The organism is Parasaccharibacter sp. TMW2.1890, assembly GCF_023337645.1.
In the GTDB taxonomy this organism is placed as follows: Bacteria; Pseudomonadota; Alphaproteobacteria; order Acetobacterales; family Acetobacteraceae; genus Bombella; species Bombella apis.
The window spans coordinates 56,978-172,320 of sequence record NZ_NWUV01000004.1 but is presented as its reverse complement, the minus strand read 5'-3'; the positions used below and the strand labels follow the sequence as shown (position 1 = coordinate 172,320).

General features: G+C 61.3%; 96 protein-coding genes and 4 tRNA genes (2 of these 100 running past the window's edge). 43 read left to right on the top strand and 57 right to left on the bottom strand.

Annotated features, from left to right (window positions below; genetic code table 11):
• Positions 1-184, top strand: partial view of a hypothetical protein gene (locus CPA54_RS08675; RefSeq protein ID WP_249086139.1) — the 3' portion only. It extends 113 nt beyond the left edge of the window; 184 of the gene's 297 nt are visible here — the last part of the coding sequence; its start codon lies beyond the left edge, outside the window; it ends in the stop codon at positions 182-184.
• On the opposite strand, the gene CPA54_RS08670 is transcribed toward CPA54_RS08675, so the two are convergent.
• Both CPA54_RS08670 and CPA54_RS08665 read right to left on the bottom strand, forming a co-directional pair.
• The gene (locus tag CPA54_RS08670) at positions 185-976 is read right to left on the bottom strand and encodes a hypothetical protein (RefSeq protein WP_249086138.1); all 792 of its coding nucleotides are present in this window, start codon (positions 974-976) and stop codon (positions 185-187) included.
• A 562-nt stretch (positions 977-1,538) separates the two neighbouring features.
• On the bottom strand, positions 1,539-3,587 hold the full coding sequence (locus tag CPA54_RS08665) for a TonB-dependent siderophore receptor (protein ID WP_249086137.1): 2,049 nt from the start codon (positions 3,585-3,587) through the stop codon (positions 1,539-1,541).
• Positions 3,588-3,972: 385 nt separating this feature from the next.
• Here CPA54_RS08665 and cysG point away from each other — a divergent pair, with 385 nt between their 5' ends.
• Genes cysG through CPA54_RS08645 form a run of 4 tightly spaced genes read left to right on the top strand, consistent with a single transcriptional unit; the run spans position 3,973 to position 7,829 of the window.
• Positions 3,973-5,418 carry a siroheme synthase CysG gene (gene cysG, locus CPA54_RS08660; protein WP_249086135.1) on the top strand — a complete coding sequence of 482 codons (1,446 nt, stop codon included), beginning with the start codon at positions 3,973-3,975 and terminating at the stop codon, positions 5,416-5,418.
• Positions 5,418-5,759, top strand: coding sequence for a DUF2849 domain-containing protein (locus CPA54_RS08655; RefSeq protein ID WP_249086133.1), 342 nt, complete (start codon positions 5,418-5,420; stop codon positions 5,757-5,759). The genes cysG and CPA54_RS08655 overlap by 1 nt, the downstream gene beginning before the upstream one ends.
• Positions 5,756-7,438, top strand: a complete 1,683-nt coding sequence (locus tag CPA54_RS08650) for a nitrite/sulfite reductase (RefSeq protein WP_249086131.1) — start codon at positions 5,756-5,758, stop codon at positions 7,436-7,438. Before CPA54_RS08655 ends, CPA54_RS08650 begins: the two co-directional genes overlap by 4 nt.
• A complete protein-coding gene (locus CPA54_RS08645) occupies positions 7,425-7,829 on the top strand; it encodes a DUF934 domain-containing protein (RefSeq protein ID WP_086431679.1) in 405 nt (134 codons plus the stop codon). The genes CPA54_RS08650 and CPA54_RS08645 overlap by 14 nt, the downstream gene beginning before the upstream one ends.
• 80 nt (positions 7,830-7,909) lie before the next feature.
• On the opposite strand, the gene CPA54_RS08640 is transcribed toward CPA54_RS08645, so the two are convergent.
• The 3 genes from CPA54_RS08640 to tauD all read right to left on the bottom strand — a co-directional run bounded on the left by CPA54_RS08640 (position 7,910) and on the right by tauD (position 12,760).
• Positions 7,910-10,414 (bottom strand): TonB-dependent receptor, encoded by a 2,505-nt coding sequence (locus CPA54_RS08640; RefSeq protein WP_249086128.1) that lies wholly within the window; start codon positions 10,412-10,414, stop codon positions 7,910-7,912.
• Between the two features lie 82 nt (positions 10,415-10,496).
• On the bottom strand, positions 10,497-11,852 hold the full coding sequence (locus CPA54_RS08635) for an amino acid permease (protein ID WP_249086126.1): 1,356 nt from the start codon (positions 11,850-11,852) through the stop codon (positions 10,497-10,499).
• 8 nt (positions 11,853-11,860) lie between these two features.
• Positions 11,861-12,760, bottom strand: coding sequence for a taurine dioxygenase (gene tauD / locus CPA54_RS08630; protein WP_081562534.1), 900 nt, complete (start codon positions 12,758-12,760; stop codon positions 11,861-11,863).
• 487 nt (positions 12,761-13,247) lie between these two features.
• On the opposite strand from tauD, the gene CPA54_RS08625 reads away from it, so the two are divergent.
• The gene (locus CPA54_RS08625) at positions 13,248-14,018 is read left to right on the top strand and encodes an SDR family NAD(P)-dependent oxidoreductase (protein ID WP_043561847.1); all 771 of its coding nucleotides are present in this window, start codon (positions 13,248-13,250) and stop codon (positions 14,016-14,018) included.
• Positions 14,019-14,152: 134 nt separating this feature from the next.
• Here CPA54_RS08625 and cysK read toward each other — a convergent pair whose 3' ends face one another.
• Positions 14,153-15,154, bottom strand: a complete 1,002-nt coding sequence (gene cysK / locus CPA54_RS08620) for a cysteine synthase A (protein WP_283163768.1) — start codon at positions 15,152-15,154, stop codon at positions 14,153-14,155.
• Positions 15,155-15,341: 187 nt separating this feature from the next.
• On the opposite strand from cysK, the gene CPA54_RS08615 reads away from it, so the two are divergent.
• Both CPA54_RS08615 and CPA54_RS08610 read left to right on the top strand, forming a co-directional pair.
• On the top strand, positions 15,342-15,797 hold the full coding sequence (locus tag CPA54_RS08615) for an Rrf2 family transcriptional regulator (protein WP_043561842.1): 456 nt from the start codon (positions 15,342-15,344) through the stop codon (positions 15,795-15,797).
• Between the two features lie 298 nt (positions 15,798-16,095).
• On the top strand, positions 16,096-19,686 hold the full coding sequence (locus CPA54_RS08610) for an autotransporter outer membrane beta-barrel domain-containing protein (protein WP_249086125.1): 3,591 nt from the start codon (positions 16,096-16,098) through the stop codon (positions 19,684-19,686).
• An 85-nt stretch (positions 19,687-19,771) separates the two neighbouring features.
• Here CPA54_RS08610 and CPA54_RS08605 read toward each other — a convergent pair whose 3' ends face one another.
• On the bottom strand, positions 19,772-20,398 hold the full coding sequence (locus tag CPA54_RS08605) for a LysE/ArgO family amino acid transporter (protein ID WP_103765730.1): 627 nt from the start codon (positions 20,396-20,398) through the stop codon (positions 19,772-19,774).
• 72 nt (positions 20,399-20,470) lie between these two features.
• On the opposite strand from CPA54_RS08605, the gene CPA54_RS08600 reads away from it, so the two are divergent.
• On the top strand, positions 20,471-21,367 hold the full coding sequence (locus CPA54_RS08600) for a LysR family transcriptional regulator ArgP (RefSeq protein WP_154980887.1): 897 nt from the start codon (positions 20,471-20,473) through the stop codon (positions 21,365-21,367).
• A 10-nt stretch (positions 21,368-21,377) separates the two neighbouring features.
• On the opposite strand, the gene CPA54_RS08595 is transcribed toward CPA54_RS08600, so the two are convergent.
• From CPA54_RS08595 to CPA54_RS08555, 9 genes are read right to left on the bottom strand one after another with little or no spacing between them, the layout of a single operon-like run.
• The gene (locus CPA54_RS08595) at positions 21,378-22,643 is read right to left on the bottom strand and encodes an NAD(P)/FAD-dependent oxidoreductase (protein ID WP_249086123.1); all 1,266 of its coding nucleotides are present in this window, start codon (positions 22,641-22,643) and stop codon (positions 21,378-21,380) included.
• Between the two features lie 6 nt (positions 22,644-22,649).
• On the bottom strand, positions 22,650-23,075 hold the full coding sequence (locus tag CPA54_RS08590) for a hypothetical protein (protein ID WP_043561832.1): 426 nt from the start codon (positions 23,073-23,075) through the stop codon (positions 22,650-22,652).
• The gene (locus tag CPA54_RS08585; protein ID WP_248630797.1) at positions 23,062-23,859 is read right to left on the bottom strand and encodes a beta-ketoacyl synthase chain length factor; all 798 of its coding nucleotides are present in this window, start codon (positions 23,857-23,859) and stop codon (positions 23,062-23,064) included. The genes CPA54_RS08590 and CPA54_RS08585 overlap by 14 nt, the downstream gene beginning before the upstream one ends.
• Positions 23,856-25,061 carry a beta-ketoacyl-[acyl-carrier-protein] synthase family protein gene (locus tag CPA54_RS08580; protein WP_103765731.1) on the bottom strand — a complete coding sequence of 402 codons (1,206 nt, stop codon included), beginning with the start codon at positions 25,059-25,061 and terminating at the stop codon, positions 23,856-23,858. Before CPA54_RS08580 ends, CPA54_RS08585 begins: the two co-directional genes overlap by 4 nt.
• Positions 25,058-27,376, bottom strand: a complete 2,319-nt coding sequence (locus tag CPA54_RS08575; RefSeq protein ID WP_249086121.1) for an MMPL family transporter — start codon at positions 27,374-27,376, stop codon at positions 25,058-25,060. Before CPA54_RS08575 ends, CPA54_RS08580 begins: the two co-directional genes overlap by 4 nt.
• Positions 27,373-27,996, bottom strand: coding sequence for a LolA-related protein (locus CPA54_RS08570; RefSeq protein ID WP_249086119.1), 624 nt, complete (start codon positions 27,994-27,996; stop codon positions 27,373-27,375). The genes CPA54_RS08575 and CPA54_RS08570 overlap by 4 nt, the downstream gene beginning before the upstream one ends.
• 4 nt (positions 27,997-28,000) lie before the next feature.
• Positions 28,001-28,912 carry a hypothetical protein gene (locus tag CPA54_RS08565; protein WP_081562526.1) on the bottom strand — a complete coding sequence of 304 codons (912 nt, stop codon included), beginning with the start codon at positions 28,910-28,912 and terminating at the stop codon, positions 28,001-28,003.
• The gene (locus tag CPA54_RS08560) at positions 28,912-30,552 is read right to left on the bottom strand and encodes an AMP-binding protein (RefSeq protein WP_249086117.1); all 1,641 of its coding nucleotides are present in this window, start codon (positions 30,550-30,552) and stop codon (positions 28,912-28,914) included. Before CPA54_RS08560 ends, CPA54_RS08565 begins: the two co-directional genes overlap by 1 nt.
• Positions 30,552-30,836, bottom strand: a complete 285-nt coding sequence (locus tag CPA54_RS08555; RefSeq protein WP_043561817.1) for a phosphopantetheine-binding protein — start codon at positions 30,834-30,836, stop codon at positions 30,552-30,554. Before CPA54_RS08555 ends, CPA54_RS08560 begins: the two co-directional genes overlap by 1 nt.
• A 15-nt stretch (positions 30,837-30,851) precedes the next feature.
• On the opposite strand from CPA54_RS08555, the gene CPA54_RS08550 reads away from it, so the two are divergent.
• Positions 30,852-31,523, top strand: a complete 672-nt coding sequence (locus tag CPA54_RS08550; RefSeq protein WP_249086115.1) for a hypothetical protein — start codon at positions 30,852-30,854, stop codon at positions 31,521-31,523.
• Between the two features lie 155 nt (positions 31,524-31,678).
• Complete coding sequence (locus CPA54_RS08545; protein ID WP_249086113.1) at positions 31,679-32,617, top strand: hypothetical protein; 939 nt, start codon at positions 31,679-31,681, stop codon at positions 32,615-32,617.
• 163 nt (positions 32,618-32,780) lie between these two features.
• Here CPA54_RS08545 and CPA54_RS08540 read toward each other — a convergent pair.
• The 6 genes from CPA54_RS08540 to CPA54_RS08515 form a co-directional block, all read right to left on the bottom strand.
• Positions 32,781-32,856, bottom strand: a tRNA-Glu gene (locus CPA54_RS08540).
• Between the two features lie 41 nt (positions 32,857-32,897).
• The gene (gene recJ, locus CPA54_RS08535) at positions 32,898-34,724 is read right to left on the bottom strand and encodes a single-stranded-DNA-specific exonuclease RecJ (RefSeq protein ID WP_248460268.1); all 1,827 of its coding nucleotides are present in this window, start codon (positions 34,722-34,724) and stop codon (positions 32,898-32,900) included.
• A gap of 17 nt (positions 34,725-34,741) precedes the next feature.
• Positions 34,742-35,746 carry a class II fructose-bisphosphatase gene (gene glpX / locus CPA54_RS08530; RefSeq protein ID WP_249086111.1) on the bottom strand — a complete coding sequence of 335 codons (1,005 nt, stop codon included), beginning with the start codon at positions 35,744-35,746 and terminating at the stop codon, positions 34,742-34,744.
• Positions 35,743-37,077, bottom strand: coding sequence for a homoserine dehydrogenase (locus CPA54_RS08525; protein ID WP_249086110.1), 1,335 nt, complete (start codon positions 37,075-37,077; stop codon positions 35,743-35,745). The genes glpX and CPA54_RS08525 overlap by 4 nt, the downstream gene beginning before the upstream one ends.
• Before the next feature lie 63 nt (positions 37,078-37,140).
• The gene (locus CPA54_RS08520; RefSeq protein ID WP_249086108.1) at positions 37,141-38,334 is read right to left on the bottom strand and encodes an LL-diaminopimelate aminotransferase; all 1,194 of its coding nucleotides are present in this window, start codon (positions 38,332-38,334) and stop codon (positions 37,141-37,143) included.
• Between the two features lie 150 nt (positions 38,335-38,484).
• Positions 38,485-39,456 carry a hypothetical protein gene (locus CPA54_RS08515; RefSeq protein ID WP_081562521.1) on the bottom strand — a complete coding sequence of 324 codons (972 nt, stop codon included), beginning with the start codon at positions 39,454-39,456 and terminating at the stop codon, positions 38,485-38,487.
• A gap of 330 nt (positions 39,457-39,786) precedes the next feature.
• On the opposite strand from CPA54_RS08515, the gene CPA54_RS08510 reads away from it, so the two are divergent.
• Both CPA54_RS08510 and CPA54_RS08505 read left to right on the top strand, forming a co-directional pair.
• Positions 39,787-40,392, top strand: coding sequence for an ATP-dependent Clp protease proteolytic subunit (locus CPA54_RS08510; protein WP_181005240.1), 606 nt, complete (start codon positions 39,787-39,789; stop codon positions 40,390-40,392).
• Between the two features lie 26 nt (positions 40,393-40,418).
• The gene (locus tag CPA54_RS08505) at positions 40,419-41,438 is read left to right on the top strand and encodes a hypothetical protein (protein WP_081562520.1); all 1,020 of its coding nucleotides are present in this window, start codon (positions 40,419-40,421) and stop codon (positions 41,436-41,438) included.
• Positions 41,439-41,559: 121 nt separating this feature from the next.
• On the opposite strand, the gene recA is transcribed toward CPA54_RS08505, so the two are convergent.
• The gene (recA, locus tag CPA54_RS08500) at positions 41,560-42,660 is read right to left on the bottom strand and encodes a recombinase RecA (protein WP_052349241.1); all 1,101 of its coding nucleotides are present in this window, start codon (positions 42,658-42,660) and stop codon (positions 41,560-41,562) included.
• A gap of 141 nt (positions 42,661-42,801) precedes the next feature.
• On the bottom strand, positions 42,802-44,223 hold the full coding sequence (locus CPA54_RS08495; RefSeq protein ID WP_232317262.1) for a gamma-glutamyltransferase: 1,422 nt from the start codon (positions 44,221-44,223) through the stop codon (positions 42,802-42,804).
• Between the two features lie 337 nt (positions 44,224-44,560).
• On the opposite strand from CPA54_RS08495, the gene CPA54_RS08490 reads away from it, so the two are divergent.
• The 4 genes from CPA54_RS08490 to folE are packed head-to-tail and all read left to right on the top strand — an operon-like array spanning position 44,561 to position 47,741.
• Positions 44,561-45,328: a DsbA family protein gene (locus CPA54_RS08490; protein ID WP_103765771.1), complete on the top strand. Its 768-nt coding sequence runs from the start codon at positions 44,561-44,563 to the stop codon at positions 45,326-45,328.
• A gap of 27 nt (positions 45,329-45,355) precedes the next feature.
• Positions 45,356-46,216, top strand: a complete 861-nt coding sequence (gene folP, locus CPA54_RS08485; RefSeq protein ID WP_232086384.1) for a dihydropteroate synthase — start codon at positions 45,356-45,358, stop codon at positions 46,214-46,216.
• The gene (folK, locus tag CPA54_RS08480) at positions 46,213-47,082 is read left to right on the top strand and encodes a 2-amino-4-hydroxy-6-hydroxymethyldihydropteridine diphosphokinase (protein WP_249086106.1); all 870 of its coding nucleotides are present in this window, start codon (positions 46,213-46,215) and stop codon (positions 47,080-47,082) included. Before folP ends, folK begins: the two co-directional genes overlap by 4 nt.
• A 17-nt stretch (positions 47,083-47,099) precedes the next feature.
• Positions 47,100-47,741, top strand: a complete 642-nt coding sequence (folE, locus tag CPA54_RS08475) for a GTP cyclohydrolase I FolE (protein WP_249086104.1) — start codon at positions 47,100-47,102, stop codon at positions 47,739-47,741.
• Between the two features lie 20 nt (positions 47,742-47,761).
• Here folE and CPA54_RS08470 read toward each other — a convergent pair whose 3' ends face one another.
• The 6 genes from CPA54_RS08470 to CPA54_RS08445 all read right to left on the bottom strand — a co-directional run bounded on the left by CPA54_RS08470 (position 47,762) and on the right by CPA54_RS08445 (position 52,055).
• Positions 47,762-48,316, bottom strand: a complete 555-nt coding sequence (locus CPA54_RS08470; RefSeq protein WP_249086102.1) for a 6-carboxytetrahydropterin synthase — start codon at positions 48,314-48,316, stop codon at positions 47,762-47,764.
• The gene (gene queC, locus CPA54_RS08465) at positions 48,313-49,053 is read right to left on the bottom strand and encodes a 7-cyano-7-deazaguanine synthase QueC (RefSeq protein ID WP_249086100.1); all 741 of its coding nucleotides are present in this window, start codon (positions 49,051-49,053) and stop codon (positions 48,313-48,315) included. Before queC ends, CPA54_RS08470 begins: the two co-directional genes overlap by 4 nt.
• Positions 49,053-49,694, bottom strand: coding sequence for a 7-carboxy-7-deazaguanine synthase (gene queE, locus CPA54_RS08460; RefSeq protein WP_154980998.1), 642 nt, complete (start codon positions 49,692-49,694; stop codon positions 49,053-49,055). Before queE ends, queC begins: the two co-directional genes overlap by 1 nt.
• 144 nt (positions 49,695-49,838) lie before the next feature.
• Positions 49,839-49,915, bottom strand: a tRNA-Asp gene (locus CPA54_RS08455).
• 121 nt (positions 49,916-50,036) lie between these two features.
• Positions 50,037-50,987 (bottom strand): retroviral-like aspartic protease family protein, encoded by a 951-nt coding sequence (locus CPA54_RS08450; protein WP_249086098.1) that lies wholly within the window; start codon positions 50,985-50,987, stop codon positions 50,037-50,039.
• Positions 50,988-51,050: 63 nt separating this feature from the next.
• Positions 51,051-52,055, bottom strand: a complete 1,005-nt coding sequence (locus CPA54_RS08445; RefSeq protein WP_227656450.1) for a tyrosine recombinase XerC — start codon at positions 52,053-52,055, stop codon at positions 51,051-51,053.
• A gap of 34 nt (positions 52,056-52,089) precedes the next feature.
• Here CPA54_RS08445 and CPA54_RS08440 point away from each other — a divergent pair, with 34 nt between their 5' ends.
• Entirely contained in the window at positions 52,090-54,339 is a 2,250-nt protein-coding gene (locus tag CPA54_RS08440) for a primosomal protein N' (RefSeq protein ID WP_103765741.1), read from the top strand.
• 10 nt (positions 54,340-54,349) lie between these two features.
• On the opposite strand, the gene CPA54_RS08435 is transcribed toward CPA54_RS08440, so the two are convergent.
• Both CPA54_RS08435 and ykgO read right to left on the bottom strand, forming a co-directional pair.
• Positions 54,350-55,096, bottom strand: coding sequence for a M48 family metallopeptidase (locus tag CPA54_RS08435; RefSeq protein WP_248630819.1), 747 nt, complete (start codon positions 55,094-55,096; stop codon positions 54,350-54,352).
• Between the two features lie 27 nt (positions 55,097-55,123).
• Entirely contained in the window at positions 55,124-55,249 is a 126-nt protein-coding gene (gene ykgO / locus CPA54_RS08430) for a type B 50S ribosomal protein L36 (protein WP_043561915.1), read from the bottom strand.
• A 230-nt stretch (positions 55,250-55,479) separates the two neighbouring features.
• Here ykgO and CPA54_RS08425 point away from each other — a divergent pair, with 230 nt between their 5' ends.
• Positions 55,480-55,896: a hypothetical protein gene (locus CPA54_RS08425; RefSeq protein ID WP_043561914.1), complete on the top strand. Its 417-nt coding sequence runs from the start codon at positions 55,480-55,482 to the stop codon at positions 55,894-55,896.
• A 66-nt stretch (positions 55,897-55,962) separates the two neighbouring features.
• On the opposite strand, the gene CPA54_RS08420 is transcribed toward CPA54_RS08425, so the two are convergent.
• From CPA54_RS08420 to CPA54_RS08410, 3 genes are read right to left on the bottom strand one after another with little or no spacing between them, the layout of a single operon-like run.
• Positions 55,963-58,104: a S9 family peptidase gene (locus tag CPA54_RS08420; protein WP_249086151.1), complete on the bottom strand. Its 2,142-nt coding sequence runs from the start codon at positions 58,102-58,104 to the stop codon at positions 55,963-55,965.
• A gap of 52 nt (positions 58,105-58,156) precedes the next feature.
• Positions 58,157-58,978, bottom strand: a complete 822-nt coding sequence (locus CPA54_RS08415; protein WP_103765745.1) for an aminotransferase class IV — start codon at positions 58,976-58,978, stop codon at positions 58,157-58,159.
• Positions 58,979-58,981: 3 nt separating this feature from the next.
• Entirely contained in the window at positions 58,982-60,388 is a 1,407-nt protein-coding gene (locus tag CPA54_RS08410) for an anthranilate synthase component I family protein (protein WP_249086097.1), read from the bottom strand.
• 120 nt (positions 60,389-60,508) lie between these two features.
• On the opposite strand from CPA54_RS08410, the gene gyrA reads away from it, so the two are divergent.
• The 9 genes from gyrA to CPA54_RS08365 all read left to right on the top strand — a co-directional run bounded on the left by gyrA (position 60,509) and on the right by CPA54_RS08365 (position 70,210).
• On the top strand, positions 60,509-63,286 hold the full coding sequence (gene gyrA, locus CPA54_RS08405) for a DNA gyrase subunit A (RefSeq protein WP_081562510.1): 2,778 nt from the start codon (positions 60,509-60,511) through the stop codon (positions 63,284-63,286).
• Positions 63,279-63,785: a pantetheine-phosphate adenylyltransferase gene (coaD, locus tag CPA54_RS08400; protein ID WP_373364577.1), complete on the top strand. Its 507-nt coding sequence runs from the start codon at positions 63,279-63,281 to the stop codon at positions 63,783-63,785. Before gyrA ends, coaD begins: the two co-directional genes overlap by 8 nt.
• 116 nt (positions 63,786-63,901) lie before the next feature.
• Positions 63,902-64,381 carry a peptidylprolyl isomerase gene (locus tag CPA54_RS08395; RefSeq protein WP_043561902.1) on the top strand — a complete coding sequence of 160 codons (480 nt, stop codon included), beginning with the start codon at positions 63,902-63,904 and terminating at the stop codon, positions 64,379-64,381.
• A 142-nt stretch (positions 64,382-64,523) separates the two neighbouring features.
• Positions 64,524-64,599, top strand: a tRNA-Lys gene (locus CPA54_RS08390).
• 17 nt (positions 64,600-64,616) lie between these two features.
• A tRNA-Leu gene (locus CPA54_RS08385) sits at positions 64,617-64,703 on the top strand.
• A gap of 486 nt (positions 64,704-65,189) precedes the next feature.
• The gene (gene katG, locus CPA54_RS08380; RefSeq protein WP_086431739.1) at positions 65,190-67,430 is read left to right on the top strand and encodes a catalase/peroxidase HPI; all 2,241 of its coding nucleotides are present in this window, start codon (positions 65,190-65,192) and stop codon (positions 67,428-67,430) included.
• 87 nt (positions 67,431-67,517) lie between these two features.
• Complete coding sequence (locus CPA54_RS08375) at positions 67,518-67,961, top strand: pseudoazurin (protein ID WP_154980901.1); 444 nt, start codon at positions 67,518-67,520, stop codon at positions 67,959-67,961.
• A 110-nt stretch (positions 67,962-68,071) separates the two neighbouring features.
• Entirely contained in the window at positions 68,072-68,656 is a 585-nt protein-coding gene (locus CPA54_RS08370; protein ID WP_227431408.1) for a cytochrome b, read from the top strand.
• Between the two features lie 270 nt (positions 68,657-68,926).
• Positions 68,927-70,210, top strand: coding sequence for a cystathionine gamma-synthase family protein (locus tag CPA54_RS08365; RefSeq protein ID WP_043561774.1), 1,284 nt, complete (start codon positions 68,927-68,929; stop codon positions 70,208-70,210).
• Positions 70,211-70,299: 89 nt separating this feature from the next.
• Here the strand turns inward: CPA54_RS08365 and CPA54_RS08360 are convergent, their stop codons facing one another.
• The 6 genes from CPA54_RS08360 to CPA54_RS08335 all read right to left on the bottom strand — a co-directional run bounded on the left by CPA54_RS08360 (position 70,300) and on the right by CPA54_RS08335 (position 75,322).
• Positions 70,300-70,950 (bottom strand): methionine ABC transporter permease, encoded by a 651-nt coding sequence (locus CPA54_RS08360; protein ID WP_043561771.1) that lies wholly within the window; start codon positions 70,948-70,950, stop codon positions 70,300-70,302.
• Positions 70,931-71,968, bottom strand: a complete 1,038-nt coding sequence (locus tag CPA54_RS08355) for a methionine ABC transporter ATP-binding protein (RefSeq protein WP_043561769.1) — start codon at positions 71,966-71,968, stop codon at positions 70,931-70,933. Before CPA54_RS08355 ends, CPA54_RS08360 begins: the two co-directional genes overlap by 20 nt.
• Positions 71,965-72,795, bottom strand: coding sequence for a MetQ/NlpA family ABC transporter substrate-binding protein (locus tag CPA54_RS08350; RefSeq protein ID WP_081562507.1), 831 nt, complete (start codon positions 72,793-72,795; stop codon positions 71,965-71,967). Before CPA54_RS08350 ends, CPA54_RS08355 begins: the two co-directional genes overlap by 4 nt.
• A 306-nt stretch (positions 72,796-73,101) precedes the next feature.
• On the bottom strand, positions 73,102-73,989 hold the full coding sequence (locus CPA54_RS08345; RefSeq protein WP_249086096.1) for a hypothetical protein: 888 nt from the start codon (positions 73,987-73,989) through the stop codon (positions 73,102-73,104).
• Positions 73,986-74,858: a 3-hydroxyacyl-CoA dehydrogenase family protein gene (locus CPA54_RS08340; protein ID WP_043561766.1), complete on the bottom strand. Its 873-nt coding sequence runs from the start codon at positions 74,856-74,858 to the stop codon at positions 73,986-73,988. Before CPA54_RS08340 ends, CPA54_RS08345 begins: the two co-directional genes overlap by 4 nt.
• A 176-nt stretch (positions 74,859-75,034) precedes the next feature.
• Complete coding sequence (locus CPA54_RS08335; protein WP_043561763.1) at positions 75,035-75,322, bottom strand: YciI family protein; 288 nt, start codon at positions 75,320-75,322, stop codon at positions 75,035-75,037.
• A 212-nt stretch (positions 75,323-75,534) separates the two neighbouring features.
• Here CPA54_RS08335 and CPA54_RS08330 point away from each other — a divergent pair, with 212 nt between their 5' ends.
• Positions 75,535-75,699: a YqaE/Pmp3 family membrane protein gene (locus CPA54_RS08330; RefSeq protein ID WP_043561891.1), complete on the top strand. Its 165-nt coding sequence runs from the start codon at positions 75,535-75,537 to the stop codon at positions 75,697-75,699.
• A 108-nt stretch (positions 75,700-75,807) separates the two neighbouring features.
• Here the strand turns inward: CPA54_RS08330 and CPA54_RS08325 are convergent, their stop codons facing one another.
• From CPA54_RS08325 to CPA54_RS08290, 8 genes are all read right to left on the bottom strand, one after another.
• A complete protein-coding gene (locus CPA54_RS08325) occupies positions 75,808-78,270 on the bottom strand; it encodes a mechanosensitive ion channel family protein (RefSeq protein WP_181005237.1) in 2,463 nt (820 codons plus the stop codon).
• A 211-nt stretch (positions 78,271-78,481) separates the two neighbouring features.
• Positions 78,482-79,765, bottom strand: a complete 1,284-nt coding sequence (locus CPA54_RS08320; RefSeq protein ID WP_249079983.1) for a tetratricopeptide repeat protein — start codon at positions 79,763-79,765, stop codon at positions 78,482-78,484.
• A gap of 3 nt (positions 79,766-79,768) precedes the next feature.
• Positions 79,769-80,209, bottom strand: coding sequence for a biopolymer transporter ExbD (locus CPA54_RS08315; RefSeq protein WP_043558836.1), 441 nt, complete (start codon positions 80,207-80,209; stop codon positions 79,769-79,771).
• A gap of 113 nt (positions 80,210-80,322) precedes the next feature.
• Positions 80,323-80,745, bottom strand: coding sequence for a biopolymer transporter ExbD (locus CPA54_RS08310; RefSeq protein WP_248460284.1), 423 nt, complete (start codon positions 80,743-80,745; stop codon positions 80,323-80,325).
• Between the two features lie 3 nt (positions 80,746-80,748).
• Complete coding sequence (locus CPA54_RS08305) at positions 80,749-81,795, bottom strand: MotA/TolQ/ExbB proton channel family protein (RefSeq protein ID WP_249086094.1); 1,047 nt, start codon at positions 81,793-81,795, stop codon at positions 80,749-80,751.
• Positions 81,796-81,997: 202 nt separating this feature from the next.
• Positions 81,998-82,687, bottom strand: coding sequence for an energy transducer TonB (locus CPA54_RS08300; protein WP_081562504.1), 690 nt, complete (start codon positions 82,685-82,687; stop codon positions 81,998-82,000).
• Positions 82,688-83,288: 601 nt separating this feature from the next.
• Positions 83,289-84,420 (bottom strand): peptide chain release factor 2 gene (gene prfB / locus CPA54_RS08295; RefSeq protein WP_103765750.1). Its coding sequence is split into 2 segments (ribosomal slippage): positions 83,289-84,350 and positions 84,352-84,420, totalling 1,131 coding nucleotides; the frame shifts between segments, so codons are not numbered across the junction.
• Positions 84,421-84,459: 39 nt separating this feature from the next.
• Positions 84,460-87,018: a penicillin-binding protein 1A gene (locus CPA54_RS08290; protein WP_249086093.1), complete on the bottom strand. Its 2,559-nt coding sequence runs from the start codon at positions 87,016-87,018 to the stop codon at positions 84,460-84,462.
• Between the two features lie 174 nt (positions 87,019-87,192).
• Here CPA54_RS08290 and rph point away from each other — a divergent pair, with 174 nt between their 5' ends.
• The 9 genes from rph (at position 87,193) to CPA54_RS08245 (ending at position 98,575) form a co-directional block, all read left to right on the top strand.
• On the top strand, positions 87,193-87,915 hold the full coding sequence (gene rph / locus CPA54_RS08285) for a ribonuclease PH (protein ID WP_043558726.1): 723 nt from the start codon (positions 87,193-87,195) through the stop codon (positions 87,913-87,915).
• Complete coding sequence (gene rdgB / locus CPA54_RS08280) at positions 87,915-88,535, top strand: RdgB/HAM1 family non-canonical purine NTP pyrophosphatase (protein ID WP_249086150.1); 621 nt, start codon at positions 87,915-87,917, stop codon at positions 88,533-88,535. Before rph ends, rdgB begins: the two co-directional genes overlap by 1 nt.
• A 270-nt stretch (positions 88,536-88,805) precedes the next feature.
• Entirely contained in the window at positions 88,806-90,425 is a 1,620-nt protein-coding gene (locus CPA54_RS08275) for an alginate export family protein (protein ID WP_249086091.1), read from the top strand.
• A gap of 223 nt (positions 90,426-90,648) precedes the next feature.
• Positions 90,649-91,422, top strand: a complete 774-nt coding sequence (locus CPA54_RS08270) for a phosphoadenylyl-sulfate reductase (protein ID WP_081847662.1) — start codon at positions 90,649-90,651, stop codon at positions 91,420-91,422.
• A 65-nt stretch (positions 91,423-91,487) separates the two neighbouring features.
• A complete protein-coding gene (cysD, locus tag CPA54_RS08265; protein ID WP_043558821.1) occupies positions 91,488-92,282 on the top strand; it encodes a sulfate adenylyltransferase subunit CysD in 795 nt (264 codons plus the stop codon).
• 13 nt (positions 92,283-92,295) lie between these two features.
• On the top strand, positions 92,296-94,167 hold the full coding sequence (gene cysC, locus CPA54_RS08260; protein ID WP_249086089.1) for an adenylyl-sulfate kinase: 1,872 nt from the start codon (positions 92,296-92,298) through the stop codon (positions 94,165-94,167).
• 160 nt (positions 94,168-94,327) lie between these two features.
• On the top strand, positions 94,328-95,092 hold the full coding sequence (locus CPA54_RS08255) for a sulfite exporter TauE/SafE family protein (protein ID WP_249086149.1): 765 nt from the start codon (positions 94,328-94,330) through the stop codon (positions 95,090-95,092).
• Positions 95,093-95,223: 131 nt separating this feature from the next.
• Positions 95,224-97,473 carry a TonB-dependent receptor domain-containing protein gene (locus CPA54_RS08250; protein WP_193699489.1) on the top strand — a complete coding sequence of 750 codons (2,250 nt, stop codon included), beginning with the start codon at positions 95,224-95,226 and terminating at the stop codon, positions 97,471-97,473.
• A 124-nt stretch (positions 97,474-97,597) separates the two neighbouring features.
• Complete coding sequence (locus tag CPA54_RS08245; protein WP_052348948.1) at positions 97,598-98,575, top strand: DMT family transporter; 978 nt, start codon at positions 97,598-97,600, stop codon at positions 98,573-98,575.
• Positions 98,576-98,614: 39 nt separating this feature from the next.
• Here the strand turns inward: CPA54_RS08245 and CPA54_RS08240 are convergent, their stop codons facing one another.
• The 4 genes from CPA54_RS08240 to CPA54_RS08225 all read right to left on the bottom strand — a co-directional run bounded on the left by CPA54_RS08240 (position 98,615) and on the right by CPA54_RS08225 (position 103,217).
• The gene (locus CPA54_RS08240) at positions 98,615-100,072 is read right to left on the bottom strand and encodes a replicative DNA helicase (protein ID WP_227431429.1); all 1,458 of its coding nucleotides are present in this window, start codon (positions 100,070-100,072) and stop codon (positions 98,615-98,617) included.
• Between the two features lie 149 nt (positions 100,073-100,221).
• Positions 100,222-101,559, bottom strand: coding sequence for a folylpolyglutamate synthase/dihydrofolate synthase family protein (locus tag CPA54_RS08235; protein WP_086431743.1), 1,338 nt, complete (start codon positions 101,557-101,559; stop codon positions 100,222-100,224).
• 94 nt (positions 101,560-101,653) lie between these two features.
• The gene (accD, locus tag CPA54_RS08230) at positions 101,654-102,532 is read right to left on the bottom strand and encodes an acetyl-CoA carboxylase, carboxyltransferase subunit beta (RefSeq protein ID WP_081563350.1); all 879 of its coding nucleotides are present in this window, start codon (positions 102,530-102,532) and stop codon (positions 101,654-101,656) included.
• Between the two features lie 208 nt (positions 102,533-102,740).
• The gene (locus tag CPA54_RS08225) at positions 102,741-103,217 is read right to left on the bottom strand and encodes an Lrp/AsnC family transcriptional regulator (protein WP_227431405.1); all 477 of its coding nucleotides are present in this window, start codon (positions 103,215-103,217) and stop codon (positions 102,741-102,743) included.
• A 157-nt stretch (positions 103,218-103,374) separates the two neighbouring features.
• Between CPA54_RS08225 and CPA54_RS08220 the strand changes: the two genes are divergently transcribed.
• Positions 103,375-105,078 carry an alpha-keto acid decarboxylase family protein gene (locus tag CPA54_RS08220; RefSeq protein WP_249086087.1) on the top strand — a complete coding sequence of 568 codons (1,704 nt, stop codon included), beginning with the start codon at positions 103,375-103,377 and terminating at the stop codon, positions 105,076-105,078.
• An 8-nt stretch (positions 105,079-105,086) separates the two neighbouring features.
• A complete protein-coding gene (locus CPA54_RS08215; protein WP_249079995.1) occupies positions 105,087-106,289 on the top strand; it encodes an amino acid aminotransferase in 1,203 nt (400 codons plus the stop codon).
• Between the two features lie 49 nt (positions 106,290-106,338).
• On the opposite strand, the gene CPA54_RS08210 is transcribed toward CPA54_RS08215, so the two are convergent.
• Positions 106,339-108,813, bottom strand: a complete 2,475-nt coding sequence (locus CPA54_RS08210) for a heavy metal translocating P-type ATPase (protein ID WP_103765756.1) — start codon at positions 108,811-108,813, stop codon at positions 106,339-106,341.
• Positions 108,814-109,093: 280 nt separating this feature from the next.
• On the opposite strand from CPA54_RS08210, the gene CPA54_RS08205 reads away from it, so the two are divergent.
• Positions 109,094-109,336: a hypothetical protein gene (locus tag CPA54_RS08205; protein WP_043558707.1), complete on the top strand. Its 243-nt coding sequence runs from the start codon at positions 109,094-109,096 to the stop codon at positions 109,334-109,336.
• A 78-nt stretch (positions 109,337-109,414) separates the two neighbouring features.
• Here the strand turns inward: CPA54_RS08205 and trpA are convergent, their stop codons facing one another.
• From trpA to CPA54_RS08190, 3 genes are read right to left on the bottom strand one after another with little or no spacing between them, the layout of a single operon-like run.
• Positions 109,415-110,230, bottom strand: a complete 816-nt coding sequence (gene trpA / locus CPA54_RS08200; RefSeq protein WP_081562494.1) for a tryptophan synthase subunit alpha — start codon at positions 110,228-110,230, stop codon at positions 109,415-109,417.
• Positions 110,231-110,241: 11 nt separating this feature from the next.
• The gene (trpB, locus tag CPA54_RS08195) at positions 110,242-111,474 is read right to left on the bottom strand and encodes a tryptophan synthase subunit beta (RefSeq protein WP_249086085.1); all 1,233 of its coding nucleotides are present in this window, start codon (positions 111,472-111,474) and stop codon (positions 110,242-110,244) included.
• A gap of 30 nt (positions 111,475-111,504) precedes the next feature.
• On the bottom strand, positions 111,505-114,207 hold the full coding sequence (locus CPA54_RS08190) for a 2-oxoglutarate dehydrogenase E1 component (RefSeq protein WP_249086083.1): 2,703 nt from the start codon (positions 114,205-114,207) through the stop codon (positions 111,505-111,507).
• Positions 114,208-114,349: 142 nt separating this feature from the next.
• On the opposite strand from CPA54_RS08190, the gene CPA54_RS08185 reads away from it, so the two are divergent.
• On the top strand, positions 114,350-114,988 hold the full coding sequence (locus CPA54_RS08185; protein WP_249086082.1) for a 2OG-Fe(II) oxygenase: 639 nt from the start codon (positions 114,350-114,352) through the stop codon (positions 114,986-114,988).
• An 82-nt stretch (positions 114,989-115,070) separates the two neighbouring features.
• On the top strand, positions 115,071-115,343 hold the 5' end (the start) of the coding sequence (locus CPA54_RS08180) for an aspartate-semialdehyde dehydrogenase (protein WP_249086080.1). Its footprint extends 792 nt past the window's final position; only the first 273 of its 1,065 coding nucleotides appear in the window; its start codon is at positions 115,071-115,073; its stop codon lies off the right edge, out of view.

The following is a 115,343-nucleotide window of genomic DNA, read 5'->3' as shown; positions in this document are numbered from 1 at the left end:
TGCAGTCACCCTATCCGGCTACGAATTCGACCGCACATCTCAATCAGGGTGCGATCTTCTGGTCGTCCGAATGACTTTGCAGGAAGTGCGTTTCGGGGCGAAAAAACGGGTGGTAATGAAAAATGGGACACCTGTTGAAGCCGACAATATGGGGAATAAAATCCCCCAGAAAATTAGCGGTTAATTATTGATAATTGAACCTGAACCCAATCCCCGCAGTGCCAATGCCAGAGTTATCAAGCTTTATATCAAAGTCATTCTGACCCCAGCATTTTGCTGCCATAAAACTATTTGCCGATTGGATAAAATCCTTCCCGGTTCCTTTTGGTGCCGAGAAGTGACATGAATCTGCCCGCCAATAATTGTCTTCTCCTTTCTGGAAATGACATGTTGCGTCAACATGTCCTTCTCTACCTTCATCTTGTGCGGTTTCGGGGAAGTCAAGCTCAACAGACTGGCATGGATTCACAAAATACTTGCTATCAGGAGCAGTAAGGTATGCGGGAGGGCGCAGGTTTTTCCTGTACTCTCTGGCGTCCTGCTTCTGCTTTTCCAATATGGCGGCTATCGCCTTGTTCCTTGCAGTGCTGGTCACGCCCCATTGCAGGCGTTCATTTTCCCCCTCTATGGCTGAAAATGGTGGGATCGTGAGAGCATCATGCTTCAACGCTTCTGGCTCGCAGATATGGTCGACCACCATGCCTTCCCCCTCGCCGGGAAAGAGACTCATTCCTCCCTCCACGGCGTGGAAAACAGGACGTGCAGACATGGCGCACCGTGATGATGGCTGATACTTCATCGCCCATGCCGCCCATCGTGCCGTTTCCGGATCAGCGCCGAACTGTTGAAAGATAAACCGTGTGTGCGATTCTTCGTAGGCGGTCCACTCAGCGTCTGTCATTGGCGGTGCGGCATGGGCAGAACATGACACGGCACAAGCCGCCATGGCGGCATACAGCACACGTCTTTTCAGCATTTCTCCAGCCTCATCAGGTCATCGTCATGTCTCAGTATGCCATCCCTCTCACCAGTTCTGCTAGTCAGACTTTCGGGGTCACTCTCTCCGGCCAGTCATATACCGCATGTCTTGAATGGCGGAGCGGGTATGGGTTGTTTCTGTCTCCAGAAGCAGGCGGCATACTATCTATCCTCCGCCCATGCGGGGTCTCACCATTATTGAATGTCTTGATGAAGGCTGTGGCTTTACCTATTATCGGTGGTGCAGCGTATGGTGATCAGGCGATATTCTGCCGGCCTGGGCCGCCCGTTAGGGTAGTTGCGTTATTGTGGGGTTTGCGGCAGGCCCCACCCATACGCTGTCTTGGTTTTTTGTGTTCGGGAAGCTTCGCCCGGTGATGCGGTGGCGGGGCCTGCAATGAACCCCGCAAAGCGCCACGTGGCGGGTTGCCACAGCTACGGCCTGCAGATTGTCACCGTGTCGCACCGCATCGGCAGCAGTTGATGTTAATGGGAACGTGACGTCAAGAGCTGTTATCCTGTACGGCAAGACAGATTTCCTGTAGTTTTTCTGCTTTGTTTCACCATCGATATGAGAGATCACCAAACAGGGCACGGCCAGGAGCGTAGGAGCAGTTGGTCGTGCTGGTACATACGGAAACATATTTCGAGTTGGCAATGTTTGTGCCATTCAGCTGGAGGTGCCATCTCCGGTAATCAAGATGGGCCTCAATATCGCCAACCAGCTGGGAGGGTACGATGATGGTGGCTGGCAGGGCACCGGCCGTTGTGCCCGTATAGCGGACGCCCCCACCAATTCCGGCACTGAAGGTGCGTGTGATGATGAAGTTGCGCCGCATGAAGAAGGAAGCCATGCGGGAGGGGACCGTCACGGGGCGTTGGCCCACCTGGTTTTGTGTGGCGGCACTGCCTTTGGTGATGCGTGGGTCCTGCACCGTGAAGGAGGCGAGGAGGTCGATCCTGTAGGGGAGACGCCCGACAAATTCCGCTTCAAAACCACGGGTCCGCTGGGCACCGAGCTGTATCTTGTCGCTGGAATGGAGAGGGTCCTGCACCAGGTCATTCCGTTCTTTCAGGGTGAAGACATCCAGTGTGAGCAGGAAACGGTCGCCAAAGATGGAGTTTTTGCGGGGCCTGTATTTTATTCCGGCCTCCAGCAGCCGTCCCCGTGTCGGGGAGAAGGCGGTGCCATCATAGGTCGTGCCAAGCTGCGGACTGAAGGACGTGGCGTAGGAGACATAGGGAGCCACACCCCAGACCGATTGATAGAGCAGGGCCGCCCGGCCGGTGAAGGCGTTGTCCTTCTGGGGTGTGCGCTTGCCCGTATTGTTGTTGACCTGCACGCTCTGGGTGAAGTCGCCACGACCGGAGAGGGTGAGGAAAAAGCGGTGCCAGTCAGCCTGCTCCTGCCCGTAAAGGCCCGTCTGTGTCCCAGTCGTGTTGTAATTTCGTTTGGACGCATAGGCGGGCATGGCGATGGCCCGATAGACTGGCTGATAGAGGGACAGGTTGGGCGCTTTCCTTTCGCCACGCCGTTCCGCCATGAAGTCGCTGCGGAAATCGACACCGGTAAGCAGAATGCTGTGGAGGGAACCGAAATGGTCTTTCCATTCCGATCGTGTATCAAGCGTTGTGGTGTTGTAATTGCCGGACTGCAAAAGGGCCGTGCGGGATATCGTGTCCGTGTTGACCAGCTTTGGCTGGGCAACCGTGCGGTACAGTACGTCCATGTGGGCAAAACGCATGTTCTGCGAGAGCGTCCAGCCCGGCAGCAGTTCCTGTCTCAGCGCATAGCCGACTGAAAGCTGACGTTTGGAATAGACATCAAAATTCCGGTCGCCGGACAGGAAGTTGCGGGGCAGATAGCCATGCCGGGTGGGCACGACCGTGCCGACATAGGGCAGGAACTGCGAGCTGGACCCCGCATCCAGCTGCTCATAGCTGCTCAGGAAGGTGAAGTCCGTACGGGAGGAAGGCTGCCAGCGCAGGGAGGGAGCCACATAGATTTCATTGTTCTTGATGTGGCGGGCAAAGGTGCCCGATTTGCGGATCAGCCCGTTGAACCGCCACAGCCAGTGGCCCTGCCTGTCAAGGCTGCCTCCAATGTCCACGGCTCCCTGCCGTCGGGCATAGCTGCCTCCCTGTACGGAGATGATGTTGGTCTGGTGCTGTGTGGGACGCTTGCTGACGGCATTGATGATGCCGCCAAGCTGGCCGGACCCGTACAGTGCGGAGCTGCTGCCACGGATGATGTCCATCTCCTCCAGCCCCCAGGGTTCTATGGAGAAGGACTGCGACGTGGCGGCGTTGGGCGTGCGTGTGCCATCAAGATAGATGTCGGGTGTGAAGCCACGGATGGTGCCAAAATAGCCCCGTGGGTCATCTTTCCCGCCATAGTCGGAGACACCCGCACTGTAGCGGATGGCCTCCGTCAGGGTGCGGCTGTTGAGCATGTCCATTCTGGCCCGGGAAATGACCGTCAGGTTCTGGGGTGTGGTTTCCAGCGGCGTGGCCGTTTTCAGGGCCGCCTGTCCCGTACCGGCAAGGAGGGCACGGGCCCTGCCACGGACAAGGATTGATTCGACAGGTGGTTTGGGGGGCGTGGACACTTTGTGTGTCGTGTTTTTCCGTGTTTCTGGCGGGAGCGGTGCCTCGGCTGCCATGACGCATGATGGAAGGATGAAACCTCCCAGAATGAGAAGCCCCCGGAATGATCTGGATGAAACGGGACGGAGCAAAATGGCCTCTTTAACATGAGAATGATTATCATAATCAAATATAAAAAGTAGTTTAATTTCGCAAGTGCTTTCACATTCCTGTGATGAGATGACAGGGCTGTAAGATAAAGCGGGACAGGCAGCCATCCATTATGGGCAGAATGGCGGTTTTTCCCCCTGTGAGCTTGGGAATTTATTAAAACTAAAAAGTATAGTGATTTACAAAAACAACAAAATAAAAAGTTGATTTTTATCCCAGATTTGACATGCTCCCCGCATGACGACGAAGCCCTTTTTCTATCTGCCCATCGTTCTGCGGACGGACCAGCGTGACGCCCTCCTTGTGGGGGGCGGGCAGGTGGCCGTGCAGAAGATGCGTCTGCTGAAGGGGCGATGCCGGATGATCCACATCTGGGCAGAAACACTGCATCCCGAGCTGGCAGCTCTGGTGGAGCAGGGGCAGGCCGTGTTCCGTCAGGGCAGGGTGGCAGAAGACGCCCTTCAGGCCGTTCTGCCAGACATGGCACTGGTCTTTGCCGCCACGGATGATGAGGCCGTCAATGAGATGGTGGCCCGTCAGGCCCATGCGCTGCGGATACCCGTCTGTGTGGTGGATGCCCCGGCTCTTTCAAGCTTCATAACTCCGGCTCTGGTAGACCGGTCCCCCGTGCAGGTGGCCATCACGACTGGCGGGGCCTCTCCGGTTCTGGCCCGTCGTGTCCGGCAGATGGTCGAGGCCATGCTCCCGGCCAGAATGGGTGAGGCCGCCCGTTTCATGCAGAAGCAGCGGGGCTGGCTGAAGGACCGCCTGCCGGGGATGAAGCAGCGGCAGCGTGTCTGGGAATCTTTCGTGGATGGTCCGGCCTATGAGGCTGCCCTGGCCGGGGAGGAAGACTGGGCACGGGAGCAGCTGGAGCAGCTCGTGGCGGAGGCCGAAGGCGAGGCGGACTGCCCGCAGGGTGAGGTCTGGCTCGTGGGGGCTGGACCGGGAAACCCGGACTGGCTTACCCTTGCGGCCCTGCGCCTGATGCAGAATGCGGACAGTGTCCTGTACGACAATCTCGTGGCGCCGGACGTGCTGGACCGTGTGCGGCGTGATGCCGAGCGTGTCTATGTCGGCAAGAAGCGGAGCCATCACACCCTGCCGCAGAGCGACATAGAGGCCGAGATGCTGCGCCGGGCCAGGCGGGGTGAGCGGGTCCTGCGGCTGAAGGGGGGTGACCCTTTCGTGTTCGGCCGTGGGGGGGAAGAGATGGAAACCCTGCTGGCTGCCAATGTGCCGGTACGGGTCGTGCCCGGTATCACGGCGGCCAATGGCTGTGCCGCCGCCGCCGGGATTCCGTTGACCCATCGGGACTGCGCCCAGAGCTGCGTGGTGGTGACAGGCCATGCCCGGGCTGATGGAACGCTGAACCTGCACTGGCCCAGCCTTGCCCGCAGAGGGCAGACGGTCGTCATCTACATGGGACTGAGCTCGATGGCGGAGCTGTGCCGGAAGATGCAGGATCATGGCCTGCCGGAAAGCTGGCCAGTGGCGGTCGTCCATCGGGGGTCCTGTGCAGACCAGCGTTGCGTGACGGGCACGCTGGGCACGATTGCTGAAGATGTCCGTCGTCAGGGGCTTCAGAGTCCCGTACTGATCATTGTGGGAGAAGTGGTGCATCACCGTGGCGAGGTGGTGCAGGCTGTGCCCGGTTACAGCACATCGAAGGAGAGTGCCTGATGAAACGTCTTTCCCGCCCGGGAGAAGGGGAAATCCTGCTGCTGACGGCCAGCCGTCTGCTGGATGGCCGTATTGTCTGGCTTGGCGAGGGGGATCACTGGCATGAATCCATCGCCGAGGCTGTCCGCTTCACCTATGAGGAGGCCGGTCCGGCTCTGGAGCGTGCCCTGGCTCAGGCGGAACAGAAAGAGGTCGTGGCCGTATATGAGGTCGTGGCCAGGGATACCCGGCCTCCCGAGCCTGTCACGACACGGGAAGCCATCCGGGCCCACGGGCCGAGCGTTCACCCGGATTTTTCTTACGATCATGCCCCGGTGCGGGAAAAGGAGAAGGTAGGATGACACAGCCTGCGTCACGGTCTGTCGGGCATTACCAGTATGAGGAGCGGGACCGGACCTTCCTTCAGGAGCGCATCAACGAGTTCGAAGGGCAGGTCCGCCGTCGTCTCTCCGGTGAGCTGAGCGAGGAAGAGTTCAAGCCCCTGCGGTTGATGAACGGGGTCTATCTCCAGCTTCATGCCTACATGCTGCGGGTGGCCATTCCCTATGGCGTGCTGGACAGCCGCCAGCTGCACAGGCTGGCCGACATTGCGGCCAGGTATGACCGGAATTACGGTCATTTCACCACCCGGCAGAACATCCAGTTCAACTGGATTGCGCTGAAGGACGTTCCGACCATCCTGCGGGAGCTGGCCGAGGTGGACATGCACGCCATCCAGACCAGCGGCAACTGTATCCGTAATGTCACGTCGGACGAGTTTGCCGGGGCCGCGAAGGATGAACTGATGGACCCCCGCATCCATGCCGAGATCGTGCGGCAGTGGTCCACCCTGCATCCCGAATTCACCTTTCTGCCCCGCAAGTTCAAGATCGCCATTTCCGGCAGCCCGGAAGACCGGGTGGCGGCCCGCTTCCATGACATCGGTCTGCTGGCCCGTCCTGGTGAGAATGGTCCGCTGTTCCGTCTTTTCGTGGGCGGTGGACTGGGGCGGACGCCGGTCGTCGGGCAGGAACTCTTCGATTCCGTGAAGGAAGAAGACCTGATTGCCACGTTGGAGGCCGTTCTGCGTGTCTATAATGCGTTCGGACGGCGGGACAATCTCTACAAGGCCCGCATCAAGATTCTGGTGCAGACCATCGGTCTGGAGGCCTTTCGTAAGGCCGTGGAGGAAGAGCTGGCCCGCATGGACCGTTCTGCTTACCGGCTGACACCGGAGCATGTGGCGCAGATTCGTGCCCGTTTCGCCCTGCCGGACCTCAAGGCCCCGGCAGATGCGGCCGACGTGCTGGAGCAGCACAAGAAGGCTGATCCCGTCTTTGCCCGCTGGGTGGCCAGCAATACCCATCCTCATCAGGATGAAGGCCATATCTGTGCCGTCATCTCCCTGAAGACACCGGGGGCCATTCCCGGTGATGTGACGGCCGAGCAGATGCACGGTCTGGCTGATCTGTCCGAGCGTCATTCATTTGGTGAGGTGCGGGTCACGCATCTTCAGAATCTGGTGTTCGGGCATGTCCGCAAGGACCAGCTGCATGAACTGTGGCAGGGCCTGAAGGCACTGGGCCTTGCCGCACCGAATGTCGGTCTCATCAGCGACATCGTGAGCTGCCCGGGGCTGGATTACTGCAATCTGGCCAATGCCCGCTCCCTGCCACTGGCGCAGAAGCTGGGGGCCCGTTTCGGCGATGCCGACCTGCAGGCCGAGATCGGGGCCTTGAGCATCCACATGTCGGGCTGCATCAATGCCTGCGGGCATCATCACGTGGGCAATATCGGTCTTCTGGGGGTCGACAAGCGGGGGGCCGAGACCTACCAGATTCTTCTCGGCGGGGATGCCGGGGAGAATGCGGCCATTGGCGGGATTCTGGGCCCGTCCTTTGCAGAGGATGAAGCCGTGGCTGCCGTGGCCCGCATCGTGGAGTTCTATCTCGGGCAGCGTCAGAAGGGGGAGACCTTCGCTGCGATGCTCAAGCGGTGTGGCCTGAAGGCTTTCAAGGAGGTGGCTTATGAAACTGTTTGATCTCAGCGGGCGTAAAACGCTGGAGGCGGCCTCTCCCGTTCCTTTTGCGGAGTGGAAGGAAACCCGGCAGGGCACGGCCATCTCTCTGGCACCGGATGTCGAGGTGGAGGAGCTGCGCTCCCATCTTGGCAGCCTGACACTGATCGTGCTGGAGTTCCCCGTCTTCCGGGACGGGCGGGCTTTCACGCAGGCCCGGTCCCTGAGGGAATATGAGGGGTATGAAGGGGAAATCCGGGCGTCCGGCCATCTTCTGCCGGATCAGGCCATTCATTTCAGACGTTGCGGGTTTGACAGCGTGGTTCTGCCGGATGGGGCCAACGTGAAGGACTGGGAAGACCAGCTGGGACGCTATCAGTTCTACTATCAGAATACCGCCGTCAGCCCCGCCTGAGGGGGCGGCTTCTGGGAGAGCCTACAGAAACGGGCCGGAAGGGACTGTCCTTTCCGGCCCGTTCTTGCAGGTGGGGTGTCTCAGAACTCCGCCTTGACGGAGCCGAAGAACTGGCGGGGTGCGCCAAGAAGGATGGACTGGTTGTTGTAGGCCGCTCCGCCCTGGTTATCCATCGTGAAGCCGTTCTGGCCCACGGTGGAGGCGTATCTGGTGTTGGCCAGATTGTAGATGTTGAAGGCGAAGACCAGATTCCGCACGGCCGTGGGGTTGCGCATTCCGAGATGGGTCATGTCCAGCGTGTAGATCAGGCCGAAATTGGCCAGCCAGTAGGTTGGCAGCTTGTAGTCGCCCACATAGTCATAGCTGCGTTTCCCATAATACTGGGTATCGACATAGGCCTGCAGATGCCGCCACTCATAGGAGAGGCGGGCCTTGTACATGAAGCGGGGATACGCCACCACCTGCCGACCTTTCGTGGCATAGAGCGTTCCGCCGCTGCGTATGTTCTGGTCGTACGTTGCCTTGTCGTAGCTGATGCTGTTGAGCAGGGCGAGGCCGGGCAGCGGCGTGATGGTGATGGCCCCATCCACGCCATTCATGGTCACGCCCCCCACATTCTGCACGGTGGAGGTGTTGTTGGTGAGGATGGATCCAGCCCCCGCACTGCCCAGAATCTGCTGGAGGCGGTTATGGAAGTTGGTGCGGTACAGGTACAGGCTGCTCTGGATGAGATGGTCGGTGTAGCGGTAGCCTCCGGCGAAGGTCCAGGCCGTTTCCGGCTTCAGGCTGTTCTTCGTGGCGTTGTAGGCAAGCTGGGACACCGCAAAAGGTGAGTTGCTGGAGTTGTAGCCGGACTGGCTGTAGGCATGGGCATTCTCGGAAATGTCGAAGAAGAGCTCATGATGGTGGAGGAAGTGCCAGTCCCCGCTGATATGGGGCAGGAAGGCCTTGGCGGTCGTCAGGCTTTCTCCGCTGGCCAGAGCCGGGAAGCGGGGTTCCCAGTTGGTGGCATGGCCCACACGGGTCGTATTGAGAATGGACTTGAAGCCAAAATGCAGCGCAACGGACCTGATGGGGTGATAGGTGTCCTGCACGTAGGCCGTGAAGCTGTTGGTGTTGTAACGCTGCCCCCAGAGGGTCCGGCCGGGAACGTTCCTGAAGCTTTTGAATGGATTCAGGGGTGTGCCGTTGGGGCTGTCGGGCTGCTGGTAGGCATAGGCGTAGGAATCATACCGGTTGTTCTCGTACCAGAACCCCACGGAGAGATCATGCCGCTTCAGGCGGTAATCGAAGGAAGTCAGCCCGCCGAACCGTTCGATGGAAGGATGGCGGACCTGCTCGAAAATGGGGCCACCATTGAGCTGAACGGTATCGACACCGTTCTGGTACGCATAGGGGCTGGCATAGGTGCCGTGGCCGGTCTCGCTGTGGCCATAGAGGCTGCTTTTCCATGTCAGGCGGTCGGTCAGGGCAAGGTCAGCCTTGATGCCTCCGAACAGGTCGGACGAGCTGGCCGTACTGTCGTAGTAGGAAACATCCTTGGGGTCTGACAGCCGGTCATAGGCGGCAGGGTACTGCCCCCGTGCGGCCCGGTAGGCTCTGGCCCATGCGCCGGGCCGCCCGTAGAAATTGTCCAGCCGGGACCCAGCCTGGTCCAGCCAGCTGGGAGCGTAATCCTGATAGTTCACCATCTGGAGGGCATCCCAGTTGAAGAAGGCGGAAACCTGGCTCCGTTCCCCGATGGGCTGGACCAGCTTGGCATTGACCTGCTGCATGAACTGGTCTCCGCCGCCCTTCCATTTGTCGCCCTGATTGCGCATGTAGGAGACGTAGAACTTCGTGCCGCTTTCATTCAGCCTGCCGGAGTCGAACCGGAAGAAGGAATGGAACAGCGCATTGCTGCCGAAGGTTTGGGCAACCAGCCCTCCCGTTCTGTTCTTGGGGTTGCTGGAGACGTAATTGATGCTGCCCCCCAGATTGTTGGTGCTGGCCGTGCTTTCCGCCCCGGCACTCTGGGTGACCTCCAGCCGTTCCACATTCTCCGAGGAAATGGCCTGTAGCGGGTTCAGCCCGTTATAGTTGCGGAAGGTCGGCTCCCCGAGGGGCAGGCCATCCAGCGTCATGCCGATCTCGTTCTGGATGAAGCCATGCATGTAAATCTGGGTCGAGTAGGTGTCCACACCCTGCGGGTCGTCGGACTGGAACTGCACGCCCGGCATCTGGGCCAGCGTGCGGAGGGGGTTGGTGCCGGGTACCTGCTGTTCCAGCTGCTTGTGTCCCAGCACGAGCTGCGTGCCCTGCACGATGTGACGGGTGCGGACGGACAGGGTCTCATACCCGCCATGAACCGCCTTGCGGGCATGGCGTTTCGTGCTGGCCCCAGCTGTGGCAGCGCCCCCCGGATGAGGGGCTGATGATCGGAGACGACCCGTCTTGCCGTCTGCATGGCGAGACGTGAGATGATGGGTGTGACGGTCAGTTTCCGGGCTGTTATGGAGACCGGCGGCCTGGAGTGAAGCAGGCACGACAAAGGGTGCGGACAGGCCGGTGAGGCCCATCCAGAACAGATGGCGATATGATGGCATGACGGATCCGTTGAGACGGTGAAAGGGCAGGTGCCGGAGTCGTGCCCCATCTTTGGGGCACCCCGGTTTTATGAGAGAGGTATCAGGCCCTGTTCAGACATCGCCGGGTGATGAAAGTCAGGCTGGTCAGCGTCAGAAGCAGAATGACGGCGAGTGACAGCAGGGCATCCCCGCGTGCGGAGGGCAGAATGAGCAGGATGGCTCCAAGAACTGGGATGAGCACGGCCAGTCCCTTGGCCAGCGGCAGGGCCGTGGCTGTCTGTGACTGCCGGGCCCAGAGCCAGTAGGCGATGGCGATCATGAAATAGATGAACAGGATCAGCCCGCCTGATGAGCCGAGAAGAACGGGATAGAGTGTTTCCGGCGAGCCGATGGCAGCAGCGATGACAGCCAGCTCCAGCAGGGTGGTCAGGCGCAGGGACCAGATGGGGACCTGCCGGTCTGTTTCTTCTGTCAGTTTCTGCGGGGCGAGGCGCAGATCGGCCAGTTCCCGCAAGGTGCGGGACACGACATAGACAGCTGAATTGAGGCAGGAGAGGACAGCGACCAGTGTTACGGCAATGGCGGCGTAATGGGCCAGCGGAACACGGAGATATTCCAGCACGCTCAGGAAGGGGGACTGCCCTACATGCACACCATTCCACGGCAACAGGGAGATGATGACCAGTACCGACCCGGCATAGAAGAACAGGACCTGCAAAGGGAGGCGCCGCATGGTATGGGCGATGGCCCGCAGGGGGCGGTCACTGTCCGTTGCGGCGATGATGGCAATCTCGCAGCCGGTGAAGGTCTGCACGATCATGGGGACAGCCCCGATGACAGCCCAGCTTCCTTTGGGGAAGATGCCTCCATGTGCGGTGATGTTGTCGAGCGCTATGGCGAAGGGATGACCGGAGAGAGCCAGCCAGCCCAGGCCGAGGGCGATGAAACCGCCTAGAAAGAGCAGTTTGAAAATGGAGAGACCTGTTTCCGCCTGCCCGTAATGGCGCAGGGAGAGACGGTTTATCGTCCAGGCAATGGCAACAAGGACAAGCGCTCCCCAGAGGGGGGCAACGCCTGCCAGCCGTCCGATGATCATGCCACCGGCAACGGCCTGTGCTCCGGCCGTCACGGCCCAGAGGAAGGCATAGCTCCAGCCTGTAATGAAGGCTGCCCTGGGGCCGTTATGGGTGGCGATGTGGGTGATGAAGGACCCTTGCCCCCGTGCGTTGATGGCCAGCCCTCCCAGCAGACGCATCACCAGCCAGACGACGATTCCCGCTGCCAGATAGGACAGCAGGACAGCAGGACCGGCTGCGGCGATGGTGGCGGACGTTCCGACGAACAGCCCCGCCCCGATGATGCCGCCAATGGAGATCATGGCGACATGCAGCCCTTTGAAACGGCTTGCGGCAGGGGCACCGGACGAGGATGACGGTGACGCAGGAGGCTGGCTCATCGGGTACGTTATCCTTTCTGACCGGGGCCATAGGGGCGGTCCCCGATGATGGTGATGCGGTTCATGATCCGCCGGGCGGGGAGATAGTCATTCACGGCATAATGCTGCGTGATGCGGTTGTCCCAGAAGGCAACGTCACCCTCTTCCCACCGCCAGCGGACGGAGAACTCAGGTTTTGTGGCATGACGGGTCAGATAAGCCAACAGGGCAGCGCTTTCTTCGGGGTCCACATCGTTGATTTCGGTCGTGAAGCCTTCACTGACAAACAGCCCCTTTGCTCCCGTTTCCGGGTGGATGCGGACGACAGGATGGGTCACGGGTGGGAAATTGTTGCGTGTTTCAGCCCATTTTTTCCGCTCTTCATCCGTGCGGCCATAACGGGAGACAGGAAAGGAGCGGAGAAAGTCGTGCTGGGCTGTCAGCGTGTCAATGCGCTGTTTTATGCCGTCGGAAAGGGCATCATAGGCAGCGGTACCACTGGCCCAGATCGTATCTCCCCCGCCTGTTTCCGGGAGGAGGCGGCTGGTCAGCACGGCAGCTTTTGGCGGTTCCTGCTGGAAGGTGACATCCGTATGCCACAGGGCATTGTCCCGCAGGTCGTTCTTGGCGGTATCCAGCACGATGGCTTCCGGCACGTCGGGGACGGTCGGGAATATGGGGTGGAGATGCAGCTTGCCAAAGTTGCGGGCAAAGTCCCGCTGCTGTTTGGGTGTGATGGTCTGTTTACGGAAGAAGAGGACCTGATGGCGCAGAAGCAGCTCGTGGATGTCGTTCTTCTGCGACGGAGACAGGGGTTGTGAAATATCCACATCTTCTACGATGGCGCCGATGGCCGGGCTGAGGGGGATGGCCTTCAGGGTGACCGGGGCATGGTGTAGCGGAGCGAAAGCAGCAGCGGTGGAAGCCATGGTAGGAACTCCATAAAACGAATTATGATAGTCATTTTATAAAACAACATATCCGAATGTCATAATGGGGTATTTCATCTTATTTGAAAGTGAAAAATGTCATTTTGAGTAAATTTTTTCATAACACACTGTTTTATATATATTTTTGTGAAGTGATCCTGCTGGGTGAAAGGCCTGGTAGCGTGTTTTTTTCCAGTTCTCTATAAACAACTATATTATTTCGTATTAATTGATGGCCCGGTTATTGTGGCATGCGATGGGGGACCGGCTCCCCATCGGGCCATGTGGGAGTGCCGTAAGGGCATGGATGATATGCATTAATGGATGCTGAATGAAAAAGCGCTGAAGACTGCGGAGCATGATGGATTCGATGACGGGAAACAGTAATGGAGTGGCAGAGGGCAGTAGTTAATTTGATATAAATCAAAGACCTTTCATGCAAAGAGAGTAGCGTGACAACAGACACCTTTATCTGAGGAGATGACAGATGGGACGGATTGCTGGAAAGATTGCACTCGTGACAGGCGCCGGCAGCGGCATTGGCAAGGGGATTGCCAAGGTTCTGGCCAAGGAAGGTGCCAAGGTCATCGTGGCTGACCTCAACCCGAAGGGTGGTGAAGAGGTTGTGGAAGAAATCCGCAAGGCTGGCGGCAAGGCCTGCTTCCTGCCCCTGAACGTGGCCAAGGAAGACGAGTGGAAGAAGACGATGGCTGCCATCAAGGAGCATGATGGCCGTCTGGACATTGTCGTCAACAACGCTGGCATCGCCTATGACGGGACCATCGAGAGCACGTCTCTGGAGGATTGGCGCCGTGTGCAGTCCATCAATCTGGATGGTGTGTTCCTCGGCACCAAATATGCCGTCGAGATCATGCGGGAGCTGAATGGCGGTGAGGGCGGTTCCATCGTCAACATGTGTTCCAGCTCTGCACTGGTTGGTATCCCGAATCTGGCTGCCTATGGGTCCTCCAAGGGCGGCGTGAAGATGCTCACCAAGTCTGCTGCCCTGCATTGTGCCCGCAGCGGGTACAAGATCCGCATCAACAGCGTCTGCCCGGGTTACATCCAGACACCGCTGGTTGATGAGCTGACCCGTACCGACAAGGCCGCCTATCAGCATCTGGTGGACATCCATCCGGTCGGTCATCTGGGCACGCCGGAAGACGTGGCCTACGGTGTTCTGTACTTGGCCTCTGACGAATCCAAGTTCGTCACGGCAACCGAGCTGGTGATCGACGGTGGTTATACCGCCGAGTAAGGCGCAGGGCCGAAGCAGGCCCGCGAGTCTTTAAAAAAGCCTCCGTTCCCATGCCGGGAACGGGGGCTTTTTTCATCGCTGCATGTCTGCCAGCCGGAGAGTAGCCTACGGTCTGGCAGGCGGGATCAGGTCTCTCAAAGGCCGGAGAACAGAGCCGTTGAAAGGTAACGCTCGGCAAAGTCAGGCACGATGGCTACGATGGTCTTGCCAGCCCATTCGTCTTTTTTGGCGAGCTCCATGGCGGCAAACAGGGCTGCCCCAGCGGAAATGCCAATGGGCAGACCTTCCGTGCGGGCGCAGAGGCGGGCTGTCGTCAGGGCATCATGCTCGGTGACGGGGATGACCTTGTCCAGCGCACGGATGTCCAGCGTATCGGGCTTGAAGCCCGGGCCAAGCCCCTGGATGCCATGCGGGCCAGGATCGTCACCATTGAGGACGGCACTTTCGGAGGGCTCAAGACCAAACACTTTCAGCCCTTCCTTGCGTGGCTTGAGAGCATGGGCAATGCCGGACGCCGTTCCCCCAGTACCCAGACCTGCCACGACGGCATCTACGGCACCGGCCGTGTCTGTCCAGATTTCTTCAGCGGTTGTCTCGGCATGAACCTTCGGATTGGCTGGATTCGTGAACTGGCTGGGCATCCAGGCATTTTCGGTTTTTTCAAGGATCTCCTGTGCTTTGCTGATGGCCCCTTTCATGCCCTGCGGGGCGGGGGTCAGCTCCAGGGTCACTCCCATCAGGGCCAGCATTTTACGCCGCTCCATCGAGGCGCTTTCCGGCATGGTGACAATTATCCGGTAGCCCATGGAGGCTGCCGCAAAAGCGAGGCCGATGCCGGTATTGCCGGATGTCGGCTCCACGAGAACGGACTTGCCCGGTGTGATCAGTCCCTTTTCCTGTGCTTCCCGCAGCATGGCCACGCCGATCCTGTCCTTGACGGAGGCCAGAGGGTTGAAGAACTCCAGCTTGAGCAGCAGGTTGGCTTTCAACCCTTCCTTTTCTGTCAGTCGGGGAACGGCCACCAGCGGAGTGCCGCCCACGACTTCCATGAAAGAAGGATAGACATGCCCACGGGGGGCTGCGAACGGGGTCGTGGAAAGAGGGAAAGGAAAATCTGATGAGCGAGGTTCTGTCATCGTTGGTACTCCCTGCCATGATGAATGTAAGAACAAGACTAGCAGGTCTGCCCGGTATTCGTCATGTCGCTTTGGAAAGACTGGAGAAGAAACGGTAAAGGATCGCGAAACATTCGCATAATTTTCTTTCTTATAACGCGAGATGGGCTAAAAGGAGGCTGACGCTTTGATGGCTGAAGAGTGAATGATGTATCTGAAAAACGATCGTATCCTGACGGCCCTGTCCATCATGCTTGATGTGGCCTTTTATGCCGGACGGTCCGGGGTCGTGAGTGGCGCGGACATAGCCAGGCGCAGCGGTCTGTTGAGGCGTGGAATCGAGCCGGTGCTCCAGGCTCTTTCACGGGCGGAGCTTCTGGACAGTGTTCGTGGGCCAAAAGGGGGATACCGGCTGGGACGGTCCCCACGGGTGGTCAGCCTGCACGAGATTGTCTGTGCTGTTGGTGTGCGGGACCAGGTGGCTGCCTTGCAGGAGCGGGATGGCAGTCCCCTCCAGTCTTTGGTGATTGCACCATTGTGGGCTGATCTGAATGAAGGAATCAAGGATCGGCTTTCAGCGATCACCTTGGCTGATCTTCTCCAGAAGGCCGAGCGTGAAGGGCTGGAGCGGCCCAGACAGGCGCCCATTTCCTTCACCATATAAGATCCCTCTCTTTTTTGATGAGACTGCTTCTCCATGTCCGGACAGCATTTCTGCTGATTCCGGAGGGGCTCTGTCATGTCGGCATCACGAGCTCGCTCGGTCATAATAGAGTGAAAATATGGTTTCATTGTGGTTATTATTAGCTTAACAAAAAACTTGTATTAATTTTAATTTTATATTACTTTTCGATGAACATAGTCGCTCTTCTCATTGGACTGTGCCCTTCCGGGGGGCAGTCTGTTTTCTGGTATCGTTGGTGAGGAGAGGATTGCAATGGAGTACGGGTGCGGGGAAAGTCATGCGGAATAAACTTTTCTTTACAGCAGCTTTGTTCTGTGTGGAGGTAACGCCTTTCGGGCCTGTCCTTACGCCTGCCCAGGCTGCGGACGCGGTTTCGGCGGCCACGCCGGTATCGATCAATGGTCAGGAGCCGTCCGTCAAGGAGGTGACGAACCTGTCCGATCAGGGGAGCGTCATCAATACGGGCAGCGATATCTATCGTGTCAAAGGAGATGGAACGGATCAGACCTTCTCGGGTTCCATCCGTGGGAGTGCTGATCAGACAGCCGCCATCGACCAGGCCGGTGGTGTTGATGTCAATACGGGCGAGACTGTCAATCAGACGCAGCAGACCCAGCCCAACAACGTGACGTTCACGGGGCAGAATGTCTATAATGGGCGTACGTTTGTCCGTGGTAATGGATCTTTGACCCTGACAGGCAGTGATGGCAAGGTTGGTGGCATCACTTCCGGGGGGGCAACGATAGTTGGTCTGGCCGCCAACGATTCTGGTACGCTGACAGTGGACAAGGATGGCATCCTGCTGCTGCGTGGCCAGACAGACAGTGATGGCAAGGTCATGCAGCCTTATGGTCAGCTGATTGTTGGCAATGGCGATCAGAGCTACGGTGCCAGCGATACGAGGCAGGAAAACCGTCTGATTGTCCAGAATGGTGGCCAGGTGGGTGCCATGACTGTCGCTATCGGCAACCAGGCCGCCGGCAAGGGTGATGTGTCTGTTACCGGGGCAGGCAGCGGTCTGACCGTTGGTGCTGGTGGCATGTTTGTTGGGGCTGATGGCGAGGGCAACCTGTCTGTCACGCAGGGCGGCAAGGCCGTTGTGGGTGGCGATGTGGTTGTCGGTGGCAGTGCTGGCTCCCAGGGTAGCGTGACGGTTGATGGCTCCGGTTCGTCCTTGACAGCCAAGAAGGATGGGGACCAGGCCGTACAGATGGTTGTCGGTGACCAGGGCCAGGGGGCGCTGAATGTCCGAAATGGCGGTACGGTCACCACGGATGGCAATGTCACCCTCGGGAATCAGGCTGGGTCCGTTGGGTATGTGACGGTCGGTGACGGGCAGAATGCCAGTGGCAATGTCCAGTCCAGAATGGATCTGACGGGTAGCGGCGACACGGGGAACCTCGTTGTTGGCCAGCAGGGGACCGGTCATCTGAGCATCCAGAAGGGTGGTGAGGTGACAGCCTATGGCGTGGCCGTTAGTGGCGAGGACACGGACGGGCACCTGGCCTCTAACAGCTCTCTGACTGTTGGTTCTGCCGAAGGTGGTGTGACCCAGCCCGGTGGTCAGCTGAATGTTGGTCAGGGTGGCATGGTCATTGGTGAGGGCAATGGTACAGCACCCCGCTATTATGCCGGTGTGACTGCTGGTGGTACTATCAACAATGCTGGCAATGTTCATATCATGAGCGATGGTCAGCTGCGGGTTGGTGGTGAGGATCAGTCCAATGCCGGGGCAGCAACCGGTACTCTGGTTGCTGGCGACACGAACGGCAGCAGTGGTATCAGCAGTGATGCCACCCAGACGAATGGGACGTCTGCCAAGGAGAATGGTGGCGTGGTCCTGTACGGTAACGGCGTCATCCAGAACCGTCAGGGCAGCGACCTGCATGTGGATTCCAATGTCTATCTGTCCGATGGGACTCCCTCCGGGGAGGCTGTCCGGCATGGGACATTCGATACAAACCAGCAGAGCACCTATCTGACAGGCAAGTTGACGGGGACTGGCGGTCTGACGGCAACAGGCGGCGGTACGCTGTATGTGGCCAATCATGACAACAGCTACCAGGGTGAGACGGTCGTGTCGGGCAAGGACACGACGCTGGCCGTTGCTTCCGGGTATGGTCAGGCGTCTGACAGCAACAATTCTTCTTCTTCCGGGATCACGGTTGAGGATGGTGCCCGTCTGACAGGTAACACAACAGATAATGGGGCTGCTGCCGTCACGACAGTTGCGGCAGGTGGTACCGTTGAGGCTAACTGGAACCAGAGCAGCGGAACCCTGAATATCGGTGCTGCCGGGCATCAGGGGACGGCCCTGACAATGAATGGCACTGCGGGTCACCAGTCTGTGTTGTCCGTGGGCGCAAGCTCCACACCGGTTTCGTCCAACTCCTACATCACGCTGAACAACGTTCAGGGGTATAGCCGCCAGAATGGTACGATCGATACGACCGGCCGTTCGCTGACAGGCTCCTACCGTCAGCTCAATAGTGGCCTGATCCATGTGAATGGTGATGCCCAGCTGAACAGTGCGACCCTCAATGTTGTGAAGAACGACAATGACCGTATCTATGCGGGGGATGGTTATCGTATCCTCACAGCAACAGGGACGGTCAGTGCCAATCATGACAACGCCCTGACAGGCAATCTGCCAGATGGCCTGTTCGTGTCGCCTTATCTGGCGTTCGAGAATCAGGCCGTGGACGTGGTCTATGCCCGTAATAATGTCTCCTTTAGCAGCGTGGCGGGGAACCAGAACGAGCGTGAAGTTGGCCATGCACTTGATGGCATGGCCAGTGGCAGTAGCGTGGTGCAGGCCATGACAGGCGTCAGTTCCGCTGGTGAGGCCCGTCGTGCACTGGGTAATCTCTCTGGTGACATCCACGCATCTGCCCGGACTGCCCTGATCCAGGACAGCTATCTGCTGGAACAGGCCGTGCTGGACCGTCTGGTTGAGGCAGGCTGTGATGGTGATGGAAAAATGTCCGCCCAGGGGCATTACAATTTCTACACGCGGCGCAAGGAATCCCAGTGCCACAGCGACCACACCATCATGTGGGGTCAGGCTTATGGCAGCCTGGGGCATAATGGTGGCGGCGGGAACGCAAGCCTGCTGCACCATCAGACAGCCGGATTCGTCATGGGTGTGGATACACCAGTTGATGACCGGTGGCGTGTGGGTGGCATGATTGCCTACGGGCATTCCATGTTCAATGCCAATGGGACGAGCAACTCGTCTGGTAACAGCAACAACATCAGCCTGGGCAGTTATGCCGGGTCTCATTGGGGACGCTTCAATCTGCGTCTGGGGGCCTTCTACACCTGGAACCTGATGAACATGCGTCGGCATGTGCAGGTGGCTGATTTTGGTGGCCGGCAGACCAGCAATTACCGTAACGGGACGGCCCGTGCCTTTACGGAGCTGAGCTACAAGTTTGACTTTGACAAGTTCCAGTTTGAACCTTTCTTCGAGGGATCCTACGTCAACCAGTACGCAGGCCGTTTCCAGGAGCATGGCGTGGCTGCCCTGTATGGTCAGTCCAAGGATCGTAGCGTGGGCTTCACCAGCTTTGGTTTCCGTGTGGCACGCAGCTTCCAGATTGGAGAGATGTGGCTGCGGGCCCATGCCATGGGGGCTTACCGCCGTGCCTATGGCAGCCTCGGTTCCAGCAGGACGGAACGTTTCATGGGTGATGGCAGTGGCATGAATGTCAATGGCGTGCTGCTGTCCCGTGATGCTGCTGTGATCAAGGCGGGTGTAGCGGCCCGGGTCACGGATTCTGTGGATCTCGACCTGTCCTACACGGGGCAGTATGGCGAGCATGCCATGGACAGTGGTGCTACAGGGTCCGTCAAAGTGCAGTTCTGACAAGCGTCAGGAATGGATCAGGAAAAAGGCCGTCCATCATGGGCGGCCTTTTTTGTGTCTGCCGTATCAGGGGGGGGGCGCAGGCTTACCCTGCCAGGCCAGCGTGATAGAGCAGGGTTCCTGCCAGGGTGAGCATGATGGCGGCAGTTACCCCATCCAGAATTCGCCATGAGAGTGGATTGCTGAAAAAGGGACGCAGCACTCTGGCTCCGTAACCCAACAGGGGGAACCAGACAAAACTGGCCAGTACGGCACCAAGTCCGAACCATGAGCGGCTGCCTTCAGGCTGGGTGAGGCTGACAGACCCCATGAGAAGCACCGTATCCAGATACAGATGAGGATTCAGCAGTGTGAAGCCGCAGGTCATGGCAATGACTTTGCGCAGGCTCTGCGGAGGCTGGTCTTCCAGTGTGACAGAGCTGCTGGTTGTCATGTGGCGTAAGGCAGAGAGGCCCTGCCAGATGAGGAAAGCAGCGCCAGCATAGGTCAGGATGTCCGTAAAGAACGGCATGGCGGCGACAATTTTTCCAACGCCGTGGACGGAGGCTGTGATGAAGACCGCATCCACACTGGCGCAGAGCAGGATGATAGGCAGGACATGCTCCCGCTTCAGGCCCTGTCGCAGAATGAAAAGATTCTGGGCTCCAACAGCGATGATGGCAGAGGCGCCAAGGCAGAAACCGGTCATGATGGGGGTGATGATCGTGTGCATGGCCCGTCTATGACAGGCAGGGTATATACAGAACAGCTTATTTTATTTCACTGAATGAAGGAAAACTTCATCATGTTCGATTACGCCGCCCTGACAGCTGTTAGTGCTGTCGTGCGGGAAGGTAGTTTCGAGAGGGCAGCCGCCGTACTCGGGCTGACACCGTCTGCCGTTTCACAGCGTGTCCGCGGGTTTGAGGAACGTCTGGGGGGTGTTCTGGTCATTCGTGGGCAGCCATGTCGGCTGACAGAACTCGGGACAATGCTCTGCCGTCATTTCGACTGTGTCAGGGTGCTGGAGAGTGATCTGGCCGCCCGGCTGGCCTGGCAGGACAGAGGGGCCACACTTCCGGCTACGGTGAAACTTGCTGTCAACGCAGACAGCATCACGACGTGGTTTTCTCATGCCATGATGGCCTTTGCCCGGCAGGACCCTGCCATAACACTGGATATTTCCATTGATGATGAGAGCTGTACGGCGGAGCGGCTGCGGTCCGGGGATGTCATGGCTGCTGTGACGGCATCGTCCGATCCGCTCCCGTGGTGCAGAACGGTCTCGCTGGGGCGTATGGTTTATGTGGCCTGCGCCAGCCCGTCCTTCATGGGGGTGCATTTTTCTCAGGGTGTGACGGCCGAAACCGTGCAGAAGGCTCCCTATCTGCGGTTCGATCGGCGGGATATGTTTCAGGCCCGGTGGGCAGAGGCAGTGTATGGCGTCACGCTGGGTGCTCCCGCCTGCTGGATACGTTCTTCCACAGCGTTTCTGGACCTCTGCCTTCATGGTCTTGGTTGGGCCATGCATCCTCTGCCGCTTGTGGAACATCATCTGCGAAGCGGTGCCCTGGTGGAACTGCCCCCAGCGCACCGGCCTTCCATGCCGCTTTTCTGGTCAGTTCCCCGCCTTTATGGTTCGGCATTGAACCGGCTGAGCCAGAACGTGCAGCGTGTGGCGGCAGAGTGGTTGACTGATTGATCCGGTCTGATCAGGCGTTTTTCCCCTGCTGGCGGCCGAAGCGCTTGGCAAAAGCGAAAATGGCCGTGAAGGCCCGGAAGGGGAGCATGATCCGCCATGAGGGCGAGAAGTTGCCTGCAAGAAGCGAGATGATGGCATCCCGCATCCGGAGCGGACTGTTCTTTGGCCGCATGAAGAAGTAGCGCAGCAGCGGGTCGTTGATGCGATAGACGAGCCAGCCGATCAGCCGCATTTCCTGTCTTGTTTTACGTTCAGCCTTGCGGGCCGCCCTGCGCCCCCGGGCTGGATCAAGCAGCCAGGTGCTGGCAACATCGGCGCCGCGGAGTGCGCCCTGCATGGCCAGCATGATTCCTGATGAGAAAACGGGGTCCAGAAAGCCGAAAGCATCACCGATGATGAAATAGCGCTCTCCCCAGGCCTTGTTCCCCTTGTAAGAGTAGTTGCCGGTCGTGGTGAGTGGTGCCAGTGCTTCCGCCTGGCTCATGCGCTCCCGTACGCTGGGGCTGGACTGTACGGTCTTCCAGAAGAGAGTATCCAGCGAGCCACCGTGATTTTTAAAGCTGTCATGGTCCCCCACGAAGCCGACACTCATGATGTCATCCGGCAGGGGAATCATCCAGAACCACCCACCCTTGACGAGATGGACGGAAATATAGCCCTCCATTCCTTCGCCTTCTGCCCGGGGGACATTGCGGAAGTGGCTGAAAATGGCGGCCTTGTTGTTGCGGAGGTCGCTGTATTTCTTTCCATGCTGGCGGAGCATGAGCGTATCCCGGCCGGACGCATCCAGAATGAATCGTGGGGTGAAGAAACGGGGATTTTCTCCATCCGTTTTTGCTTCCACGAGGGGAGCATCCGGTGTCGGGAAGGTGACCTTCGTGACACGGGTTTTTTCAAAGGTCTTTGCGCCTGCTTTGGCGGCATTGCGGAAGAGCAGCTCATCAAATTCTGACCGGCGAACCTGATAGGCATGCTCTGCCTGCGGGTCGATGGCGTAACGGAAGGGGAATGAAAGCCGTCCTTCCCCGGTATCTGTCACGAATTCGGCTCCGGGTTTGTAGACCCCCATGGCTGCGACATCGTCCAGCACACCGAGCGTCTCCAGTATGGGCAGGTTGCAGGCCAGCAGGGATTCACCGATGTGGAAGCGGGGATGCTGGTCTTTTTCCAGCATGATGACATCCAGCCCGCGTCGGGCCAGAACGGTGGCAGCCGTGCTGCCAGCGGGGCCACCGCCGATGATCAGGACATCACAGGGGAGAGGGGACTGGGTCATGGTGGTTTATTCCGTTGGGAGCATGACGGTACCCGTTCCGGCCATCAGCAGTCTGGCAGAGGGGGTCCGCAGGGTGAAATCGTAGATCATGCCGCCATGGGCCTGGTGCTTCTGGATGACGGTGATGATGAGGTGTGGCCAGTCGGGATTGTCCAGCCGGTCACAGTGGATCTGGACATCCCGGATACTGGTCAGCCACCCCTGCCGTGCCTCATGGGCTGTCAGCGCGCCATGCAGGGCAGCCGCCTGCATGGCCATTTCCACGCCGGTGACGGGGGGCAGCTGGCCCGCCACCCGGTAGGGGTTGGCCGGGTCGTTATGGAGGTGGGTCGTGGCCTCAAGCTGTGTTTCATCCCAATGGTTCGCAGCATCCAGCAGGCAGCTGGCTCCCTGGTGGGGGATATGGCGGAGGATGGCATCACGGTTGAGCATGGGTCAGCGCAATTGTCATATGGTTGGCCCCGTAGGGCAGGGAAATGGACTGATCCTGCCCGCAGGCAATGGCCTGCAGCAGGGGCAGTATCTGGCCCGCAGGATTGTGGCGGGCCATGTCTGCCAGGCTTTCAGGCAGGGAGGAAAAAGGGTCACGCACATCCCTGCCATTTTTCAGGGACAGTGCAAGCTGGAGTGACGTGTCCCGGCCTGGTGTCAGGATGAGAGCACAGCCAAAGGAGCCCCTGGTCCGCCTGACCGTGCCGAGTGACCCGGGAATGGGCGCATCATACAGGCAGAAGAGAACGGGCTTTTCCTCTGCATGGGCTTCGGCAGCCGCTTTCAGCAGGGCGGCGGGCAGGGTTTCGTCATGCAGCCCCAGTGAGACGGCAGGCTGGTGGCTCTTGTGGCTTATCATCCAGTATCCGGCAGGCGCATTATGGACGGAGTTGTGAAAAAGAGAGGGTGAGACAGCTCCTGCCGGGCTGGCGAGAGACTCCAGAATACGGTTGATGATGAAACCATCGCCGTTGGAGCTGGCAAAGATGGCAGGCAGGTCCCCGGCATGGCACCCAGCCTGCTGGCAGGCTTCCTCGGCACAGAGCATGGCCAGCCGGATGACCTGGCTGGCTCTCCGGCGCTCATTGGCGGGCAGACTGGCGGGTGGGGGCAGTGTCAGGCTGGTTCTGTCATGGGGGGTGTCCCCTCGCAGGACAGGTTTCGCTTCCGCCCAACCATGCAGGCCGTCCCCCCAGCATCCGATACCTGCGATGGAAATGATCATGTCAGTGGTCCGAAGATGAGACTGCTGTTCGTGCCACCAAAACCAAAAGAATTGTTCATGACGAAGTTCAGCTTGCCGTGGCGGGGTGCAAGGAGAATATCACTCTGGAAGAGAGGATCAACCGTCTGACTGTTCATGCAATGTGGTAGATACTGGTCCTGTATGGCTATGGCACAGATCATGCTCTCCAGAATTCCGGAAGCTCCCAATGTGTGCCCGGACCAGCCTTTGGTGGAGGAACAGGGAACGGCCCGGCCGAAGATGGAAGCCATGGCCCTGTCTTCCATCTGGTCATTGGCCGGTGTCCCCGTGCCATGCATGTTGATGTACCCTATGGCCTCTGGTGGCAGGCTGGCCCGGGCCAGGGCTTTCTGTATGGCGAGAGCGGCGCCGCTGCCTGTCGGGTCGGGTGAGGACATGTGGTGGCCATCACTGCTGGCTCCATATCCCAGAAGGCGGAGACGGTAACCGGCTGGCCGGGCAGGGCGTGGCCGGCCATCGGCCCGTTCCAGCAGGGCAAAGCCTGCGGCTTCGCCGATGGAAATACCGCTGCGCCCGGCATCGCAGGGGCGGGTGGGATGGGCCGAGACCAGCCCGAGAGAGGCAAAGCCCTGGAGTGTCATGCGGCAGAGGCTGTCCGCCCCGCCGACAATGGCCGCATCGCAGAGACCGGTAGCCAGCAGGTGGGCGGCATCAATGAAAGCACGGGTAGAGGAGGCGCAGGCGTTGGAGACTGTCAGCATCGGCCCGGTGACATCCAGCCGGGCTGCCACATAGCGTGGCAGGGAGGAGAGGTCCTGCGTGCCGTCATAGGGGAAATCCGGCGGCAGGGCTTCATCCCGGTCTTTGCGGGCAGCATAGGCTTTTTCCGTTGTCAGGATGCCGGATGTGCTGGTGCCCATGACAACGGCAAGGCGATGGCGGCCATAATGGGCCCGGGCATCGGCGACAGCCTCCATGAAATCATCGGTCATCAGGGCCATGTCGGCCAGCCTGTTGTTGCGGCAGTCAAACCGGTGCAGGGCTCCTGGCAGCTGATGGTCTTCCACACCGGCAACGCGCCCGATATAGCCATGCCCCGGAGACTGGAACGTGTCAGGCTGGAGGGTCTGGCGCTGTTCCAGCAGGCAGGTCCGGGTGGCTTCCATGCCCCGCCCCATGGCGCTGATGGCTGTTCCGGCCGTGATGATCAATGCGGTCATGCGTGGTCTCCCTGCTGGGAGGAGGTTGGGATGGTGCCCATCAGCAGGAAGCTGAAGATCATGGCGAACAAGGCTCCAGAAGAAATGGTGAGACCCAGCTCCCGCAGGAGAGGGGTTTGACAGCTTGCCAGAATGGCAAAGGAGAGAACGGTCATCATGTTGCAGGTCAGCAGGGTGCGGAGTGTCCGGGTCCGCTCAGCGGCATCAAGCTGGGGGCGGCCGAAAAAGAGGGCGTAATCTATGCCAACACCCAGCACGAAGGCCAGTGCCACGATATGGATGATGGAAAAGACAGGGCCGTGAAGGCGCAGCAGGGCCAGCACGCTCAGGCCTGTCAGGCCAAGGGTGAGAGCAAGACGGCCCGTGCGGGCCGGGCTGCGTTGGCAGACGAGCAGCGTAAGCAGGGCAACGGCAATCCCTGTGGCCAGCCAGAAAGCCGCTTTTCGGACATAGGGGCGCAGCAGGTCTCCCACGGCTGTTTTCATGTTGACGAGCAGCAGGTCAGGCTTTTGCTGGTGAAGCCGCTCGAGAGAGGCAGATGCCGCAGGTGAGCGGGGCAGGATGAGGCCATACCACAGACCATGCCGGGCCATGAGCAGCAGATCGATGCGGTGGCCCACGGCTGTATGGGCGATGTCGTCCAGCCCGAGAGGTGGTAGATGGCGGGCCTGTTCCACATCCTCTGGCAGGTTGGCAAAAGCCTCGGGCTGGAAGGGGGAGGCCTGAAGGGCTGTCTGGAGGTTGGCCCGGATGCTGTCCGCTGCGGGCAGGGTGGCCAGCCGCTGCTGCTGGCGGGCTCTGCTGGGCAGCAGGCGGGCCGCATCGTCCATGTCCTGGCTGGCGGGCAGGTGGCCGAGCAGCTCTTCCTCCTGTTGCAGGATGTGTTCACTGTCCGGGGCGTGGACAACGGCAATCAGACCAGGTTGGGGGGAGCCGAGCTGCTCGTGCAGCTGATGGTCCACTTCCAGCAGGGCTGGTGGGATGGGGTTGAGGATTTCCCCCTGTCTTTCGATCCTGAAGGGATGGAGCAGAAGCACGGCCATGGCGGGGGGTGCTACCATAAGGCAGAGCACACGGTAACGGCGGAGTGCCTCCCAGCGCAGCAGCGAGGGGGATATACCCTGATGATGGGCGGCCAGGTCAGCCTGTGTGACCAGATGGGGCAGAATCCAGATAGTGATGCAGGCGGCGGTCAGAATCCCGGTGGCGGAGAAAAGGCCAAGTTCCATGAGGCCGGGCAGACCACAGAAGATCATGCTCAGCAGCCCGACAATGGCCGTGAGGGTGGCCAGTTTCAGGCTGGTGCCAATGCGGCCCAGAACGACAGGAATGGCTTCCCCCCTGTCCCGGTGCCCCAGCAGAAGGACAGGGTAGTCCAGCGACACACCCAGCATGGTCATGCCGAAGCCGACTGCAATGCCATGAACCCAGCCGAAACAGAGCTGGACTACCAGCATGGAGAGGGACAGTGAGAGCAGGAAAGGTACGCCCAGTGTGGCCAGCACCCAGAGAGAGCGGAAGCGCCAGTAAAGGATGCCGACCACAACGAGAAGGGAGAGAAGGGCGAGGCGGTCCATGTCCTGGCGGAGGGACTGGGCGGCGATGAAGGAGAAAGCCGGGGAGCCTGTCAGAAGCAGCTGGCAGTCCCCGCCATGGGGTGGCCTGCTGTTCTCGAAAGCCTGCCGGATGGCCTGGTGCAGGTGTTTCAGCTGTGCGGGGTCGAGTGTCGGCTGGCGAAGCTGGAGCAGCATGAGCGTGGCATGGTGGTCTGCTGTCAGCCAGAGGCCATCCAGGCTGGCGGGGGGTGTGCTGCTTTCCAGACTGGCCAGATAGTCGGCATAGGCGCCGGTTGGGTCTTTCAGTCCGATATCCTCCACCAGCGGAGCCGCCATGGACTGGAGGAGGTCATAAAGCCGGGCAGTATCGGCTTTCAGGGCGTCCGGGGAGAAAAGGCGTGTCCGGTCATGAGGGGCCAGTCCATAACGGTGGGCGAAAAAAAGCGGCTGGTCCTTCTGCCATGAGAGGGAGGCCGGGCCATCCAGAATGAGGCTGAACTGCCCCGTTGCGGCCAGAGCCTCATGGAATCTGTGCCCGGTCTGGAGCAGGCTGGCCGTATCGTTGCCCCTGATGGAGGCGATCATGATGGACTGGGTAGGCCCGTGGTTCAGCTCATCCAGCAGGAACTGGGACGCTGCGTCATGGGGGCGGGGCAGGAAGGCCTGCATCCCCATGCGGAGGGGGATGGCAGAGAATGTTGCCGCCGCCACCATGATGGCACCGAGCAGGGCCAGCAGAAGGGGGAGACGGCGTTTCATGGTGAGGTGATGGCTGTATCGGTCACATCGCCATTGGCCAGGGCAAGATGAAGGCTGTCCAGCGAGTTGTTGCGGCCCTGTATCTGGACGAGCCGGACGATCTGGCCGGTGTCGTGTGTGCGGGGTGTCATTGTCAGGGTCCAGCGTCCCATGTCACCCGTGGCGGAGAGCGTGTAATACTGCTGGAGCAGTGCGACATCTCCCTGCAACGGCCCCCGGATTGTGGCGGCCATGACCTGCAGCGCCGGGCTCATGTGTAGTGGTACGGCCCGCGCGGGGGTCTGGCCATGGCGGAGCCATGCCGTGTCCCCCTGCATGATGAAACTGTCCTGCACAGGGGTGAGGGTGAGTTTTTCCACCCGATCGGGGGGAATGAAACGGAGTGTTCCCTCGCTGTGAAGTGGCACTTTGAGAGCGTGCAGCTGGCGTGTCTCCGTGAAGTGGTTTTCCCTCTGCGAGACCAGACCAATGTGGTGCAGGATGTTGACAGCCAGAGCCTCCTCCTCTGCGGTGGGCGAGGTGATGGCACTGGCGGCAGGAGGCGACATGGCCGCAGTGTCTGCCTGTGCCTCCCGCCAGAAGAGGGGCAGCACAAGGAGGAAGAGGGGCAGGCATTTCATGATGTCAGAGGCCTTTTTCCCAGAAATCAAAGAAATTGAACCATGCGTAGGGATGGCGCTGGCACAGCTCTTCCATCCAGCGGACATAAGCCTGCATGGGGGAGAGCAGCGCCTCCCGTGCGGGGGCTGGCTCTGTTTCCGGGAGAAGAGTATCAGCCAGACCTGTGCAGGCAATATGGTAGGTGCCATTTTTTTGCCTTATGGCGGAGACGAGCACAACCGGTGCGCCGGTCAGTCTGGCTAGATGGAATGGACCTGCGGGAATGGGAGCTTCCTCGCCCAGAAAGCGGATGGGTATGGAGCGGCCACCATCATGGGCCCTGTCTGCCAGAATTCCGATGAATTCACCGTTCCGCAGGGCCTTGAGGGTTGCCAGCATGCTGTCTGGCTGCCCCAGCTCGATGATGTCGGCATTGAAGCCCGGTGCCAGGGCCTCAATGAAACGGGATGTGGCCCCGATGAAGCGGCGATACATCAGCATGCGGAACGGAACAGAGGCATTCAGGCCGCATTGGCGCAGGGCATCGAATGATCCGATATGCGCCCCCATGATGATGCATCCCCTGTTCTGGTGCAGGGCTTCATGGAGGATGTCCTGCCCGGTGATGTGGATGTTTTCCCGTGGGAAGCGGCCACTGAGCAGGTATATGCGGTCCAGAGTATTGGTGCTGTAAGCGTGGATATGGCGCAGCACCATGCCCCAGTGAGGACGGCGCAGTGCGCCGGCACGGTGCAGGTGGGACAGGTACTGCCACGAGGCCCGGCGGACCGAGGAATAGACAGCTGCATAATAGAGTGTGGCTGGCCAGCGTAGCAGGGCGGTGACCCGGTATCCCAGATTCAGGGCAACCCATATCAGCAGCCGGATGGTCAGGCTGTTGCCTTTCTCCGGGCGGAGCCATGTGTTGCGCTGCATCAGGGCTGGCTCCCGGCCTGCCCCCGGAGAATGACGGTTCCTTTCAGGGGGCCGGAAAGGTGATGGAGGGTGAAGCGTATCTGTCCATTGCCCAGAGCGCTGGAAAGCAGCTGCATGGGGTCGCCCGGCCGGACGACGGAGAGAAATTTCACGGTGCTGATCGTACGGACGTCCAGCTCCAGCAGGGTGAATATCCGTTCCAGCAGGGTAATGCCCGGTACGGTGGGGTTACCGGGAAAATGGCCGGGCAGGGCCGGATGGCTGGCCGGGATGGAAAAAGGTGGATGGGCCCGTTTCTCCGCATGGTCCCGGATGAGACCTTCCAGTGCCTGCCGTGTCAGTTTGCCGACAGGGTTGCGGGGCAGGCGGGAGAGGCGGACAAGCCGTCGTGGCATGAAGACCGGGTCCACATGCTGGCGGAGGGCCCGCATGATGGCTGTGGTGGTCACCTCGGTTCCCGCAACGATGAAGGCCTGCAGGCGTGTCGGTTCGGGCTGGTCTTCCTTCAGGTCTTCCTCGCTGAACAGGGGAGCAAAGCAGCCGTCCAGGAGGCCATCCGTCTGGAGCAGGGCCTTGTTGAGTGCTCCGTAGGAGGTTCGTTTGCCAGCGATCTTGAGCAGGTCCCCCTTGCGGTCGACCAGATGGAAATGGCGGTCCCCCTGCATGGTGATGACATCATTCAGAGGATGTGGCGTGGCATGGGGAGCCATGCAGATATGGGTCTGGTCATCAGTCGGGTCGGCTGTCAGGGTCAGCCCGTCATAGAGCTGCCACGGATCGGGGCTGACAGTCCGGCGGCTGGCGATGGAACCAGTCTCGGTGGCACCATAAATTTCCATGACCGGCGCATGGAAGCGTTCTTCAGCCTCCAGAGCCAGTTCCCGGGGGAGTGGAGCAGATGCCGAGATGATGCGTTCCAGCCCAGGCAGTCTGGCTCTGGCCGTCGTGAGAGAGCGCAGATGGATGGGGGTGGTGATGAGCGTGTGGGGAGATGGCGTGCTGTCCAGCAGCTTTTCCACATCCCCGGGGAAGAAGCAGGGGCCGCTGGCTGTGGCGGTTGGTGTATGCAGGCTTTGCAGGATGAGTGTCTCAAAACCGTACATGTGGTAGGGGGGTACGGTACCCAGCAGGGTTGTCCCGTCTGGACGGGACGGTGCCAGAAGGGGCAGGGCAGCATGGCTGCGGGCAACCAGTTCTCCCCAGCGTTTTTTATGGACTTTGGCCTGCCCGGTACTGCCGGATGTAAAGACATGTGCTGCCTCGTGCCCCGCAGGCAGCTGGATGTTGTCCTGACGGGATGATGTCAGTTCGGCAAGGGGGGGCAGGGTCAGGCTGGCCAGGGATTCAGGCAGGGACGGCCCCGTGCAGAGGGCTCCATGGGCCCGTTGCAGGGCCATGAGCTGGGAAACGGCATGATTGCTGGAGAGCAGGCAATACTGCCCCTTCATCATGGCGGCCAGAAAGACGAGCGTGAACTGGACCAGATTGGTGTGCAGGTTGATGATGGGGCGCTCTGGCAGCCGCTCGGCCAGTGCCCAGGCATGGGACAGAAGCTGCGTGCCGCACAGAGGCCCCGCAGCCGTATGGAAGACGGGGCGGCCCGGCGTCGTGATGAGGGACAGATCAGGCAGGGCAGGCATCAGCCCGGACGGTGTGTGCTGATATGGTGTGCAAGAGACCGGAGGGAGTGAAAGATCTTGCGGTTGTCATCATCATGTGATTCCAGCTTGATCCCGTATTGTGTGTTGACCATGAGGGCTATTTCCAGCACATCGATGGAATCCAGCCCCAGCCCTTCACCAAAGAGGGGCATTTCGGGATCAATGTCCAGGGGATCCATGTCCAGCTGGACGGCCTCTGTCAAATGGGCAGCCAATTCACGTTCCAGAGGCGTCTGATCGTGAGAAGCGGAAACTGTCGTCACTAAGAGGTTAATCCATTGATGATAGGGAAGGTCTATCACAGTTTAGCATCGGGTTTATCCTTCAGCAAGAGGTGGGCAACCCGGTCATGGCGGCTGGTCCTGCTGCTCGGGGGTGTTGGGCTGGTCAGTCTGGTGCCGGAAAGTGCTGGCTGGTCCGCAGGCTGTGTCTGTCTTGGCCTGATGATGCAGCTGGCCGCTCTGCTGTCCGGACGGCATCCGGGCTGGTTCGTGTTCGTACCTGTTGCAGGGGTACTGGGGTGGTATGCTCCGGCCCTGTCCAGAGTGTGTGACCAGCTGGCCATTTACGGGTTGATGTTGTGGGGGATGCTGTGGCTGTTTGTCTGCTCTCTCAGGCGGGGGCAGGTCCCATTGGTGACCCGGCTGGCCGGGGCCGTGCATGGGACTCCCCTGCGGGCGGATGTGCAGCGTTATACGGTGGGTGTGACATGGGCATGGAGCATTTTTTTCACTCTTGCCCTGCTGGCCCCTCTCATGTTGTGGCTCTGGGCACCACATGAGAGGGCATGGCGTTGGCCTCTTGAGGGAGGAACAGGCCTTGCGGCGGTCGTTTTCTTTGCTGTGGAGATGATCATCCGCCGTCTCGTTATCCGGCATTATGACCATTCCACCCTGAAGCAGAATTTCATGGCTGGCCGTGCCGTTTTCATGCGGAAGGACCTGAAATGAATGGCAGGTTTCTGGCTGGCCATTAAGGCCTGTCATCTGGCTGGGCTTTCGCTTAAGACACGGGCAGATGGGTGAATTTGCAGGGGATGGCCTGAAACATGATGGTATTGCTGCCAGTCTATCATTCTGAACCAGAGAGAGCGGGGCCATCCCCCTTGGCCACGATCTGCTATGGAGGGGCCAGTGGTGGGCTGGATGTGCGGAATGGTCGTGTCCACATGACATTGCCCGGGCCTTTGCCGGCGACCTGCGAACAGTGGTGTCCAGCATCCCTATCGGGTGAGACCCGGCACGAACAGGCTGCCAGAGGCCGGCAGGCAGGGCTGGAACAGGGGATCGGCTGGAGTGCAGAAGGTGATCTGCTTTTCGCTGCCTTCTGGGTGGAAGACCAGCCGGAGCTCTGCGAGGCGGTGCAGACCAGTTACGAACGGCTGATCGGCCTGGCGCGGGGCAAGGGTTTTGGCCACATCTATCGGATGTGGAATTATCTGGGGGCCATCAATCAGGACAATGCCCGGGGTGAGGAACGGTATCGGGATTTCTGTAGTGGTCGTTCCCAGGCGTTTGAAGCCATGAGCATCGGTTTGGGTGAGCTGCCTGCGGCAACGGGCATTGGCCTCTCTTCCGGTGGTGTGGCTGTCTTCCTGATCGCCCATCGTCATGTGGGTGGTGTCAATCTGGAGAATCCCAGCCAGCTTCCTGCCTATCATTACCCGCCCCGTTATGGGCGGCGTTCACCGTCCTTTGCCCGTGCCACCGTCATGGAAGGCCCAGATCGGACAGCTCTGTATCTCTCCGGCACGGCGAGCATCCGGGGACATGAATCCGTCGGGACGACGGTGGAGGAGCAGCTCTCTGTCACGATTGAAACAATCAATTCATTGCTTGATGCGGCCCGGAAACGTTTTCCCCGTCTTGAAGCAGGGCGCTTTGAGAGCATGAAGCTCTATGTCCGTCATCCTGAAGATGCAGCGCTCGTGCGGGAGGGTATTTCACGGGTCTTCCAGTGCCCGCTGGAGCAATCCCCGCTCTTCATTGCCGACATCTGCCGGGCAGAGCTGTTGCTGGAGGTCGAGGGGGTGTTTCTGGGGTGAGGGGGACGGCTGATCCGTATCGGCACAAGGGCTGATGGGGGGTGTCCCCGCCTCATGGGGCACAACTGGGCCGGAGAGCTTGGCCCCTGGCAACGCAATCCGTTCTTTATGGGAGATAGCCCATGAAAGGCCACATTGTTCTCTTCTCATGTGGAAGAAGATGTGGCGTCCCGTACGGGATTCGAACCCGTGTTGCCGCCGTGAAAGGGCGGTGTCCTAGGCCTCTAGACGAACGGGACTAAAGGCGTGAGGCGGTTAATAGGCAGGAACGGGGGTGGCGTCAAGCCCGTGCGGCATCAAAAATGAAAAAAGTAAGATTTTCCCGTTCCTGCCATGTTTCCAGACGCAGCTGCCCGGCTACATGCAGCAGGGGGCGGCTGCGATCTTCCAGAAGATCGGTGAAGTGTTTGTCCCCAGCCCGAAAGACCAGCCCCTTGATCCGGCTGTAGCCATCAGCATCCTGAAGAATGACACGCAGTGTGTTGCCATCCTGCCCGATCCGATCGGCCTTCACGCAGCGGACATCCCGTATGGCCAGCAGGGGTTCCTCATTGCCCGGCCCAAAGGGGGCCAGCAGGGCGATCTGTTGGGCCAGTGTGGGGGTAGCCCCCCTGATGGTGACGACACCATCCAGCAGCAGGTCATCCTGGGGGGGGAGGTGACGGGCCTCATCAAGGGCTTCATCCAGTCGGGCATGGAGGGCGGCGCAGTTTTCTTCTTTTACGGAGAATCCTGCCGCCATGGCGTGTCCTCCCCCCGTCAGGAGCAGGCCGGACTGATGGGCCTGGATGATGGCTGCTCCGATATCCAGACCCGTGACGGAACGGGCAGAGCCTTTCACCACACCATCCTTCAGGGCACCGACCAGAGCAGGACGGTTGAATCGTTCCTTCAGCCGCCCGGCCACGATGCCAACCACACCGGGGTGCCAGTCATCACCATGCAGGAAAATGACCGCATGACCGGCCTCAACCTGTTCCCGGGCCTGCTCGACAGCGGCATCCAGAATGTGGCTTTCCACGGTCTGGCGTTTGCGGTTGATGTCATCCAGTTCTTCAGCAATGGCCTGTGCTTCATGCTCGGACTGGCTGAGGAGCAGCCGCAGGCCCTGGTCAGCCCTGGCAATGCGTCCACCAGCATTGATGCGCGGCCCAAGGGCGAAGCCGCAGCTCATGGCGCTGGCATTGGCCTTGACCCCGGCCACATTGGCCAGGGCGGCCAGCCCGATCCGTTCACGGCGGTTCATGACCTTCAGCCCCTGTGCCACAAGAGCACGGTTGAGGCCCTGCAACGGCATGACATCGCAGATGGTGGCCAGAGCAGTGAGGTCCAGCAGGGCCATGGGGTCTGGGGCGTGATGGGTTTCAAACCATCCCTGCTGGCGCAGGGTGCGCTGGAGGGCCACGACTGTCAGGAAGGCAACGGCCGTGGCGCAGAGATGGCCCAGACCGGACTCGCAGTCCAGCCGGTTCGGATTCACGACCAGCCCTTTGGGCAGGCGCCGTCCATCCGGTTTGTGATGATCCAGAACGATCCGGTCGGCCTGCCCTTCAAAATGGTCCAGAACATCAATGGCCGCTGTGCCGCAGTCCACGCAGACAAGCAGGCTGGCGCCTTGATCCAGCAGGGATTGCAGCGCCGGAATGTTGGGGCCATACCCTTCAGCCAGCCGGTCGGGGATGTGGGTGACGACATGGCAGCCCAGAGCCGTGAGTGTGGAGCTGAGCAGCGCCGTACCACAGGCCCCATCCACGTCATAATCGCCCAGAATGCCTATGGTTGCCCGAGCCTGTACGGCAGCTGCCAGCCGCAGGGCTGTGGCATCCATGTCCCGCAGGATGGAGGGGTTGGGCAAGGCATCACGCAGGCGGGGCCGCAGATAGGATTCCACCATTCCAGCCGAAATGCCCCGCCCGGCCAGAATGCGGGCAGCCAGTTCGGAGATGTCCATCTTCTGGGCGAGGGCCAGCGCAAGCCGGTTGTCCGTTTCAGCCAGGACAGGATGCCGCCAGACCCAGCGGCGCAGCCCCGCACTGCGCTGGACATTCAGGACAAGGGCGGGAGTGACCCGGGTATCAGGTTCTGGCTGGGACGTCGTCTGGAGCATAAGGGCGGAGGAGTGGCTCAAACCTTGTGGGGGTCGAAATGGTGGTAAGTCTCCATGTAACGGATTGTACCGCTTTCTGAGCGCATCATGACGGAATGGGTACGGATGTAATTGTCGGAGGGATATTCAATGCCCCGTAGCAGGTCGCCTGCTGTCACGCCCGTAGCGCAGAAGAAGACCGGTCCGGCCGCCATGTCTGTCAGGCTGAGGGCCTGTGTGGGGTCGAGGTCGGGGCGGATCATGCGGCGGGTGCGGGTAATCTGCGCTTCATTCTCGAAGAGCAGACGGCCCTGCATCTGTCCGTTCATGCAGCGTATGGCGGCAGCGGCCAGAACGCCTTCCGGTGCGCCTCCGCTACCGGCGTAGATGTCCACGCCACTGCCAGGCAGGCAGGTGGCAATCACGGCGGCCACGTCACCATCGCTGAGCAGGCGGACACGGGCACCGGCTTCCCGTGCCTTGGCAACGAGCTCCTCATGGCGCTCACGTTCCAGCGCACAGAGGACCAGATCGCTGACATCACATTTTTTTGCCTGCGCAAGGCTGGCAAGATTCTGGCCTATGGAGGCGTCAATATCCACCACGCCTTCTGGCAGGCCGGGACCTACGGCAATTTTCTGCATGTAGATGTCAGGAGCATGGAGGAAGCAGCCTTTTTGTGCCAGAGCCACCACCGTGATGGCATTGGGCAGACTGCGGGCGCAGAGATTGGTGCCCTCCAGTGGATCCACGGCAATGTCCATTTCCGGTCCGCCACAGCCCACTTTTTCACCGATATACAGCATGGGGGCTTCATCCATTTCCCCCTCGCCAATGGTGACGGTGCCATCGATGGCAACCGTATCAAAGGCTTTCCGCATGGCCTCAACAGCGGCACCATCTGCCGCATTCTTGTTGCCACGACCGGTCCAGCGGGCGGAGGCAATGGCGGCGGCCTCGGTCACACGGGCCAGGTCCAGCCCCAGATTGCGGCCCGTGACCCGATATTCATGGGGAACGTGATGGGGCTGTTTGGCTGTCATGGCAGGTCTTCCACTTTCAGGGCCAGTGGAGTGCCTTTTATCAGGGGCATTTCCTCAAGGAGGGGCAGGATGCGGTTGATCCCGCCCAGCGTGACAGGCCCTGTCAGCAGGATGAGCTGTGCGTCGCCCTTCTGTGATGTGTGATGGTGTCCTTTCTCCACGGCAACATCTTCATTGCCGAGGACGGTGCGGATGTCTTCCAGAGCCGTTTCTGCCTCCACGGAGCCCTCCAGCGTGATGCGGAGATAGAAGCGGCTGACCAGGCCCTCCACCGGTTCGCAGGGAATGGGAGCCTGTTCATCCACCCGGCCCCAGAGAGGCAGGCTATGACCACGGGCCAGGTCGATCACGTCGGCCATGACGGCATCGGCCGTGGGGCCTTCCCCGGCACCCTGCCCGGAGATGGTGATGGGACCACTGAAGGGGCCTTCTGTCGTCAGGGCGTTATAGACGCCATTGACCTGCGCCAGCCCGGACCGTGCCGGGATGAGGCAGGGCTGCACCCAGGCTTCCACACGGTCTTCCGGCAGGCGTCGGGCCACGCCCAGCATCTTGATGGCATAGCCCAGCTTGCGGGCCTGATGGATGTCATCTGTGGTGATGCGCCGCATCCCGCTGACAGCCAGACTGTCAAAAACGATCGGGCGGAAGGCGATGGCTGTCAGGATGCTCAGCTTGTGGGCAGCGTCCCAGCCATCAATGTCGGCAGAGGGATCGGCCTCGGCATAACCCTTGTCCTGGGCCTCTTTCAGCACATCCTCGAAGGCACGGCCTGTTTCGGCCATTTCGGTGAGGATGAAGTTGCTTGTCCCATTGAGGATACCGCCCAGACGGGTCAGGGCATCGGCAGCCACCCCCTCCCGGACTACCTTGATGGCTGGGATGCCACCCGCCACGGCGGCCTCGAACAGGAGAGGAGTTCCATGCTGGTGGCTGAGATGGGCCAGCTCTTCTGCATGGCGGGCGACCAGCGCCTTGTTGGCCGTCACGACGGCCTTGCCTGCCTTCAGGGCTTCTGTCACCAGCGTGTGGGCTGTTCCTTCGGCCCCGCCCATCAGTTCGACAACAACGTCCACATTCGGGTCATTGGCCAGAGCCACGGGGTCGTCATGCCAGTGGAGGCCGGAAAGGTCGATCCCACGGTCCCGCGTACGGTTACGGGCGCTGACGGCCACGACCTCGATGCTGCGGCCGGTGCGGTGGCGCAGCAGGTCTGCATGTTCACGCAGCAGACGGATGACGCCCGTACCCACTGTCCCGAGGCCGGCAATGCCCAGCCGGAGCGGGGATGTGACGGAGGATGAGGCAGTGTTGCGATGTACGGAAGTCATGAGAGGCGGTTTCCTGTCAGGCTGTGGCCCTGCATGGAGGCGGAGGCAGGGCCGGGTGTGGCATTATGGTTTGAGGGCGCTGTGCTGGTTCATGAAGTTTTTGATGGACCGTGTGGCCTGGCGGAGGCGCTGGTTGTTCTCCACCAGCCCGATACGGACAAAGCCATCCCCGTGTTCCCCGAAGCCCAGCCCCGGCGCCACGGCAACCTTGGCTTCCTTCAGAAGAAGCTTGGAGAATTCCACGCTGCCCATGTGGGCGAACTGGGGAGGAATCGGAGCCCAGGCGAACATGGAGCCTTCCGGTGTCGGAACATTCCACCCTGCTGCATGGAGGCCACGTATGAGCACGTCACGCCGGTCCTTGTAGAGCAGACGCATGTTCTCCACATAATCCTGCGGACCGTTCAGGGCGGCGGTGGCTGCAACCTGCACCGGTGTGAACGCTCCATAATCCAGATAGGACTTGATGCGTGTCAGCGCCTGGATGAGGCGGGGATTGCCAGCCGCAAAGCCGATTCGCCACCCCGCCATGGAATAGGTCTTGGACATGGAGGTGAACTCCACGGCAATGTCCTTGGCCCCTTCAATGGAGAGAATGGAGGGCGGGGGCTCATCCCCGAAGTAGAGCTCTGAATAGGCGAGATCGGACAAGACCCAGATGTTTTCTCTCCGGGCGAATTTGACAATCTCCCTGTAGAACTCCTTCGAGGCGAGATAGGCCGTCGGGTTGGAGGGGAAATTGATGATGAGCGCCGTCGGCTTGGGGACAGAGTGGCGCACGGCCCGGTACAGGGCCTCCAGCATGGCATCATCTGGCGAGGCCGGAACGGAGCGGACAGAGGCCCCGGCAATGATGAAGCCGAACTGGTGGATGGGGTAGGACGGGTTGGGGACCAGAATGGTATCGCCGGGGCTCGTGATGGCGGAGGCCAGATTGGCCAGCCCTTCCTTGGAGCCGAGCGTGGCGATGATTTCCGTTTCCGGGTCCAGCTTCACGCCAAAGCGGCGTTCGTAATAGGCGGCCTGCGCTTTTCGGAGGCCGGGAATCCCACGGCTGACGGAGTAGCCATGCACACGGGGATTGCGCAGCGTTTCTGCCAGCTTGTCGATGACATGCTGGGGGGGCGGGCTGTCCGGGTTGCCCATGCCGAGGTCCACAATATCCTCTCCGGCGGCACGCGCGGCGGCCTTGGCCTTGTTGACTTCGGCAAAGACATAAGGCGGCAGGCGGCGGATCTTGTGGAACTCTTCGGGCATGATACTCAATCAGTCAGATGGAAGGGAGCCGGGCTGGCTCCCGGGAAACGGGCATCCCATGTTTCATGAGGCTGGTCAGTCCGGCAAGGGGGGGACCAGCAGAAAAGACGGAATTTTTACCTGGTTCGTGCCTCTATGGTCCTGCGGCCTTCAGTGGGCGGGGGCAGTTCCGGCCCTGATGTTCTTTTCGTAAGAGACACGCACGCCATCGCCGATGGCCTCCCCTGTCAGGCGCATGTCGTCATGCGGCACGCCGAGGCTGGCCAGACGCTGGGCAACGGCCCGGGCCCGGAGCAGGGCCAGACCGATTTCATGCGTCTGTTCATCAGGAGAAAGGCCGCTTTGGGCGCTCAGGGTCGTGCCGAAGCCCCGGATGAGCAGGAGATGACGGTGTCGCTGGGCTACGATCTGGTTGAACGTGTCTGTCTGGTCTCCATCCAGATGGTCGGTATCGGCCTGGAAACGCACCAGAGCCCCGACCGGTGTGGCGGTATCGAAATCCGGTATGACGGGCAGAACCGTGCTGGGGAGTGAAAAGCCGGGGAAAAGCAGAGGCTTTGGCGGCTGGCCGGGGTCCGGCAGGTGGATGGGCAGCGCATGGGTGACGGGCTGGTAGATCAGGCTGGAGCCACTGCCTGCCGGGCCGGTGGACCTGTCCTGACGGATGATGGCCGGATGGCTGGCAGCAGGCCCGTTGCTCTGGCTTTCCAGCGTCATGGAACCGCCATTCTGGGGCTGGGGTGGTGGCGGGTTCATCATGCCGATGGGCAGGGCCCCGCCAGCAGCGGAAATGCGCTGGGAGTAGTTGCGATCCCGCTCAAGACGAGTCGTGATCATCGCCCGGGCATCGGCACTTGGGAATTCCGGCCGGGTGGTGGGGATGAGGGCGATGTTGGGGGCGGGCCTGTCATAACCCGGCGTGGGGGGGCGCAGCCGTCTGATCTCCCCGCCCATGATGTCGTGTGCGATGTCCCGTGTGGTGTCGATGGCATCACGGTGCTGGCAGCCTGCGGTGAAGGCAGGCAGGGCCAGCAGGCAGAGCCCGAACTGGAAGAGGCCGGCACCCCGTGTGAGGGTGGTGGAAATGGAACGGAAAGAACGGGTGAAAAGGCTGGGTGTCATGGTCCGGCGTGCAACAGGGCGGAAGGGGCAGGGCCAAAACAGGAAAGCCCCGGAATGAAAGGGTGGGGAGGCAGGATATGTGTCTCTTCCCTCGGACGCAATTCCTTACTGGGGAAGAAAGGGAGAAAAAGGGTCCTGATTCGATCATGGGAAATGATGAAAAAGCTGCAAGAAAGCGTCGTTTTAAGGCTTGGCAGAGAGGTCAAGCAGGGGCAGGATAGCGGCATGATGACATATGATGAATGCCACACCCATGATGTTGCCCGCCTGCGGGCTTCTGCCTCTTCTGGAGAGGATGTCCGCCATGGCACCGCCACGGTGCGTCCCCGCATGGAGGACGAGCCGGATGGGCCTCCGGAGGACGAGAAAAAGTCCGGCCCGGCCCCGGAGGTGGAGCGCCACCTCTTCGAGCAGCGCAAGGTGCTGATCTTCGGTGGAGTGAATGACCGCATGGCCCGTGACATTACGGGCAGGCTGCTGGCTCTGGCTGGGGAATCGGACAGGCCGATTGATGTTTACGTCAATTCTCCCGGCGGCCATGTGGAGAGTGGCGATACCATCCATGACATGATCCGCTTTGTGGATTCTGTTGCTCCGGTCAACATCATCGGTACGGGCTGGGTGGCGTCTGCCGGTGCGCTGATTTTTGCGGCGGGGCGTCCGGAGCGGCGTCTGTGTCTTCCCAATACCCGGTTCCTGCTGCACCAGCCGATGGGCGGCGTGCGGGGCCCGGCGACCGATATTGATATCGAGGCCCGCGAGATCATCAAGATGCGTGAACGTCTGAACAGGCTTTTCGCGCGTGAAACGGGACAGCCCTACGAGAAAGTGGCCCGTGATACGGACCGCAACTACTGGATGTCGGCGAAGGAGGCGGTTGAGTACGGGCTTGTTGGCCGCATCATTTCTTCGGCAGCCGATCTCGAACAGGCCTGAGTCCCAGCAAGGAAAGGAGCCTTATCGTGAGCGATGCATATAAAGCGGACGGGAAGAGCTCTCTGGCGGATATTTATTCCCATCTGCCGGACAGCCCATCCGAAAAAACGCTGGAGCAGGTGGACTACGATGCCCGCCACTGGAGCAGCCCGGTCAAAGGGCCGCTGAAGCCGGGTACCCCGGAGCACAAGAAGGCCATGGCCGACATGTTCCGGGAGACGTTCAACCCCTACAAGCCGTCAGTCATCCCCTGGCCGAAGCTGGACCCGGAGACGCTGCACCGCATCACCTCCCTGCCGATCTGGGATATCGCCGTGCAGACCGAAGGCAAGGCCCGCCTGCGCATGGCTGCCTATGCCGACATGCTGGACGACCCGGATGTGAAGGACGCCATTGCCCGTAATGCATGGGAAGAGAACCGCCACAAGGAGGTTCTGGCCCGCATGGTGGAGCATTACGGTATTCCGCTTGCCCCGGAAGACCCTTACATCGAGCCGCGGGATACGGAATGGGCCTATCTGGTGACGGGTTTCTCCGAGTGCTGGGACAGCTTCTTCGCCTTCGGTCTGTTTTCTCTGGCCGAGAAGGCCGGCCTGTTCCCGATGGAGCTGATCGAGACATTCGAGCCTGTCATGCAGGAGGAGTGTCGCCACATCCTGCTGTTTGCCAACTGGCTGGCTTACCATCGTGCCGTCATGCCGCTCTGGCGCCGTCCGTGGTTCGAGATGCGGGTGATCGGTGTGCTGTTCTTCCTGCTTTATGAGCGTCTGAGCCTCGTCCGCAGCTTTGATGATGATGGCGTGGAGCATACGCAGGACAACAATTTCACCGTGACCGGTGCCCAGAGCATGACGGACAAGAAGGTGGATTTTGTTGAGCTGATGGAGCTGTGCCTCAAGGAGAACGAGCGCCGCTTTGCAGGGTATGACCCCCGCCTGCTGCGCCCGCAGATGGCACCGTTTGCGGCCCGCATGGCCCTGCGCGGTGTCAAGCTGTGGCGTCGCCTGCGTGGTCAGAAGGATGGTGATGCCCATCAGGCTGCCTGAGGGGTAGTGCCAGTTCTTGGGACTGGATGGAAAAAAAGCCCCGCTCCAATATGCTGGAGCGGGGCTTTTTGCATGAGGCGTTCTTTTGTCCCCCGCTGCTGGGGGACAAAAGGACCTTCCGTCAGCTTTTGCGGCGGTTGCCGGTGCTGGTGCTGTCCAGCGGCAGCTCATTGGATGAATCCGTATCATCCTCTGCCGACTCACCAACCATCATGTCTTCAGCGATGATGCCAGCATCCTGCCGGACCCGTTTTTCAATTTCCGCAGCCATTTCAGGATGCTCACGCAGATACTGCTTTGCATTTTCCCGGCCCTGGCCGATGCGGGTGCTGTCGTAAGAAAACCAGGCGCCAGATTTCTCCACCACATTGGCTTTTACGCCAAGGTCCAGCAGCTCGCCCATTTTGCTGACGCCCTCGCCATACATGATGTCGAATTCCACCTGCCGGAAAGGGGGGGCCATCTTGTTCTTGACGACCTTCACCCGTGTCTGGTTGCCCACGACCTCGTCCTTGTCCTTCACGGAGCCGATGCGGCGGATGTCCAGGCGGATGGAGGAATAGAATTTCAGGGCGTTGCCGCCTGTTGTGGTTTCCGGATTGCCGAACATCACGCCAATCTTCATGCGGATCTGGTTCAGGAAGATGATGGTGGTGTTGGAGCGGGAAACGGAGCCTGTCAGCTTGCGCAGGGCCTGGCTCATCAGGCGGGCATGGAGGCCGACATGGCTGTCCCCCATTTCCCCTTCCAGCTCGGCCTTGGGCACGAGGGCAGCGACAGAGTCCACGACCAGAATGTCGATGGCCCCGGAGCGGACGAGCGTATCAGCAATTTCCAGAGCCTGTTCCCCGGCATCTGGCTGGCTGAGCAGCAGATTGTCGATGTCCACCCCCAGCTTGCGGGCATAAATGGGGTCCAGCGCATGTTCAGCATCAATGAAGGCAGCCGTACCGCCCTTTTTTTGCGCTTCAGCCACGGCGTGGAGAGCCAGCGTGGTCTTGCCGGAGCTCTCCGGGCCATAAATCTCGATGATGCGGCCCCGTGGCAGCCCACCGATGCCCAGCCCGATATCCAGTCCCAGCGACCCGGTGGAAATGACATCCACCTGCTCCTTGGGCCGCTGGCCCAGCCGCATGATGGACCCCTTGCCGAAGGAGCGTTCGATCTGGCTGAGAGCGCCATCCAGCGCTTTGCTTCTTTCTGCGTTCTTGTCTGCTGACATGAAGACCTCGTGACTGACAGGCCCCGGATGATGGGGCAGGGAGTGGTGGCGGGGCATGTGCCTGCCCCATCAGATGGCGTTCAGAAGGGCTCTGGACAAGCCCTTGGGGCGTATCTGTCCAGAGTGGTGTTCCCTGCTGGTTCAGTGGGTGATGGTGTGGGCGGTCAGACCGTTCCCGTTGGGGGCGGCCCGTCCGACACAGTCATCACCGGAGCAGACGATGCTGTTGAGCTGCCCTGTCCCTGTAGAGGGAGCAATGGCCTGCCCCTGTGCGAGCTGCCGCAGCGCATCAGCAACGCTCTGGGCGGCGTCATTCTGCCCCGAGGCTGCAAGGACGGCCTGCATCCGTTTGTGGGGGGCTTCCAGCATGGCAGCGCTGAGGAGCGGGCGGGGGTAGTCATGCGGGGCTCCAGCGAGGACAACCCCCGTACTGCCGGCCAGACGCCCCGTGCCAAACAGGTTGTTGTCTGTCAGCACGCAGCCAACGCTCAGGCCATGGCCATCCCGTACGACAAAGGAGGTGGAGGCCGGCAGAGGGGGCAGGCCGGTGGCATCGCTCTGGCCAGAGGCCATGAATATCTGGCCTTCCTGGAGGCTTGTCCGGCCGGAACGGCGCCATGCGCTGATGACATTTTCAGCCCGCAGGTTCTGGCGGAAGGCTGCAGCACTGCCCAGTCCACCATCAGCTGGTGGCGCAAGGAAGCTGAGGCGATACGGCCCGCTGGTAAAATGCAGGGCAGATGTCTGTCCGGGCAGGGAGCGGCGCAGGTCGTCGCGTGTCAGGCCTGCACCAGCCTTGTTGGCCTGTGTGACAAAAACATCGGACAGGGCACCGGTATAGAGGTCTCCCACCCCAACCAGTTTCAGGCGGGAGAGGAATGACGTCAGGCGGGGCTGGGTCAGCTGGTCCCCTTCCCGGATGGCCACACCGGAATCCCCCCGGCTGAAGAGGGCCTTCATTCCTTCGTTGGAAAGGAGAGGCCCCTGCACGGCGGCGATGTCACTGGCCAGCTGGCGGCTGACCGTGATGCCCTGCTGGCCAAGTGTTATGGCCGGGTCGATCGTATCACCCAGCTGGACTGACCCGTACCGGAGATTCAGCAGGAACAGTCCACGGGCCATCATGGGTACGGCAGCGGGGCGGTCTCCGCCCGTGCCGGTGCCGTCAACAGGCAGGAAGGAAATGCTCTCGGCGGGCTGGCCCGGGCGGGCAACCAGGCAGGCCCCGCCACCTCCCAGAGAGGCACGGGAGGGGAGTGTGACGGACAGGGCGAAGGCCGTTGCCGTGGCAGCATCGGCGGCATTGCCCCCACGGGCGAGGACATCACGGCCGACCAGTGCTGCCTGCGGTTCATCAGCTACCACAATGCCTGTGTTGGCTCTGGCGGATGGGGCTGTATGGCCGAAGAGATGATGCTTGAGGCTCCTGCCACCAGAACAGGCGACAAGGCTGCTGCCCAGAAGGCTCAGGCAGGCCAGCAGACCAAGCCCGCGCGCCCACCGGGGAGTGGGACGGTCAGACAGGCAGGGGGGATGAGGGGTCCGGCTGTCAGGCTTTACCACGGTGGCGGCTCTCCAGTGTTGCGGGTCACGATCAGGGCTGTTTGCAGGGACTGTCTGCCATCATGGCGGTCCCGGATTGAGGTATGATAGCGTTAAACTGCCGGGATTGGGAGGGCAACCCCGCAGGGGGTGGTTTTAACGGGTCTTACATGCTTCGGCTGTAGGCTGGGGAGCAGCATCATCGTTCCTCATGAAGGGATGGGGCTTCAAAAACAGACCGGTTTGCTGTTTAACAGGGCTGGTCATCGGGGCGGTTCTACCTGCATGGTCAGGTGGGGGGCCCCTCTCTTTCTCAAGCGCCCATGAAATGCTGCATAACCCCATGGAGGGCACGACCATGAAACAGCGTGTGAAGTCATTTTCCCTGGCCCTGCTGGCTGGCCTCCCTCTCATGGGGCTGTCCCTTGCGGGGACGTCCCATGCGGCGGATGAAGCGGTTTTTAACGCAAAGCAGCGGGCGGCGATCGTACAGATTGTCCGTGAGGCCCTGAAGAATGATCCGAGCATCCTGTCCGATGCCATCCGGTCCATCCAGCAGCAGGCCAGCTCCCAGCAGGAAGCCCACGTGAAGGCGGCCGTGCGGGCCAACTGGCAGGCTCTTTCCACGGCGCCATCCTACGCCGTACGCGGCAACCCGCAGGGGCAGGTCACGGTCGTGGAATTTCTGGACCCGCGCTGCACCTACTGCCGCCACATGGCCCCGGTGGTGGACCAGTTCCTTGCCAGACACCCGGATGTCCGGCTGGTGGAGAAGGTCATTCCCGTTCTGGGTGATGCCAGCCTGCTGGATGCACAGGCCATCTATGCGGCGGCCTTCCAGGGGCAGTATGACGCCATGCGCCGCCGCCTGATGGAGGAGACGGCCAAACCCGGCATGGAGCATCTCCGTGATGTGGCAAAGAGCCTGAAGCTGGACGTGGCCCGCTTCGAGAAGGACATGAAGGGGCAGGCCGTCATGGGGCTGCTGACAGCCAACCTTGGTCAGGCCCAGAGTGTGGGCGTGCAGGGGACGCCGACCTTCCTGTTCGGTCAGGCTGCCGTGGCACCCGGTGCGCTGGGCATGGAGCAGATGGAGCAGTTTCTCGAGGCAGCCCGCAAGGGGTGATCCTCCCCCTGCTGGTGAAAGGCTGAGATGATGACCCTTGCGGAGCAGATGGCCGCCTGGCTGGCAGCACGTCCTTCCCCTTCATGGAGGCAGCCCCTGCTGATGGGGATCGTCAATGTCACGCCGGATTCCTTCTCGGATGGCGGGCAGTTCTTTACGCCGGAGGCCGCCCTGAAGCAGGCCCATGCCCTTCTGGCCGAGGGGGCGGACCTGCTGGATGTCGGTGCGGAATCCACGAGGCCGGGTTTCACGCCCGTGGATGCGGAAGAGGAATGGCGGCGTCTGGAACCGGTCCTGACGCCTCTGGCCCGGGAGGGGGCGGTCCTGTCCGTCGATACCACGAAGGCCTCCGTGGCCCGGAAGGCCCTGGTGGCTGGCGTGCAGATGGTCAATGACGTGTGGGGGTTGCAGGCCGACCCGGACATGGCTTCCGTCGTGGCCTCCGCCGGTGCCGTGGTGGCCATCATGCACAATCGTGAGGTGGTTGATGCCAGCGTTGATCTCTGGGATGACTGGCGGCGTTTCTTTGACAGGTCCCTGAAGCTGGCCGACCGGGCAGGCATTGCCCGTGAGACCATCCTTCTGGACCCCGGCGTCGGGTTCGGCAAGACGGTGATGCAGAATCTCTGGGCCGTGCAGAACATGCGGCGGCTGGAGGCCTATTACGGCCTGCCCGTGCTGCTGGGTGTGTCCCGCAAATCCATGTTCGGCAGGCTGCTGGGGCGGGAAGTGCATGACCGTCTGCCAGCAACGCTGGCGGTCAATCTTTACGGGGCGACGCAGGGGGCCTGCATGGTGCGGGTGCATGACGTGCAGGCACACAGGGACGTGCTGGACATGACCGCCCTGCTGGCCGTGAATGGAATGGTGAAGGGAGATGTCGAGTGATCATTCCGTCCCTGACCCATGTGCGGGTGCATGATCTCTGCCTGTTCGGGCATCATGGCGTACATGAGGAAGAAACCCGTCTCGGTCAGCGTTTCTATGTGTCGCTGGAGGTTCGGGCTGACCTGTCGGTAGCGATTGCGGGGGATGATTATACACAGGCCGTCTGTTACGGGGAGCTCTGCCAGAGTGCCGAGCGGGTCTTTCAGGCTGGTCCCTGCAAGCTGATCGAAACTCTGGCCGGGCGGATAGGCACTGCCGTGCTGGCGGACTGCCCCGCCGTGCAGGATGTGTCCGTCACGGTGCGCAAGCCTTCAGCCCCTGTGCCCCATGCGGTGGAGGATGTATCCGTCACGGTGACGCAGCAGCGGGAATACCGGGTCGGTTTTTCGCTCGGGGCCAATCTGGGCGAGCGGGAGGCCGTGCTGCGGGCTGCCGTGGAGGCTCTGGGCCATCAGCCGGGGCTGGAGATAGAGGCGGTTTCCTCTTTTTACGACAGTGCTCCGTGGGGTGTGGAAGATCAGCCTCCCTTCGTGAATATCGCCGCCCTGGGGCGGACGGTCCTGCCCCCGCAGGCCGTTCTGGGTCTCTGCAAGGAGATCGAGCGGTCGCTGGGCCGTGTGCCCGGGCGACGCTGGGGCGAGCGGGCGGTGGATGTGGACCTGCTTTTTCATGGGGATGGCACCGTGTGCCACCCTCTTCTGACGCTCCCCCATCGTCATCTTTTTGACCGTGCCTTCGTGCTGGAACCCCTTGCCGAGCTGGAGCCGGAGCTTGAGATCGCTGGACGTTCTGTGAAGGAAGCGTTAGCAGGGTTGGATCGTATAGCTGGGGATGTCACACGGCGCAGGCCGGGGCAGGGTGGATGAACTTTGGGGGATGCTGAATGTCAGCCAATGAGACAGGGATTCCGGGGAAACAGGCCCCGACACCGGAGGGTGCCGCCGGAGCGATCACCCGGCCGGAGGACGCCATCAGCCGCATTGCCGGAGGCGTGCGGGAGCTTCTGCTGGCCATAGGGGAAAACCCCTCCCGTGAAGGGTTGCGGGATACGCCGGACCGTGTGGCCAAGATGTATCTGGAGATTTTCTCCGGCCTGTATGAGGACCCGCGGGACCACCTGAAAAAGCAGTTCAGTGCCGACCAGCATGGCGGCATGGTGCTGGTGAAGGACATACGCTTCCAGTCCACCTGCGAGCATCATCTCCTGCCGGTTCTGGGGCGTGCCCATGTGGCCTATCTGCCGGAAGGTGGCCGCCTGACGGGGCTGAGCAAGCTGGCCCGTGTCGTGGAAGGCTATGCCCGCCGCCCGCAGCTTCAGGAGCGTCTGACAGATCAGATCGTGCAGGCGATGGTTGAGGTGCTGGAGCCGAAAGCCGTTCTGGTCGTGGTGGAAGCCGAGCATATGTGCATGAGCCTGCGGGGGGTCCGCAGCCCCGGTGCCACGACCGTGACGACAGGTTCTTACGGTCTCTGGGCCGATGATGCTCAGGCCCGGCAGGAAGTCATGGCCCTGATGCGGGACTGAGACCGCTTTGCGGGGCGGTGTCAGTCCCGTGTGGTATCGTCGGCCCGGTGCCACCAGCACCGGTCTGCCGGGCGGTCCACTAGCGGGAGATAGAGGGACGGGTCGCCATGCAGGCGCACCGTGTTGGTGGGCGTCTCCTTGATCTCGAGCGAGGCGGGGGACAGCAGCCCGCCCTGGGCGGTCAGGAACGCCTGAAGTTTGCTCATCAGCAGGGCGGCGAGCAGTTCCGTCGTCGGGTCGCCGGGCGTGACGACAAGGCGGTCCAGCCGCTGGGGTTCATGCTCGGCAAACCAGTCCAGCAGCGGGTCGGACTCGGAAAGCTGGAAACTGTGGTCCATCCGTTCGTCGATGAAGCGGTGCCAACGACCCTTGGCCTCGGCAAAGGGCAGCAGCATGTTGCTGTGCCCATCCAGCCGCCGGTCCTGCGGAGCGTTGGGGCCGGGCACCAGCGTGACGGTGACATATTCGTTATGCCCGTGCGGGATGGCACAACGCTCGCTGCTGCCTGAGATGAGCCGGTGTCCCATGCAGAAACGTCGTGTGAAAACCAGTTCTGTCCGGGTGATGTCGCTCATGCCCCCTCCTGATACTGCCGCCACCCTTCGGCACGCAGGGCACAGGCGGGGCAGTCTCCACAGCCGAATCCCCATGCATGCTCATGGGTGCGGTCTCCCTTATAGCAGGAATGGCTCTCATGGCGGATGGTTTCTGTCAGGTCAGCTCCGCCCAGATCGTGGCAGAGCCGCCATGTCTGTGCCTTGTTGATCCACATGAGCGGCGTGTGGAGGACGAAACGCTGCTCCATGCCCAGATTGAGGGCAACCTGAAGGGCCTTGATGGTGTCATCCCGGCAGTCGGGATAGCCGGAATAGTCCGTCTCGCACACACCGGTGATGATGTGGCGGATGCTGCGGCGGAAGGCGAGGGCAGCGGCGAAGGTCAGGAAGATCAGGTTCCGGCCCGGCACGAAGGTGTTGGGCAGCCCGTTCTCCCCCATGCTGATCTCGGCATCCCGTGTCAGGGCGGTATCAGAGAGGGCGCCGAGGCTGGCCAGGTCGATCGTGTGATCCTCTCCCAGCTTTTCTGCCCATGCGGGATTCTGGGCACTGATGCTCTGCCGCAGGGTGGTGCGGCACTCCAGCTCCACGGCGTGACGCTGCCCGTAGGCGAAGCCGACCGTCTCCACATGGTTGAAATGATGCAGGGCCCAGGCCAGACAGGTGGCGGAATCCTGCCCACCGGAGAAGAGGACGAGCGCACGGCGGTTCCGGGCGGCCTGATGGCTGGCGGAGGGGGAGGCGGGTGTCGTCATCAGGGGATTCCGATCAGTTTGTGGGTTTGCAGGCTCAGCCGCCATTGCGGGTGGGTCTGGCAGTAGCGCACGGCCTTTTCCGTATTGGCAGGGCGGTCCGGTCCATCCATGGGTTGTAGCCAGAAATGCTGGAAGTCGCACGCCGCAAACTGTTCCGGCGTCAGGGTGTCCTGTGGATAGACGAGCTTCAGCTCATGGCCATGTGTCTGTTTCAGCGGCTGGCCGGGTTTGGGGCTGACGCAGACCCAGTCGATTCCTTCAGGGGCAGGAAGACTGCCATTGGTTTCCACGGCGATGGTGAAACCACGGGCCCTTGTGGCGGCGATCAGGGCTGCATCAAGCTGGAGCAGGGGCTCCCCACCGGTGAAGACGACATAACGTCGGGTCCCGTCCGCAGTGTGGGCCAGCCAGCAGTCATCCAGCGCAGCGGCCAGAGCTTCAGCCGTGGCAAAGCGGCCTCCGCCGGGGCCGTCCGTCCCGATGAAGTCCGTGTCGCAGAAGGTGCACTGGGCCTTGTGGCGGTCTTCTTCCCGGCCGGACCAGAGATTGCAGCCGGTGAACCGGCAGAATATGGCCGCACGCCCGGAATGGGCACCCTCACCCTGCAATGTGGCGAATAGTTCCTTGACGATATAAGGCATGGGCAGAGATGTCGGGCAGCTGCGTTCAGGATGCAAGGATTTTCTTGCCTGAAAGGGCCGAAACGATCTTTCCGCAGCAGAAGGCGGATCATGATATCAAGGAGGAGAGGAGGGAATAAAAAACGCCACCCTTTTGAAAAAGAGTGGCGCGAGTGACGGGGCTCGAACCCGCGACCTCCGGCGTGACAGGCCGGCGCTCTAACCAACTGAGCTACACCCGCAGTCTTCAGCTTTTCTGGAAAAGCGTCGTTCCCTTGGGATGGCGTCTATCTAGCGGGATACGGTGTTGTTGGCAATAGAGAAATATCACTTTTTTACGTTTTTCTTCATGAAAATTCCATTTCAGGGGGCGTGTATGAAAACGGCCCCCTCCGGCCCTGCCGAGAGCCAGAGCTGATGATGGATCAGCCAGTCGGCTCCGAGGAGCATGTCGGCCTGTTCATGCAGGGAAGTGACGGTGAGGACCGGGTGCAGCTGGGTCTGCCCGCCAAGGGTGAGGCGGTTGAAACGGTGCCAGTGATAGCGGTGTTCCCTGTCGCCAATGCCTGCGCTGGTCCCGCCGGGGTCCCGGTCCAGCTGCTCTTTCGTGATGCCGAGCCTGTGGACGAAGTCCCGGCTGATGATGTGGGAGCGGGCCCCGCTGTCGATCAGCGCCAGCCCTTTCTGACCATCCAGCGTGAAGGGGATGAAGAACCGGTTGCGGATGCGTTGGGCGACAAGCCGCTGCCCCGGTGTGGACCAGAAAGGCGGCTGGCGGCAGAGGAGGGACCCGGTATGGATGTCCCACAGGCTGAGCCGGTGATGGGGCAGGTCGAGGTCCAGATCATAATGGCCGAGCAGGTCCATGCCGATCAGCCCCAGCACGGGGGGCTGTATGGCGGGGAATCCCGGCAGGGTGCCCAAAGGCAGGACAGGATGGTGATAGGTGAGCTGTCCAAGCGTGATGGTCGCCAGCTGGATGGTCGGCACTACATGCCCCCGTCCGTCCGGCCCGGAGATGATGGTGGCATCTTCCTCATTGGGGGTGAGATGCAGGTGGGTGATGGCATCTGGTGTCAGCAGGCTGCCCTCGGACCCTGTATCCACGATCATGGAGAGGGAGTGGCCATGAATCTGCGCCACGGTCGTCAGGTAATAGCCTGTTTCCTTGAGGGGCAGCGTGGTGATGTGGGTCTGGCGGCAGGCCGGTTCGAGGCTGGAGGCCAGAGCCGCAGAAGACGCCATGAAGGAACTGCCAAATGCCAGAATGATGCCGGTGAGGAAAGGGAGGAAACGGGAAGCGTGCGTCGTCATGGGATGATGGGTCTGTCCGAAGAGGTCGGCAATGAAAGGTCAGTCTGGATCAGGAAGGAGCTGTCAACGGTCGGCCCGGGGATGGGCCTTCTGCCAGACCTCCATGAGGTGATGTTCGTCTGCCAGCGTGTATATCTGTGTGCTGGACAGGCTGGCATGACCCAGAAGTTCCTGAATCGCCCGCAGGTCTGCTCCATTCTGGAGCAGGTGGGAGGCAAAGGCATGGCGCAGGGCGTGGGGGGTGGCAGAATCGGGCAGTCCTTCCATCAGGCGCCATTGCCGCATGGCCCGTTGGGCCACACCCGGATTGAGGCGTCCACCCCGTACGCCGCAGAAAAGCGGTGCACTGGCATGGGGTGAGGGATGGACGGCCAGCCAGCGTCCCAGAGCATCCCGGACGGCGGGCAGGACAGGCACGGCTCTTTCCTTCCCTCCCTTGCCTGTGACAAACAGAATGTCATCGCTGATCCGCTCCACGTCACCGACATTGAGGGACAGTCCCTCGCTGATGCGCAGGCCCGTGCCATATAGCAGGGTGAACAGGGCGGCATCCCGCAGGGCAAAATGGCCATCGGCTGTCTGGTCGGCAATACCGTCCGGGGCCGTGCGTGCGGTTTCCGGCGTCAGAGGGCGGGGGAGGCGGGTTTTCAGCCGGGGGCTGCGCAGGAGGGTGAGGGCCGGATTGGTGATGCGGTGTTCTTTTTCCAGATAGCGGTAAAAGGCCCGCAGAGCGGAGATGCGGCGGGCCCGGCTGCGGGCGTGGCCATCTGGCGTGTGACGGCTGCCGGGATGGAGGCGGGCCATCTTTTCGGCCCGGTTCGTTTCATGGGCCAGCCATGAGCGGAAATCAGCCAGTGTCAGCTTGTCCAGCGCTTCCAGCGGCAGGTCCCCACCAAAGTGGCGGCTGAAGAAACCGAGAGCGAGGGAGACATCGTGCAGATAGGCTGTCCGTGTGGCCTTGCTGGCTCTTTTCTCATGGGTCAGCCAGTCCTGCCAGGCCGTGAGGGCCTCATGGGCCGTATGAATGGTCATGGCGCTGGAGGGGGGGCTTCCAAATGGAAGGCGCATGGTATTTCCCTGCCGGAGAGGTTAGGATGAAGACATGGCAGAAAACAGCCTCCCTCCCCATAGCAGGAGAATGGAAGCCGGTCATCGTCTTTCCGTTCTGGTGCCCCGTCCCTTCGATGGCCCGCTGGATTATCGGTCCGACAGGCTTCTGGCACCGGGAACGCTGGTGCGTGTGCCGCTGGGGCGGCAGGAGCTGACAGGTTGTGTGTGGGACGGCGAGCCAGCCCATCTTCCTGTCGATTTCCGTCCGGTCTCCAGAGGGAAAACGTTCGCTTTTGCAAAACTGCGTCCCATCTCGGCCGTGCTGGAACATGTACCGCCCCTCCCGGATGATCTCCGCCAGTTCATCGACTGGGTGGCGGCCTATGGCCTGAGTGCGCCGGGCATGGTGCTGGCCATTGCCCTGCGGGTTCCGGCGCAGGCGGGCAGCATGAAACCCCTCATGGGCTGGATGCGGAAACCCGGCCCCCTGCCGGACACGCTGCGTCTGACCCCGGCCCGCAGGGCCGTTCTGGAGGCTCTGGAACAGGGTGGTCCCGGCACCACGGCGATGCTGGCGGCGCAGAGCGGGGCCAGTGCGGCGGTGATCCGGGGTCTGGCCAATGCAGGGGTGCTGGAAGAGTGCCTCATGGAGGTACCATCCCCTGCCGGACAGGCGGACCCGGACCATGCCCCGCCGACCCTTTCCGCAGAGCAGGCCGAGGCGGCGGAGGCTCTGGTGGCCGGCGTGGAGGAGCGGACCTTCAATGTCACGCTGCTGGAGGGGGTGACGGGGTCCGGCAAGACGGAGGTCTATTTCGAGGCTGTGGCAGCGTGCCTGAGGCAGGGCAGGCAGGTACTGGTGCTGCTGCCGGAGATCGTCCTGACGGCCCAGTGGACGGACCGTTTTGAACGGCGCTTCGGCATCCGGCCTGCCGTCTGGCATTCCGAGCTGGGGCAGAAGACACGGCGGGAGACATGGTGCGCCATTGCCGAGGGGCGGCAGCAGGTTGTCGTGGGGGCACGCTCTGCCCTGTTCCTGCCTTTTGCCCGTCTCGGGCTTGTGGTGGTCGATGAGGAACACGAGAACACCTACAAGCAGGAAGAAGGTGTTCTCTATCACGGGCGGGACATGGCCATCGTGCGGGCGAGGCTGGTGCAGGGGGCGGTCATTCTCGTCTCCGCCACACCGTCCATGGAGACGCTCGTCAATGTGCAGAAGGGGCGCTTCCGTCATGAGGTGCTGGAGGCCCGGCATGGAACGGCCCAGATGCCGGAGATCACCCTGATCGACATGAAGGAGCATGGCCCGGAGCGGGGGCAGTTTCTATCCCCTCTGCTCTGTGAGAGCATTGAAGAGCGGATGAAGGCCGGGGAGCAGAGCATGCTGTTTCTGAACCGGCGTGGCTATGCGCCGATGACGTTGTGCCGTGCCTGTGGGCACCGCCTGCAATGCCCTCATTGTTCGGCGTGGATGGTGGAGCACAGGCGCCGCCGGATTCTGGCCTGTCATCACTGTGAATACACCCAGCCACTTGTCAGTGCCTGTCCATCCTGCGGGGCGCAGGACAGTCTCGTGCCGATCGGCCCGGGGGTGGAGCGCATTCATGAGGAGGCACAGGCCCGCTTTCCGGATGCACGGCTGCTGAGCATGGCCTCCGACACGCTGACCTCGCCCACGGCCATGGAAGAGGCCGTGCGGAAAATTGCCAGCAGGGAGGTGGACCTCATCATTGGCACGCAGGTCGTGGCCAAGGGCTGGCACTTCCCGGACCTGACACTGGTCGGGGTGGTGGATGCGGACCTCGGGCTGGGTGGGGGTGACTTGCGGGCGGCGGAACGGACCATGCAGCTGCTTCATCAGGTGGCGGGGCGTGCAGGGCGTGGCACGAAGCCGGGGCAGGTGATGCTGCAAAGTTATGCGGGCGATCACCCGGTGATGAAGGCCCTGCTGGCCAATGACTTCATCAGCTTCATGGAGCAGGAGGCCGCCCAGCGTCGTCCGGGATTCTGGCCTCCTTACGGGCGTCTTGCTGCCGTGATCGTCAGTGCGCCGAAGGAGCGGCAGGCGGAGGAGCTGGCCCGCCTGCTGGCCATGCACGCCCCACGGGGGGAGGGGATTCAGGTTCTGGGGCCGGCTCCGGCCCCTCTGGCCCTGTTGCGGGACCGGTACCGGTACCGTCTTCTCCTGCGGACCCGGCGGGACATCGCCCTTCAGCCCCTGCTGAGGCGGTGGCTGGACGGTGCGCCCCGCAAGAATGATGCCCGCATCGACGTGGACGTGGACCCGGTGTCTTTCATGTAACCGGGAAAGGTCAGTCCGGGATGCCGTTGGCCTGCTGTTCCAGCTGCCGGTAGCGTTTCTGTCCGTCCGGGAGCAGGGGGGCGTGTGTCAGGGCCTCGGTATAGGCATGGAGGGCCTGATGGGGATGGTGGAGATGTTCCTGCGTGTGGGCCAGAATGTCCCAGCTCTGGGCATCGCCAGGGTCATGCACCAGCGCCACCTGAAGGTCCTGCACGGCTCCTGTCAGATCATTGCCGAGAAAGCGGACGGCAGCCCGCTGGCGGCGGAGGAAGGCGTTGTCGGGCTGGAGGGTCAGAGCCGCGGAGAGGTCTTTTTCAGCGTCACCTGTATGGCCCTGTTTGAGTTCATCCTGTGCCTCGCTGAGCAGGATGCGGCCACTGTTCTTGACACTGTAGAGGCGCAGCGTGTCAGCCTTTTTCATCAGGCTGTGGGCCTTCTGGTCATCCTGTTCGCTGGCAATGGCCTGCTCGGTCTGTTCCAGCTTTTCTTTCAGGCTCGGGCTGTGCGGCTTTGGGGGCGGTGGAACATGAAGGCTGTTTTTGGAGTCGGGTGCGGGTATTGCTGCATGGGGCTGGCCCTGCACTGGCTTGTGGGCCGGAGCGGTGGCTGCCATGGCCGCTGGCCCTGCACTGTAGAACAGACAGGCCGCCGCCATAAAAAAAGCCCCCAGCCGAAAAGCGGGAGGCTTCAGCCCCCCGGAGGGGGCTTCACGCTTCAGAGCATGAAAGACAGGGTGGCGCAGCGGAGCCGTGGACATGCCGCACCGTCCCATCCGTCTGTCAGCTCAGCCCTGACGGGCCTTCATGCGCGGGTTCTGCTTGTTGATGACATACACGCGGCCGCGACGACGCACGACACGGCAGTTCTTGTCACGAACCTTGGCGGACTTCAGGCTGTTACGGATCTTCATGATGTTCAGGCTCCCCGACAGAAAAGACAGGCCTGCCTGCCCTTCCGGACAGCGGCTCTCATAATGCAGGGCTGAGACGCCCGCGAAACTTGGCGTCCGCATACCCTGTCCTTTGGGGGTGAGTCAAGGTTGTGGCGGCCAAAACCCCATTTCTTCCTGATCCTTTTCAGATTATGCTGCCCGGCATGAGCCAGTTTCCATCTTTTCGTCCTTCATGTTTCCGCAAGCTCGTGCCGGTTCTTTTCCTGGGGAGCCTCTGTCTGGCCAGCCAGGCCTGGGCAGGGGGTGCGGCCCGAACGGATGATGACGACCCAGCCGTGAATGCCAAGGGCGTCGTGGTGAACAATATCCTTGCTGTTCTGCGCGTCAGCCCGAATTCGGCGGGCAACCAGTGCCTGAAGACCCTGGATGAGATGCGCAAGGTGCAGAAGCAGCTGGATGACGAGGAAACGGCCCAGCGCAGCTTCGATGTCGGTCTTCTACGGGATGTGCTGGAATCGGACATGGAGAGCGTGATTGCCAGCTGCGGCCGGGATGCCCGCACGGCCTGTGGGGGTGGGGTTGCCGGGCAGAATGCACGGCTGGGCAAGATATGTAACCAGCTCTCTGAACTCGATTCGGAAGATCAGGGCGACGATCTCCAGTAAGTGGGCGGGACCGCCAGAAAAAAGCCCCTGTTCCGTAAAAGGAGCAGGGGCTTTTCTTTCAGGAGGTCAGTTTTCTGCCTGTTTCAGGCTCCAGAGGGCGAAGGCCTGCACGAGAGCCACTTCCTTCAGGCGGGCAAAACGGCCTGAGGAGCCACCGTGTCCTGCCTCCATGTTGATCTGGCAGAGGAAGGGGCCCCCCCGTGCCTCTTCCCGCAGGCGGGCGATCCATTTGGCAGGCTCCCAGTAGGTCACCCGTGGGTCGGACAACCCTCCCAGGGCCAGGATGGCCGGGTAGGAGACGGGGCGGATATTGTCATAGGGAGAATAGCTGGCGATGAGGTCGTAAGCCTCCGGGTCCGTCAGCGGGTTACCCCATTCCGGCCATTCCGGCGGCGTAAGCGGCAGGGAGACGTCCGACATGGTGTTCAGCATGTCCACGAACGGTACCTGTGCGGCGATACCGGCAAACAGCTCCGGTGCCATGTTGGCAACGGCTCCCATCAGCAGCCCGCCTGCCGAGCCCCCATGCGCCACGATGCGGCGGGGGGCGGTGTAGCCTTCGGCAATCAGGTGCCGGGCACAGCTGATGAAGTCGGTGAAGCTGTTGGTCTTTTTGGTTGCCCGCCCTTCAAGGAACCAGTTCCAGCCTTTTTCACTGCCACCCCGCACGTGGGCCGTGGCATGGATCACGCCACGGTCCACGAGGCTGAGGGCGGTGGTGGAGAAGCTGGCCTCCATGGAGATGCCGTAGGAACCATAGCCGTACAGCAGCATGGGATTCTGCCCATCCAGCTTCGTCCCCTTCTTCATCAGGAGGGTGACGGGCACCATGGCGCCATCATCAGCCCGGGCGAACAGGCGGCGTGTTTCATAGGCGGCAGGGTCGTGGCCCGAGGGAACCTCCCGCACCTTGCGGAGGTTTTTCTCCCCTGTCCGCATGTCATAATCATACCAGTGCGCCGGGGTCGTGGGGGACTGGTAGATGTAGCGCAGGAAGGGCTGGTCATATTCCAGCACGCCCAGCAGGCTGAGCGTATAGGCGGGTTCGTCCATGCTGATATGGCGGGCATGGCGGCGGATGTCGCCCCTGTCGGCGTCCTCACGGCTGAGGGTGAAGATTTCCGTATTGCCGTTGCGCCGCTCCAGCCAGGCCAGATGGTCCTTCCCGGCACTGACACCGAGGAGGAAATGGCCTTCCTCATGGGGCAGGAACTCCCGCCAGTGGGCACGGTCCGGCGTGGCTTCCGGGGCCGTCATCAGCTTGAAGTCCACGGCCCCGCCTGCGTTGGTCAGGACGATGAAGCGGTCCTGCCAGTGGGTCAGGCTGTAGCGTTCCCCCCGCACCAGCGGTGCAGCGACTTTGGGCATGGCCGTCGGGTCTGAGGCGGGGATGAGCAGGGTCTCGTTCGTGTCATGGTCACCCCTTTCAATGGCGATCCATTTCCGGGAGGCACTGACACCGATGCTGAGGAAGAAGCCGGGGTCGGTTTCGTCAAAGATGAGCGTGTCCTCACCACCCAGAAGCGGGCGGCGATAGATGCGGGAGGGGCGACCATTGTCGTCCCGGTAGATCCAGAAGAGATGCTGGCTGTCCGGGGAGAGGGTGAAGCTGCCCGTGCTGCTTTCCACGGCGGGGGCGCAGAGTTCACCCGTGGCAAGGTCCCTGACCTGAATCCGGTAGACTTCCGACCCCTGCACGTCCTCGGCATAGACGTAATAACGGTGGTCCTCTGTGTGGGCGGCCTGGGCGAGGCTGTAGAAGCTGTGCCGGGCGGCCAGTTCGTTCACGTCCAGCAGGATTTCTTCCGGTCCGTCGGCCTCGCTGGCCCCGGCCTTGCGGGGGCGGCGGACATGGAGCGGGTACTGGGCATCCTTCTCGAAGCGCAGGCCGTACAGCCACGGCCCGTCAGGCAGCGGCACGGACTCTTCTGCCGGAGGAATGCGGCCGACCATCTCCTTGAAGAGGTCTTCCTGAAGCGGCACCGTTCCGGCGAGGACGGCCTCCGTATAGGCGTTTTCCTGTTTCAGATGGGAGCGTATGTCATCCCGCAGGACGGACGGGTCCCGCAGGACCTTCTGCCAGTTTTCGTCCTTCATCCATGCGTAGGAATCCGTACGGGTGCGGCCGAGCTGTTCCAGCACGACGGGATTGCGCCGGGCCACGGGGGCCTTGGGCAGGGAGGGAGCGGTGTGTTTGTCAGCAGTCATGGGGGAAATGTGGCGGTTGATCGGGAGGGATTCAATGGTCCAGATGGAGACGTCATGAGGCGTCATAAAGAAAATGCCGCAGCCGGCCCGTCTGTTCCGGCTGAAGTGGCAGCGCCTGCGTCCCTATGGCGGCGACCGGGGTCAGGCTCAGGGCCGTGATGAGCCAGGCCCCCTGGAACTTGGGAATGTCGGCTTCCGTCAGGAGGCGTTCCGTGCAGAGACCGGCAGAGAGCAGGCGGCCCCGGGAGATTCCGGGCAGGATTCCGGCGGAGAGGGGTGGCGTGACGATCTGCCCATCCAGCAGGGCCAGAAAGCTGGCGGCTGTGGCTTCGGCAATCTCACCCTCGTGGGTGAGCCAGAGGGCATCATCGGCCCCTTTTTCCCGTGCTTCCATGCGGGCAAGGATGGCGGGCAGGGCGTTGAGGGACTTCACCCGGTTCAGCACGGCCTGCCTGTCCCGTCGCTGCGTGCTGACATGCAGCCGGACGGGGGGGGCGGACTGTTCTGACGGCGGGGCTGTCGTGATGAGCAGTGTGGTGTGTGGTCTGACAGGCGGAGCCAGCCCTCTTGGGCCGGGGCCTCGTGTGAGGGTCAGGCGGGCGGAACCATCCGTCAGGCTGTTGGCAGCCATCAGGTGGGGCAGGGCCTGCCGGATCGTGTCCCGTCCGGGAAAGGGCAGGCGCAGGGTATGGCAGCCATCTTCCAGCCGTGCCAGATGGGCTTCCAGCCGGGGGGCAGCCCCGTGGCGAAGCTGCATGGTTTCAAAAAGCCCATCACCCAGCAGAAAACCACGATCCTGTGCCATGATGGCTGGACTGTCCGCCGGGAGCAGCTGGTCATTGAGCCAGAGAAAGGGGCAGGGTGTGGGTGCCATGCATCAGGCTCCATGGTCACGCAGGACGGCCAGCAGGGGAGCGGCCTTGAGGCACATTTCCTCATATTCCCGCTCTGGATGTGAAGGGTAGGTGATGCCCCCACCGGCTCCTACCTGCAAATGGCTGGCTGTGGCGCTGATGCTGCGGATGATGACGGAACTGTCCAGCGCACCATCCCAGCCCAGCCGGAAAAGCGTGCCGCAATAGGCTCCTCTGGCAGAAGACTCGACCTCATCAATGATCTGCATGGCCCGGTATTTCGGGGCTCCGGTGACGGAACCGGGGGGAATCGTGGCTGCCAGAAGGTCGGCGGCATCATGGTCCCTTTGAAGCTGCCCCGTCACGCTGGAGACGAGATGGTGAACGTGAGCGAACCGTTCCACGGCAAAAAGCTGCGGAACATCCACACTGCCCAGCTGACAGACCCTGCCGATGTCGTGGCGCATGAGGTCGGTGATCATCAGGTTCTCGGCCAGCTCTTTCTCATCCCTGTGGAGGGTCTCTTTCAGGGCGCCATTCTGCTGGGGATCATCACTGACGGGGCAGGTGCCCTTGATGGGCCGTGTCTCGATGCGTCCCTGACGGTCCAGTGAAAGAAAGCGTTCGACCGAGGCACTGAGCAGCGTGAAGTCCGGCGTGTGGAACCAGGCCCCGAAGGGGGCCGGGCAGCGAGTGCGGAGCTGATTGTAGAGGGCGTGCAGATCAAGCGTCTCCGGGCGGGGGGCGACCCAGCGCATTGTCAGGTTGGCCTGAAAGATGTCTCCGGCCGCAATGTACTCCTGCACGGTCCGGACGGCAGCCTGCCACGTGGCGGCATCCTGTTCGGCCACGGGGGTGAGAGACGGCCCCGGGTGGTCCGGTCTGGCCGTGGTGGCGGGCTGGCCCGGTGGTGGGGTGCCGTCCGCACTGGCCCACCAGAGCCTCTGCTCCCGCCTGTCGAAAATGAACAGGTCCCGGCAGGCCAGTGCGGTGAAGGCGGGGCAGTCCGTTGCGTGGCGGGAGGTGAGGCCCTCACGGGCCATGCCGGCCTCATAGCTGAGCAGGCCGATCACGCCGCCGGTGAAGGGAAGTTCCGGCAGATGGGGGAAAGGGCGGCCCGCCGGTGCATGGGCGGCCAGAAAGGCCCGCAGATGCTGCGGGAGATGGTGCATCTCCGCCAGGGGCAGGGTGAGCCGTCCGGCCGGACGGGGACAGAGGAAGCTCCAGCGATGCCGTTCCTGTTCTGCCGGGCCGCCGCTATCGAGAAAGACGGATGCGCCTCCCTCCCGGCAGAGGGGGAAGAGCCGCTCCGGGGGGCACCATGGCAGTTCCGTGATGTGGGGGGCAGGAAGAGGAGGAGAAAAAGGCATGGGGGAGGGGCGGGGTATCCGGTCACGTTGCAGCAGGGCGGGTGGGGAGGAACTAGGCACCTGAGGTAGAATGGGTTATGCTCGATCACTGACCATTTACAGAAAACTGGTGGACCTGTCTTGAGCGAGCCGCACGATATTTTGCCTTCCGACCGCCTCCCGGTGACGATTGAAGAGGAAATGCGTTCCTCCTATCTGGCCTATGCGATGTCGGTGATTGTTTCCCGTGCGCTGCCAGATGTGCGTGACGGCCTCAAGCCCGTGCACCGGCGTATCCTGTACGCCATGCGGGAGAGTGGTTTCACGGCGGACAAGCCCTACCGCAAGTCGGCCCGTGCGGTCGGTGACGTGATGGGTAAATATCACCCGCATGGTGACAGTTCCATTTACGACGCCATGGTGCGCATGGCGCAGTCCTGGTCCATGCGTGTGCGGCTGGTGGATGGGCAGGGCAATTTCGGGTCTGTCGATGGCGACAGTCCGGCGGCCATGCGCTACACCGAGGCCCGGCTGGCCAAATCTGCCTCCTTCCTGCTGGATGACATTGACCGGGATACGGTCGCCTTCCAGCCCAACTATGACGAGAGCGAGCAGGAGCCGCAGGTTCTTCCGGCTGCCTTCCCGAATCTTCTGGTCAATGGGGCGTCCGGCATTGCGGTGGGCATGGCCACCAACATCCCGCCCCACAATCCGGGCGAGGTGATCGATGCCGTTCTGGCCCTGATCGCCAACCCGGACATGACGCTGGAAGAGCTGATGCAGATCGTCCCGGGGCCGGATTTCCCGACCGGCGGGATCATCATGGGCCGTCGGGGCATCCGGCAGGCCTATGAGACGGGCCGTGGCTCCATCCCTGTCCGTGCCCGTGCCGAGATCGAGGAGATCCGCAAGGACCGCTTCGCCATCGTGGTGACGGAGATTCCGTATCAGGTCAACAAGGCCACACTGCAGGAGAAGATTGCCGATCTCGTCCGCTCCAAGGACATTGAGGGCATTTCCGACATCCGGGATGAAAGTGACCGTTCCGGCATGCGGGTGGTGATCGAGCTGAAGCGTGACGCCACGCCGGAAGTGGTGCTGAACCAGCTTTACCGTTTCACCCAGCTTCAGACGAGCTTCAGCGTCAACATGCTGGCACTGGATGAAGGCCGTCCTCGCACCATGGGGCTGCGGGACGTGCTGGAGGCCTTCATCCGCTTCCGTGAGGATGTGATTCTCCGCCGTGCCCGTTTCGACCTGAACAAGGCGAGGGATCGGGGGCATCTGCTGGTCGGTCTGGTGCTGGCCGTGGCCAACATTGACGAGGTGATCGCCCTCATCCGTTCCGCCCCGGATGCCGCCACGGCCCGTGAGCAGCTCATGACACGCACATGGCCTGCCGCCGATGTGGAGCCGCTGCTGGAGCTGATCCATGATGAAGGCAATGTGATCGTCGATGGCCGTGTCCATCTGACAGAAGCGCAGGCCCGTGGGATTCTGGAGCTGCGCCTCCAGCGTCTGACCGGTCTGGAGCGTGAGAAGATTCAGGCGGAGCTGGCAGAGGTCAGTGCCCGCATCACGGAGCTTCTGGAGATCATTGGCAGCCATGTGCGCCGCATGGAGGTCATGCGGGACGAGCTTCAGGCCGCCCGTGCTGCTCTGGCTGACCCACGCTGCACGGAAATCTCCGATGCGTTGGGTGACCAGTCCGATGAGAGCCTGATCGAGCCGGGACAGATGGTGGTGACCATCACACGGGACGGTTTCATCAAGCGGACGCCGCTGGAGCTGTTCCGTTCGCAGAACCGTGGTGGCCGTGGCCGCACGGCAGCGGGGCGGCGAGGCGATGACATCGTCATCCGCAGCTTCAATGCCCATACCCACCAGTGGGTGCTGTTCTTCTCCTCGGGCGGGAAGGCCTACCGCATGAAGGTCTGGCACCTGCCGGAGGCGGCCCCGACGGCCAAGGGGCGGGCACTGGTCAACCTGCTGCCGGAGCTGGGCGAGGATACCATCACGGCCGTTCTGCCGCTGCCGCAGGATGAGGAGCTGTGGGATGACCTGCATCTCGTCTTTGCCACGGCGAGCGGGAACGTGCGGCGCAACCGCCTGAGCGACTTCCGCAACATCCGTTCTTCCGGTCTGATCGCCATGAAGCTGGATGAGAATGACCAGCTGATCGGCGTGGCAACATGCCGGGAGGGGCAGGACGTGTTCCTCGCCACCCGTAATGCCCGGGCCATCCGCTTCCAGATCACGGATGACGTGCTGCGTGTTTTCGCTGGCCGTGGCAGCACCGGTGTGCGGGGCATCCGCCTTGCTGACGGTGACCGGGTCGTTTCCCTAGCCGTGCTGAACCATGTCGAGGCCAGCGTGGAGGAGCGGGCTGCTTACCTCCGGGCTGCCAATGCCCATCGCCGTGTTCTGGCGGCCCAGCCCGGGGATGAGGGGCTGGAGGAAGAGATCGAGGATGGCAGCGAGCTGGCTTCCGATGAGGAAGGGCTTGAGGAGATTCTGGCTGACAGCCCGCTGAGCGAAGACCGTTATGCCGAGCTTGAGGCGCAGGAGCAGATCCTGCTCACCGTGACGGACACGGGCTTCGGGCGGCGGTCCTCGGCCTATGACTATCGTGTCTCCGGCCGTGGCGGGCAGGGCATCAACAACATGACCTTCTCCAACGCCCGCCGTGGGCGTGAGGTCGTGGGCACGCTCGTGACGCTGGATGGCACGGACGTGATGATGGTGACGGATACGGGCCGTCTCATCCGTCTGCCGGTCGAGCAGGTGCGTGTGATGTCCCGTCAGGCAGGGGGTGTGACGCTCTTCCGTGTGGATGGTGACGAGCGCATCATCAGCGTCTTCCCCGTGATGGAAGATGATGCGGACGATACCGCCGAGGGTGAGACCGAGGCTGATGGGGCGGACGGTGGAGACACCGGAGCTGCCCCGGCGGCTGATGCCGGTGGGACGGATGACTGACCGGCGCATCGGCTTCTATCCCGGCACGTTCGACCCGGTCACGTTCGGTCATCTGGACGTGATCGACCGGGCGGCGGCCCTGTTCGACCATGTCGTGGTCGGTGTGGCGATCAATGATGCCAAGGGGCCCCTTCTGGGTTTCGAGGAGCGACGGGAGCTGCTGGAGCAGGAAGTGGCCGCCCTGCCGCATAAGGACCGCATTTCCGTCACCGGGTTTGACACGCTTCTGGTGGATGCCGTGAGGCAGGCCGGGGCGGGCACGGTGATCCGTGGTCTGCGTTCTGCCGGGGATTTCGATTTCGAGACCCAGCTTTCCGGTGCGCTGCGGCGTCTGGCCCCGGAGATTGAAACGGTTTTTCTTCTGGCATCCGAGAGCCACCGTACGACGGCGAGCCGGATCGTGAAGGAAATTGCCCGTCTTGGGGGGGATATTTCCCCATTTGTCAGCCCCATGACTGCCCGTCTCGTGCGGGCAAAACTGACAGGAGAACAGACATGAGACGGCGACATTTCATGGCCGGTCTTGCAGCAGTTTCTGCCTTGACCGGTGGAACTCTGACACAGGCATGGGCCGGTGGTCAGGATGGTAACGATCAGCTCAGGGAGAGCACGACAATGACAGGTACGACAACAGGCAAGAAGCTGGTTCTGGAGCTGAAGGATGGCAAGGTGGTCATCGCCCTGCGTCCCGATCTGGCCCCCAAGGCTGTCGAGCGTCTGGAGACGCTGGCCAATGAGGGTTTCTATAACGGCGTGAAGTTCCATCGTGTGATCGAGGGCTTCATGGCACAGGGTGGTGACCCGACAGGCACGGGGACGGGCGGCAGCTCCTATCCTGACCTGCCGGCCGAGTTCAGCCAGACCGCCACCTTCGACCGTGGCACGCTGGGCATGGCCCGCACGATGGACCCGAACTCCGCCAACAGCCAGTTCTTCATCATGTTCGACCGTGTGCCGTCCCTGGATGGCCAGTACACCATTGCCGGTCAGGTGATCGAGGGCATGGAGCATGTGGACAAGATCAAGCGTGGCTCCGGGGCTTCTGGCATGGTCCAGAATCCGGATCATATCATCAAGGCTTACATCGAGAACTGACATAACTGTCTGAAACCTGATGATTCTCCGTCCGCATGGTGGCGTGCCGTCCGTGCGGATGAAGAAAATCGTGAGGGTGGTGTTTTCTGCGGCCTCCGGGGTTGACGCTCCCCGGGGGAGCAGGTAGATAGCCTCCTCAAGTGAACCGGTAGCTCAGTTGGTAGAGCATTCGACTTTTAATCGAATGGTCCTGGGTTCGAGTCCCAGCCGGTTCACCATGCTCGCAAGAGAGTGTGCCCAGATGGCGGAATTGGTAGACGCGCAGGCTTCAGGTGCCTGTGTCCGCAAGGACGTGGAAGTTCGAGTCTTCTTCTGGGCACCAGTCTTTTTTCCAGAAAATATAATATCCGGTAACAGAGTGCTTGATATGAAGCAGAATTACTGATGTGGGCTGTTGTGAATATTTAACAGCTGATAAAAGGGCGGCCCCTTTATTTCATGCCCCTGCCTGTGTGCTGGTAGCGTGTGGGGCGGAAACACAAGCTGTCAGGCCAGGTTCCACATTGTAAGAGATGGCCCGAAAATGGCAGGAAACTGGCAAAAAAAGATAATAAAGGTATCGTGAGAGGCTTGCGATAATAGTTTTCCTTGTATATATGCTAGGTTTCCTTTATGAGGAAGGGTTTCTCTGAAAAGAGTTAACTTATAAGAGTTATTAAAAATAACGATTTACTTGTTTTACCCCCCATCGATAATATAACTCCTGCGATGTGTAGTAGTGGCGTGTGGGACGGCTCCAATCGTGCTCCGGCTCGTTGTTGCTATACAATCTGTCGAGATCTTATCCATGAATGGGGAACTGATCAGGATGAAACTGAAGAATTTCGGGGCTGCTCTGCTGATCGCCAGCACGACCCTGACATCTTTCGCCTCTGCAGCCATGGCTGCCGATGTTCCGAGCCCGAACCAGTACTACTGGCCGAAGGGCATGAACCTGGCCAAGCTGCGTGCTCACGATTCAGAGTCTGATCCGTACGGTGCGGATTATTATACGAACTATCACAAGAAGTTTGAGCAGCTGAACCTTCAGGAAGTCCGCAAGGACATCGAGAAGGTCATGCTGACCTCTCAGCCCTGGTGGCCGGCTGACTACGGCAACTATGGTCCGTTCTTCATCCGTATGGCCTGGCACAATGCCGGTACGTACCGTGCCATCGATGGCCGTGGTGGTGAAGAGGGTGCCCAGCAGCGTTTCGCCCAGCTGAACGACTGGCCGGACAATGCCAGCCTCGACAAGGCCAAGCGCCTCCTGTGGCCCGTCAAGAAGAAGTACGGTGAGAAGCTCTCCTGGGGTGACCTTATCGTCCTGACCGGTGACGTCGCCCTGAACCAGATGGGCTTCAAGACCCTCGGCTTCGTCGGTGGTCGTCCGGATGACTGGCAGTCCGAGCTGATCTACTGGGGTCCGGGCACGACGTTCTTCCCGAACAAGAGCTCCTTCCAGGTCGGTCAGAACGGTACTCTGAAGCACCCGCTGGCTGCCACGCACATGGGCCTGATCTACGTGAACCCGGAAGGGCCGAACGGCGATCCTGATCCGGTCAAGTCCGCTGCCATGATCCGTCTGGCATTCGGCCGCATGGCCATGAATGATGAAGAAACCGTGGCCTTGATCGCCGGTGGTCATACCTTCGGCAAGGCTCATGGTGCCCATCCGAACTCCTGCCTGAGCGGCCCGCCGGTTGCCAACGGTGTGGAACATCAGGGTCTGGGCTGGGCCGACCACTGCATCAAGGGCAAGCAGACGGCTGACGATGCGTCCACCAGCGGTCTGGAAGGCTCCTGGTCTGCCGATCCGATCCACTTCACCACGCAGTACATTGACAACCTGCTGAACAATGACTGGGTGCTGGGCACAAGCCCGACCGGTGCTCACCAGTGGCACACCAAGACGGATGACAAGATTGCTCCGGATCCGGCAAACCCGAATGATCCGTCCAAGATGCGTCCGATCATGATGTTCACCACGGACATCGCCCTGAAGACCGATCCGGCCTACCACAAGATCCTTGCCCGCTGGGCCGAGCATCCGAACGAGTTCGCCGATGCCTTCGCCCGTGCATGGTTCAAGCTGGTCGTTCGTGACATGGGTCCGAAGAGCCGCTACTTCGGCAGCGAAGTTCCGAAGGAAACCTTCGTGTGGCAGGACCCGGTCAACATGCCGGCCAAGCCGATCAACCAGGCTGACGTCCGTGAGCTGCGCAAGCTGATCGCTGCAACCGGTCTGTCCGACCGTGAGCTGATCAAGACAGCATGGGCTGCTGCTTCTTCCCACCGCGTGACCGATCACCGTGGCGGTGCCAACGGTGGCCGTCTGGCCCTGATGCCGCAGAACGGCTGGGCCGTGAACGATCCGGAAGAGCTGAAGACCGTCCTGCCGAAGCTGGAGCAGGTCCGCGACAAGTTCAACGCTCACAGCGCCCGCAAGGTTGCTCTGGCTGACATCATCGTTCTCGGCGGTAGCGTCGGTATCGAGGATGCTGCCAGGAAGGCTGGTGTGAATATCCAGGTGCCGTTCGCTCCGGGCCGTGGCGATGCCACACAGGACCAGACGGACGTCAACTCCTTCAACCTGCTGGAGCCGACGGCTGATGCCTTCCGCAACTACTACCGTGCGGATGCGGACAACACGCCGCCTCTGAACGCTCTGGTGGACAAGGCTGACACGCTGGGTCTGACCATCCCTGAGATGACAGTCCTGCTGGGTGGTCTGCGTACTCTGGACATCAACACGGGTCACTCCGCCAACGGTGTGCTGACGAAGAACCCGGGTGTGCTGAGCACGGACTTCTTCACCAACGTGCTGACGATGGACACACGCTGGCAGAAGGTTGAGGGTCAGGAAGACCTTTACGAGGGCTTTGACCGTGCAACCGGGCAGAAGCAGTGGACAGCCACGGACGTGGACCTGGTCTTCGGTGCCAACCCTGAGCTGCGTGCCGTTGCTGAGGTTTACGCCTCCAACGATGGCAAGGCGAAGTTCTACAATGACTTCGTGAAGGTCTGGACGAAGGTGATGAACCTCGACCGCTTCGACCTGCAGCGCTAAGATCTGTCCCTTCCTGCGGGAAGATCAGACGATACATTCCGTCGGGGAGACATCTCCCCGACGGTCTGTCCAAACGTGGAGGATAGCATGTTGAAATTTGCTGGTGGTGCACTCGCCCTGTTTATGGCAACAGCCTTTTCTGCCACGGCGGCTACGGTTGATGTGCAGATGCTGAGCCGTGGCAGTCACGGTTTCTCTTTTGAGCCAGCTGTCGTTTACATCCATTCTGGTGACAGTGTTCATTTCATTCCGACGGACAAGGGTCATAACGCCCAGTCCATCCCCGGCATGACACCTGATGGCGCACAGCCCATCAATGTTCCTTTCAGCCAGGAAAAGACGGTACAGTTCACCAAGCCGGGTCTGTATGGCTATAAGTGCCTGCCCCATTTTGCGCTGGGCATGGTAGGGCTGGTTGTTGTCGATAATGCCAACAATGAAGCAGAGGCCCGCAAGGCGCCGCTTTATGGCGCTGCCAAGCGTCGCTTCAATGAGCTGTTCCAGGATGTGGACAGCAAGAAGGGCAAGTAAGAGGGGTCTGGCCCGAGGGCTGGAGACTGTTTACTGCTGGGTCGGCCCTGTTTCCGTTTTCAGGAACGGAGGGGCCGCTTTTTTTATTCCATGGTCTATGGAGACAGAGTGTGTCAGAGAAAGTGGAAACAGGAACCGGCAGACCGGAACGTTATGGTTCGGTGGCCATCATCCTGCATTGGGTGATTGCGGTATTGATCCTCTTCATGATCGGCTTGGGGCTGTATATGGATCATGTACCCCTCAATGATCCGACACCCCTGCATCAGCTGCACAAGTCTGTCGGCATCGTGACCATGCTGCTGATTGTGGTGCGTGTCCTCTGGCGCCTGACACACAGGGCCCCGGCCTTGCCGCAGGACCTGTCGGCAGGGCAGCGTGTGGTGGCAGGTGGGATGGAAGGGCTCCTCTACCTGTATCAGATCATCCTGCCCGTGACGGGCTGGCTCATGGTCTCTGCCATGGCCATGCCGATCGTGCTGTTCGGGCTGGTATCGTGGCCGCTGATCCCTCTGCCGCAGAGCGTGATGGATAGCGGCTATCTGGCGGAAATCATGCCAGATGTTCATAACTGGCTTGCATGGACTTTCGGTGGATTCATAGTCCTGCATGTGCTGGCAGCTCTTTATCACCGTTTCATCCGGAAAGATCAGGTGGTGGACCGCATCCTGCCCCGCCATGGGGGGGGACGGTAAGCGGTTCCTTTTTGCCGGGTCAGCCAGCAAGCACCCTCATCGGTCCGATGGGGGTGTTTTTTTATGTTGGCTGCCAATGGGGGGCACAGCTTTATCCGCTCTGGGGGATGTGGTATCAGTCGATGGATCAGGCAGGATATAAGGAAAACAACATATCCTTGTTCTGCTCTCCAGACTGGCTGCCCTGGTGCCGTATTGGCACTGTCCGGCAGTCCTGAAGCTGGGTGATGGATCATATACAGGCTAGGTACCTGCTGAAGGAAATTCCCAATGGCGTCAGATCACAAGAAGACCCATATTGGCAGCCACAAGCTGCATCCCGAGACACAGATGCTCAATTACGGTTATGACCCGGCCCTTTCGGAAGGAGCCGTGAAACCGCCCGTGTTTCTGACGTCGACCTTCGTTTTTCCCACGGCAGAAGATGGCCGGGATTTTTTTGATTATGTTTCCGGCCGGAAAGAACCGCCGGAAGGCAAGGGACAGGGGCTGGTCTATTCCCGCTTCAACCATCCGAACAGTGAGATTGTTGAAGACCGTCTGGCTGTTTACGAAGAAGCAGAGCGTGGGGTGCTGTTTTCTTCTGGCATGTCGGCCATTGCCACCACTCTGCTGGCCTATGCCCGCCCCGGTGATGTGATTCTTCATTCCCAGCCGCTCTATGGTGGGACGGAAACCCTGCTGACCAAGACCATGGCTTCCTTGGGAATCAAGTCCGTGGGGCTGGGAAGCTGCGGAGTGGATGAGGCCATCATGCGTGAGGCTGCCGAAAAGGCCATCGCAGAAGGGCGTGTCTCCCTGATTCTGATCGAGACACCGGCCAACCCGACCAATGGTCTGGTGGACCTGAAGCTGGTGCGCCGCATTGCCGAGGAGATCGAGGCCAGACAGGGCAGCCGTCCCATCATCGTCTGTGACAACACGCTGCTCGGGCCGCTTTATCAGCATCCGCTGAAGCATGGGGCCGATCTGTCACTGTATTCCCTGACAAAATATGTCGGCGGCCATTCCGATCTCGTGGCCGGGGCCGTTCTGGGCAGTGATGCCATGACACGCCCGGTGCGTCAGCTCCGTGGGGCCATTGGAACCCATCTGGACCCGCATAGCTGCTGGATGCTGGGCCGCTCTCTGGAGACGCTGGGGCTGCGCATGGAGCGTGCCACCCTCAATGCCCAGCGTGTGGCGGAGCTGCTGCGGGATCATGCCAAGGTGAACAAGGTGCATTTCCCACCGTTCTACGAGGCTGATTCGGCGGAGGGGAAAGTCTATGCCCGCCAGTGCAGTGGTGCCGGCTCGACCTTCTCCTTTGATATTGAAGGGGGTGAGGCTGCGGCTTTCCGCTTCCTTAATGCGCTGAAGATCATGAAGCTGGCTGTCAGCCTGGGAGGCACGGAGTCTCTGGCCAGCCATCCGGCGACGATGACACATTCCGGCGTGCCGAAAGAGGTACGGGAGCGCATTGGCGTCACGTCATCCACCGTGCGGCTCTCCATCGGTGTGGAGCATGTGGATGATCTGCTGGTGGACGTGAAGCAGGCGCTGGACGCCGCCTGAAGGTCACGGTGTCAGCCCTGATACGGAAAAGCCCGCCTCTCTGAAGGGGCGGGCTTTTTTTTAATGGCGATAGAAAGAAGGCGGATGCTTCAGTGTTTCAGCCAGCGGGCCAGACTGTTGCCGATGAGCTGCATCAGGCTGACCATGATGATGAGAACCACCACCACCCCGAACATGACGGTGGTGTTGAAACGCTGATACCCGTAACGGATGGCAAGGTCACCCAGGCCCCCCGCCCCGATGACGCCCGCCATGGCAGAGGCCCCGACCATGGTGATGAGCGTGACCGTCACGCCGGTGACAAGTCCCGGCAGGGCCTCGGCAATCAGGACGGAGCGGATGATGGTCATGCGTGTGCCACCCATGGCCCGGACGGCATCCACAAGGCCGGAATCAACCTCCCGCAGGGCCATCTCGGCAATGCGGGCAAAATAGGGAATCCCGGCGATGGATAGCGGCACGATGGCCGCTTCCGTCCCCAGAGACGTCCCGGCGATGAAGCGCGTGACAGGGATGAGCAGCACCAGCAGGATGATGAATGGCACGGCACGGACGGCATCCACCACCATGCCCATCAGTCGGGCGGCAAAAGGCAGCCGGTACAGCCCCTGCGGGCCGGTGGCGATCATGAACAGGGCCAGCGGCAGTCCGAACAGGACGGAAAGGGCCGTGGAGGCCACGACCATTTCCAGCGTCTGCCATGTGGAATGGAGGATCAGCTTAAGAATGAGAGGGGACATATCCCAGGACCTCCATGTTCTGCGCTGCCGTCTTCAGGTGATTCAGAGCCTGTTCCGTCCTGTCTCCTTCAAGGCTGAGGATCATGTCACCACTCAGATGGTCCCCGACGGTGGTCACGCCGCCCTGTAGCAGGGCCGTCTGCACGCCGAACCGTTCATGCAGTGCACTGAAGAGCGGCTCGCTGGCATCAGTCCCGCTGAGGACGAGCCGTACGATGGCCTTGTGTGGTCCTGCTGACGGTGTGGCAGCCATCGTCTGTGCCAGAAAGGCAGGGAGGGAGGGACGGATATCTGCCAGAAGGGTCTGGAGGGTCCGGTTGTTCTGTCCATCCCGGAGGAAGTCCAGCAGGGTTCCATCTTCGACGAGGCGGCCATGATCGAGGACCAGGATCCGCTGGGCAAAGCGGCGGACCACATCCATCTCATGGGTGATGAGAACGATGGTCAGCCCCAGCTTCCTGTTGATGTCGGCCAGCAGGTTGAGGATGGAGCTGGTGGATTCCGGGTCCAGAGCAGAGGTGGCCTCATCGCAGAGGAGCAGCGTCGGGTTGGCTGCCAGAGCACGGGCAATGCCGACACGCTGTTTCTGCCCGCCGGAAAGCTGGGAGGGGTATTTCTTTTCAAAGCCCTTCAGCCCGACAAGCTCCAGCAGTTCCGCAATGCGGTTGGCCTGTTCTTTGCGGGGGCACCCGGCGATCTGGAGGGGCAGGGCAATGTTGCCTGCCACGGTGCGGGAGGTCAGCAGGTTGAAATGCTGGAAGACCAGACCGATCTTGCGGCGGATGCGGACAAGCTGCCGCTCTGGTTGTGTGGTGAGGTCCACACCATCCAGCAGGATGTGGCCCTGCTGGGGGCGTTCCAGCGCACAGAGGCAGCGGAGCAGGGTGGACTTCCCTGCTCCAGAGCGGCCGATCAGCCCCACGACCTCCCCCTGCTTTACCGAGAAGGAGATGTCCTGAAGAGCCGTATGCTGCCCAAAACTGTGGGTGACGTGCTGGATGTCGAGAATGGGCTTCATGGCCACGCAGGTGTGACTGTGCCGTGATAGATGTCCAGAATGAGCTTGTGGACATTCGGCTGGTGATAGCTTTCCACCAGCGGCTTGACCCATTCAGCGTTGGCATCACCCTCATTGACGGAGATGAAATTGACGTACGGGTTGTTCTTCAGCCCCTCCACGCCAATGCGTTCCTGCTCGGTGATGCCTGCCTTGCGGGCCCAGTCCATGTTGACAACGGCAGCATCCAGATCAGGCAGGGAGCGGCCAACCACACCGGCATCCAGCTCTTCGATGGAGATGTTGCGGGGGTTGTCGGTGACATCCAGCGCCGTGGGGAAAAGGCCGGAATCAGCAGGCAGACGGATCAGCCCCAGTGTTTCCAGCACATGGAGGGCACGACCCTCGTTGCTGGGGTCGTTGGGGATGCCAATACGGGCATTCTGCGGAATTTCGGCCACGGAGTGCCATTTGTGGGAATACAGGCCAATCGGCTGGAAGTATGTGTCGCCGACAGGGACGATCCTGTAGCCGTGGGCCTTGATCTGGGCATCGAGGAAGGGCCGGTGCTGGAAGGCATTGGCGTCCACGTCATGCTCGGACAGGGCCTCATTGGGCGTGTTGTAGTCGGAGAATGGGATGATCTTCAGCGTCAGGCCACGCTGGGCAGCATTCTGGCTGACGAGCCGCCAGATATCCTCGTCCTCGCCAGACATGATGCCGATTTTCAGCGTACGGCCATCGGCACGGGCGATTCCCGGATGGGCCAGGCCAAGGGCGGCAGCACCAGCCAGCCCTGCTGAAAGGCCAAGAAAACGGCGCCGGGGAAGGTGGGAAAACCGGGACATGGTGGTACCTTTCAACATTAAGGGGTGGATCAGTACGGTATCATGGACAGTTCCACAGAGGTGGAAAAGTCTTGCCAAGGCTGCACCATTACATCCCGCTTGTGCGGAATGATTTTTCTGGCCGGGGAAGGCCGTGCGTAGAGAGTGTTTTTAGCGGGTCGCTCTATTCTGTCAAGGTAAAGAGATGACCATATGAACAGTTAATGATAAAGGAATATAAAGCCTGATGAATATGTGCGGGACTTTATGAAAGGCCTTTCACCGTGTCTGTTCGGGGGCAGGTGTTCCTGCCCCCTGTAGAGGAGGTCAGTCTTCCTGTACCACCAAACAGAGACCTGTTGTTGGTGCCTGTTTGGTGATGAGTCTGGCCTGTCCGGTTTCGAGAATGACTTCCCGGATGGATCCGCCAAGGTCACTGACAAAGGCCAGGGTACCTTCGGCATCGACCGCCAGACCGATGGCCTCATCCAGGTCCCGCAGGATGACCTGCTGGTCATGCAGCCCGTGTTCATCCACCCGGGCGACATTGAGGCTGTTGCCATCGGGCGCAGCGCCACGGTCCGTCCACCAGAGCTTGCCCAGAGCAGGCGAGACATGCAGGTCGATCGGCTCTGGCAGATGGTCGGCCAGAAGCTCGATGTCATGACGGTCTGCGGGGTCCGTACCGGCAGGGAGGTCCAGAGACATGCGGAAAATGCGGCCACGCCCCCCTTTGGGAGGGCCTTTCTGCGACCAGTAGAGATGGCCGTTGCTGGTATCAAGGGTGATGCCTACACAGTGGCGTGTGGCATCCTTCACGTGCTCCGGGTAGGTGCCGGTCTGAAGAAGCACCTCCACGTCGGAGCCATCACGGCGGCACCGCATGATGCGCATGCCTTCACGGTCGCACCAGTAGAGATGCTCGCCTCCCGGGGTGGATGTCAGCTGTTTGGGGGTGACGACCAGTCCGTTGGCCACAAGCACCTTGTGGTCGCTACCATCCAGTCGGGCGGATTCGATGGTGCCATCGGCATCACTGGGGTTGGCGCCCATGTTCGTCCAGTATATCCGGCCTTCCGTGGGGTCGATCCACACCCCGTCCGGGCAGCCCCAGCCGATGTCGATATGGGACAGTGGGCAGCCATCCTGTACGGAGAGGGCAGTGATCCGGGCAGGTTCGATCTCGAGTGAATGAAGAATGATGTTTCGGGTCATGAGGTGGCCTTGCTGTAATCATAGAAACCACGCCCGCTTTTCACGCCCAGCCTGTGTTCGGCAATCATCCTGCGGAGCAGCGTGCGGGGCGCTTCGGGCAGGTGGGGGAAGGCTGCGGCATAATGTTCCTCGATCTGGAGGACGATATCGAGTCCGACCTGGTCCATGAGGCGGAATGGCCCGGCAGTCGTGCCCTGTGTCTCGCAGTAGAGGCGGTCTATGGTTTCGGGGTCGGCCACACCTTCTGCGGCGACACAGAGGGCTTCACGCTTGATGGCGGCCCAGATGCGGTTCTCGATGAATCCGATGCTCTCTTTCCGGGCAATGTAGGGGGACAGTCCCACCTCGCTGAAATAGCGGGCCAGATCCTCCATGAGGGCCGTGTCAGTTTCTCCACAGGACATGAGTTCCACGGCCCGTTTTTCAGGTGGCATCATGAAGTGGGTGTTGAGGACCCGGTTCTTCTTCGTCACCTTGCCGACGATCTGGCTGGAAGGGAATGAGGAGGAGTTGGTGGCGAGGATGGCATCGGCAGGTGCCAGCTGGTCCAGCTGGCCAAAGATGTCTGTCTTGAGGTCCTGCTTTTCAGGCAGGGCCTCGATGACAAGCCAGGCGTCTTTCACGGCGTCTTCCAGTGTGGTGGCGATGTCCACATGGCCGGCTTTTCCACCTTCGACAGAGGCGACAACGTCAGGCAGGTGCTGCCCGACATAGGCGATGGCCTTCCGGGTGGTTTCTTCCTGCCTGTCAAAAAGGCGGACGGTGCCGCCGCGTGTTGCCAGCATCAGGGCGATACGGGAGCCCATCGTGCCAGCGCCAAGGATGGCGGCAGGGCGTTCAGGCACCTTTTCCGTCAGAAAATCTGCCATGGCATGTTCCTTTGCTGAAAGGGGCTGGCGGGGGCCAGACCTCACGGCTCATCTTATTGAATGAATGGCTAACATTTACTTTATCATTACGTGTCGCCTGCTGCGATCATCTTTGGATAACGGAGACGTCATCTGGCAGGCCATGCTCCTTGTGGCGTGGCCTGCCGGGCTCATGGTCAGCGGGTCTCTGTCAGTTCGGGGGCAAGTTGCGCCGTTCTGAACTCGGTGAAGTCGTATTGCCCCACGCCAGAGGTGATGAAAGGGTCTTCCGCCAGAAGGGTTTCAATTTCCTCTCTGGTGATCCCATCCCGGACAATGAGAATGCCCCCATCCCCCGATAGTTTGGGGCCGGATGCCAGCAGGATGCGCCGCTCGAAAAGCGTTGCAAGGAAGGCACGGTGTGCAGGGCGTTGGGCCTGAACCTCATCCGGGGAGGCGAGATAGGACACTGAGGCGATGATCATGGCAGACACTCTTCTGATTCATGGTGCCGTTTTGGGGGAGAGGAGCCCCCGGGGCGGGTGGAAGTTCCGGTTTTCTGGCAGTGTCATTCCAGCGGACAGAATAACACTTTCATAATAATGGCATTTTTTTTAAGGATGAAGGAGATGGTTTTCCGTACTGGGAACCCACTGTTTTTGCAGTCATGCCCGTATTGCATGGAGGAATAATCATGATTCGTATTCTGATCGCCTTTTTCGTCCCCTGGCTGACGTTCTTTACCATTGGCCGTCCGATTGCAGGAATCATCTGCCTGGTGTTGCAGATCACCATTCTGGGTTGGATTCCGGCAACCATCTGGGCGCTTCTGGCTCTGCGCTCCTATGATGAGGCTCGCTGAGCTTTCAGTCTGGCCGGAAAAAAGCCCCTGTCCGTAAAGGCAGGGGCTTTTCTGTATCAGCCCCCCTTGCCTGTCATGGCGGAAGGGGGGGGGAAGGGCAGAGGCCGGTCAGGCCTTGTTCTGCCCGGTGGTTGTATCGGGCACGCCCCTGCTGTTGATGAAATGCTCCAGCGCCGGGCCCTGGATGTCCACCACATCACGGGGATACTGGATGCCCGCCTGTTCGAACCGTTTTTTCATGCGGCGGTTGAATTCCCATTCCACCGTCCAGCGTCCGGCATTCGTGGTGGGATAGACACCCTTTACGGAGACGGAGGATGTGCCGATGGCAGACACGCCCCAAAGGTCGAAATCTGCCAGGATGAGGTCTCTGTAGGCCTCTTCATTCCGCATTTCCTTGCCAATTTCCACAAGGATGGCAGCGACCTGGTCCGTATCGCTGTCGATGTCCACCGTGGCGAGAATCATCGCACGGGAGAAGTCACGGTTGTAGTTGGTCACCTGGCTGAGCGAGCTGAACGAGAAAATGTTCATCGACCCGTCATTGGCCCGGACATGAACGGAGCGCAGGGAGAGCCGTTCGATCACGCCATAGGTGCCGTTCAGCGTTACGGAGTCGCCGACAGTCAGGGCATTTTCCAGCAGGAGGAAAATTCCGCTGATGAAGTCCTGCACCAGCTTCTGGGAGCCGAAACCCAGCGCCACACCAAAGATGGAAGCACTGGCGATGAGCGGGCCTGTATCAATTCCAAGCTGGGAGAGGACCGTCAGCCCGATGATGACAGCCAGAACCAGCAGGAACAGGATGCGGAACATCGGTGTCAGTGTCTGCAGGCGGGCAATGCGGATCTGCACATCCCGGCTGTCCTGTTCGCCCAGACGGCGGATATGATGCTCGATGGTCACATTGGCGACCTCCCAAGCCAGAATCCCGATGACCAGAGCCACCAGAATGGTCAAGGCTGCCTGGAAGATGCGGGGACCAAGCGTGTCATGGCCGAGCAGGATGTAAACCGGAGCGCCCCACGCCAGAGCAAGGGCCAGAATGGTCAGGACGGCCATGACGAGACGGATGACCGTCGTGGCAGCCGGGTAGTAACGGCGGATGCGGAACAGCGTCTCTTCATTGAGATTCCAGCTGTCCAGTGCCCGCATGAAGCGCTCCAGCCCGCCATAGGCCAGAATGCTGACAATGCGGACAGCCACCAGCGCCACCAGGGTACGGACGAATATCTGGAGGATGAGCTGGTATCCGCCATCAATGTCGGCTGCCCAGACAAGCCACAGGGCGAAGTCGAAGAACAGGGCCACAATCCACCAGCTGCCGGAGACCAGCGCCATGATGGACTGGAGGCGGCGGTTGGCTGCACCGATATGCTGGCAGGCATGCTGCACCCGCTTGCGGGAGCGGATGATCATGACGGCGAGGAAGAGGTGGACGGCCAGCAGCAGGAGCTTCTGGAGACCGCTGGAAACAGCCATAGGCATGGCCATGGCGTGCAGCATGGCCAGCAGTGAGAAGCCCCAGGCCAGAATGACACCAATCTGGCGGAAATAGCGGAAGATGAAGGTTGAGGAACTGTCCCGCAGGATGCTCAGCCGCAGCCATGGGGTCTGTGGGGCGAGGAAGATGCGCAGGACCAGGGTCCACACGCCCAGCCCGATGCCGATCAGCCAGGAGATGCTCCAGATTGCATGGGCCGCTTCGGTGGAAGGGGCAGGGTCCAGCACGCCCATCAGCAGGGCGATCAGGGGAAAGGTGCAGATGGTGATCAGCTCCAGCAGGGCGCAGGCCAGCGTATAGGGAGCGCGGCGCAGGCAGAGCATGAGCTGTGTCAGTGCCCCCTGATGGCGGAGACTGTCCTCAAGGCTGGCCTGGGTGGCGGCGGCCTCCTCTTTGGTCTGCTCATTATGGGTGGCTGCCGTGCGGGCTGTATCCGTGGCGGCTTCCGTTGCTTCGGCACGGGTCTTGTGCAGTTTTTCAGCTTCCTGCTGGAAAACCATGTGGTCGTGCTTTTTCGCCATGCTGCTGATGCGCCGGTAGAGAGGGCGCAGGATGATGCGCACGCCGAAGAAAAGCAGGTAGCTGCACACCAGCATGATGACCACACGCAGGGCGATGTGGCCGACACGGGCCTGTAGGGCCGGGTCATGCACAAGGGCCTGAACCCACGGGGCAATGGCGCCGAAATCGATGATGCTCTGATGCAGGATGTGCAGCTGCTGGAGGGCACGGTCACCGAAAAGGGCAATGTTTTCCCGGGCCAGATCAATGACGGAGGCATGTTTCGCCTGTGGCTCGGCCTGGGTCAGGTTCTGGAGGGTCGTCAGGAATTTCTGACGCTGGGCATCATCGCTCAGGACAGAAATGAGCTGGCGGGCCTGGTCAGCGGAGAGGCCTGTCGTGGTGGCTGGTGCCGGGGCGTCTGCGGCCAGTGCCCGGGCGGGCAGGGACCCGAACAGGGCCAGACAGGCCACCAGCAGGGCTGGCAACAGGCTGCGTACGAACAGACCGGTAAAATGCCGGTACGGAGCGGCCCCCGTGTTGGGGTGCGGTATTCTGTCAGTCATGTAGATACGCATCTCCTTTTTTGGTGTGAGGCGGCAGCATGCCTTCTGTCCGGGCCGTTTTCGCAGAACAGTGTCAGGATTTTAAGGCACGCTCTGGTGAAAGGAGGATTAATTTTCTGAAATCCCCTGTTTCAGGCAGGAGGGGTGCCGCCATCCCGTCCCGGTATCGGAGATGGAATGGCGGAGTATGCAAGGCCTTATGGCCCGTTTTTCAGTGGGATGGACGTGCGGAGAGCTGAACGGCCCATAGCTGGGCCAGATTGTTGGCAGTCCCCTCGCCATCCATGCTGCTGAAGAGCTGGAGGGCTTCTGTCCGGCGTCCGGCGTCCATCATGGCCATGCCCAGGGAGAGGCGGGCGAGGTCCGGCTGGTGGGGCTGTTTCCCCAGTCCCTGCTGCATGAGGGCCAGACCCTGATCCACCTGTCCGTTGAGGACAAGGTTGTATCCGGCTGTCAGGGAGGGGCCCGCCTCGGTGGAGGTTTTGGCTTTTTCTACCATGGCGGGGAGGCTGGTGCGGGCTTTTGCGGCACGTTGAGCCACGAAAGCCCGGAAATGCGCCTGGGCTTCTGCCCCGGTGCCAGTTCCCAGCAGGTGGCGGGCATAGCCTTCATCCAGAAGGTTCAGGGCCAGCTGGGGCAGCTCCATCTGCACGGCCCGCTCTGCCATGTCCTGAAACTCGGCCGGGCTGGTCAGCAGGCCAGTGGCCAGGCGCAGACGCTGGAGATTGAAGACCATGCGCGGCGTGAGGGAATGGTCGGTTGTCAGGTCATGGATCAGCATCTGCCAGTACTGGGGTCGGGCATGATATTTCACCAGTTTGACATAGATGCCTGTCTTGCCCGCCGTGTCATGCAGCTGGTCGTAAGCGGCGGCGAGCATCTGGAGCTGGTTTTCCGCCGGAATCTGTCCAGCCTTCCGGTCGGCGGCCAGCATGGCCCGGCCTGCCTCCACCGTGCCCTTCCAGTCCTGCTGGAGATAGTGGCACTGGAGGAGAAGGGTCTGCATCTGCTGGTTCGGGCCGACTTCCTTCAGATAACGGCTGGCTGCGTTGGCGGCACTGGCATAGTCACGGGCTCCATAGGCCAGACTGGCCTGCGCCATGAGCATCTGCTGCCGTGCGGCTGGAGTGGTGCGGCTGTTCCTGATGAGGGTTTCATAGGCCTTCAGTGCGACAGGGACATTGCCCGCCTGGCTGGCCGCCGCTGCCCGCATCTGGGCGATGACGTAGCTTTCATAGTCGCTCTTTCCTGCCACGGCATCAGCAGCATTGACGAACTCCAGGGCTTTGGCTGGCTGATGGCTGGACAGAGCCGACTGTGCATTCTGGAGCTGCGTGCCGACCTCCCGGCCCAGCTCATCCTCTGCCTGCGCTGCCCCGATGAGCAGGCGGGTGGGAGCCTGCCCGGAGATGGGGGACAGGCAGGAGAGGGCAGACAGGCCAAACATGCCAGCCAGCAGCCAGCCGTGCGGGTGTTTCGGGTTTGGCAGGCTCATGGGTTACTGTCCTTCCACAAACTGGTCCAGACCAACAATGCCCAGCTTCGTCACGCCAAGGCGCTGGGCGTCCGCCATCACATGGGCCACGGTCTTGTAGGTGGCAAGACGGTCGGGACGGATATGGATCTCCGGCTGCTCACCTGTCACGGGATGGACGGCCCCGTTCAGATGGGCCTGAAGGTCCTCCTCCGAGGTGATGGGCGTGTCATTCCAGCTCAGCGTATTGTCATAGCTGATGCCAATTGTTGCAACCTGTGGCTGTATTGCAGAGGGTGGTGGATCGCCCTGGGGGAGGTCGATCGCTACGGAATGGGTCTGAAGCGGGATGGTGATGATGAGCATGATGAGCAGCACCAGCATCACGTCGATCAACGGTGTCGTGTTGATGTCGACAATGGCTTCATCTTCATGAGTGCTGCCCGTACCAACGTTCATGGCCATGAGGAATCTCCAAAAACTGTCTGCCTCGGGCGTCATGCCCCGGTGAACCGGGCCGGGGAGAACCGGCAGGAAGGGCCCCCACCCGGCAGGGCAGGGGCCGGAAAGACCACAGGTCAGTCGTGCGGCTGCTCTGTGATGAAGTCAACGTGCTGGATGCCTGCCTCCTGGCAGGCCGCCACGATCTTGCCAATGGGCATGTACTGGGCCGAACCGTCCCCGCGGATCTGTATCTGCGGCTGGGGCTGCTGGCGTGCTGCTTCCATGAGACGGCCGACAAGCACCTTGTGGTCCCCGATGGGCTGTGTGTTCCAGTAGGTCTGCCCATCCGCCGTGACAGCCAGCACGATGTTGCCAGGCTTGGTCTGGGTTGGCTGGTTGCGGTCTACCGGCAGCTTGACCTTTACGGTGTGCGTGGCCACCGGGATGGTGATGAGGAAGATGATGAGCAGCACCAGCATGACGTCAACCAGCGGTGTCGTGTTGATGGCTGATACCACCTCGCCATCATCACCCATGTCTCCGGTGTTGAATGCCATGGTTCAGATCCGCTCGTTCGTGGTTGTCGTGGTCGGGCTGTTATCCTTCGTGCTGTTGAACACGGCGTCATGACGGTAACCGCCGATCAGGACGGAATGAAGGTCGGACCCGAAGTTGCGGACACGGTCCATCGCACCCTTGTTGCGACGGACGAGCAGGTTGTAGCCCAGCACGGCCGGCACGGCCGTGGCCAGACCGATGGCTGTCATGATCAGGGATTCACCGACAGGACCGGCCACCTTGTCGATGGAGGCCTGGCCGGCAATGCCAATGGCTGTCAGGGCATGATAGATACCCCAGACCGTACCGAACAGCCCGATGAAGGGGGAGGTGGAGCCGACCGTACCAAGGAAGGCCAGCCCGCCCTGAAGACGTGTGTTGATGGTCTCCAGCGCCCGTTGGATGGACATGCTCGTCCATGACTGGAGGTCGATGGAATCCCGCATGGAGCCTTCATGATGGCGTGCTGCCACGATGCCGGTCTCGGCAATGTAGCGGAAGGGGGAATCCGCCTTCAGTGTCTGTGCCCCTTCCTGGATGGTCTTCTGTGTCCAGAAGGTCTGGTTGACGGCCCTGGAGGCCCGGAAGAGGCGGGATTGTTCAAGGAATTTGCTGATCATGATGATCCATGTCCCCAGAGACATGATGGCCATGATGAGCAGGACGCCACGGGCGATGATGTCACCGTTTTTCCAGAGTGCACCCAGCCCGTAGGGGTTTTCCTTCGGTGCTTCCTCGGTCGGTTTTTCACTGACCGGCGTAGCGGTGACCGGGGTGCCGCTTTCAGCACCAGCTGGCGGAGCAGCGGGTGTGGCCCCTGCTGGTGCCGTGGCCGGTGCAGCCCCGGCGGGGGGAACTGCGGGTGTGGTGCCTGCGGGAGGCTGGGCTGCCATCGTGGTCCCGGCGGGCGGAGCGGCCGGGGCAGCGTCCTGCGCAAAAGCGGTGGAGGCCAGCGGCATGGCAGCCAGAGTCAGGGCCAGGGCCGTGCCATAGACAGCGTGCGCCCGGGGCGCAGCAACAGTTACGGGGAGGCGGAACAGTCTGGTCATGAATCCCATATCCTTGTCTAAAAAAGCACCAGTCTGGAGGTGCTGCACCGGTGGGAGAAACCTCCCGTATCGGTCTCCCTGTCATTCCTGCCATCCATGGCAGGTCGGGACAATGTGAAAACGTCTGCTACCCTGCCCCCGCAGGGGTGGCCCGTTTGGGGCAGGGCAGCTTCATGCTGGTCTGTGCTGGCTCAGAATGGCTTCATTCATCACCAAGGGTAAAGTCCACATGCAGGACGTGGTTGTGTTCCACGACTGGCTGCCCACCCACCACGGCTGGCTGGTAGCGGACTGGTGAACGCTCGAGGAAGTCCAGCGCACTTTCGGCAAAATCGTGCCCGCCCTTGACGCTCAGCAGCTTGCAGTTGGCCGGTTTGCCGTTGGTAAGGATGTCGCAGGAGGCCGTCACGGAGCCCTCACGGCTTTCCTCCTGTGCTTCCTCTGGATATTCCGGCCGCACATTGTTGATGGGCATGGCACCAGCGGAGTGGTCACTTTCAGACGAGCTGTTGCTGGAGCTTGCCGATGGTGCCGCTGCTGAAGACTGGGCCGGGGCCGATGGTGCAGGCTGGGGTGCCGCCGCCTTCGGTTTGGGGGCTTTCTGGTGGCTGTGCTGGATCGGCGGTTTGGGGGGTGGTGCCACCCTGATCTTGGGAGGGGGGATATAAGGTGGCGGCGGTTGCACCATCACCGGCTGCGGTGGTGGTGGAGGCGGCGGCGGTGGGGGAGCCTCCGCAATGACACGTGTCTGGATGGGAGGATGTGCGGGTTCCTGCTTTTCCATCCTGGTAAGTGTCAAGGCATAGACCACCAGCCCGATGGCCAGAAAAGCCACGACAACAGCGACGATGTAATCCGTCGGTTTGCGTTGCTGGGCGGCATAGCTTCTCATTCCAAAACCTTCTTACCCTTTTCCACGCCGCAGGTCCGGCGCTTCTTCCCGGCAGGGCAGGCCTGCCAGCATGACTGGTACCCTCACAAGACGGGACGTGCCCGTACGGGGGAGGGGAAAAACCTTGTGCCGCATCACGGGCACGGCCCCATGCCGATTCCTTCTCCTCGTCCCTGGCGGTCAGGCCTTGCCCGGTAAGGGGAGACAGCAAAGCAGCACGGGAACGTTCCCGTATCGGTTCCTTTACCAATGGCCCAAGCCGCCCCTTTGATGCAAGGGCTCTCATGCGACTCTTTCGCAGGATCGCCTGTGCATAAACAGGGGCACATCTGTGGATATTTTTTGAGGAAACCGGAAAAACGGCAGTTTATGGACGATTTTGAAAGGTTTTTCGTGGTTGTGATGATGCCCGGCCTGTGAATTGTTTTGGTTGGTCCTTCTTATGAAAAAAACAGATTTTTTTTGATGATTGATATTAAATACGATATTTAATCGTTTTATTGGCGGAAAAAGCTACCATTAAGAGAGGGGACATGAACCAGAATGTCATGCCCCCTCTCTTGCGGTCTGCTCCGGGTGAGTGCCCCCGTGTCAGACGGGTTTACTGTGCCGTGGCGCTGGCCTCGGAGCGTGTGGCGCTCACACGCTGGGCCAGAGATGCTGCCATGAACTCATCCAGATCGCCATCGAGCACAGCATCAGGGTTGCCCTTCTCGATGTTGGTCCGCAGGTCCTTGACGAGCTGATACGGCGCCAGAACGTAGGACCGTATCTGGTGCCCCCAGCCGATGTCCGTCTTGGCGGCCTCGGCGGCGGAGGCCTCGGCCTCCCGCTTCTGAAGTTCGGCCTCATAGAGGCGGGCCTTCAGCATTTCCATGGCCGTAGCCCGGTTGCGGTGCTGGGACCGGTCCGTCTGGCAGGCCACGACGATACCTGTCGGGATGTGGGTGATGCGGATGGCGGAGTCCGTCTTGTTGACGTGCTGCCCACCAGCCCCGGAGGCCCGGAACGTATCCACACGCAGGTCGGAATCGATGATCTCGATTTCGATGGAATCATCCACAACAGGTGAGATGTAGATGGAGGCAAAGGAGGTCTGCCGCCGTGCAGCGGAGTCGAAGGGGGAGATGCGCACGAGGCGATGCACCCCGGCTTCCGTCTTCAGCCAACCATAGGCATTGGGACCGCTGACGAGGATCGTGGCAGATTTCAGCCCGGCCTGTTCCCCTTCACTGCTTTCCATCAGGGAGACCTTGTAGCCATGCTTTTCGGACCAGCGGGTATACATCCGCAGCAGCATCTCGGCCCAGTCCTGCGCTTCCGTACCGCCAGCACCGGCATTGACCTCAAGATAGCAGTCATTGCTATCGGCTTCACCGGAGAGGAGGCTTTCCGTCTCACGCTGCTGGGCCTGGGCGGCGAGGCTGCGCAGGGTGGCGAGGCCTTCCTGCACCACGGTGTCGTCATTTTCCATCTCGGCCAGCTCGACAAGGTCCAGCGTGTCCTGCACGTCGGCCTCCAGAGCCTCGACCCCTTCTATCTGGTTGGCGAGCATCGTGCGCTCACGCATCAGTTTCTGGGCGGCGTCCGGGTTGTTCCAGAGGTCCGGGTCTTCAGAGAGATGGTTCAGTTCGGCAAGGCGTGTTTTGGCGACATCCCAGTCAAAGATGCCTCCTCAGCAGTGCCACCGACTGCTTGATCTGTTCGGAGAGGGCTTCGGTCTCAGCCGACATCAGGCGTTCTCCTGCTTTCTTCAGGTTGATGTTGCTGCCTTAGTATAGACCACCGACGCCAATGTCACCTCCCTCTGCCGGGTTTGCTTTCTCCTGGGGCGGTGCTGCAGGTAGGGAAGCAGGGGCATGTGAGGGCATGGTTCCATCCAGCGGGTCGGTGATGGTACCACTGCTGGACGGGCTGGAGCTGGGCATGTCCGTCTCGGAATCAGGAATCATGTCCGCACCGGTGTCAGCAGCGGTAAGGGCCTGTGTCCCGGCTCCGAAACCATGCAGCGGCACGGAGGCTCCCGGAATCTGGTTCGGTTTGAAGGCATCCGTGGCACGGATGCGCCCTGTATCATATTCCGCCAGCGTGATGCCGTCCGGTGCGGGGAACTCCAGCCGGGGCCGGGTGGCGAAGACGGCCTTCATGATGCCGTTCCAGATCGGCCCGGCCAGATGGCCGCCTGTTTCATTCTTGCCCAGGCTGCGGGGCGCATCATAGCCGATCCACACCACGGTGACGGTGTCGGGAGAGAACCCGGCGAACCAGGCATCATGATAGTCCTGACTGGTACCGGTCTTCCCGGCGATGGGGCGGTCGATTCCCACGCCAGCCCGTACGCCCGTGCCCCGGGCGATGACATCCCGCATCATGGTGGTGATCTGGAAGGCACTCTGCGGCGAGGCCAGGACCGGGCGGCCATCATGGATGACGGGCATCCCGTTTTCTGTTGTCACGGTACGCCGGTTGGCCTGGTTGCGCCAGATGATGGTGCCATCAGGATTCTGGATGTAGTCGATCAGGCTGGGGGTGATGCTGTGGCCACCATTGGCGATGGCCGCATAGGCCCCGGCCTCCCGCAGGACGGTGGTCTCCACGGCCCCGAGGGCAGCGGGCAGGTAGGGTGGCATGTTGTCCACCATGCCGGACCGTACGGCCATGTCGCTGACGGCCTTCATGCCCAGATGGGCCGCCACACGGATGGTCACGAGGTTGCGGCTTTCCCGCAGGGCATCATGCAGGGTGGTGGGGCCCCAGTTGTCGTGTTCGTAATTCTGCGGCTTCCAGTCTCCGAAACTGATGGGAGAATCATCGAATGTTTCGGAGGGGGAAATGTCCCGTTCCATCGCTGCCAGATAGACCAGCGGCTTGAAAGAAGACCCCGGCTGGCGCTGCGCCTGCGTGACACGGTTGAACTGGCTCTGCTGGAAGGACCAGCCCCCCACGAGGGCCAGGACACGCCCCGTATGGGCATCCAGCGTAACGGTCGCCCCTTCCACCTGCGGAATCTGCTCCAGGGCGGCGGAGCCGTCATCCTGCGGCTCGATCATCACGAGGTCACCCGTCTGAAGCGGATGGGTGCGGCGGCTCCATGTTTCGTCTGTCTTGCGAAGCGTGGCAGTGTGGGCCTCATGCGCCTTCACCCAGCCGATACGGGGTGCTGGTGTTGTGGAGAGGACGACGGCCAGACGCCATGTGGACAGCATGCCAGCCGGATTTTTCTGCCGGGCCATGCTGCCCTGCCAGTCTGCCATGGCGTCACCGTCCAGATGGCCGACAGCCCCGTGCCAGCCCTCATGGGTGCGGGCATAGGCCATCAGCCCTTCCCGCAGCAGTTTCGTGCTGACCTGCTGGAGGTGCGGGTCGAGGCTGGTATGGACGTCCAGCCCGCCTTCCGTTGTCTGTTCCTCATTATAGAGGGATGTCAGCTGGCGGCGGACTTCCGCAGCGAACCATTCGGACCCTGCAAGCGGACCGAAGCGTACCTGCCCTTGCGGCACGAGCGGGTCCTGCTTGGCCTGCTGGGCTTCATCGGCAGGGATGGCGTGGGTTTCGCCCATCCGGTCCAGCACCCAGTTGCGCCGCCACATGGCCGCTTTGGGGTGGAGGAACGGATTATAGTTGCTGGGGGATTTGGGCATGCTGGCGAGCATCGCCGCCTCGGCATCGCTCAGCTGGTCCAGCGTCTTGTTGAAGTAGGTCTGCGCTGCCGCCTCGACCCCGTAGGCTCCGTTCCCCAGATAGATGCCGTTCAGGTAGATTTCCAGAATCCGGTCCTTGGAAAGCGTGTGCTCGATCCGCATGGCGAGCAGGGCTTCCCGCACCTTCCGTTCGATGGTCAGGCTGTTGTTGTTCAGCAGCATGACCTTGGCCACCTGCTGGGTGATGGTCGAGGCCCCCAGAGGCCGTTTGCCCTGATGGGTGAGGATGCTGACGATGTCCGTCACGCCCGCCCGCAGCATGGCCAGCGGGTCCACGCCGCCATGGGAATAGAAATTCTGGTCCTCCGCCGCAATGAAGGCATTGCGGACGAGCGGGGGAATGGCCCGGATGGGCACATAGATGCGCCGTTCGTGGGACAGCTCCGCCATGAGCTGGTCATCGGCCGTGTACAGTCGGCTGACCACGGGCGGCTTGTAATGCTGGAGAGCGTCCACGCTGGGCAGATTGGCGCTGAGATGGGCATACAGTCCCACCCCTGTGAGAATGACGGCAGAAACGCCAAACGTACCGATGCCAAGGGCAGCCCCCAGCAGAAACCGCCAGCGGCGGAAACGGGGCTTCTGGGATGGTGAGGGCGGGCTGTCTGGCAGCATGGGGGAACGCTTCATGCCCTCCCTATAACATGGCCTGCAAAAGAACGGGAAGAAGCAGAGTGTTGCCTGTTTTTTATGGGTGGGTATGGCCGAGGGGACGGGGGCTGCCTATGGTGGTGCCCTGTCATGGGGTGGCTGGTCCAGTCCCGCCCATGTGGATTTTCTGAAGAGATTCGAGGAAGCTGTTTCATGTTCGAACGTCCCTCCGGCCGTACTGACGACGCCCTTCGCCCGGTTACCATCGAGACCGGTTTTTCCACTCATGCGGAAGGGTCCGCCCTGATCCGCGTCGGCGGGACGGAGGTGCTCTGCACCGCTTCCGTCGAGACACGGGTGCCGCCGTTCCTGCGGGGGCAGGGCCAGGGCTGGGTCACGGCGGAATATGGGATGCTGCCCCGTGCCACCCACACCCGTGGTTCCCGCGAGGCCGCCCGTGGCAAGCAGTCCGGCCGCACGCAGGAGATCCAGCGTCTCATCGGCCGTTCCCTGCGGGCCTGTGTGGACCTCAAGGCTCTGGGCGAGTGCATGATCACGCTGGACTGTGACGTGCTGAACGCCGATGGCGGCACACGCTGTGCCTCCATTACCGGGGCGTGGGTGGCTCTGGCCATCGCTCTGGAAGGCATGGGCAAGTCGAAGGCGCTGACGGGGCAGGTGGCTGCCGTGTCCTGCGGGCTGACGGATGCCGGGCCGGTGCTGGACCTTGATTATGCGGAAGACAGCACGGCACAGGCTGATACCAATTTCGTTCTGACCGCTGATGGCGGCATCGTGGAAATTCAGGGTACGGCAGAAGAACGACCCTTCCGGCCTGAAGAATTCCAGATTCTGTTTGGTCTGGCCCAGAAAGGTGCAAAGGAGCTGTTCGCCGTGCAGAAAGAGGCTCTGGCCCGCAGGAAGGAAGGTGCATGATGAGCGGGCAGGATTCTGGCCGCCGTCTGGAGCGTGGCAGCGAGATTGTTCTGGCAAGTCACAATGAAGGCAAGCTGCGGGAATTTTCTCTCCTGCTGGCAGAGAGCGGCATCACGGTCCGCTCGGCTGCCGAACTGAACCTGCCAGAGCCTGAAGAGACGGCTGCCGACTTTGAGGGCAATGCGCTCATCAAGGCGGAAGCCGCTGCCAGGGCAACGGGCCTGCCGACACTGGCCGATGATTCCGGCTTCTGCGTGGCGGCATTGGATGGCAGACCGGGCGTCTATTCTGCCCGCTGGGCAGGCCCGCAGCGGGACATGACACTGGCGATGAACCGTGTGCATGAGGAGATGCAGGCCAGCGGGTCGGCTGACAAGGCAGCGTCGTTTGTGGTGGTGCTGTGTCTGGCATGGCCGGATGGGACGCATCGCTTCGTACGGGGTGAGTGTCGGGGGCAGGTCTCATGGCCACCGAGGGGGACGCATGGGCATGGTTATGACCCCATCTTCATTCCTGAAGGAGAAAGCCGCACGTTTGCCGAGATGGCCGAAACGGAGAAAAACCGCTTCAGCCATCGTGGGCAGGCGATGCAGCAGTTTCTGAAAGAGTGCGTAGCCTGACTGTAATAGTGGCTGTGTAGGGGATGGGTACGGCACCATTGATGGCTGTGCCCATCTTTTTTTGGCCATGGGAAACGTGATGGATGAGAGAAAAGTTAATTCACGTCTTAACATGGGTAATAAAATGGGATTTAATAAAAATAACTATTATTTAAAGTAATAAGTGAGCCGCTCATGCAGACAGGCAGGCCATCGTGGCGAGTGACGATGCAGGAAAGACCGGACCTGTCTCTGAGGTGTGTCAGCCTGTTGGGGCGGACGGGCAGGTTTTTGCGGTCCCCGGTAGTTCTTGCCGTACTGTCTGTTGCTGCAGGGCTGGGACAGGCGGAAGCGCAGGTTACTGAAAATGTTCCCCCTGCCGTGGAGACCATGCCGGGAGCCGGGGTGATCGGCCAGCCACGCCGTGTCACGCTGGAGGAGAACCGGTCCCGCAAGCGGCATCAGGGAGACTGGGGAGCCTTCAACTGGGGGAATGGTGAATTTGCCGGGTTCGGGCCAGTTGGTGTCTACGGGGTCGCCCCCTGGGCCGAGGACTGGAGCAGCAAGAAAGACCCCAGGAATTACACGGATTTTCTTGATCCCCTGAAGGCCATCCGCCTCAATGAGTCGGGCAGCATCTGGCTGTCGCTTTCCGGTGAATCCCGGATACGCAACTGGTATGAGTCGAGCCCCATGCTGGGGACGGTGAACAGGCGTCATTCCGGCCGGTTTACGGTACGCAACCTGCTGGGGGCGGACCTTCACCTTGGCCCGCACTGGCGGATATTCGGGCAGCTGAACAATGGTGAGGCGGCCGGATGGAACTATTACGGCTATAATGCGACATGGCGGCGCAGGCTGGGAGTGCAGCAGCTCTTTGTCGGGTATGAGCGTAAACTGTTCGGTGCAAAGACCGGCGTGATGGTCGGGCGGCAGCAGTTCCTCGATGCCCCTTCGTGGCTCGTCTACATGCGGGAAACTCCCAACGTCCCGCTTTCGTGGAATGGTGTCCGTGGCTATGCGCTGTGGAACCGGATCAGGCTGGACCTGTACAATTTTGTCGCCACACAGGTGACGAGGGATACCATCATGGGGGGCGGGTTTGATGATGGCACCCGCCTTTATGGGGGGAATGTCGGGATCGCCCTGCGGCCCTTTTCCATTGGGGGGGAGCAGGTCCATTCCTTTCTGGACCTCTTCTGGATGGGTTTCCGTGATGAGGGGAAAACGGCAGCCGTGGCCCGTTACAAAGGGTCGGAGGCGGGAACGCAGACACGACAGAATGGTGGCTTCCGCTGGTATGGTTCGGCACCGTCCTTCGAATATGAGCTGGGGGGCGTGTATCAGGGGGGACGGTTCCATCCCGGCACGTCATCCATTGCCAGCCGTCCCGTGAGTGCCTGGGCCGTGCGGGGCGTGCTGGGCTGGCGTCATTCCTCATCCTTTCTGCATCCCTTTCTGGGCGTGCAGGCGGAGGCTTACAGCGGAGGAGACAATCGCCGGAAAGAGGGAACCGTGGGCACGTTCTCGGCCCCGTTCTCACCCCGTAATGGAACGTTCGACCTGACACGCACCATTGCGAGGGCCAACATCGTGAGTGCCGGCCCGCTGGCCAGCATCGCACCCCGGCCTTTCATGAACATCCGCATCCGGGTGCCTTACCTCTGGAGGGAGAGCATGAATGACGGGCTGTATAATTCATCATCGCCTTTTTCTTTCCTTTCAGGGCCGAAGCTGCGGCAGGCCGGGCGGGCCGTGGGGTTGCAGCCGCAGGGGCAGGTGCAGTTCCAGCTTCAGCAGCACGTCAACTGGCAGATTGATGGGGGAGCGATTCTGCTGACACATCGCATGAGGCAGGCCGGGGGGAAGAACGGGACCTACATGCTCTCGACCCTCACGCTGCGTTTCTGAGCCTTCTGATAAATACGATTTTGTATTGTGAAAAAGAATGGCGGTCTCAGAGGCGATTTTCTGCCGTTTCCTGCCGGAGGTCAGGCTTCCTGATTCTCTGGTAAGCTCATAATGACATTCTTATATCCTGAAAAATTGATGATTTATCAAAAATCATCATTGAAGCCCGTTAAATATGTAATTAGTTTCTTTCTTATCGTATTTTCCGAAGGGAGCAGATCACATGGCAATATCGGACGATGAGTTCCAGGCCCTGCCCCGGCAGGAAGACGTGGCTGCCTCGGAGGAGGAAACGGGCCGTGTGCTGTCCTCCGTTCTGGCCCGTTTTCCGGGCCGTGTGGCGGTGATTTCTTCCTTCGGTGCCGAGTCTGCCGTGCTGCTGGCGCAGGTGGCGGCACAGGACAGAGCCGTGCCTGTCTTTTTTCTCGATACGGAGCGGCATTTCCCGGAAACGCTGGCCTATCGGGATGAGCTGACCCGTCATCTGGGGCTGGAGGATGTCCGCACCCTGCGCCCTGCCCGTGCCGAGGTGGAGTATCGGGACCCGGAGGGTCAGCTTGTGGCTTTCGACCCCGATGCCTGCTGCGCCCTGCGGAAGGTGGAACCGCTGGAGGTGGTTCTGCCGGAGTTCGACATCTGGGTGACAGGCCGCAAGCGGATGCAGGCGGCCACCCGGGCGGCCCTGCCCGTGGCGGAACGGCAGGAGGATGGCAGTGTGAAGCTGAATCCTCTGGCTGGCTGGAGCGAGGCGCAGATCGCCCGTTTCATGGAGGAGAAAGCCCTCCCGCCGCATCCGCTGGTGGCGCAGGGTTACCGCTCCATCGGCTGTGAACCCTGTACGAGGCCCGTGGGAGCGGGAGAGGACAGCCGTGCCGGACGTTGGGCCGGACTGGCCAAGACGGAATGTGGCCTGCATCGGCCTGTTTCCACACCGCCCGACGCCAATGTGGAAGAAATCTCAGCTGCTGCCCTGATTGCAGAGCGGCCCGCACGATAAGACCGGGCCGCATGGCCCATCAGGAAGGAAAGGGAGCAGTCATGGCTCTGGAAGACGCACATATCATGGATGGTCTGGACCAGCTTGAGGCCCAGAGCATTTTCATCCTGCGGGAGGCCTACCGCAAGCTGAAGCCCCTGGCCCTGCTCTGGTCACTGGGCAAGGACAGCAACGTGATGGTCTGGCTGGCCCGCAAGGCCTTCATGGGGCATGTGCCTTTTCCTGTCATGCATGTGGACACGGGCAAGAAATTTCCGGAGATGTATGCCTTCCGGGATGAGTACGTCAAAAAGTGGAATCTGGACCTTGTTCTCGGGGAGTGTCCCCCGGTCGAGGACATGGACCCCTCCCTGCCACCGGCGGCCCGGTCTGCGGCCCGCAAGACGGCTGGTCTGGCAAACCTGATCGACCAGCACAAATTCCGGGGTGTTGTTGCGGGCATCCGGCGTGATGAGCAGGCCACCCGTGCCAAGGAGCGTGTCTTCAGTCCCCGTGGTGCCGGTCACCAGTGGGATGTCCGCAACCAGCCACCGGAATTCTGGGACCAGTACGCCACTCCTTACGAGGAGGGGATGCATGTCCGTGTCCATCCGCTGCTGGCGTGGCGGGAGCTGGACATCTGGCGGTACATCGAGCGTGAGAAGATTCCGCTCGTGGACCTCTATTTTGCAAAGGATGGCAAGCGTTATCGCTCACTGGGCGATCAGGACATCACCAGCCCGATCGAGAGCAATGCCTCCACCGTGGCGGAAGTGATTGCCGAGCTGGAGACAAGCCGTACCTCCGAGCGTGCGGGCCGTGCCATGGATCATGAATCGGAAGATGCCTTCGAGCGTCTCCGTGTTGCCGGTTATCTGTGAGGGGACTTTTTCGATGACACAGACTCATTCACCATCATCGCAGGTCCGTCACGGTGTCAGCACGCCGATCGTGATCGTGGGCCATGTGGATCACGGCAAATCCACCCTGATTGGCCGCCTTCTGTATGATACGGACAGCCTGCCGGATGGCCGCCTCGTCCAGATCGTGGAAAGCAGCCGGAAGCGTGGTCTGGCCGTGGAGTGGAGCTTCCTGCTCGATTCCCTCCAGATCGAGCGGGATCAGGGTGTGACGGTGGATTCCACCCGCATTCCGTTCCAGCTGGATGGCCGGGATTTCGTCATCGTGGATGCGCCGGGCCATCGGCAGTTCCTGCGCAACATGATTACCGGTGCTGCCGACGCCGAGGCCGCCGTGCTGGTGGTGGATGCCGCCGAGGGTGTGCGGGAGCAGACACGCCGCCACGCCATGCTGCTGCGGCTCATCGGCATCAATCATGTGATCGTCCTGCTGAACAAGGCCGACAGCATCGGGTTTGATGAAGCCAGACTGAAGCAGGTGGAAGGTGACATCCGCCAGCTGCTGGGGCGGCTGGAGATCAACGTCAACCAGGTCATTCCGGCCTCGGCACGGGATGGCGACAATATCGCCACACGTTCTGAAAAGGCCGACTGGTACAGGGGGCCGACCCTGCTGGAGGCCCTGTCTCTCATCCAGCCTCCGGCATCCCGTCATGCCCTGCCATTCCGTATGCCGGTGCAGGACGTGTATCGTTTCGAGGGCATCCGCTATGTGGCGGGACGCATCGAGCGTGGCACGGTGCGGGAAGGAGACCGGCTGGAAATTGGCGGGCAGGGGCAGGAGGCCACCGTGGCCGAGGTCTGCCGCTGGCATGCTCCGCATCATCCTGTGGCCGGAGCTGGTGAATCCATCGCCCTGCGGCTGGAGCCTGATCTGGTGCCGGATCGTGGGGACCTGCTGTTCCCTGCCGGTGATGAAGCCGCAGCCCCGCTGAAGGCCGCCCGTCTCAGGACACGGCTGTTCTGGCTGCGTGGTGAGCCGCTGCGTGTGGGGGAGAGTTTCCGGCTGCGTCTGGCTACGGCAGAACATGATGTCACCGTGGCTTCCATTGATGCCGTGGTGGACCTTGATGATCTCAGCCTGAGTCCGGCGGATGAGGTGCCACCGGACGGCTTTGCCGAGATCACCCTCGCCGTGGCCCGCAACATCCTCTTCGATCCCTTTGCGCCGGGAATGCCGGACGGGCGTGGTGTTCTGGTGGACCGCCATCAGAAGATCGTTGGCGGTGCCCCGCTGATCGGTCCGGCGGCCCTGCCGGAGGGAGCCAAGGCCATCCATCCGACAGCCAGCGGCGTGAGCGATGCCGTCCGGGCTGGCCTGCGGGGGCATGGTCGGGCCGTGTTCTGGATGACCGGTCTGCCCGGTGCCGGAAAGAGCACCATCGCCCGCCATGCCGAGGAGGCCCTCAGCCGTGAGGGGCTGCATGTCACCGTGCTGGATGGCGATACGGTTCGCTCCGGCCTGTGCAGCGATCTTGGCTTCTCGCCGGAAGACCGGCGGGAGAATATCCGCCGTGTGGCCCATGTGGCCCGTATTCTGGCGGATGCCGGACAGATCGTGCTGGTGGCTCTGGTCTCTCCGCTCATCCGGGACCGGGCGATGGCCAAGGCGATCATCGGGGAAGGCTGGCACGAGGTCTTTGTGGATACGGCCCCCGAACTGTGCCGCCGCCGTGACCCGAAGGGCCTGTATGCTCAGGCGGAAGAAGGCCGGATTGCCGAGTTTACGGGTGTGTCTTCGGCTTATGAAGCACCGGAAAAGCCGGATGTTGTCGTCCCCGGTGATGGTGACGTGGCCCGGAGCGTACGGCACCTGACGGACGCCGTTCATAAGGTCGTGCGCTGACAGACGGTTCTGCCGGGCCTTCCTCCATGAGGTGAGGCCCGGCGGGCCCCGGTTTCTGAAAGAACATGGAACAGGAACCCGGTTTTTCCAGCAGGAAAATGCCGGTGGGGGAGGCTTTATCTGAAAAAGGCTCTTTCCGTTCTGGGAGAAGGATAAGGTGATGGGGCATCTGGCTTATGTCATCTCCGGCGCACTGGTCGGGTTTCTGGTCGGCATGACAGGCGTGGGTGGCGGATCGCTGATGACGCCGCTGCTCATCCTGCTGTGTGGGATCCACCCCAAGGCTGCCGTGGGGACGGACCTCGTCTATGCCGCCGTGACGAAACTGTTCGGGACAGTCCTGCACAGGCGGTGCGGGCCGGTACGCTGGTCCATCGTGCTGTGGATGATGGCAGGCAGCCTCCCCGGTGTGGCGGTGGCTCTGCTCTGGCTGCGGCATCTGGGGTCGCCGCAGGAGATGGCGCATGTCATCCGCCTGTCGCTGGGCATCTGCCTGCTGGTGACGGCCCCGGCCATCCTGTTCCGTCCGACGCTTAAAGCGTGGGTGCTGCGGCATCAGCTGGGGGGACCGGTACAGTCACGGGTGCTGACGGTCGTGCTGGGTTTCGTGCTGGGCTGCATGGTCAGCCTGTCCTCCGTCGGGGCCGGGGCGATCGGCATGGCCGTGCTGGTGATGCTGTATCCGACCCTTCCCCTGCGTGAACTCGTGGCCATCGACATTGCCCATGCCATCCCCCTGACACTGATTGCCGGGGCAGGGCACTGGATGGAAGGGGACGTCATGGTGCCCACCCTGCTGCTCCTGCTGAGTGGCTCCCTGCCGGGCATCTGGCTTGGCACCCACTGCGCCGGGCGATGCCCGGAACGCTGGCAGCGGCTCATTCTGGGAACTCTGTTGTTGCTGATTGGCGTGAAGATGATCTGAGGAAAGGCCGGGACATGTCCCGGCCTTTTTTATGGGCACCGGAAAAGAATGGCTTCACATATGTTATGTTATAACATAACTTGCGATGAACAATCAGACCAGCATGACGAGGACTGGAGAACATCATGGTGATGATGGGACGGGGTGGAGCCATTTATGCGGTGTTGGCCCTGGTGGCGTCTGGCACGCTGTCTCAGGCAGCCCAGGCTGGTGATGTGGAGACGGGCGGGAAGCCGTCAGTCACATCCACGGGAGACCAGCCCCAGAATGGGGGGGATGGGTCTGTCCGTAAGGCGGACAGCAGGGAGGAGCATATTCACGTCACGGCCCGGCGGCTGGATCAGGCCCGTGCGGCTCTTCAGCCTGCCATCGGGGCCACGCAGACGAATTTTTCCCGCAAGGCCATCGAGGCCAATCCCGGTGCCGACAATGCCCCGCTGAACAGCATCCTGTTGCAGGCTCCCGGCGTGGCGCAGGACAGTTACGGGCAGATTCACATCCGGGGAGATCATAATGATGTCCAGTTTCGGCTGGATGGTGTGGCCCTGCCGGAAGGTGTGAGTGTTTTCGGGCAGGCTCTGATGACCCGCTTTGCCCATTCCATGAGCCTGACGACCGGTGTCCTGCCAGCGGAGTACGGCTTCCGGCAGGCCGGTGTGATCGACATCCAGACGAAGAACGGCGTGTCGGATGAAGGCGGAACCCTCTCCGGTTATGGTGGCGTGCGGGACTATGTGCAGCCTGCCATCCAGTATGGCGGGCATTGGGGGCAGTGGGATGGCTTCATCACGGCAGATGCCGTTCACAATCGGGTGGGGATCGAGAACACGACCCCCAGTTACAATGCCATTCACGACCTCTCCAACCAGTATCATGTTCTGGGGCATCTGCGGTATACTCTCCGGCCAGAGACACGCTTCAGCCTGACGGCGGGGCTTTCCAATGCCTGGTATCAGCTGCCCAACAATCCCGGCCAGCAGCACCAGTTTGCCACGCCGCTTTTCAAGGCGGACAATCGGCCTGTGCAGGAGGATGCGCCAGACAGCAGCCATCTGGATGAACACCAGCAGCAGATCACGGATTTCGCCATCCTCTCCTGGCAGGAAGACCATGAGAAGGTCAGTGCACAGACATCCGCCATCCTGCGGTACAGTTCCATGCGCTACTCACCCGACTGGGTGGGGGACCTTGTCTATAATGGTCTTGCCCAGCAGGCAGCCCGGTCGGTGTTTTCCAGCGGTGTGCAGAGTGATGTGACATGGCACGTCAATCGCACGCATACCGTGCGGGGAGGTGTGCAGGCTTATGGCGAGCGTGCTGTGAGCAAGAGCAGCTCACTGGTCTACCCAGTTGATGAAGAAGGGACTGTCAGCCCCCAGACCGTGAAAGTGCATGATTCATCGGGCAAGACGGGTGCTTTGTACGGGGTCTATCTCCAGGATGAATGGCACCTTGCACGGTCTCTTGTCTTCAATGGAGGGGTACGGTTTGATGGTGTGGAGGAATATGTTCATGCCCACCAGCTCAGCCCCCGTGTGTCGCTGGTCTGGACACCATGGCATGGCGGGCGGTTTCATGTGGGATATGCACGTTATCTGACACCTCCGCCTTTCGAGACGATTGGCACGACATCTCTGGACCGTTTTGAGGGGACATCCGCCGCACCGGCCAACTATCAGAATGATCGTGTGAAGGCGGAGCGGGCCAATTATTATGATGTCGGCTTCATGCAGCAGCTGACACGCCATTGGCATGTCGGGCTGGATGCGTACTGGAAGCAGGCGAAAAACCTGATTGATGAAGGGCAGTTCGGCGCCCCTGTCATTCTGACAGCGTTCAATTATCACCGGGGCCGTGTCCGTGGTGTGGAGCTGACGACTGATTACAGCACAGGCCCCCTGACCCTCTACGGCAATCTGGCGGTGTCACGGGCTACGGGCAAGGAGATTACGTCAGCCCAGTGGAATTTTGACAGTGACGACCTCCACTACATGAGGAATCACTGGGTCCATCTGGATCATGACCAGCTGATCACGGCCTCTGCCGGTGGCTCCTATGCTTTTTTCCACGGGACGAATCATCCCCTCCAGTTTTCGGGCACCATGATTTATGGCAGCGGCCTGCGGAAGGACAGGGAAACAGCCGAAGGTACCATCCCCAATGGGGCGCATGTGCCGCAATATGTCACCTTCAATCTGGGGCTGGTGCAGGCTTTACGGCATATGCCCTGGCTGGGCGGACACACCATGCAGCTGCGGCTGGATGTCATCAACCTGTTCGACCGGCGATACATGTTGCGTGATGGCAGTGGGGTCGGTGTTGGTGCCCCGCAATATGGTCTGCGGCGCAGCGTGATGGGGGGCGTTGCCTTGTCCCTGTGACGATGGAACATCATCACAGGGCTGCCATCCTGTAGAGATATGGTTGGGTGGTTTCTTTTTGGTGGGTTAGCCCTTACCCTTGGCATGACGCCATAGCGGCCGGAGTGTCAGGGACAGGGATTGCATGAGGAAGATACTTTTTACATCGGGCATCGTACTGGCCTTTCTGGGGTATGCGTTTTTTTCCATCAGTGATGCCTGTTCCAAGGGGTTGGCCGGGCGGCTGGACCCGTTCGAGGTAGCGTTTTTCGGCGGTGTGTTCGGCCTGTTGATCGTTCCGCTGCTGAAGCGCCCGAATGAGTCTTATCGGGCGCTGGTGTTGTCCAGTCATCCGTGGCTCTGGCTCGTGCGGGCGGCGGCGGTCTTCGTGGCCACGGCAGGAAGTGTGGAGGCCTTCATGCTTCTGCCCATGCCAGAAGCCCTCTCCCTGATGTTCCTGATGCCGTTTTTCGTCACCATCGTCTCCGTGCTGTTCCTCAAGGAACAGGTGACGGGATGGGCGTGGCTGTCTGTCCTGCTGGGTTTTGCAGGTGTGATGATCGTGCTGCGCCCCGGTGTGAAGGCGCTTCAGTTCGGGCATCTCTGTGCCATTGTGGTGGCCATGGCTTCGGCTGTCAGCGTGATTGCCTACCGTTTTGCGGGCAAGGAAACATCCCGCCTGACGCTGTACGGCTCCAGCCTGTGCGGGCCGCTGGTGGGGGATGGCATCCTGATGGTGCAGCATTTTGTCGTGCCACATGGGGTGAATGAATGGCTGCTGCTGTTTGGCTACGGGTTTCTGGCCGCAGCCGGGCAGCTGCTGCTCATGCTGGCCGCCTCCATTGCCCCGGCCAATCGTGTGGCCCTGCCGCAATACAGCCAGATGGCCTGGATCGTGGCTTTCAGCTACTTCATTTTCAACCAGCCCGTGGACATGTGGGATGGTATAGGCATTGCCGTCGTCACCCTGTCCGGAATGTTGAACTGGCTGCGGCAGAAGATCCGTTTCGAGAAGATGCTGCATCGTGGCTGGTGGTGGCGGCGCAAGCCTACACCGGAGGTCATTGCCGCCACTCCTGCCGCCGTCATCACCCCGCCGCTTGAGGACAAGCCCCACGAGTGAGGGGAAGCGGGGCCTCGTGACAGGCCCCGGTGACCGGGATTACTCGTGGAAGGTATCCAGGTCTCCAAAGCGGGTGAATTCACCTTCAAAGTAGAGATGGACAGTGCCGGTCGGCCCGTGGCGCTGCTTCTCCAGAATCAGCTCGGCCTTGTTGTGGACGAGCGACATCTTCCGCTGCCATTCTTCCAGGGCGATCTGGTATTTGTCCGGACTGGGGAAGGAGGCTTCCTTGGGTTTGCGCTGTTGCAGGTAATATTCGTCACGATAGACGAACATGACAGCATCGGCATCCTGCTCGATGGAGCCGGATTCACGCAGGTCGGAGAGCATCGGGCGCTTGTCGTCACGGGATTCGACCTGACGGGAGAGCTGGGAGAGCGCAATGACGGGCACTTCCAGCTCTTTGGCGATGGCTTTGAGGCCCTGCGTGATCATCGAGATTTCCAGCACGCGACTGTCCGGTCTTGTGCCAATGGCCGGGCGCATGAGCTGGAGATAGTCCACCACCACGAGGTTCAGCCCATGTGTGCGGGCCAGCCGGCGGCAGCGTGTCCGCATGGCGGAGAGGGAGATGGCTGGTGTGTCGTCAATATGCAGGGGCAGGCGTTGCAGCTCCGTGGCAACACGGACGAACCGGTCGAACTCCTTCGGCCCCACATCGCCACGGCGGATGCGCTCGCCTGAGACCTCGGCCTGTTCGGAGAGGATACGGGCGGCCAGCTGTTCGGAGGACATTTCCAGTGAGAAAATGGCCACACTGCCACGGGGTGGCTCACCTTTTTCTTCTGCCTCCCGCAAGAGGGACTGTGCTGCGGAGAAGGCGATTTTCGTAGCAAGGGCGGTCTTGCCCATGGCAGGACGGCCAGCGAGGATCAGCAGGTCGGACGGGTGCAGGCCACCGGTTTTCTTGTCGAAATCCCGCAGGCCAGAGGTCAGCCCGACAATGTCGCCCGTATGCTGGTAGGCCTGGTCGGCAATGTCGAGAGCCTTCTTCAGGGCCTGGGAAAATACGAGAAAGCCGCCTTCCTGTCCCTTGTCCGTTGCCAGGTTGAAGAGGGCTTCTTCCGAAGCGGAAATCTGTTCCGGCCCGTCCAGATCAGGTCGGGCACCGTGAGCGTTATTGACGATGTCCGTGCCGATGCCGATCAGCTGGCGGCGGACCCAGCAGTCATGGATGACCTTGCCATAATCACGGGCATTGACGATGCCCACCATGGCATTGAGCAGTTTGGCCACATAGTCGGCCCCTCCGGCTGCAGCCAGAATGGGGCTGGCCTCGAAGTCGCCCCGCATCGTGATGATGTCGACGCCTCCCTTGCCGCCATTACGCTCGATGCGTTGCGTGATCATCTCATAGATGTGGGCATTGACGGCATCGGCAAAATGGGAGGGGTGCAGGAAGTCCGAGACGCTCTCATAAGCCTTGTTGTTGGTCAGGATGGCCCCCAGAAGGGCCTGCTCCGCTGGCAGGTTGGCAGGTGGAACACGCTGGAGCATTTCATGGAGGCTTCCGCCGGGTTCCGCTGCGGGGCTGGGCTGGGGGGCAGGGGACTGGTCGCTCATGCTGGTCCGTTTCGCTCTGTCATTGGGGTGTGTCCACACAGTGGCAGGGTGCGGACGGGGAAGGGGGAAAGTGTGATCCCCTTTCAGTGCGGGGAGGCGCCATCCAGCGCCAGGGCGCAGCCTGCCAGATAGAGGCTGCCGCAGATCAGGACTCGGGCTGGTCTGTCCGTGGGGCTGGCGCTGTCACGCAGGCGTTTCAGGGCGGTGCGTATGTCCGGCCCGGGCAGGGCTGTGCCGCCTGCCGCCGCTGCGGCTTCCAGAATGGTCTGGACAGGCATGGCCAGGTGCTGTCCGTCTTCCGCCACAGCCTGTATGGAGGTGGCATGGGGGATCAGGGGGCGCAGGAACCCCTGCACGTCCTTGCTGTCCTTCAGCCCGACGATGAGATGCAGGGGCCGGTCCTGCCATGTTTTGAGAACATCGGCCAGAACGGTACCGGCCCCGGGGTTGTGGCCACCATCCAGCAGCAGTTCCCAGCCTGGGGGCATGTCATGGGTAAGGGTGCCATGCAGCGTCTGGAGGCGGGCAGGCCAGCATGTGCTGGCAATACCGGCAAAGGCCGTGTCTGGCAGGTTCAGGCCGGCATGGCGGAGGGCTGCCACGGCCAGGGCCGAATTCTGTGCCTGATGGGGACCATGCAGGGCTGGAGCAGGCAGTGTCAGCTTTCCGGCCTCGTCCTGATAGAGCAGGCCGTCCTGTCGCGGCGTGATGGTGAATTCATGGCCCAGCCGGTAAAGTGGGGCTTCGTGGGTTCTGGCAATCTCTGCGATGGCTGCCATGACATCATCCGGCTGTGGAGCCACGAAGACCGGCACGCCCCGCTTGATGATTCCGGCCTTTTCCCGGGCAATGCCTGCCAGATCATCGCCCAGAAAGGCCTGATGGTCCAGGCTGATGGAGGTAATGATGCAGGCCCGGGCCGTGGGGATCACGTTCGTGGCATCAAACCGGCCACCAAGCCCGACCTCCAGAACCAGAAGGTCAGCCGGAACACGGGAAAAGAGGAGGAACCCGGCGGCTGTCAGTACCTCGAAGACGGTGATGGGGGCTCCATCATTGACCTGTTCAATTTCTTCCAGAGTGGCCACGAGCTGATCTTCACTGACAAGCTGTCCGGCCAGACGGAAGCGCTCCGTCACGTCCAGCAGGTGCGGGCTGGTCATGACATGGACCTTCAGTCCCGCAGCTTCTCCAATGGCTCGCAGATTGGCACAGGTGCTGCCTTTGCCGTTGGTCCCGGCAACATGGATGGTCGGTGGCAGGGACCGTTCAGGATGGCCGAGGCGGGCGAGCAGGACTTCCAGCCGGTCCAGAGAGAGGTCGATCAGCTTGGGGTGCAGTTCCTGGAGGCGGCGTACTACCGCCCCGGTCCGCCCGTGGAATTCACTTTGCGGGGTGCTGGTCTGCTGGCCTGTTGCCATGATTGCGTAATCCGGTTGTCTCAGGGGGGGACGGCAGGAGAGAGGCATCGTCCCGCCCTGCTGTCAGCCGCAGGGCAGCAGGGCAGGGACACGTTCAGGAAGCCCGGGCAGCCTTGGCGTCCCCGTTGGCGGCGGGGGACAGCATCCCGATCAGACGCCCCAGAAGGGCGGGGAGTTCGGCACGGCTGGCAATGATGTCCACCATGCCGTGGTCTTTCAGATATTCGGAACGCTGGAAGCCTTCCGGCAGTTCCTCACGCACCGTGTCACGGATGACACGGGGGCCGGCGAAGGCGATCAGGGCATTGGGTTCAGCGATGTGGATGTCGCCCAGCATGGCGAAGGAGGCGGACACGCCACCCGTCGTCGGGTTGGTGAGGACTACCAGATAGGGCAGCCCGGCCTCACGCAGCATTTCCACGCCGATGGTGGTGCGGGGCATCTGCATCAGGCTGACAACCCCCTCCTGCATCCGGGCCCCACCGGAGGCCGTGAAGATGATGAGCGGTGCCTTGCGCTGGATGGCCTCCCGGCAGGCTGTCAGGAAAGCCTCCCCAAGGGCGCTGCCCATCGTCCCTGCCATGAACTCGAAGGCCATGACGGCCACGACGGCTTCCCGCCCGTCGATCCTGCCATGGGCGACAAGCAGGGAATCATCAAGACCCGCCTTGGAGCGGGCAGTTTTCAGGCGGTCCGTATAGCGTTTGGAGTCCCGGAAATGCAGCGGGTCGGCCGGGACGGCGGGCAGGTCGATGGTGGTATACTGGCCATCATCGAAGGTCCATTTCATCCGCTCATGGGCTGTGGCACGCATATGGTGCCCGCAATGGGGGCAGACCTTCTTCTTGCGGACCAGCTCCTTGGTGAGCATCATCTGCGAGCATGATTCACAGTTGGTCCAGAGATTGTCTGGCACATCCCTCTGTAACAGGCTCCGCAGTTTGGGACGGACATGTTCGGTCAGCCAGCTCATGGTGTTCTGTTCACTCTCCAGCAGTGGTGCATCATCAGGCGGACCCGGGCCTGCCGGAGGGCCATCGGAGTGGTGCATCCCGGTACGGGGGCACCATGGCACTGGCCGGAAGGGGGGCTTCATGGTCGGGCGACTTTATCCGGGCTTGCCTGAAGATGCCAGCTTTCTCTTCACCGGCTGCGTGACTTCCTGCCCAGCGGGAGGGTTTTCAGGGCTGGAATGGCGGTAGAGGGCTGTCTGTCTTCAGGGGGCGGAGGGCGATGTAGGATTTCACGTGGCCGATCGTGTCATGCGCCAGCAACTGGTCTGTAACGAAAGTGGAGAGGCTCGGCAGGTCTTTCGTCACGACCTTGAGGATGTAATCGGCATCACCGCTGACGGCATGGGCTTCCTGGATCATGGAGGTACTGTTTATGAGGGCCTGGAAGCGTTCGAAGGCCCCGGCAGCATGGCCCTTCATGATGACCTGGACGAAGGCCATCACGCCCAGCCCCATGGCCTGCTGGTCCAGCGTGACACTGTACCCCCGGATGACACCGGCCTTCTCCAGCAGGAGTCGGCGGCGGGAACACTGGGACGGTGAGAGGCCGATGGCCTCGCCCAGCTCCCGGTTGGTCAGACGCCCGTTGCGGTGCAGGGCGGACAGGAGCTTCCAGTCAAGATGGTCCATGATGTGCGCTTTCATGCGTGATCCGTGCGGAGAAGGGGGCATGATAGATCATATTTGCACACAGATTGCATATATATTGCAGTATGATCGAGGGCCGAACGGGGTTTCGTGCGAGGCGGGTATTCTGCCTGTACGGGAGTACGCCCTCTTCACAGGTTTTAGGAATTTGTTCATGCGCATGCAGATCGGGGCCTATCTGGCCCGCCGCCTCGTCGAGGCAGGAATCAGCCATCTTTTCGGTGTTCCGGGGGATTTCAACCTTTCTTTTCTGGAGCAGGTGGAGGCTGATGCGTCCCTGACCTTCGTGGGGAACTGCAACGAGCTGAATGCCGCCTATGCCGCCGATGGCTATGCCCGCACCTCCGGCCTGTGCGGCCTGGTGACGACCTTTGGCGTGGGTGACCTCGGGGCCATCAGTGGCATTGCCGGGGCCTATGCCGAGCGTGTTCCGTTCGTGCACATCACCGGGATTCCACCGCTTCATGCGGTCGAGGGGCGTGCCCTGCTGCATCATACGCTGGGTGATGGCGGGTATGGCAACATCGGGCGGTGCATGGCGGAATATACGGTCGCCCAGGCCCGCCTGACGCCGGAAAATGCCGTGGAAGAAATCGACCGTGTCCTCCAGACCTGCTGGCGGGAGCGGCGGCCTGTCCATCTCCAGCTGCCATCCGACATCACCCATCTGAACATCGAGGTGCCCGAAGAGCCGTTCCGTTTTGCCCTTCCGCAGGGTGATGCGGAACAGGTGGCCCTGGCGGCCGGGCACATCGCCACACGTCTGGCTGCGGCCCGCTCGCCGGTGATGATTCTCGATTCCGATGCCGACCGCTTCGGCGTGGCCGGGCAGATTGCCGTGCTGGCGGAACGCTGTGCAATCCCCTGTGTGGCGGCGGCTCCGGCCAAGGCCGTGCTGGATGAGACAGCCCCCTACTATCTGGGTGGTTATGTGGGTGGGGCCAGCCGCCCGGACATCAGGGAGCTGGTCAGCCAGTCAGACTGCGTGATCGGGGTCGGCCTGCGTTTCACGGAGCTCAACACGGGCTTCTTCACGCATGAGATCCGCCCGGAGGCGTTCATCAATCTTCAGGCCCATGATGTGAGCCTTGCAGGCCGGTCCATTCCGGCTGCCCCTGTCGGGGCCGTGCTGGAGGCCCTGCTGGCGCAGGTGACGCCGTCTTCCCGCACGCTGCCTGCCCGTCCGGCGGATTCTGCTGCGTCCCTGCCTGGTGAGGCGGCGGACCGGCTGACCCATGCGGCCCTCTGGCCCCGTGTGGCCCGTTTCCTGAAGGAAGGGGATGTCGTGGTTGGTGAGGCGGGGACGAGCAACACCGCCCTGCTGGGCACGCCTTTCCCCCGGAACAGCCATTACATTTCCCAGCCCATCTGGGGGGCCATCGGCTATACCCTGCCAGCCCTGTTCGGCTCCCAGCTTGGCAGCCCGGACCGGCGGCACCTGCTCTTCATCGGTGATGGCTCCTTCCAGCTGACAGCGCAGGAACTCTCCACCATCCTGCGGCATGACCAGAAGCCCATCATCTTCCTGCTCAACAACCGGGGCTATACGATCGAGCGTCTGATTCTGGGGGAACGCTCCCGGTACAACGACATTGCCAACTGGCGTTATGCTGATCTGCCAAAGGCGTTCGACCGTGAGGACAGGGCACTGTCCCTCGTGGTGGAAACGGTCGGCGATCTGGAGCAGGCCCTGAAACAGGCGGAGCAGGCCGACCGTGCCGTGTTCATCGAGGTCCTTCTGCCGGAGATGGATGCTCCGGATGCCCTGAAGAGATTTGGCATGGTCGTGGCGGATTATGATTACGGCCCGCAGGGCCCGCGTAATGCCAGCATGAAGACCAGTGCGAAAAAAGGATGAAGCAGTCCATGTTCCAGTCTGTTGAACTGTCTCCGGGAGATCCCATCCTGTCGCTGGTGGAGGACTTCAAGCGGGATGACCGGGTGAAGAAGGTCAATCTCAGCATTGGCCTGTATTATGATGAGGCAGGTCATGTCCCGCAGCTGGCCTGCATCCGCAAGGCGCATGAAAGGCTGGCCACCCAGCAGGACAGGCCGGACCTCTACCTGCCGATGGAAGGTCTGGCTTCCTACAGGCAGGCTGTCCAGCACCTGCTGTTTGGCTGTGGCAGCGAGCCGGTGCAGACCGGCCGCATCGCCACGGTCCAGAGTCTTGGTGGGTCTGGCGCACTGAAGGTCGGGGCAGATTTCCTGCACCGCTATTTTCCGCAGGCCGAACTGTGGGTCAGTGATCCGACATGGGAAAATCACATTTCCATTTTTGCCGGAGCCGGTTTCAGGACACAGGCCTATCCCTATTTTGACCCGGCAACGGGTGGTGTGAATTTTGAGGCCATGATGGCCTGCATCCGCCAGATTCCGGAACATCATGTCGTCCTGCTTCATCCCTGCTGCCATAATCCGACAGGGGCCGATCTGACGGCTGACCAGTGGGATGAGCTGATCCCTGTCCTGAAGGACCGGAAGCTGATCCCGTTTCTGGACCTTGCCTATCAGGGGCTGGGTCATGGGCTGGAGGCAGACGTGTATGCCGTGCGGGCCATGGTGGATGCGGGGCTGGAGTTCCTGCTCAGCAATTCGTTCTCCAAGATATTTTCCCTGTATGGGGACCGCATCGGGGCCCTGTCGGTCGTCTGTCGGGATGGTGATGTGGCAGAGCGGGTGCTGAGCCAGCTCAAGGTCACGGTGCGGCGGAACTATTCCAGTCCGCCCGTCCGTGGGGCGCAGCTTGTGGACGCCGTTCTGGGAGATCAGGCCTTGGCGCAGCTCTGGCGGGAGGAAGTGGCAGCCATGGGGGCCCGCATCCGTGTGATGCGCCAGAGGCTTCATGAGCAGCTTTCCGCCCGTCTGCCGGGGCAGGATTTCCGGTACCTGCTGAAGCAGCGTGGCATGTTCAGCATGATGAAGCTGTCACCCGCTCAGGTGGACCGTCTGCGGGAGGAGCATGGTGTCTATGTTCTTCGCAGTGGCCGTGTCTGCATGGCGGGGCTGAATGAGCACAACCTGCCGCCTGTTGTGGAGGCTCTGGCCGCCGTTCTGGCTGGTGTGTGAGGAGGAGAGGCCGGGGGCAGGGCATGAAGGCCCGCCCCCGGCCAGGGTCTCAGACTTCCGTGCTGGTCTCGGTTTCCACGACCGTGCGAAGGCGTCGCAGCCGTAGCGTGTTGCAGAGCACGAAGATGCTGGAGAGCGCCATGGCCCCTGCGGCGAAAGGGGGGGACAGCAGCGTGCCAGTGAATGGGTAGAGCACCCCTGCGGCAATCGGCAGCAGCACGATGTTGTAGGCGAAAGCCCAGAAGAGATTCTGCCGTATGATGGTCATCGTGGCCCGGGACAGGGCAAGGGCATTGGGCACGGTCATCAGGCTCTCGCCCGTCAGGACGAGGTCTGCGGCCTCTATGGCGATATCTGTTCCATGGCTGATGGCAAGCCCGGTGTCAGCCTGTGCCAATGCCGGGGCGTCATTGATGCCATCGCCCACGAAGGCCACGGAACCGTGTGTCTTCTGAAGGGTCCGTATGGCCTCACCTTTTTCATGCGGCAGGACCTGGGCGATGACTTCCTCGATTCCGGCTAGGCGGGCGATATGCCGGGCTGTAGGTTCGATGTCCCCGGTAATCATGGCTGTCCGTATATTCTGGGCCCGCAGGGCTGCAACAGCTTTCATGGCGGAGGGGCGGATGGGGTCCGCCACGCCCATGAGGGCCACGATCTGCCCCCCATGGGCCATGAAGAGGGGGGACGTGCCTTTCTGGCTCAGCTCTGCAGCAAGTCGGTTGGCTTCTGCATTATGGAAGCCCAGAGCCCTCATGCAGGCCTGGCTGCCAAGATGGATGCTCTGCCCGTCTTCATCCTGCGCTTCTATGCCCAGTCCGGGCATGATGCGGGCATGACGGGTCTTTACGGAAGGCAGGTCCCGTTCCTGCGCAGCTGTGACGATGGCCCGGCTGACAGGGTGGTCGGACTGCGTTTCGACCGAGGCGGCAAGGGCCAGCAGGGTGTTCTCGGCCTGCTCAGGATGGTCGGAGGTGTTCTTGTCCAGCAGGTAGAATTCTGTCATCCGGGGCTGGCCGGCCGTCAGGGTGCCGGTCTTGTCGAAGGCAACCAGAGTGGTGGATTCCAGCGTCTGGAGGGCTTCGCCCTTGCGGAAGAGGATGCCCATTTCCGCCGCTTTGCCCGTACCGACCATGATGGCTGTTGGCGTGGCGAGGCCCATGGCACAGGGACAGGCGGCGATCAGTACGGCAATGGCATTGACGAGAGCATGGCCCAGCGCCGGGGCAGGGCCCAGAAACAGCCAGATGAGGAATGTCAGCACGGCCAGCAGAATGATGGCTGGGACAAACCACAGGGTCACTTTGTCCACGAGGGACTGGATGGGCAGTTTGCCACCCTGGGCCTGTGCGACCATGCTGATGATGCGGGCCAGCATGGTGTCGGCTCCAGTGGCCGTGGCCTGGACCGTCAGTGTTCCTTCCTGGTTGATGGTCCCGCCGATGACGGTATCGCCGACCTGCCGGAGGGCTGGCATGGGCTCGCCTGTCAGCAGGGATTCATCCAGATGGCTTTCCCCTTCCAGTACGATTCCATCCAGTGGAACCCGCTCGCCGGGGCGGACAAGAAGCCTGTCGCCCGTCTGTATCTGGGCGACAGGGACAATGCGGCATGTTCCTTCAGTCAGCAGATGGGCATGCTGCGGTTGCAGATGGGTCAGTTTTTCCAGCGCTGCGGATGTGCGGCCTTTTGCTCTGGCCTCCATCATGCGTCCCAGAAGAACGAGCGTCAGGATGGCTAGGATGGTGTCAAAGTAGAGATGCTGTGTACCGGCTGGCATCAGGGTGGGGCAGAACACCACGAGGCTGGAGTACAGATAGGCGGCTCCGGTCCCCAGTGCGACCAGTGAGTTCATGTTTGGTGCCCGGTGCAGCAGGGCCGGTATCCCGGCCTGGTAGAAGCGCCGGCCCGGCCCCAGCAGGGCGACACTGGCCAGTGCCCATTGCAGCAGGGGCTGTATGGCAGGTGGAATGAGACCAAACCCGTGTCCCATTGTCATGAACAGGATGGCCAGCCACAGCAGGGCAGACATCATCAGGTCCCGCCACTGGGTTTTCATGGCCTGCTTCATGCGTTGTTTCTGTGTCAGGGCATTTTCCAGCCCTGTCTCTCCCTCCAGCAGCGAGGCGGCGAATCCCATTTTCTGGATGGCGCTGATGAGCGCCTGATGTGTGGCTGTCCCGGTTACCTGTGCGGTGGCGGTTGCCAGATTGACGCTGGCCATCCTGACGCCAATGACGTCCTGAAGGCTCTTCTCCACCCGTGTGGAACAGGCAGCGCAGCTCATCCCTTCAATGCGTAATGTGATGGGCGGGGACGGGACATCATACCCGGCCTGTTCGACAGCCTGGATGAGAGCCGTGCGGGAGGCCGTGCCTGTGACATGGGCCGTGGCAGTTGCCAGATTGACGCTGGCCTGTTCAACGCCTGGAACGGCCCGGAGGGCTTTCTCCACCCGTGCGGAGCAGGAGGCGCAGCTCATCCCTTCTATGGGAAGCGTCTGGGATGATGGTGAAGCAGGCATGGGGCTCCCCTGTATGGTGGTGTCAGGCTGGTATATCGTGCAGTAGCATGTGGAACAAAAGTAGCATTTGCTGGGCATGGGTGAAGAAAAAACGTTTTTCTGCATGGGAGTTAGACAGACATATGCAGAAAAGACGAGGCTCCCATGAGAGAAATTTGCTGAATGGTAAAATGATCAGTGGTATGTTTACCGGCAGTCAGTAATTTTCTGGCGCAAATGCAAGATTTGATCCGCCAGACCGGTTGTTCCGGTACAGTGGCGGATTCAGGGAGGAATATCCATGGCGGACGCTATCAATGTTGATGAGCTCAAGTCCAAGGCTGAGGAAATCGTCAACCCCGATGAACTGAAAGCCAAGGCTGAGGAATATGCCAGCCGTGCCCAGGAGGCATTCCAGTCCATCAGCAAGGACCTGAAGCCCAAGAGCCGTTGCCAGTGTGTTGGTCAGACGCTGCTGTGGAGTGGTGCCATTGTGGCCGCTCTGGCTGGCCTGTGTGCCATTGGCCGCTGGCTGAAGAAGTAAGCCTTCAGAGCCAGTTCTGCAAAAAGATGCAATCGAAAAACCCCCAGTCCTGCGGCTGGGGGTTTTTCGTGTCCGGTTTCAGTTGCGCACCGCCCTGGCAAGGGAGCGGATTTTCTCCAGTGCCGTGGGGATGCTTCTGGCTGTGGCGTGGCCGTGTTCATCATAGGTGGCGGCCATCTCCTTGATGATGGCGGATGCCACGACGGCCCCGTCGCTGATGCGGGAGGCCGTGCGGGCCTGCTCCGGCGTGCTGATGCCAAAACCGGCCACGACGGGAAGGTCCGTGGCGGCCCGAAGGCGGGTCATGGCGGCTTTCAGCTGCTCTTCCGTGGCGCTGCGTGTGCCTGTGATGCCCGTGATGCTCACATGATAGACGAACCCGCTGGCCTTCCTGAGGATGGTTTTCAGCCGGTCATCCGGGGTGGTGGGGGCGGTCAGGGTGATCATGTCCAGCCCTTCCGCTCTGGCGTGGGGGGCCAGCTCCTCGGACTCCTCAGGCGGCAGGTCCACCACGATCAGCCCATCCACACCGGCGGAGCGGGCATCCTTGCAGAATCGCTCCACACCGTAACTGTCGATCGGGTTGTAATAGCCCATCAGGATGATCGGCGTATGGTCATTCTCCTTGCGGAAGTCCCGGATGAGCTCCAGCGTTCCCTTCAGGGTGGCCCCGGCCTTCAGGCCACGCCGTGCGGCTAGCTGGATGGTCGGGCCATCGGCGGAGGGGTCGGAGAAGGGCACGCCGACCTCGATGAGATCGGCCCCGGCCTCGGGCATCTGGCGCAGCAGGGCCAGGGATGTCTCCCTGTCCGGGTCGAAGGCTTCCAGATAGGGCAGCAGGGCACCACGGCCCTCTTTTTTCAGGCGGTCGAAACAGGTCTTGATGCGGCTCATGGTGGCTCTCCTTACAGTTTCACGCCCAGATGGGCCGCAACGGTGGGTACGTCCTTGTCACCTCGGCCGGACAGGTTGACGATGATGGTCTGGTCTCTGGTCATGGTCGGGGCCATGACGATGGCATGGGCCACGGCATGGGCACTTTCCAGCGCCGGGATGATGCCCTCCAGCCTCGTGAGGGTCTGGAAGGCGTTGAGGGCCTGATCGTCCGTGGCGCTGACGTAGTTCACCCGGCCAATATCCTTGAGCCATGAATGTTCCGGCCCGATGCCGGGATAGTCCAGCCCCGCACTGATGGAGTGGGCCTCCGTGATCTGCCCGTGTTCGTCCTGTAGCAGGTAGGTGCGGTTGCCATGCAGGACGCCGGGCCTGCCACGGGCGATGGACGCTGCCGTCTTGCCGCTGTCCAGCCCCAGCCCGGCGGCCTCCACGCCGTAAAGCGGGACATCGGCATCATCGAGGAAGGGGTGAAAAATCCCCATGGCGTTGGACCCGCCCCCGATGGCGGCGATGACGGCATCCGGCAGGCGGCCTGTCTGTTCCTGTATCTGCTCACGGGCTTCCGTCCCGATGACGGACTGGAAGTCCCGCACCATGGCCGGGTAAGGATGTGGCCCTGCCACCGTGCCGACAAGGAAGTAGGTGTTCTCCACATTGGCCACCCAGTCCCGCATGGCCTCGTTCATGGCATCCTTCAGCGTGCCGGCTCCCGCCGTGACGGGATGGACCTTGGCTCCCAGCAGGTGCATGCGGAAGACATTGGGCTTCTGCCGCTCCACATCGGTGGCCCCCATGTAGATTTCGCAGTCCAGCCCGAAGAGGGCACAGACGGTGGCCGTGGCCACGCCGTGCTGTCCGGCCCCGGTCTCGGCCACGATGCGGGTCTTGCCCATGCGGCGGGCCAGAAGAATCTGGCCCATCACGTTGTTCAGCTTGTGGGAGCCCGTGTGGTTCAGCTCTTCCCGCTTGAGGTAGATCTGCGCTCCGCCGAGCGTCTCGCTCAGCCGTCTGGCGTGCCAGAGCGGGCTGGGACGGCCCACATAGTGGCGGAGGTAATAATCCAGCTCTTCCTGAAACTGCGGGTCAGTCTTGGCGTGGTTGTAGGCTTTTTCCAGTTCCAGCATCAGGGGCATGAGGGTTTCGGCCACGAAACGCCCGCCGTGGATTCCGAAATGCCCCCGTTCATCCGGTCCGGTGCGAAGGGAATTGAGCTGGCTGGTGATGGGTTTGTCTACTGGCATGATGTGTGTCTTTACGTCTTGAATGAAGGATCAGTCGATGGATGGGGAGGCGGCCTCCAGCCCCAAGGCCTGCCGGATGAGCGTTTCCTGCTCGGCCTGGTGGATGCCGGGCAGCCCGGTGGCGGGTGAGGCGGAGGCCTTGCGCCCGGCATAATGCGGGCGGGTGCAGGCATGGCCGATCTCCCGCAGGCAGGCTTCGATGCGCCGGTCCACGAACTGCCAGGCCCCGCCATTTTCCGGCTCTTCCTGACACCAGATGACGTCTTCTGCCTGGGGGTGATGACCCAGCTCTTCGGCCAGGGCATGATGGGGGAAAGGATAGAGCTGCTCCAGCCGGATGATGGCGCAGTGTTTCAGTCCGGCGTCTTCCCTTTGTTGGAGGAGGTCGTAATAGACCTTGCCACTGCACAGGATGACCCGCCGTGCGCCACCGGCGCAGGTGGCATCGGCGATGACGGGCGCAAAGCGTGTCTGCGGTCCCATCTCGCTGAGCAGGGAGACGGCCTGCTTGTGCCGCAGGAGCGACTTGGGGCTGAACACGACCAGCGGCTTGCGGCAGCGGCGGGCGATCTGCCGCCGGAGCAGATGGAAGAAGCTCGCCGGGCTGGAGGGCGTGCAGACCCGCATGTTGTTCTCGGCACAGAGCTGGAGGAAGCGCTCCGGGCGGGCGGAGGAATGTTCCGGCCCGGCTCCCTCATAGCCGTGGGGCAGGAGCAGGGTCAGGCCGGATGTCCGCAGCCATTTTGTCTCTCCGGCTGCAAGGAACTGGTCGATGATGATCTGCGCCCCGTTGGCGAAGTCGCCAAACTGGCCTTCCCACAGCACCAGCGCATCCGGGTTGCCCAGAGAATAGCCATACTCGAACCCCATCACGCCATATTCGGAGAGGGGGGAGTTCCACACGTTCACGGGAGCCTGCCGGGGGGCGATATGGGCCAGCGGCGTGTAGTGATGGCCCGTATGCTGGTCCGTCAGCACGGCATGGCGCTGGCTGAAGGTTCCCCGGCCGCAATCCTGCCCGGAGAGGCGTATGGCGTGGCCATCAAGGGCCAGCGTGCCAAAGGCAAGGGCCTCTGCCGTGGCCCAGTCCACCGGGCCGCCCTCGGCCAGCGTGGCCTGCTTCGCCCGAAGCTGCCGGGCCAGACGGGGATGGACGGTGAAATCCGCCGGAATGGCTGTCATCGCTTCCCCAACCTGCTGGAGCCGGGGCAGGGGTACGCCCGTCATGGGCTGGATGCGTTCGGGCGTGTCCAGCAGGCGGGTGGGGTCCTGCGGGCTGTAATCCAGCCAGTCGGTCGGGTCCGGCTGGTAGGTGTCGGCATCCTCGAAGGCCTGATGGAGCTGGGCCTGCACATCATCCCACAGGGCCTCCACCTCGGCAGGGTGGATGTCCGTCTCGGCCAGAACCTTCTCGGCATAGAGGCGGCGGAGTGTCGGGTGCTGGCTGATGGTCTGCACCATCGCAGGCTGCGTGAAGGCGGGGTCGTCCGTCTCGTTATGGCCGTGGCGGCGGTAGCTGATGATGTCCACCACGATGTCGCTGGCAAAGGTCTTCCGCCATTCATGGGCAAGGGCGGCACAGCGGGCCACGGCCTCGGGGTTGTCGCCATTCACGTGCAGGATGGGGGCCTGCACGGTCTTGGCGATGTCGGTGTTCCAGATGCCGGAATGGGCCGAGTCCGGGCTGGTGGTGAAGCCCACCTGATTGTTGATGATGAGATGCACCGTGCCGCCGGTACGGTATCCTTCCAGCCGGGACAGCTGGAGTGTTTCATACACCACGCCCTGCCCGGCGAAGGCGGCGTCCCCGTGGACGAGAATTCCCAGATGCTTCTGGCGGTCCTCATCCCTGTCCCTGTCCTGGTCGGCCCGGACACGGCCCAGCACGACCGGGTCCACCGCCTCCAGATGGGACGGGTTGGGGAGGAGGGAGATGCGGATCTCGTGGCGGCCCTGCCGGATGGTGGTCGTGGTGCCCAGATGGTACTTCACGTCCCCGGAGACCCGGATGCCTTCCGGGTAGAAGGCCTTGCCTGCGAATTCGCTGAAGATGGCGGCATAAGGCTTGCGCAGGATGTTGGCCATGACATTCAGCCGCCCCCGATGGGGCATGCCGAGCGAGATGGAGCGCACGCCGTCCCGTGCCGCCTCATTCAGCAGGGCCTGAAGGGCGACGATGAGGCTTTCTCCGCCTTCAAGGCCGAAACGGCGCATCCCGGTGAAACGCTGCTGGCAGAAGGTCTCGAAGCCTTCGGCACGGGTGAGCAGGCTCAGGATGCGCTCCTGCGAGAGGGGCAGGGCGGTGGCCGGTTTTTCTTCCAGATGGTCGATCCACCACTGCCGCTGCTGGCTGTCCTGAAGATGCATGAACTCCGCCCCGATCGGCCCGCAATAGGTCCGTTTCAGGCGGGCCAGCAGGGCAGGGTCGGTCTGGCTGTCGGGGGTGAGGGCATCGATCTGGCGGGCAGGGCGCAGGCCCAGCGGGTCCAGCTCTGCCTGGAGATGCCCGCAGAGGCGGAAGGCTTCCTTCAGCCGTTCATCTCGCAGGCTGACGTCCGGGACCGTGGCGTGCGGGCCTGTCTCATGTCTGGCAGGGTCGCCCATGGTGGCGAACAGCGTGTCATAGTCGGAAGGGACGGAGGCCGGGTCCTCCAGCCACTGGGTGTACAGCTCACCGAGATAGGCGATGTTTTCGCCATTGATCGCATTCTGGTGGTTCGGTGAGCCCGTCATGATGGCATCTTTCCTTCTTGCCTCGCTGGGAGGGTATTTTTAACCGATCGTGCCGGGAAGGCAAAATCTTCCCTCACCTTGTCGTCAGAGGGGCCGGGACGGCTTGCCTGCCCTGCCGGAGGGCGGTAGCGTGACTGTCACCATGAGTACGATTTCTATCAATTACGAGGCTGTCAGGCGGGCCGTGGTCAGCCGGGTGCCATGTCCGCACATTGTGGTGCCGGATTTCCTTGCGGGGCCGTCGCTGGCCCGGGCCGTGTCCCTGCTGCCGGAGATACGGGCGGGCGGGTCTTTCCCCATCGGGGCGCTGGAGCTCCATCCCGAGCTCAGGGCCATGATGGAAGACTTTGCCGGGCCCCGGCTGAAAGAGATCGTCTCTGAGAAATTCGGGCTGGATGTCCGTTCTGCGCCCAGCATGGTGACCATGCGGGGCCAGACACGGGCCAAGGATGGCCGCATACACAGGGACAGTGCCTCCAAGCGTGTGACCATCCTGCTCTATCTCAATGACCCGGAAAAGGATTGGGATCACAAGGGGGGGTGCCTGCGTTTTCTCAACGGGCCTGACGATGTGGAGGATTATGCCAGCGAGATTCCGCCTGTTGGTGGCACGCTGGTCATTTTCCCCAATGGGCCGGACACATGGCACGGCCACCGCCCCTATGTGGGGGCACGCCACACGGTCCAGCTCAATTACATGGCGCGGGATGGCCGTGCCCGGTATGAGCTGGTGCGCCATCATGTGTCCGCCTTCTGCAAGCGGTTGCCTTTTTTCGGGTAGAGACAGCTCTTATAATGAGGCCCGGATGGGTTTCTGAATGAAACGGGGCGGGGTTGGGCCCTGCCCGAGGGAGAATGAGAGAATGGGTTACAGGGTTGCCGTCGTTGGAGCGACAGGGGCTGTTGGGCGTGAGATTCTGAAGACACTGGCGGAACGTCAGTTCCCGGTGGATGACATCGTGGCACTGGCCTCCGCCCGGTCTGCCGGGCGTGAGGTGTCCTTTGGTGAGAAGAAGGTCCTGAAGGTCCAGAATCTGGAGACGTTCGATTTCACGGGCTGGGATATTGCCCTGTTTTCTCCCGGTGGGGCGGTATCTGCAAAGTATGCCCCCAAGGCTGCGGCAGCGAAATGTCTG

Excerpts from the sequence above, each read along its gene's own strand:
- CPA54_RS08600 (WP_154980887.1), top strand. The coding sequence starts at position 20,471 with ATGTTCGATTACGCCGCCCTGACAGCTGTTAGTGCTGTCGTGCGGGAA.
- CPA54_RS08655 (WP_249086133.1), top strand. The coding sequence starts at position 5,418 with ATGAAACGTCTTTCCCGCCCGGGAGAAGGGGAAATCCTGCTGCTGACG.
- CPA54_RS08650 (WP_249086131.1), top strand. The coding sequence starts at position 5,756 with ATGACACAGCCTGCGTCACGGTCTGTCGGGCATTACCAGTATGAGGAG.
- tauD (WP_081562534.1), bottom strand. The coding sequence starts at position 12,760 with ATGGCTTCCACCGCTGCTGCTTTCGCTCCGCTACACCATGCCCCGGTC.
- CPA54_RS08250 (WP_193699489.1), top strand. The coding sequence starts at position 95,224 with ATGATGGGACGGGGTGGAGCCATTTATGCGGTGTTGGCCCTGGTGGCG.
- CPA54_RS08470 (WP_249086102.1), bottom strand. The coding sequence starts at position 48,316 with ATGAGCGACATCACCCGGACAGAACTGGTTTTCACACGACGTTTCTGC.
- gyrA (WP_081562510.1), top strand. The coding sequence starts at position 60,509 with ATGCGTTCCTCCTATCTGGCCTATGCGATGTCGGTGATTGTTTCCCGT.
- queC (WP_249086100.1), bottom strand. The coding sequence starts at position 49,053 with ATGACGACACCCGCCTCCCCCTCCGCCAGCCATCAGGCCGCCCGGAAC.
- CPA54_RS08220 (WP_249086087.1), top strand. The coding sequence starts at position 103,375 with ATGCGCATGCAGATCGGGGCCTATCTGGCCCGCCGCCTCGTCGAGGCA.
- CPA54_RS08580 (WP_103765731.1), bottom strand. The coding sequence starts at position 25,061 with ATGACCGCATTGATCATCACGGCCGGAACAGCCATCAGCGCCATGGGG.
- rph (WP_043558726.1), top strand. The coding sequence starts at position 87,193 with ATGTTCGAACGTCCCTCCGGCCGTACTGACGACGCCCTTCGCCCGGTT.
- CPA54_RS08365 (WP_043561774.1), top strand. The coding sequence starts at position 68,927 with ATGGCGTCAGATCACAAGAAGACCCATATTGGCAGCCACAAGCTGCAT.
- CPA54_RS08565 (WP_081562526.1), bottom strand. The coding sequence starts at position 28,912 with ATGCAGCGCAACACATGGCTCCGCCCGGAGAAAGGCAACAGCCTGACC.
- CPA54_RS08435 (WP_248630819.1), bottom strand. The coding sequence starts at position 55,096 with ATGTCCACGGCTCCGCTGCGCCACCCTGTCTTTCATGCTCTGAAGCGT.
- CPA54_RS08375 (WP_154980901.1), top strand. The coding sequence starts at position 67,518 with ATGTTGAAATTTGCTGGTGGTGCACTCGCCCTGTTTATGGCAACAGCC.
- CPA54_RS08315 (WP_043558836.1), bottom strand. The coding sequence starts at position 80,209 with ATGGCCATGAACGTTGGTACGGGCAGCACTCATGAAGATGAAGCCATT.
- CPA54_RS08340 (WP_043561766.1), bottom strand. The coding sequence starts at position 74,858 with ATGGCAGATTTTCTGACGGAAAAGGTGCCTGAACGCCCTGCCGCCATC.
- CPA54_RS08325 (WP_181005237.1), bottom strand. The coding sequence starts at position 78,270 with ATGACTGACAGAATACCGCACCCCAACACGGGGGCCGCTCCGTACCGG.
- queE (WP_154980998.1), bottom strand. The coding sequence starts at position 49,694 with ATGCCTTATATCGTCAAGGAACTATTCGCCACATTGCAGGGTGAGGGT.
- CPA54_RS08490 (WP_103765771.1), top strand. The coding sequence starts at position 44,561 with ATGAAACAGCGTGTGAAGTCATTTTCCCTGGCCCTGCTGGCTGGCCTC.
- CPA54_RS08635 (WP_249086126.1), bottom strand. The coding sequence starts at position 11,852 with ATGAGCCAGCCTCCTGCGTCACCGTCATCCTCGTCCGGTGCCCCTGCC.
- CPA54_RS08360 (WP_043561771.1), bottom strand. The coding sequence starts at position 70,950 with ATGTCCCCTCTCATTCTTAAGCTGATCCTCCATTCCACATGGCAGACG.
- CPA54_RS08270 (WP_081847662.1), top strand. The coding sequence starts at position 90,649 with ATGGCAATATCGGACGATGAGTTCCAGGCCCTGCCCCGGCAGGAAGAC.
- CPA54_RS08420 (WP_249086151.1), bottom strand. The coding sequence starts at position 58,104 with ATGACTGCTGACAAACACACCGCTCCCTCCCTGCCCAAGGCCCCCGTG.
- CPA54_RS08310 (WP_248460284.1), bottom strand. The coding sequence starts at position 80,745 with ATGGCATTCAACACCGGAGACATGGGTGATGATGGCGAGGTGGTATCA.
- CPA54_RS08570 (WP_249086119.1), bottom strand. The coding sequence starts at position 27,996 with ATGAAATGCCTGCCCCTCTTCCTCCTTGTGCTGCCCCTCTTCTGGCGG.
- CPA54_RS08605 (WP_103765730.1), bottom strand. The coding sequence starts at position 20,398 with ATGCACACGATCATCACCCCCATCATGACCGGTTTCTGCCTTGGCGCC.
- CPA54_RS08235 (WP_086431743.1), bottom strand. The coding sequence starts at position 101,559 with ATGGCAACAGGCCAGCAGACCAGCACCCCGCAAAGTGAATTCCACGGG.
- folE (WP_249086104.1), top strand. The coding sequence starts at position 47,100 with ATGTCAGCCAATGAGACAGGGATTCCGGGGAAACAGGCCCCGACACCG.
- CPA54_RS08595 (WP_249086123.1), bottom strand. The coding sequence starts at position 22,643 with ATGACCCAGTCCCCTCTCCCCTGTGATGTCCTGATCATCGGCGGTGGC.
- glpX (WP_249086111.1), bottom strand. The coding sequence starts at position 35,746 with ATGACAGCCAAACAGCCCCATCACGTTCCCCATGAATATCGGGTCACG.
- cysD (WP_043558821.1), top strand. The coding sequence starts at position 91,488 with ATGGATGGTCTGGACCAGCTTGAGGCCCAGAGCATTTTCATCCTGCGG.
- CPA54_RS08450 (WP_249086098.1), bottom strand. The coding sequence starts at position 50,987 with ATGACGACGCACGCTTCCCGTTTCCTCCCTTTCCTCACCGGCATCATT.
- CPA54_RS08185 (WP_249086082.1), top strand. The coding sequence starts at position 114,350 with ATGAGTACGATTTCTATCAATTACGAGGCTGTCAGGCGGGCCGTGGTC.
- CPA54_RS08320 (WP_249079983.1), bottom strand. The coding sequence starts at position 79,765 with ATGAGCCTGCCAAACCCGAAACACCCGCACGGCTGGCTGCTGGCTGGC.
- CPA54_RS08355 (WP_043561769.1), bottom strand. The coding sequence starts at position 71,968 with ATGAAGCCCATTCTCGACATCCAGCACGTCACCCACAGTTTTGGGCAG.
- CPA54_RS08615 (WP_043561842.1), top strand. The coding sequence starts at position 15,342 with ATGTATCTGAAAAACGATCGTATCCTGACGGCCCTGTCCATCATGCTT.
- CPA54_RS08225 (WP_227431405.1), bottom strand. The coding sequence starts at position 103,217 with ATGAAAGCGCACATCATGGACCATCTTGACTGGAAGCTCCTGTCCGCC.
- cysG (WP_249086135.1), top strand. The coding sequence starts at position 3,973 with ATGACGACGAAGCCCTTTTTCTATCTGCCCATCGTTCTGCGGACGGAC.
- recA (WP_052349241.1), bottom strand. The coding sequence starts at position 42,660 with ATGTCAGCAGACAAGAACGCAGAAAGAAGCAAAGCGCTGGATGGCGCT.
- CPA54_RS08350 (WP_081562507.1), bottom strand. The coding sequence starts at position 72,795 with ATGTCCCGGTTTTCCCACCTTCCCCGGCGCCGTTTTCTTGGCCTTTCA.
- CPA54_RS08255 (WP_249086149.1), top strand. The coding sequence starts at position 94,328 with ATGGGGCATCTGGCTTATGTCATCTCCGGCGCACTGGTCGGGTTTCTG.
- CPA54_RS08510 (WP_181005240.1), top strand. The coding sequence starts at position 39,787 with ATGGAGGACGAGCCGGATGGGCCTCCGGAGGACGAGAAAAAGTCCGGC.
- CPA54_RS08445 (WP_227656450.1), bottom strand. The coding sequence starts at position 52,055 with ATGCGCCTTCCATTTGGAAGCCCCCCCTCCAGCGCCATGACCATTCAT.
- katG (WP_086431739.1), top strand. The coding sequence starts at position 65,190 with ATGAAACTGAAGAATTTCGGGGCTGCTCTGCTGATCGCCAGCACGACC.
- CPA54_RS08240 (WP_227431429.1), bottom strand. The coding sequence starts at position 100,072 with ATGCTCCAGCGTGTTCCACCTGCCAACCTGCCAGCGGAGCAGGCCCTT.
- recJ (WP_248460268.1), bottom strand. The coding sequence starts at position 34,724 with ATGCTCCAGACGACGTCCCAGCCAGAACCTGATACCCGGGTCACTCCC.
- CPA54_RS08335 (WP_043561763.1), bottom strand. The coding sequence starts at position 75,322 with ATGATCATCGCCTCAGTGTCCTATCTCGCCTCCCCGGATGAGGTTCAG.
- rdgB (WP_249086150.1), top strand. The coding sequence starts at position 87,915 with ATGAGCGGGCAGGATTCTGGCCGCCGTCTGGAGCGTGGCAGCGAGATT.
- CPA54_RS08300 (WP_081562504.1), bottom strand. The coding sequence starts at position 82,687 with ATGAGAAGCTATGCCGCCCAGCAACGCAAACCGACGGATTACATCGTC.
- CPA54_RS08215 (WP_249079995.1), top strand. The coding sequence starts at position 105,087 with ATGTTCCAGTCTGTTGAACTGTCTCCGGGAGATCCCATCCTGTCGCTG.
- cysK (WP_283163768.1), bottom strand. The coding sequence starts at position 15,154 with ATGACAGAACCTCGCTCATCAGATTTTCCTTTCCCTCTTTCCACGACC.
- CPA54_RS08345 (WP_249086096.1), bottom strand. The coding sequence starts at position 73,989 with ATGACCCGAAACATCATTCTTCATTCACTCGAGATCGAACCTGCCCGG.
- CPA54_RS08205 (WP_043558707.1), top strand. The coding sequence starts at position 109,094 with ATGGCGGACGCTATCAATGTTGATGAGCTCAAGTCCAAGGCTGAGGAA.
- CPA54_RS08525 (WP_249086110.1), bottom strand. The coding sequence starts at position 37,077 with ATGACTTCCGTACATCGCAACACTGCCTCATCCTCCGTCACATCCCCG.
- coaD (WP_373364577.1), top strand. The coding sequence starts at position 63,279 with ATGACTGACCGGCGCATCGGCTTCTATCCCGGCACGTTCGACCCGGTC.
- cysC (WP_249086089.1), top strand. The coding sequence starts at position 92,296 with ATGACACAGACTCATTCACCATCATCGCAGGTCCGTCACGGTGTCAGC.
- CPA54_RS08575 (WP_249086121.1), bottom strand. The coding sequence starts at position 27,376 with ATGAAACGCCGTCTCCCCCTTCTGCTGGCCCTGCTCGGTGCCATCATG.
- trpB (WP_249086085.1), bottom strand. The coding sequence starts at position 111,474 with ATGCCAGTAGACAAACCCATCACCAGCCAGCTCAATTCCCTTCGCACC.
- CPA54_RS08190 (WP_249086083.1), bottom strand. The coding sequence starts at position 114,207 with ATGACGGGCTCACCGAACCACCAGAATGCGATCAATGGCGAAAACATC.
- CPA54_RS08560 (WP_249086117.1), bottom strand. The coding sequence starts at position 30,552 with ATGCCTGCCCTGCCTGATCTGTCCCTCATCACGACGCCGGGCCGCCCC.
- CPA54_RS08670 (WP_249086138.1), bottom strand. The coding sequence starts at position 976 with ATGCTGAAAAGACGTGTGCTGTATGCCGCCATGGCGGCTTGTGCCGTG.
- CPA54_RS08610 (WP_249086125.1), top strand. The coding sequence starts at position 16,096 with ATGCGGAATAAACTTTTCTTTACAGCAGCTTTGTTCTGTGTGGAGGTA.
- CPA54_RS08210 (WP_103765756.1), bottom strand. The coding sequence starts at position 108,813 with ATGCCTGCTTCACCATCATCCCAGACGCTTCCCATAGAAGGGATGAGC.
- CPA54_RS08645 (WP_086431679.1), top strand. The coding sequence starts at position 7,425 with ATGAAACTGTTTGATCTCAGCGGGCGTAAAACGCTGGAGGCGGCCTCT.
- CPA54_RS08515 (WP_081562521.1), bottom strand. The coding sequence starts at position 39,456 with ATGACACCCAGCCTTTTCACCCGTTCTTTCCGTTCCATTTCCACCACC.
- CPA54_RS08395 (WP_043561902.1), top strand. The coding sequence starts at position 63,902 with ATGACAGGTACGACAACAGGCAAGAAGCTGGTTCTGGAGCTGAAGGAT.
- CPA54_RS08290 (WP_249086093.1), bottom strand. The coding sequence starts at position 87,018 with ATGAAGCGTTCCCCCATGCTGCCAGACAGCCCGCCCTCACCATCCCAG.
- CPA54_RS08305 (WP_249086094.1), bottom strand. The coding sequence starts at position 81,795 with ATGACCAGACTGTTCCGCCTCCCCGTAACTGTTGCTGCGCCCCGGGCG.
- CPA54_RS08640 (WP_249086128.1), bottom strand. The coding sequence starts at position 10,414 with ATGCCATCATATCGCCATCTGTTCTGGATGGGCCTCACCGGCCTGTCC.
- accD (WP_081563350.1), bottom strand. The coding sequence starts at position 102,532 with ATGAGCTGGCTGACCGAACATGTCCGTCCCAAACTGCGGAGCCTGTTA.
- folP (WP_232086384.1), top strand. The coding sequence starts at position 45,356 with ATGATGACCCTTGCGGAGCAGATGGCCGCCTGGCTGGCAGCACGTCCT.
- CPA54_RS08625 (WP_043561847.1), top strand. The coding sequence starts at position 13,248 with ATGGGACGGATTGCTGGAAAGATTGCACTCGTGACAGGCGCCGGCAGC.
- CPA54_RS08590 (WP_043561832.1), bottom strand. The coding sequence starts at position 23,075 with ATGCTCAACCGTGATGCCATCCTCCGCCATATCCCCCACCAGGGAGCC.
- trpA (WP_081562494.1), bottom strand. The coding sequence starts at position 110,230 with ATGAGCCGCATCAAGACCTGTTTCGACCGCCTGAAAAAAGAGGGCCGT.
- CPA54_RS08245 (WP_052348948.1), top strand. The coding sequence starts at position 97,598 with ATGAGGAAGATACTTTTTACATCGGGCATCGTACTGGCCTTTCTGGGG.
- CPA54_RS08415 (WP_103765745.1), bottom strand. The coding sequence starts at position 58,978 with ATGGCACCCACACCCTGCCCCTTTCTCTGGCTCAATGACCAGCTGCTC.
- CPA54_RS08440 (WP_103765741.1), top strand. The coding sequence starts at position 52,090 with ATGGCAGAAAACAGCCTCCCTCCCCATAGCAGGAGAATGGAAGCCGGT.
- CPA54_RS08585 (WP_248630797.1), bottom strand. The coding sequence starts at position 23,859 with ATGATCATTTCCATCGCAGGTATCGGATGCTGGGGGGACGGCCTGCAT.
- CPA54_RS08520 (WP_249086108.1), bottom strand. The coding sequence starts at position 38,334 with ATGCCCGAAGAGTTCCACAAGATCCGCCGCCTGCCGCCTTATGTCTTT.
- ykgO (WP_043561915.1), bottom strand. The coding sequence starts at position 55,249 with ATGAAGATCCGTAACAGCCTGAAGTCCGCCAAGGTTCGTGACAAGAAC.